Below are 114,573 nucleotides of genomic sequence, written 5' to 3'. Positions count from 1 at the left end.
TCGGTTTCGCGGCGGCGGCGCTGGTGCTCGCGCTGGTCACCGTCAATGTCGACTGGTACCGCTTGCGCGCGCGCGAGGCCGCGCTGACCGCGCAGATGTCGGACCTGCTGCGCACCGCCTTGCCCGGCACCAGCACCGTGCTCGATCCGCCGGCCCAGCTGCATGCCGGCGTCGAGCGCCTGCGTGCCGAGGCCGGCGAGCCGCGCGCCGACGATTTCGCGGTGCTGGCCGCCGCGCTCGCGCGCGCGCTCGGCCCGGTGCCGTCCGATGCGATCGCCACGCTCGACTACCGCGACGGCGCGCTCGACCTGACGTTCAAGCCCGGCACGACGCTCGACGCCGACGGCCTGCGCCGTCGCCTGCAGGCCCAGGGCCAGTCCATCCAGGAGGACAACGCGAAATGGACCCTCGGTTCGGCGCGGCACGCGAAGCCGTAAGCACCTGGTGGGAGGCGCGCACGCCGCGCGAGCGCACGCTGCTGCTGGCGGTCGGCTCGGTGGCCGCCGTCGCCTTCATCTACTCGGCGCTCTGGGAGCCGGCCGACACCGGCCGCGCGCGCGTGGCGGCGCGGCTGCCGGCATTGCAGACGCAGCTGGCCGCGATGCGCGCCGAAGCCGACACGGCGCGCCGCCTGCGCGCGGCCACCGCGGCGCGCGCGCCGACCGGCGGCGCATTGCGCGACGCGCTGTCGGCCTCGCTCACGCAGGCGGGCCTGGCCGGTGCGCAGCTGATGGTGGCCGGCAACGCGATCCAGATCGACATCAAGGGCGTGCCGTTCGGCGCCTGGATGGACTGGCTCGAACGCACGCGCCGCGAGCAGCGCGTGCGGGTGGCCGCCGCCCACGCGAGCGCCGACGGCAAGCCCGGCATCGCGACGGTGTCGGCCACGCTGCAGCCGGCGGCGGCGCCGTAGGCATGCGGTAAATATTGCATGCGGCACGACGATTGCTTCGAAACATTGCATGGGTCACCGGACTGTCACACGGCCCAATCACAATCGGTCGTTCGATCGACGCGAGGCCGATCCGCGGTTTCGCGGCATGGCGGCGGCCGCGCCATTCCTCATCCGGCCGGGGTTTCATGACACGTTTTCGGCCGCCTGCCGGCTTGTTCGCGCTGCTTGCCTGCCTGTGGATGCTGGCATGGCCGGCGTGCCGGGCGGCGGCGCAAGCCGTGTCGGCGGCGCCCGACGCCGGGCCGCCGGCGGCCGGCACCGTGCGCTTCGACCTGCCGGCCCAGCCACTCGCCCGAGCGTTGCAGAGTTTCGCGCGCGTCACCGAACTGGTGGTGCTGGCACCGGCGCCGCTGCTGGAAGGCCGCATGAGCGCGCCGCTGGAAGGCGATTACGCGCCGCGCGACGCGCTGCGGCGCGTGCTGGTCGGAACCGGCCTGCGGGCCGATTTTACGCAGCTGGACGAAGCGATCATCGTCGCCGATCCGGCATCGAGGGGGCCGGCCGCGACGCCGACGGACAACGGATCCGACGGTGCGCTGCCGGTCGACGGCATCGAGGGATCCGGTGAGCGCCACGCGTTCGCCGGAATGCTGCAGGAACGCATGATCGAGGCGCTTTGCGCGCAGCCGGCCGCCGTGCCGGGCAGCTATCGATTCGTGGCGCAGCTACGTATAGATGAAAAGGGGGCAGTCGTGGCGGTGAACAAGGTGACATCGAGCGGTCAGGCCGTGCGAGACGCGGCGATCCTGCGTGCGCTGCGCGCGTTGCAGCTCGACACCGCGCCGCCGGCAGGCCTGCCGCAGCCGGTGACGATCCTGCTGCGCCCGACCGGCAACGGCGTCCATTTCCGCTGCCCGCCGGCGGCGGCCGGGAACTGAGCGGCCATGTCCGATACTTCCCGCGCGGGACTCAGGAAGCTCATCGCGTCGCGCTATTCGCACCTCGTGCGGCGCCTCGAGCGCGCGACCGGCTCGAAGGACAACGCCGCCGACGCGCTGCACGAGACGTGGCTGCGGCTCGAGAACGCCAACGTCTCGACCCAGATCGGCAACGCCGACGCGTATATTCTCGGCATGGCGAGCAACGTCGCGATCGACCAGCATCGCCGCGAGCGGCGCCATCTGCACGAGGACGACATCGAGGCGGTGCTCGAGCTGCCCGACGAGCTGGCCGATCCCGAGCGGATCGTGGCCGCGCGCCGCAAGGTGGACGCGCTCAAGGACGTGCTGCAGGGGCTCACGCCGCGGCGCCGCGCGATCCTGGTGGCCGCGCGCGTGGACGGCCTGCTCAACCGCGAGATCGCGGAGCAGTTCGGCATTTCGCTGCGCCTCGTCGAGAGCGAGCTGAGTGCCGCCATGAAGCATTGCCTGCAGCGCATGCAGGAAGACGACGATACGTATCCGGGTTCGCGTGGCGGACCCCGCAAATTTTGATTTGAGCAACCCGACGATGACGAAAGCCGAGCTCGACCCCGCCGACGACGCGCACGATACCGCCAGCGCGTGGCTGCTGCGGCTGCGCTCCGGCGAAGCGGGGCCGGCCGACGTCGACGCGTTCGAACGCTGGTCCGCCGAGCACCCGGGCCGCGCCGAGCGGCTGCGCGAAACCTGGAGCCTGCTGCGCACCGCGGCCGGCGAGGTAGCGCGCGACGAGCGCGCGTCCGGCGTGGCCTGGATCGGCGTCGCGAAGCGCGAGCGCGCGATGCGCACCGGGCGGCGCGCGTTCATCGGCTTCGCGGTGGCGGCGGGCGCCTCGTGGCTCGCGGTCCGGCCGCCGCTCGGGCTGTGGCCGTCGCTCGGCGACCTGGCCGCCAACTATCGCACCGGCACCGGCGAGCAGCGGCAGATCGTGCTGTCCTCGCGCGTGACGGTCGAGATGAATACCCAGACCCGGCTCGACATGATCGGCTCGCAGGATGCGCAGGGCTTCGAGCTCGTCGCCGGCGAGACCGAGATCGACGCCGCGGCGCCGGTGCCGGGCCGTGCCGATCCGGTACGGCCGGTTACCGTGGTGGCCGGGCGCGGGCGCATCGACGCCGCGGTGGCGCGCTTCAACGTGCGCCGCATGGACGGGCAGGTCTGCGTGACCTGCATGTCGGGCAGCCTCACGCTGGTCCACCCGGGCGGGCGCCGCACGCTCGGCGCGGCCGAGCAGGTGGTCTACGACGACCGGCGCGTCGATCCGGTCACGCGTGTCGACACGGGGCCGGTCACGGCCTGGCGGCGCGGCGTGCTGGTGTTCAACGACGTGCCGCTGTCCGACGTGGTCGAGCAGATCAACCGCTACCGGCCCGGCAAGGTGATCCTGCGCAACGCCTCGCTCGGCGAGAACCGCATGCAGGCGCAGTTCCCGATCGCGCGCGTCGACAGCGTGATCGACCTGCTCGGGCGCCTCTACGGCGCGCACATCACGCGGCTGCCCGGCAATATCGTACTGGTGACCTGAGGTGCCGCGCCGTCGGCGCATGCCGGTGACCTGAAGCCCCGCGCCGCCGTTGCAGCCGCCGTCAGCCCGCTTCATTCCGCATTCCCGGTCCGGATTGCCGTTCCGCCCGGTTCGCGGCATGCCGCGCCGCCAGGCGGCGCGTGCGATTGTCTGAGTCCCCGCCTCGATTCCCCCGCCCGCATCCGGCCAGCCGGCGCGCGATGCTTCGTTCTCCGTCCCGTTCCCGCTTGCCCCGACTATCCGGTTCGTCGTCGATTTTCATCGGTTTTACCGGGTTTTTCGCGCTTTCGCGCTGCGGGTTCGGACCACCTTGAAGCGACTATGTCTATGAGAGGCGCCGTCGTGCGGCCGCGGATTCGCGGCCCGGCGACGTACCGCTGCATCCGGTGCGGGAGGGGAGGCTGCGCGCGCCGGAACGACGGCGGGCGGACGAGACGGCGGACATTGAACTGCGAGGGACAGCAGGATGACGAGCGTGTCGGGGGCTGAGGGGCGGGACGGCGCGGTGCCGATGACCGAGGAGGTCATTCAGGAGGGCGCGATTCGCTGGCTGTTGTGGCTGCGCGTGGACGACGGCGCCGAGCGCGAGTTCGCCGCATGCGAGCGCTGGTGCGCGCAGAGCGTCGCGCACGCGGATGCGATGCATGACGTGCTGTGGCTGTGGGCGGCGTTGCGGATGCTCGGCGTGAACGATTTGCACTGAGCGCCCTGCACTGAGCAAGCTGCAGTGCGACGGCCGGCGCCGGCGTGGATCGGGAGAAAGGGGGAGGGGGCAACTGGCGGGCCGCCGACGCAGCGGCGGCGGCCCGCGCAGGGGGGATTCAGCGCAGATCGTCGGGCGTGAGCGTGACGCGTTCGCCATGTGGCGCGTTGGAGATGCGCTGCTCGATCGCGCGCGTCAGGCGCTGCTTGCCCAGTTCGAACGCGAGCAGCAGCTGTTGCGGGCTGGCATCGGCGGCGCCGAGGCGCTGGCGCAGCGTCTCGGCCGACAGCGCGTAGGCGGTGTAACCCCAGCCGGGCGCATAGGCGGAGAACCGGATCGAGTCGTTATCGGTAACAACCGGTGCGGTCAGGCGGAGAGAATTCGGCGTCATCGCAAGGATCCGTTCGTTGATACGGACGCGATTGTGGCATACGACATCGTACCTGCCTACCCGTCACGGAAAGAATCGTGCAGCGGCGGCCCGTTGCGGCCGGACCGGGCGAGACGAAAAAGAAAGTCTGCGGGTTAGGCGAGCCCGCAGCGACCTAGTAAACGAGGGCCGTGCAGCGGCGAACGGATGCCCGATCGAGGGCGGCAGCCGGATCGCCGCGCGTGGCAGTGGCCGACGACATCGGGGGACAACGTGACATCGATGCGGTCAGTTCGGCACCGGGCCGTCGCCGCGGGCGTGAGCGCGCGCGGCGGCCCAGGTGGCGTCGAGCGGGTCATCGACGCTGCGATACGGTTCGAGCAGAAACGGAAAACGTTCGACGAACGGAGCAGACGCCTGCAGCGCCACGATATGGTCGATCATCCAATGCAGCAAATCTCCGCCGGTGCGGACCTGCTCGGGCAGCCACTCGGGCATGGCCGCGAACAGCGCGGCGAAGGCTTGCCAGCGCGACGGGCGGTCGTTGTCGCCGGGCCGGAAGTAGGTGGCGAGGCCGACGTCGTCGTGATCGGTCAGCGCGCCCACGAACAGCCCGCGCGGGGTCGGCACGGCCAGCTGCCGCCAGTGCTCGGCGCGCGCCAGCCCGCGAATCACGCGGGCCAGCACGAACGCGATGCGCGTCTCGTGCTCGATCTCCGTCAATGCCATCGCGCCGTTGCGCTGCATGCAGCGCGCGACCGCGTGCGGCCGGATCGCGGTGGTCGCGAAACTGCGCAGCACCAGGTCGGGCACCGTCAGGTGCAGCTCGAACTCGCGCAGGCCATGTTCGGCGCTCATCGTCGCGAAATTGACGAACAGGCCCTCCCGGCCGCCGAGCGGGCCGACGTAGGGCTCGAGCCCGAGCCGCGCGAGACGCGGCGCGATCTGGCGGGACAGCAGCCGCATCAGGTTGCGGCGGCTGCGCTCGCCGGTGAAGGTGTCGAGCGCGAGCGTGATCACGTCGCTGATTTCCCAGCGCCGCGCCTCCGCGACGAGCCGCGGCGAACCACTCAGATCGAATCGTGCGCGGCCGTGGGCCACGCGGGGGTCTACGTACATGCGGGGGCCTCGTGCGCCATCGGTGTGCGGTGCCTCTCGGCGTCGCGAACCGTCGCGATGCACCCGATGCTCATGCGCCAATTGCGGCGCGTCAAGTTCGACGGCCCGCGCGCGCCGGAGGTTCCGCGCCGCGCGGCGCCCCAACCCTTCAACCCAGAGGTGACCAGGTGATACGCACGGTGTTGGAACGCTTTGTCGAGCACAGCCCGATGGCGATCATGGCGCGGCTCGTGATGCAGTGCGCAATCGACGACCAATGGCTCGAGGCCGCCGAAATCGATGACGACGCGGACCGCGAGCCGCTGCGCGAGGCGCTGATCGCCTGCGTGGCCGACGCGGTGGTGGCGATCGGCGAGGCCCTGCGCCCCGGCGCCGGCACGGGTGCCGCGACCGGCGCCGTGATGGGCGCCGGCTTCGCGCCGGCCGTGACCGCGCTGCACGACCGCATGAGCCGGCTGCGCGCCGGCTGGGGCCGCGCGCTCGTGAAGGACGGCACGGCGCTGCTGCTGCCGCTCGCCACGCGCCGCGCCAACGATTGGGCCGACGCGGCCGGCGGCCTGCGCGTGCGCGTGCTCGACGGCGGCGCGCTGCCGTCGGGGCTCGCCTGCACGCCGGGGCCGGACGGCTGCGTGGTGTTCGATCCCGACGAGACGGGCGGCATGCCGCCGGGCCTGCTGCCGGTCTACGATCCCGAGCACGGCATGGTGGTGGATCTGGTGCCCTACGAACGCGGTCGCGTCCACGAGCGCGCGTTCGTCGGTTCGCTGCTCGAATCGGTGCAGCCCGGCGAGCTGTGGGTGATCGACGGCCGCTTCAGCACCGCCGCGATCCTGGCCGGCTGGCCGCGCGGCAGCGGCGTGTTCGTGCTGCGCGAGCACGGCTGCGCGCCGGTCTGGCATCCGCACGGCGAGGCGCGCGAGATCGGCGAGTTCGACGGCGGCCGCGTGTTCGAGCAGCCGGTGGCGATGATCGGCGACGCGCAGGGCGAGGCCGCCACGGTGTTCCGCCGCGTCGAATGGCGCCCGGACGAGCCGGGCCGGGACCGCGTGGGCGTGCTGACCAACGCGCCGGCCTCGCTGATCGACGCGCTGCGCGTGATGCGCCTCGCGCGCGCGCAATGGGGCCAGACGCTGCCGCTGCGCGTCGACCCGGTGTTCGACGGCGCCCTGTATGCCGACGTGGCGGCGCGCGCGCTGCCGCTCGCGCGCGGCATCGTGGCGACCGCCTACAACGTGTTCAGCGTGATGACGAGCGCGGTGACGGGCGAACTCGCGCTCGACGCGCGCGACGCCGAGCGCCTGCCGGCGCATATCGCCGGCGGGGTGCGCGGCGCCTACATCGGCATGATGATCGCGCTGCCGCCGGCCTGGTGGCAGCGCTACGACCTGCTGTCGATCGGCACGCTCGGCACGCTGCTGCGGCTGCTCGCGCATCACGTCGATCCGCGCAGCGAGCGGCGCAAGCGCCGCGAGCACCGGCTCTCGGCCAAGTCGCAGACGCTGTTGCGCGCCGCCACGCTCGACCGGCTGCTGCACGACGACAACGACGACCTGACCTCGAACGTGTTCAGCCTGCGCACCATCGCGATGGCCACGCGCGACTTCAGCAGCAATCCGTCGAAGGCGCTGCGCCACGCCAGCGAGGCGCTCGTGATGGTGACCAAGTACAACCGTCCGATCGCGCTGCTGGTGTCGATCGAGGACTGGAACCGCCTGCTCGGCGAGGTGCGCGAGACCAGCGTGAGCCGCCTGTCGCTCGACGGCGGCGGCCCGGTGCAGCGCGTGCCGGCCGTGAGCGCCACGGTCGGCTTCGGCGAGGCGCCGCTCAACTGAGGCGAACCGGCCGCGGCGCCGCGAGGCGCGGCGGCCGGTTTCGGTCGACTTCATTAAGTTCGCTTGAGTTCGCCATCCCCGGCGGACGATTCCCACGCTTCATGCCGTCTTCCCGCGCGCCGGGCCATCATGGCCGCCGGCGCGCGAAGTCGTTTGCGGGGGTGAGGGAACGAGATTCCGTGGATGCGTCCGGCCGCTCAGGTCGTCACGCGATGGACCCAGAGCACCGAGGTCCACGAGTACTGGCCGGTGCCGTAGCGCGCGATCAGCGTGTCGATGCGCAGGTTCAGCCGCGCCGAATGGATCCGGCAGTGGGCGAGGAAAAAGGCGCTGTTGACGCCGGCCTGCGCGCCGTCCGGCAGGCTCAGCGTGCCGGTCTGGACCGGCGCCACGTAGGCCGCCACCTCGCCCGTGTTGACGAAATAGGCGGTGTTGCGGCGCTCGACGAGCCGTTGCGCCTGGCTGCGTGTCAGTCCCGGGATCGCGGCGATCAGCGCCGGCGCGGCGGCCGTGTTGACGTTCACGGTGGTCAGGTCGGGCAGCAGCGTGATGTAGGGCGCCAGCGCCTCGACCGTCTTCGCGCTGTAGCCGGGGATGCGCGTCAGGTCGTCGGCCGTGACGAGCTGCAGCGGCCAGCCGCCCGGGCCCGGCGTCGGACGCAGCGAGTTCAGCACGGCGTCGGCGGTGCGCCGTGCGAGTTCGGGATCGAGCGACAGCTCGCCGAGCAGCCGCCGGTAGGCCAGCACGCCGTCGCCGTTGATCTGCCACGGTTGGCTGGCCCCCGGCCGCGAGACCAGGTTGTAGAGGTTGAAGCGCGATTGCGCGTCCTCGATGTGGCCGGAGATCCAGGCATGCGCGAGATCGGCGTTGACGGCCAGCGCGTCGGGCGGCAGGAAGTCGGCCAGTTGCACGTCGGCCACCGGCGCCGACCAGGGCTGGCCGAGGAACGTGACGCTCGAGGTCTGCATCTGCGCGTGCAGCTGCGCGCGCGCCCATTCCACCGCCGCGCGCTCGGCCCACAACGCCTGCGTGGTGAGCCGCTGGTTCTCGACGTCGCGCGTGGCGACCTGCTCGCGCCAGACGATGCCGGCGGCGAGCGTCGCCGCGAGCGCGACGACCAGCAGCACCGTGACGATCGCGATGCCGCGCTGGCGGCCGGCGGTGGATGCCCGCATGATGGATTTCGCTCCGAGGATGCCCGTGCCGATGCGTGGGGCGGTACGCGCGACGCGGCGCCGGTGAGGCGACGGCGGCCGGGTCGTGCCGTCATCATGGCGCCGCTTCATGTCATTCGTCGAACGCGAGCCACGCATGCAGCATGCTCGCGTGCAGCGACGAGGCGATGCCGAAGCCGCCCACCAGCAGCACGATGCGCGCGGCGAACGCGATGCCGCCGGCGCCGTCCGGCGCCACGCTGAGCAGGCCGATCAGTTCCTCGCTCGAATGCGAGGCCCAGAGCAGCAGCGCGAACAGGCCGCAGGCCACGGCGAGTCCGACCACGAACAGGCTCGCGGCCACCGAGCGGCGCGCCGTGAACGGCGCCTGGTGATGCCGCTGGTTGGTGGCGACGATCGCGATGCCGTTGGCGACCGGCACGATCGCCATCGCGGCGGCCCAGAAGAACGGCTGGTCGCTGTCCGGATTGATCAGCAGCAGCGTGCCGATCGCCCAGAACGGCGGCGCCAGCAGGCTCGTCAGCAGCCACGACAGCAGTTGCCACGGCAGCCACGGCGCGCGCCAGCGCAGCGGCCGGGCGAACGGCGCGCGCGTGCCGCGGCTCGCGCGGCCGTCGCGCGCGGCGACACCCGCCGTCTGTGCGGCGGCCAGCCGGGCGGCGAGCCAGCGCCGGACTATCGTGGCGATCGACATGCTCTCACCGTTGGAGTTCTCCATTCCTCGTGAAGGCGGGGTACGCGCGCGAACGCCATGTCATTCATCAGCCGGCATTCGCCCGGTAACGTTTTCAGTACCGTTAATTGTCAAGACGGATCGGCGTGCGCGGACCCGCAAATTGTTTGCAAACGATTTCATCGCGGTGCGCCGGTTTGGCGGGGCGCATTCGCCGGCGCACGGCGACGCCGTGACGATGAGGGTGCCGGATCGGTATTCGGTTCCCGCGCGTCGCGAATTCACGCGAGGTGTCACAAAAATTGACCGGTTGTGGTCCGACGATAAGCGCGCGGTTCGCATGCGGTTCATTCGGATGCAGGCCGCACGGCGGCCGGGCGCGCGGGAGAGGGCGCGCAGGCGACGGACGGAACGGCGGCATGCGCGGTGTTCGCGCCGCGCCGGTGCGTCGCCGGGTACGCCAGGGTAGCCGGAACAGGAATACAGACGTCGGTGACGACGCGATGCGCGACCGGAGGGCCAGGCCAGGGCGATTCCCCCCGCACCGATCGCTTCATTCCCTCTCTCGACCGGATGCGCCGCCAACGCGGCGCGGCACGCGGCCGTGCGCGCGATCGGGATCCGATCGGGACTCGATCGGGACTCGATCGGCGTCCGGTGGGCGCGTGCCGCCGCGGGCATCACGAAATGACGACGACGCCTGAAAAAAAGCCTGCGGCAAATCACGCGTCGTTCCGTCTAGTAGCTGTGAGCCGCTTCGAGTCCGGCCGCGCCGATGCGGCGCGCCGGCGAAGCGCGGATCGACCGCGAGCCGGCGCATGCCATGCCGGCCGCGCGACAACGGATGGGTGGGGAGCCAGTGGAACAGATCGGTAGCGCAGCATCGTCGGCCGCGACGCAGGACGCCTCGCAGGACGAGGCGGCGCCGTACATCAACCTGCGCGATACCGGGCGTTTCGTCGAGGTGCTCTCGCGGCTCGGCTGTTCGCTCGCGATCAGCCGGCGCCCGTCGGGCGTGGCGATCCTCGGCGTCGACAACGGCGTGCCGACGCTGTCGGCCTGCCCGCTGCCGCGCTCGATGGGCATGGCGGTGTCGAACCAGCGGCTCGCCGTGGCGACGGTCAACGAGCTGATGATCTTCGCCAACGTGTCGACGCTCGCGCCGCACTATCCGCCGCGCACCGATTACTACGACGCGATGTTCGTGCCGCGCCAGACCTACTGCACGGGCGACCTCGACCTGCACGACATGGTGTTCGACAAGCAGGTGGTGCTCGCGGTCAACACGCGTTTCTCGTGCATCTGCGTGATCGACGGCTTCTTCAACTTCACGCCGATCTGGCAGCCGCCGTTCGTCACCGCGCTGCAGGCGGACGACCGCTGCCACCTGAACGGCATGGCGTTCCACGACGGCAAGGTCCGCTTCGCCACGGCGCTCGCGCAGAGCGACGCGCCGTTCGGCTGGCGCGAGCAGATGGCGCACGGCGGCATCCTGATGGAAGTGCCGTCGGGGCGCGTGCTGGCCTCGGGGCTGTCGATGCCGCATTCGCCGCGCGTGATCGGCGACCGCCTGCACGTGCTGGAAGGCGGGCGCGGGCGCGTGCTGCAGATCGATCCGGCCACCGGCGCGCAGCGCGTGCTGGCGACGCTGCCCGGGTTTACCCATGGGCTCTGCGAATACGGCGGCGTGCTGTTCGTCGGGCTGTCGCGGCTGCGCGAGCGGCGCGGGCCGCAGGGCCTGCCGATCGAGGCGCAGGCGGGCGAGCTGATGGCCGGCGTGGCGGCGCTCGACGCGGCCAGCGGCGAGGTGCTGGGCATTCTGCAGTTCTTCAACGGCGTGGACGAGGTGTTCGACGTGCAGGTGATGCCGAACGTGCGCCGCGCCGAAATCCTGAGTCCGCAGCAATGGCTCGATACACCCTCGATCGTGACGATGCACGGCGGTTTCTGGCAGCTGCGGCCGCGCGAGGACGACGAGGACGCGGCGCGCGCGGCGTCGTGAACGAAGATGGATACGAAAGTTTGCGGGTTGGCGGCCTTGGCTTCGTCTTTACCGATAAGCAGGCCAAATCGCGATGAGCCGATGGCGGGCGCGCGCACCGAAGCCGGTGCCGGGACGGCCGCGCGCGGCATCGTGATCTGGCTGACGGGCCTGTCGGGCGCGGGCAAGACCACGCTGGCGCAGGCCCTCGCCACGCGCTTGCGGCAGCTGGAGCGCTTCGCGATGGTGCTCGACGGCGACCGGATGCGCGGCAGCCTGAGCCGCGATCTCGGCTTCGGCGAGCGCGACCGCTTCGAGAACGTGCGGCGCATCGCCGAGGTGGCCGCGCTGGTCGCCGAGGCGGGCGGCGTGGCGGTGGTGGCGGCGATCTCGCCGCTCGCGGCGATGCGCGAGCAGGCACGCGCGGTGATCGGCGACGCGTATCGCGAGGTGTACGTCAACACCGCGCTCGGCGTGTGCGAGGCGCGCGACCCGAAGGGGCTGTATGCGCGGGCGCGGCGCGGCGAGCTGCCGGGATTCACGGGACTGACGGCGCCGTATGAGCCGCCGCCCGCGCCGGATCTGGTACTCGATACCTGCGCGAGCGAGCGCGACGTCTGTATCGATGCGCTGCTGCGGTTCACGCTCGAGGCCTGCGGGGTGCGGCCTCCGGGCGGCGCGCAACACGGGCTGCACGGGCAGCGGGAGCGGATGCGGGACTGAACGGATCGTGCGCCACGGGGTGCGGCACACACCGATCGATTGGGATGACTAAGTATTTGTCATCAAGCTGCAACACGGGATGGATAGCGCGGGTCGCACGAGCCCGCGCGACTGGCAGGATCCGAGACAAAAAGGGGAAGGGCGCATGCCGCCGAGAGTAGACCACCAACCGCACGATCCGAGGCGAGTGCGCCGCCGTTGCCTGGCCGGCGTCGCCCTGGTCGGAGGCCTGAGCCTCGCGTCCGGCGCCCGGGCGCAGGACGCCGCGGCCGCAGCCAAACCGGCGCCGGCGGGTGCCGCGCCGGCCGCGCCGCGCAGGTTCGACGTGAACGAGTTCATCGTGCGCGGCAACACCATGCTGCAGCCGCTCGACATCGAGAAGGCGGTATATCCGTATGAAGGGCCGGGCCGCACGCTCGACGACGTCAACGCGGCGCGCGATGCGCTGCAGAAGGTGTATCAGGACCGCGGCTATCAATCGGTCGTGGTCGAGCTGCCGCAGCAGCAGGTGAAGGACGGCGTGATCCTGCTGCAGGTGACCGAGGCGAAGATCGGCCGGCTGCGCGTGGAAGGCGCGCAATACAACTCGCCGCAGAACATCCGCGACGCGGTGCCCGCGCTCGCCGAGGGCAAGGTGCCAGATTTCACCGAGGCGCAGGCGCAGCTGTCGGACCTGAACCGCTCGGCGGACCGCCAGGTGGTGCCGGTGCTGAAGCCCGGCGTGATGCCGCAGACGGTGGACGTCGACCTGAAGGTGGACGATCACAGCCCGCTGCACGGCTCGCTCGAACTGAACAACGACAACAGCCCCGGCACCTCGCTGCTGCGCACCACGGCCACGCTCAGCTATACGAACCTCTGGCAGCTCGGGCACATCATCTCGGGCACCTACGTGGTGGCGCCGCAGCATCCGACCGATGCGCGCGTCTACGCGTTCTCGTATCTGGCGCCGATCAAGGACACGCACTGGAGCTTCCTCGCGACGATCGTCCACTCGGACAGCAACGTCGCGTCGGTGGGCGGCAGCAACGTGCTCGGCAAGGGCACCACTTACGGCTTCACCGCGATCTACGCGCTGCCGTCGTCGGACACCTATTCGCAGAACCTGAGCGTCGAGATCGACCACAAGCATTACGACGAAGACGTCAACCTGATCGGGCAGACCTCGTCGGCGCCGCTCACGTACCTGCCGGTCACGGTGTCGTACACCAGCCAGCTGAACCTGAAGCAGTCGTCGACCTCGTTCTCGGCGGCGCTCGTCACCAACATCCGCGGCATCGGCAGCAGCGCCAACGACTGGGACAACAAGCGCTACAACGCGACGCCGGATTTCATCTACGGCAAGTTCGACATCAATCACACGCAGCGTTTCAAGAACGATACGCAGGCCAACGCGCACGTCAGCGCGCAGATCGCGAACTCGCCGCTGGTGTCGAGCGAACAGTTCTCGGCGGGTGGCATGAACAGCGTGCGCGGCTACATGCAGGCCGAGGACACGGCCGACAGCGGCGTGATCGGCTCGCTCGAACTGCGCAGCCCGTCGCTCGCGAACCAGCTCGGCAGCCGCGTGGACGAGCTGCGCTTCCACGCGTTCGTCGATGCGGCGCACCTGTGGCTGCTGAGCCCGCTGGTCGAGCAGACCTCGAGCTTCAACCTGCTCAGCGTCGGTTTCGGCATGCGCGCGACCTTGTTCAAGTACGCGAGCGCGGACTTCGAGGCCGGCTGGCCGTTGAAGGCAGGTGTCTACACGCGGCAGTACAGCCCCCGGTTCGATTTCTATGTACGACTGGGTTTCTGAGCAAGCTGGATTCTGAATTTTTGATCGTGCCGGGCCGAGGGCCGGAAGGCGCAAACGGGGAGTGGATCGTGAAGCGAGTGATGGTGTTCATGTTGGCGGCGCTGCTGGGCGCGCTGCCGGGAATCGCGAATGCGTGGTGGCAAAACGATTGGTCGTATCGTAAGGCGATCACGATCGACGCGAGCCCCAAGGGTGCGAATCTGACCGAATCGGCCGGCCGCGTGCCGCTGCTGATCCGCCTGCATTCGGGCAATTTCCAGTTCGACGGCCTGGCTGACAACGGCGCCGACATCCGCTTCGTCTCGTCCGACGACAAGACGCCGCTGAACTACCACATCGACCAGTACGACGCGGTGCTCGGCGTCGCGCTGATCTGGGTGGACGTGCCGAAGATGCCGGCCGGCTCGACCGAGTCGATCTGGATGTACTACGGCAACAAGAACGCGCCCGACGCCGGCAAGCCGGCCGAGACGTTCGATGCCGACACCACGCTCGTCTATCACTTCAACGGTGCCTCGGGCACGCCGCCGAAGGACGCCACCGCCTACGCGAACCACGCGCAGGCCGCGACGGTGCGCACCGTCGAGGACGGCATCATCGGCAAGGGCGCCGGCTTCGACGGCAACGGTTCGCTGACGCTGCCGGCCAGCCCCTCGCTGAACGTGGCCGCCGGCGGCAGCTTCACGTTCAGCGCCTGGGTCAAGCCCGCGGCGCTGGCTCCGAACGTGGTGCTCTACAGCCGCCGCGACGGCGCCAACGCACTGCTGATCGGCCTCGACAACGGCGTGCCGTTCGCCGAGATCGACAACGGTGCGACGATTCGCACGCCGGCTGCCTCGCCGGTGGTCGCCAACCAGTGGACCCACATCGCGGTGACCGAGGACGGCCACAACCTGACCGTCTACGCGAACGGCAAGCAGGTCGCGCAGATCGCTGGCGCGCTGCCGGCGCTGAACACGCCGGCCGTGATCGGCGCCGACGCGCCGGGCGCGCCGGCCGGGTTCGCCGCCTATAGCGGCGCGCTCGACGAACTGCGCCTGTCGCGCGTGGCGCGCTCGCCGCTCGCGATCGGCGTGGATGCGCTCTCGCAGGGCTCGGAATCGAAGCTGGTCGCCTACGGCGCCGACGAGAAGCAGTCGGGCTTCGGCTTCGGCTACTTCGGCGTGATCGTCCACTCGGTGACGATCGACGCGTGGGTCGTGATCGGCATCCTGATGGTGATGGCGCTGATCTCGTGGGTGGTGATGTACACCAAGGCACGCTACGTGAGCACCGTGGACGGCGCGAACGCGTTCTTCGTGCAGCGCTTTCGCGAAGTGGCCGGCCGCCATCTGGTGGGCCTCGCCCACGTCGACGAGAAGAGCGACGAAGGCCGCCGCCTCTACAAGTCGTCGCTGTATCGCCTCTACCGCGCCGGCGTGCATGAAATCCACAGCCGCGTGAACGACCAGGGCCGCACCGTGATCACCACCGAATCGATCGAGGCGATCCGTGCCTCGATGGACGCGACGCTGGTGCGCGAGAACCAGCGCCTGTCGAAGTCGATGGTGCTGCTGACCATCGCGATCTCGGGCGGCCCGTTCCTCGGCCTGCTCGGTACCGTGGTGGGCGTGATGATCACGTTCGCGGCGATCGCCGCGGCCGGCGACGTCAACGTCAACGCGATCGCGCCGGGTATCGCCGCCGCGCTGCTGGCGACCGTCACCGGCCTGTTCGTCGCGATTCCGGCGCTGTTCGGCTACAACTACCTGTTGATCCGCAACAAGAACGTGACCGCCAACATGCAGGTGTTCGTCGACGAATTCGTCACGCGCCTGGCCGAGGCCCATCGCTCGCCGGATCACGCGGTGCTTGCCGACTGACCGGCGCGGGAGAACAGCATGCAGGTTCAGGACGACGACAAGCCCTACGACGACATCAACATCACGCCGATGCTGGATCTGGCGTATGTGCTGCTGATCATTTTCATCATCATGACGACCGCGTCGGTGCAGGGCATCAAGGTCGATCTGCCGAAGGCGAGCTCGTCCGCGAGCCTCGCCAAGCCGAAGACGAAGGCCATCACGGTGGCCGACTCGGGGCAGATCTACCTCGACGCGTACCCCGTCACGATGGATGAGCTCGAGAGCCGGCTGCGCACCGAGAAGGCCAGCAATCCGGAGTTCCCGATCGTGCTGAAGGGCGACGCCGCCGTGCAGTACCAGCGCGTGATGGACGTGCTCGACCTGCTGCGCCGGCTCGATCTCTCGCAGGTCGGCCTGGTGACCGGCCGTGCGAAACAGGGCGGCTAGGGACCGGCGATGGAGATGACCTATAACGGCGGCCCGCCGGACAAGGGGCCGCGCCGCTTCGTGAAGCCGGTGGTGATCGCACTGGTGGTGGCCGGGCTGGTCGCGCTGGTCTGGCATTTCGCCAGCGACACGGCCGGCGTCAAGCGCGCGGCCGCGCCGCAGGTGACCACGGTGATCCCGTTGCCGCCGCCACCACCGCCGCCGCCGCAGAAGCCGCCGCCCGAAAAGGTGAAGGAAGAGGTGAAGACGCCGGTCGACAAGCCGACCGTCGCGCCGAAGCCGGCCGAGGCGCCCAAGCCGTCCGACAACACGCCGAAGCAGATGACGATGAACGCGCCGGCGCAGGCCGGCACCGACAGTTTCGGCATCGGCGCCGGCGACGGTTCGGGGATGGGTGGCGGTATCGGCACCGGCAACGGTTTCGGCAACGCGAGCTACGCGCAGTACATGGCCTACACGCTGCAGCACGCGATCGAATCCGACAAGGGCGTGCAGGACGCGGGCGGCACGCGGTTCGCGGGCAGCCTGCATCTGTGGATGGACCCGTCGGGCCGCATCACGAAGGTGACGATCGCGCAATCGACCGGCGACGCGAAGATCGATTCGGCCGTGATCGCGGCCGTCGAGAAGCTGGGCAAGGTCGACCAGGTACCGCCCGTGACCAGCTATCCGGTCACGGTGAAGTTGCAGGGCCGCAATCCGGCCTAGCCGCGCGCGCAAACAATGCAGGGCAGGCCCGCGCCGCGGGCGCTGCCGGACAGGAACAGTCAGTGTTCGGAGCACTTTGATGATTCAAAATAGGCAGGTACGGGGTGGGGGGCGTTCGCGGGGGGCGATGCCGGTGCGCTTGTCGTGCATCGGCGCGGCCGCGCTGGCGCTCGGGTTCGCGGGAGCGGGCGACGCGCATGCGCAGTCGCTGGAAGCCCAGGCGGCGGCCGGCAATGCCGCGCCGACCGAGAGCGTGGTGATCAACCTGATCAACCTGCTCGTGAAGCGTGGGGTGCTGACGCAGCAGAACGCGAGCGAGCTGATCAGCGAGGCGCGTACCGAGGCGGTGCAGGCCAGGGCCGGGCGCGCCCCGGCGGTGGCCGGCGCGGCGGGCGGCGTGGCTGGTGCCACCGTCGTCAACGGGCCGACGCGCCCGGGCGACGTCGCGGTGCCGTATGTGCCGCAAGTCGTGCGCGACCAGATCCGCGACCAGGTCAAGCAGGAAGTGATCGCGCAGGCCAAGGAGGAGAACTGGGCGCAGCCGAACACGTTCCCGGACTGGGTCTCGCGCATCAAGATCGATGGCGATCTGCGCGTGCGTGACGAGTATCACTTCTACGGCAGCCGCAACGCCAACAACGTCACGAACTTCCAGGCGATCAACTCGTCGGGCACCGGTTTCGACACCAACCAGAACACCAACCCGGCGCAGCTGCCGACCCAGAACACCACGCAGAACCGCAACAACCTGCTGCGCTACCGCGCGCGACTCGGCGTGACGGCGACGCTGTCCGACGAGATCTCGGCCGGCATCCAGCTCGCGAGCGGCAACGACAACGGGCCGGTGTCGACCACCGCCACCGCGGGCGGCGGCTTCGCGAAGAAGAACATCTGGCTGAACAAGGCGTTCTTCGCCTACAAGCCGACCCCGTGGCTCAACGTGGTGGCGGGCCGTTTCGACAACCCGTTCTTCAAGTCGGACCTGCTGTTCGCCGACGACCTCGAGATGGACGGCATCGCGGCGAACTTCCGCCGCGCGCTGCCCGGCAACGACAACGTCACGCTGTTCGGTACCTTCGGCCTGTTCCCGATCCAGTACACCAGCGAGAACTTCCCGTCGAACAGCACCGACAAGGTCGGCAGCGACACCAAGTGGATGGTCGGCGCGCAGTTCGGCGCGGAGTGGAAGATCAACGAGCAGAACCGCCTGAAGGGCGCGGTCGCCTACTACGACTACCAGAACATGCGCGGCACGCTGTCCTCGCCGTGCGCGCTCTACCTCGGCGCGACCAGCTGCAGCACCGACAACGAGGCACCGGCCTTCGTGCAGGGCGGCAACACGCTGGTGGCGCTGCGCAACATCGTGCAGGACCCGGGCCTGGTGCCGGGCGCCACGCCCGATCCGCAGCTGTTCGGCCTTGCCTACAACTACCGCCTGCTGGACCTGAAGGCGCAGTGGGACACGGTGATCGCCAACCGCTACAAGCTGCGGCTCGACGGCGAGTTCGTGCGCAACCTCGCCTACAACTCGAACAAGGCGTTCTCGGCGGCCACGCTGCCTGTCAACAACTACGACTCGACCCAGCTCAACGCCGCGCAGAGCGATTACCGCAGTGGCCCGAACGGCTTCATGGCGAAGGCGACGTTCGGCGAGCCGGAGCCGCATGACAAGGGCCAGTGGAACTTCTCGGTCGGCTACAAGTACCTGCAGCCGGACGCGACGCTCGATGCGTTCACCGATCCCGACTTCCACCTGGGCGGCACCAACGCGCGCGGTTACGTGCTCGGCGCCGCCTACGCGGTCGCGCGCGACACCTGGGTGTCGGCGCGTTACCTGAGCGCGCGCGAAGTGTACGGCCCGCCCGTCACGATCGACGTGCTGCAGCTCGAACTCAACGCGCGCTTCTGACGGAGACCCGGATGAGATCCCCCCGACACGCGCGCGCTCACGCCGCGCTCGCCGCCGGCCTGGCCGCCGCACTGCTGGCGGCGGCCTCGGCCGCCGACGCGCAGAGCATCGAGGACAAGCTGCGCACCCAGCTGCGCTCGACCACCCAGGAACTGCACCAGCTGCAGGACGGCCAGGCGCAGCTGACGGCCGACAAGGCCGCCGCCGAACAGGCGCGCGACAAGGCGCTGGCGGACCTGAAGGAAGCCCAGGCGCAGCTCGCCGCGGCGAAGGGCGAGTCGAGCGGCGAAGCCGCCGCGAAGCGCTCGCTCGCCGAGGAGCGCGCCGCGCACGCGCAGGACACCCAGGCGCTGGCGAAACTGAAGTCCTCGTATGAGGCGCTGCAGGCCAGCGCGCACACGAACGAGACGCAGCGCACCAAATTGCAGGCCGATATCACGTCGCGTGACACGCAACTGCAAACCTGTCAGGCCCAGAATACCGATCTGTATCGCGTCGGCCACGAGATCCTCGATGCCTACGAGCACGTCGGCTTCGGCACGCTGATGTCGTCGCGCCAGCCGTTCGCCGAATCGGCGCGCGTGAAGTACGACGAGATCGGGCAGCGCTACGGCGACGCGCTCTACGCCGGCAAGTACGACCCGGCCCGCCGGCCGGCTGCCGCGTCGGCTCCGGCCGCCGCCTCCGGCGCGAAGTAAGGGAAGACGTAAGGAACGAAGCAGGGAACGAAGCAAGGGGCGGCAAGGGCATTAGGTTGCGCGCGCAACGGTGTCCCGGCCGCCCGTCGATTGGCAACACCCATGCACCAACGGAAGGGAAACATGGCTGAGATTCATCAAGACAACGAGACGGTGCGCGCGGCGCACGACACGGCGATCGAATCGATCGGCGCCGAGCAACTGGCCGAAGTGCTGCGTCGCGCGGGCTACCGCGTGACGGCGGCGGAACACAACGGCACGGTGCAACTGATGAGCGCGAGCCAGGGCGTCGGCTTCGCGGTGCGCTTCGGCAACCCGGTGGCCGGCGCGACGCCGGAGAGCGGCGTGGCCGGAGCGCGTTTCCTCGACTACACGATGAGCTGCGTGCTGCAGGTGCAGGGCGAGCTGCCGACCGAACTGACGGCCGCCTGGAACCGCACCAAGCGCTTCGCGCGGCTCGCGAGCCACGGTGCGTTCCTCGCGCTGGAAATGGACGTGATCGTGGCGGGCGGCGTGTCGGAGCGCCACCTGCGCTCGACGATCGAGCTGTGGGACCGCCTCGTGCAGGAATTCCTGCTGCATCTGCGCAGCCGGCCCGCGCTGGCCGAGCAGGAAGCGGCGGCCCGCACGGCCGCGGAAACCGCGCAGCAGACCAACGGGAAGGCCACCGACGCATGAGCGCCGTCGCGCGGCTGGTCGGCTCGCTCGGCGCGCGCGTCACGCAACTGGCGCGCGGGCGGCGGCCGGATGACCCTGCGCAGCCGGTGGCGTTCGACGCGGCGCCCGAGCGCTGGCGCGACTACGCGCATCGCGTCTCGCGCTGCCTGCGCGAGGTGCTCGACGGCCCGGACGCGGCGGCGACGCGCTCGCGCGCCGCGATCGACGGTCATGCGAACGCACGCGCGCTGGCCGGCGACGCCGTGCCGGTGCTGCGGCTGAAGATCTGGCTCGACGCGGCGGGCGCCATCACGCGCGTGGCCGCCGGGCCGGAGCATGAGGATACGGACGCGGACACCGACGCGCAGAATCAGGCGGACGGAACCGACGCCGGTGCCGCGATCGACGCGGCGCTGGCCGCCGCGCTGGTCGGGCGCGAGATCGGCGCCGTGCCGCCCAAGGGCATGCCGCAACCGGTGGTGGTGCGGCTGAGGTTCGCGGGCGAGGCCTGAAGCGAGGCCGCGCCGCGAACGGACAGTGGTGATTCACGAACACGCAATCACGAACACGCAATCGCAAGCAGGAGTCATGGACATGAAGAAACTGGTTATCTGGTTGGGCGTCGTCGCCGCGGGCATGCCGCTCGCCGCGTTCGCACAGGGCGACGTGATCGTCAGCGCCTCGCAGACCTCGGTCACGCAGGCCGATCTCGCACCGATGCTGAAGGCGGTCGGCCCCGAAGGCCGCACGCGGCTCGCCGCCGATCCGGGCGCGCTCGACCAGCTCGTGCGTTCGGCGCTCGCGCAGAAGGTGGTGCTCGCCGAAGCCAAGGCGAAGGGCTGGGACAAGCAGGCCGACGTGGAAACGGCCATCGAGCAGGCCCGCCGCGAGATCATCGCGCGCAGCTACCTGGGTTCGGTCAGCGCGCCGCCCGCCGGCTATCCGTCCGACGCCGACATCTCGGCCGCCTACGACAAGAATCAGGCCGCCTTCATGGCGCCGCGCGCGCTGCACGTCGCGCAGATCTACATCGCCACGCCGCCGAACGCCGACGCCGCCACCCTCGACGCCGCGCGCAAGAAGGCCACCGACCTCGCGACGCGCGCCCGCAGCGGCGATTTCGCGGCGCTCGCCAAGGCCAACTCGCAGGACAAGCCGAGCGCGGCCAACGGCGGCGACATGGGCTTCGTGCCCGAGACGCTGCTGATGCCGCCGGTGCGCTCGGCCGCCGACGCGCTGAAGCCGGGCCAGGTGTCGGCCCCGATCCAGACCGCCACGGGCTTCCACGTGGTGAAGCTGATCGAAGTGCGTGCCGCCGCGCAGCGTCCGCTCGCCGACGTGAAGGAGCAGATCCGCTCCGCCCTGCGCGCGCAGCAGACGCAGCAGAACGCGCAGGCCTACATCACGAAGATCGCCGGCAGCGCGCCGATCGACGAGGATGCGCTGCGTAAGGCGCTGTCCGCCGCTCAATAAAAACAACGAGAGCCATAAGGATCGACATGACGCTGCAACGTCTCGCGCTGGGTGACGTGCCGGCGGCCGATAGCGCGCCGAAGGCACCCGCCGCGCCGCGCGAGCGCGGCAGCGCAGCGAATCCGTGGCCGGGGCCGGCCGGCACGTTTCCGGCGCGCTGCCCGCTGTGCGGCGGCGCGCTCGAACCGATGCCCGGCATGGAAGGGCGCGCGCGCCACCGCAGCACGCGCAACTCGGCGCGCTGCGTGCTGACCACGCGCCGCTATCAACCCGACGACCTGATCGTGCGCGGCCCCGGCGACCTCGCGATCGCCGAGCGCAACCGGCGCCGCTTCCTCGAACACTGGGACGTCCATTTCACGATCGCGCGGCGCGTCTGGCCCGGCCTCACGCTCGCGCGCTTCATGAACCTGCTCGCGCTCGCCGACGTGCTCGACCTCTGGTCGTATCCGGCGCTGCGCGACGAAGACCTGCCGGCCGTGCTGCTGGTGATGGCCGGCTTCCTGCGCGTGCCGCAGGCCGGCGGCTCGCGTAGCGCCGGCACGGCTGCCGCCGACGGCGAGCCGTGCTGGGGCCGCTTCTGGTTCGAGGCGTCGGTGCGTGACGCGAGCGATCTCTGGCGCACGCCCGAGCCGGCGCCGAACCTGTTTCTCGTGCATTACCGCGAACCGGTGGCGACGCCGTTCCCGACCGGCGCGCAGGTCTGCGGCTGGCACCGCGTGGACGGCATGCGCGAAGCGTGGCGCGAGGCGCTCGAGGCGCCCGCGCCGCGCGTGGCCGATCATGAGCGCGCGGTGTTCCGGCGCTTCATCGCCGCGCGCGCCGGAGGCGTCTGAGATGCCGCGCGCGAACCGGCACGACACGATGGCGGCGCGCTGGCGCGTCGCGCTGCTGGCCGGCTGGCTCGCGGCCGGCGCGGTGCAGGCGCAGACGCCGGCTTCGGCGCCGCTGCCCGCCAGCCAGACCGTGCAGGTCGGGCAGGCAGGACCGGATGCCGGCGCGAAGGACCCGCGCAGCGTCTGCGTCGAGGCCGAGGTGGACGGCGTGCGCGCGCTGTCCTATGACTGCCTGAGCCGGCAGCTGCAGCCGCCGGCCGCGCCGGTGGCGGGGGCCTCGCAGCCGGCGTCGAACCAGCTGGCGACGCAGCCGTCGAACCGGGTCGGCACGTTCAACCTGTCCGCCGAACGCAACCGGTTCGGCAACACCTGGGGGAAGTCCGTCACGCCGCAGCGCCCGGGCGTGCCGATCGTCGTGCCGATCGTGCCGCCGCGCTGACGGCGCCGCGCGCGACGGCCATCACGGCGAATCCAGAGCCCATTCACGAGCGGGAGCATCGAGATGCAGGCGAACCTCACCACCGGGCCGATGTACCGGCCCGGCAGCGACGAAGAAGCCGCGCAGCGCGCGGCGCGGCGCCTGCTCAGGGGCGCGAGCGGCTGGATCGACTGGGACGACGTGCGCGACCGGCCCGACTGGTGCCGCGGCGCCATCACGCTCGACGGGCGCTTCACCATCGACGAGCTGCGTGCCTTGATCCTGTTCGCCGGCCATGGCAGCTGAGCGCGCGGGCGGGCAGCGGCGGCGTGCCGGCATGGCCGTGACGGCGGCGTTGGCGGGCCGGAGCGCCGCCGCAATGCGGCGAGGCATGGGGCAATTCATGGAGCCAATCACGGAGAGCATCATGGGAAGACGCGCACGGCAAGGCGGGCATGTGCTGGCGGTGATGCTGCTGGCCTCGGCGGGCTTCGTCGCGAACGGCCGCGCGGCCGAGACGCCGGCTGCCCCGGGCGGTGCGTATGCCGTGCAGCCGGGCGCGCTGCCGAACTTCGCCGCGATGGCCAGGCGCTACGGGCCGGCCGTCGTCAACATCAGCGTCACGCGCGAGGTCACCCAGGTCGGCATCCAGCTGCCGCCCGGCATCTCGCCCGACAATCCGCTCGCGCCGTTCTTCGCGCGGCGCGTGATCGGCAACCGGGAGGAGGTGAGCCTCGGCTCGGGCTTCATCGTCGACGCCGACGGCATCATCCTGACCAATCGCCACGTGGTTGGGGACGCGGCCACGGTCGACGTCAAGCTGACCGACAAGCGCCAGTTCAAGGGCCGCGTGGTGGGCAGCGATCCGCTCTCGGACGTGGCGGTGATCCGCATCGATGCGCACGACCTGCCGAGCGTGGCCACCGGCGACCCCGCGCGCACCGAGGTGGGCGACTGGGTGATGGCAATCGGCTCGCCATACGGGTTCGCCAACACCGTCACGCAGGGCATCGTCAGCGCCAAGGCGCGCTCGCTGCCGGGCGAGAGCTACATCCCGTTCATCCAGACCGACGTGCCGATCAATCCCGGCAATTCCGGCGGCCCGCTGTTCGACCTGGGCGGGCGCGTGATCGCGATCAATTCGATGATCTACTCGAAGACCGGTGGCTATCAGGGGCTCGCGTTCGCGATTCCGATCGACATCGCGCTCGACGTGAAGAACCAGCTGCTGCGCAACGGCAAGGTCACGCGCGGGCATCTCGGCGTCGCGCTGCAGGAACTCGACGAGGCGCTCGCGCGCTCGTTCGGCCTGACCAGCGCCGACGGCGCGCTCGTCACGGTGGTGGCGCCGGGCGGGCCCGGCGCGCGCGCGGGGCTGCAGGCCGGCGACGTGGTGCTGGCCGTGGACGGGCGTGCCGTCGGCGATTCGGCCGATCTGCTCGGCACCATCGCGCATATCCGGCCCGGCCGGCAGGCCGACCTGCTGATCTGGCGCGGCGGCCATCCGCAGCATCTGCCGGTGGTGATCGGCGCGCTCGACAGCGGCACCGCGCCGGCCGCCGAGGTGCCGGTGCTGGCGCGGCTCGGGCTCGTGCTGCGGCAGCCTGCGACTGTGGCACCCGGTGTTGCGGGAGCGCCGGGAGCGCCGGGTGTGTCTGCCGCGGCCCGGCCGCCGGGGCTGGTGGTCGAGAGCACCAGCGGCGAGGCTGCTCGCGTCGGGCTCAAGGCCGGCGACGTGGTGCTGTCGGTGAACGGCGTACCGGTGACGAGCATGAGCACGCTGGTGGCCGGCATCAACGCCTCGCGCGGCAGCGTCGCGCTGCTGGTCCAGCGTGGCGACACGCGCATGTATGTGCCGCTCGATCTCGGCTGAGGCCGGCGCGGCGAAGCAAAACGGAGAAACAGATGAAGTTTGAATTCGGCCGGCGCCTGGCGCCGGTGCGCCGGTCCCGCGCGCGATTCGGCGTGGTTGTTGCGGCTTGGCTTGCGGTGGTGGGCCTGCTGGGGGCGGTCGCGCCCGTGGTGGCTCACGCGCAGCAGACGGAGGCGCCGGCCGCGTGGGTCAGCTATGCGCAGCAGGTGGGGCAGCAGTTCCAGACCGCGCTCGCGACCGACGGCGATACCGCCGCGCGCATCGAGCAGACGCTTGGTGATCGCGTGGGCGCCGCCTCGGACGCGGCCGCCGCGCTGCCCGCCGTGGCGGTGCGGGCCTGGATCGGTGATGACGGCGCGGTCACTCGGATCGAATTCGAATCGCTCGGCGAAGCGCAGGCCGATGCCTCGCTGCGCCAGCTGCTGACGGGCGTGCGGCTGGCGCCGCCGCCCGCCGACATGCTGCAGCCGCTGCGCGTGCGGCTGCAACTGGTGCCGAATCCGGATGCGGCTGTGGACGGGGCGGCGGCGCTGCAGACTGCGCAATAGGAGTGCATGGCGGGGTGGTGAGGCGCCGGTTGTTGCTGCTGCAAACCGGCTGGCACGGCGGTCTGCCGGTTTCGCGCCTGCGGTCCGATCCGCGTCGGCGGGTTCGTGCGCATGGATGTGTTGAAGCGATCGTCGGCGCTTTGCATGCATCGCGACTCAAGCTTGCTTGGCTGGCTTTGCCGCTCCGATCAGCCGTATTTCCGCGTTGATGTATTCGGACTGGCGCGCCGAGCCGTCTATATTCGATGGGATGAACGCCGCTACGCACTGAGCGCCTCATACGCGTGCGGTACTTCTGAACGGAGGCTGCTATCAATCCCATCCCCGTGGGATGCACTGATGCTCTCAGCACGATAATTCGACTAGGAGCGGATTCACGGCATTTGACCGCTTCCGACCCGTTGCAGTCATTCGAGTCGCCTGCCTTCAACGACTGCTTTCAAGGGAAACGTGCCAGTCGCGGAGTGGGGCGGCCAGCTAGTTGCTGGCCTTCGCCAACGTTTACTGATCTTCGCGGAAACGGTCGTGCAAGGTTCAAGAGATGCCATCCACCCGGCAGTCCCATAGACTCGGCAGGAATTTTTCCATCAATGATGGATTGGTACGATCGCGAGCACCGTCCAAGTCAGACCTCGATGCGAGTTTCGAGCGTTTATAGTACCTTAGCGCATCTTGGAGATGTGCTGGCGCCGGACGTATGTGGAACAATCCAAGAATACTAGTTATCATTTCCCGCTTCGCACCTTGGTTAGGTTACTGCGGTCGATAATACTTGTGCGGGGAAACGAAGCTTAAGCGGAGCGTCCGCTGCGGCTATCGCATTGGGAACCTACCGGATTTATAAAATGCCGATATCCTTCAGGATTGTGTCGCGCAGCGAACGCTCCAGCGTTAAGGGCGAGAACTCAGTCATCCTAGTCGAGGACAATTGGGATGATTACTCGTTTAAGAGCTCATTTGAAGTGATTGTGCTTGGCACCGGGGGATGGCGACTCGACGCTGGTACCATCAAGATCGGCTATGTTGGGCAAAAGGAGGGGTGGACTAAGGACGCGATGCCCCCTATTTTTACCGAACTCCCGCCTGGCTGGTTCTCGTTGGGCCAAGACGTTGACTACTATGAGAAAATCCGTGGAAAACTCGATCCTCAATTCGCCAATGAGGTTCTTCGGGCGCTTCGAGATGTGGTTTTCGATGAGAAACTCTTAAGTTCGGCAAATGAGGAGCAGGTCTTCAAAGTCTCTCTCATGCGGGGCGTGAGTCTCTCGGTAATTCATGGTCAGTTCAAGCGAGTATTAAACGGTGACATAGTGCTGACCGATTTTCGTTTTTCGTATCGGGACCCAGGCAGCCCAAAGCGAGCGCCAGTCAATCTACAGTTTCGTGTTAAACCGGCCTCAACGCCATCGACCAATGTCCACGTGCTTATCGGGAGAAACGGCGTAGGAAAGACAACGTTACTGAATAACATGGTTGGGGCCGTTCTCGCGCCGGCTGGGACGGCCGAATCGTCTGGGCAGTTCTTTGAAGCAAGCGAATGGGGCGCGGAGAAGCCTCTACCAACCGACTATTTTAGTAGCGTAGTTTCGGTCTCATTCAGCGCCTTTGACCCATTCATTCCGCCAGCTGATCAACCGGATAGGACAAAGGGCGTCGCCTACTTCTATGTTGGAATGAAAAAGGCGCGTTCTAGCGACTCGGTTCATGCGGTCCCCGAACCGCATAAGAGCGACGCCGACCTTGCCAACGATTTCCTAGAAAGCTTTCGATCATGTCTAAGTCAACCAGCCAAACGGAAGCGGTGGAAGGCGGCGATCGATCGCCTGGAGTCGGACGAGAATTTCGCGGATATGGAGCTAGGAAGAATCCTGGAGGCTAAAGATGAAGAGACGGCCCTAGCGTTCGCCAGATCCTTGGTTGGACGAATGAGTTCAGGGCACTCAATCGTCTTGCTGACGATTACCAAGCTCGTTGATGCCGTTGAGGAGAAGACCCTAGTTTTAGTGGATGAGCCCGAGAGCCATCTTCATCCACCACTACTTTCTGCGTTCACCCGCGCATTATCGGACCTTCTCCATAATCGCAATGGTGTTGCGATCATTGCGACACATTCCCCAGTCGTCGCACAAGAGGTGCCCCGCGTATGTGTGTGGAAGCTAACCAGGTTGCGCGCGGAAGGGCGTGCTGATCGACCGGAACGTGAGACTTTCGGCGAGAATGTAGGCGTACTCACTCGCGAAATATTCGGTCTTGAAGTGAAGAAGTCAGGCTTCCACGAGATGCTCCAGCGTGCTGTAGCGGCGGGAGGTACATTTGACAGTATATACGCAGAATATAATGGGCAATTGGGATTTGAGGCCCAAGCTATTGTTCGGTCTCTAATTACGACGCGTGATTCTTCAACATCTTCAAAATAATGAGACGAATTCAAAAGCCGACATTAAAAGCCATTGATGTATTCGACTGCTGCGTGACAGGGATCGCGGAACAAGAGCTAGCGAACAAATTCTCTTCGGCGCGCGCTGCCGTCGACGCACAATTTCACGAATACGACGCCAAGGCAGCGGCTCATGCGCTAGGCACGTTCGAGGCTTGTTATTGGGGGAAGAAGCAGCATATTATAATTGGCGGTCTAAGCAAGGGTGAATTGGTCGACCTTTACACCTCCCAGATGGCCGATAGGGCTGGTGCTGGCAGGAAATATTATGATCAAATATTGATGCTCGCTCCACTGGGGATTTGTCCATTCTGCGGGTTTGGACATGCAAGCACACTCGATCATTTTCTTTCTAAGTCCCGTTTCCCTGCCTTTTCCGTTCTGGCCACGAATCTTATACCGGCTTGCAAGGACTGCAACACTGGTAAAGCGGCGTCGATTGCAGGGCCGACTGGGCAAATGGTGCATCCATATTTCGAAAGCGAATCTATCCATAGTGATGCGTGGTTGTTCGCCGAAGTGCTTCAGACGTCACCTGCGACGGTCCGCTATTACGCCGATCCGCCGGCGACTTGGTCAGCAGATCTACGGAATCGAACTCTAAGCTATTTTGGGGAATTGGATCTCGCTCGAAGGTTCTCCATCCAGGCAGCAGCTGAGATTATCGAAATAAGCGAACTCATGGATGCTCTCGAATCTTTTAATGATAGAAAGGAACACCTTGACAGGATTTCACAAATCGAGCGTACAAAAAGGAAGAATTCATGGAAGGCTCCGATGTATGAGGCACTCGCCGCAAGTAATTGGTATTTAGCCACTGGGCATCGAAATGAACAGCCCTACTGAAAGCCAAGCGCGTGAACGACAAAATCCTTGATGCGAAGGGTGATTGTATGAAATTCGCTGAAAGCGTCGTAAATCTGAGGACAGGCCTGACTTGGTTTCGGAACTGCCGCGAAGCCCATGAAGCCCGGAATCCTCGCGCCTGGATGACAACTGCTACGTCCGCGTTAATGGCCGTTTCTAGGACGTAGCGGATGCCTGAGTGTCCAGACTTCGCGGCCTTCGAAAGTCGCTTGATGGCCGCTCGCTGACCGACGCCGCGGTATCGATGCTCGGCGACGCGCGAAAGGCGCTCGCCGACCCTGTTTCTAAAAATTATGAGGACGTCACAAAGCTCCTTTCCGCGTTTGTAGTGCGGATTTTCATAAATCCACATCGTCAAGAAAGTTTTTCGGGCCAAATTACTTAGCCGCTGCTCCGATTCGTTGAGCGCCATTCTGTTCTTCTGATTGACTTTAGAATTCGATTGCAGGAAGTTTATTGTCTCGACCGCACAATGGTCTTGTTTTCGCAGTGGAAACGAATCTGGCACTTCACTTCTTGTGACGAATAAACATCGACCTCACAGATTGGATGAAGGAGTGCCAGGCCATTTTCGCCCGCATTGCGCGCATAGACCATATCAGGCGCTCGAGCTCTATCTCCTGCTCGTCGAACTGCACGTCGAATACTCGCCATTCGTCGCTGTGTTGAATATAAAGCTCAGCGCATCTTGCAAGAAGGAGGGCTTCCGGATCACTGCGCAGACCACGAACGGTCAACGTTCGGTAAACGTGAGACAGAAAGAGATCCCGAGACACATAAATCGCAGGACCTAAAACAATGGTTCCGAATACGAATAGCGCAAGGACATTCGATTTCACTGGTAGCTCCGGCCTATCCGCAGACCAGCAAAGAGCGCCCAATGAGACGGCGCACGCCACAAGGGCATAAAGTGCCACAAATAGGTTGAGCTTGTGGGCGATTCGCTGGCCGCCGGAAGACTTGAACACAAAATCCACGAAATCGGGCTTCTGGTGCTCTTTGATGTCAAAGTCCGGTCGCACTTCTTTCAGTCGCCTTAATGTCATTTCTGACGCAAGTTCTTTCCAGCGCCGGAAATCGGACAGCAGCGCAGGCATGACCGCATTGGCCCCGAGCGCGAACTGAAATAGGCTGCTTGAAGAGCCGAGAGTGATCATTAGGTCGTAGCGGTGTAATGTTTTGATTAATATAACGTATATTCCTCTGCGCCGTGGGCGACACGCCTGTTTGCGAGGACGGGAAGCACTAGAGTGTAGTGGAAGACCGCGACTGAGTGACTGTTTTCGGATTCGAAGGCTCCAATTAAATGTCGCACGGGGCGTCAAGGCGAACGACCTTCCTGGCCGATCGCAGCCAGTCGATCTACTCCAGATCCTAGGGCGCTATCCCTCATCCTGGCGCTTTCCGCTTACCCAAACCGCTTGCTAAATCGCGGCGTTCATATACGTACACAACATCCCCAGCAGCGCTTGCGAAACCGCGCCGGCCAGCCGAAGCGACCAGCACCCCCGCTCGCGAAGCAAGGTTCGCCAAGACGAAGCGAACGCTGACGCACCGGATGCTCAAGCTCCCCGCGTAACAACGCATCGACCATGCCACGCCCCGATGCGGCCCCCGCCACCGGCTCACCGCAATGACAGCCAGCCTACCCGCAACCCGATCCCCGCCGGCGTCGGCGGCTCGCCGAATCCCGGTATCATCGGGCCTTCGATGGTCCGGCCGGCAATCGATGCGCAACAGCAGAGCAGGCGGCAGGCGCCCGGGCAGCGCCTCCGGCGCCGCGCGCGCGTCGTGATTCGTCACGCACGCGATGCCGCCGGACGCATGCTCAACCCAGCAGTCGGAGACACCATCCCCGCATGAATCTGTCTCGCCTGTTCATCCATCGTCCGGTGGCGACCACGCTGCTCGCGCTCGGTATCGCGCTGTCGGGCCTGTTCGCGTTCGTGAAGCTGCCGGTCTCGCCGCTGCCGCAGGTCGATTTCCCGACCATCTCGGTGTTCGCGGCGCTGCCCGGCGCGAGCCCCGAGACCATGGCCACCAGCGTGACGAGCCCGCTCGAACGGCATCTCGGCTCGATCGCGGGCGTCTCGCAGATGACCTCGACCAGTTCGCTCGGCAACGCGCTGATCAGCCTGCAGTTCGTGCTCGACCGCGACCTGAACGGCGCCGCGCGTGACGTGCAGGCCGCCATCAACGGCGCGCGTGCCGACCTGCCCGCCAGTCTCAAGAGCAACCCCACCTACCAGAAGGTCAATCTCGCCGATTCGCCGATCATGGTGCTGTCGGTCACGTCCGACACGGCCGCGCCGTCGCGCGTCTACGATGCGGCCTCGACCGTGCTGCAGCAGTCGCTCTCGCAGATCCAGGGTATCGGCGAGGTGGACGTGTTCGGCTCCGCGAATCCGGCGGTGCGCGTCGAGCTGGAACCGCCCGCGCTGTTCCACTACGGCATCGGCCTCGAGGACGTGCGCGCCGCGCTGGCCTCGGCCAACGCCAACAGCCCGAAGGGCGCCATCGAGTTCGGCCCGCACCGCTTCCAGCTCTACACCAACGACCAGGCCTCGGCCGCCGCGCAGTACCGCGACCTGGTGGTGGCCTACCGCAACGGCGCGGCCGTGAGCCTGGCCGACGTCGGCAACGTGATCGATTCGGTCGAGGACGTGCGCAACCTCGGCCGCGCCAACGGCAAGCGCGCCGTGCTGGTGATCCTCTATCGCGCGCCTGGCGCCAACATCATCGACGTGGTCGATCGCGTGCAGGCCGCGCTGCCGCGCCTGAAGGCCGCGATGCCGGCCGACGTGGACGTGGCGCCCGTGCTCGACCGCTCGCGCACGATCCGCGCCTCGCTGCACGACACCGAGCACACGCTCCTGATCGCCGTGGGGCTGGTGGTGATGGTGGTGTTCCTGTTCCTGCGCAACTGGCGCGCCACGTTGATTCCGAGCGTGGCCGTGCCGATCTCGATCATCGGTACGTTCGGCGCGATGTATCTGCTCGGCTTCTCGATCGACAACCTCTCGCTGATGGCGCTGATCGTGGCCACCGGCTTCGTGGTGGACGACGCGATCGTGGTGCTGGAGAACATCGCGCGCCACATCGAGAACGGCAAGCCGCGCATGCAGGCCGCGCTCGACGGCGCGCGCGAGGTGGGCTTCACGGTGCTGTCGATCAGCCTGTCGCTGATCGCCGTGTTCCTGCCGATCCTGCTGATGACGGGCCTCATCGGGCGGCTGTTCCGCGAGTTCGCGATGACGCTGTCGCTCGCGATCGGCGTGTCGCTGGTGGTATCGCTCACGCTCACGCCGATGATGTGCGCGCGCCTCTTGCCCGAGGCCGGCACGCATCGCGAGGAGGGCCGCTTCGCGCGCTGGCTCGAACGCGGCTTCGCGTGGCTGCAGCGCCGCTACGACCTGACGCTGGTGTGGGCGCTGCGCCATCCGCGCCTGATCCTGCTGTCGCTCGCGGTCACCATCGTGCTGAACATGGTGCTCTACGCCAAGGTGCCGAAGGGCTTCTTCCCGCAGCAGGATACGAGCGTGCTGATCGGCGGCATCCAGGTCGACCAGTCCACCTCGTTCCAGGCGATGCAGGCCAAGTTCGCCGACATGATGCACATCATCCAGTCCGATCCGAACGTGGTCAGCATCGCCGGGTTCCGCAGCGGACGCACCACCAGCGCCGGCCTCATGTTCGTGACGCTGAAGGACAAGCGCGACCGCCGGCAGTCGGCCGACCAGGTGATCGCCACGTTGCGTCCGCAACTGGATCACGTGGCCGGTGCGCAGATCTTCCTGCAGGCCGCGCAGGACCTCGGCGGCGGGGGCGGCGCGCGGCAGAGCAACGCGCAATACCAGTTCTCGCTGTTCGGCGATTCGACGGCCGAACTCTACAAGTGGGGGCCGAAGCTGGTGGAGGCGCTGAAGCGCAAGCACCAGCTCGCCGACGTGAATTCCGACCAGCAGCAGGGCGGCCTGGAGGCGATGGTCACGATCGATCGCGCCAGCGCCGCGCGCCTGGGCATCCAGCCCGCCGAGATCGACAACACGCTCTACGACGCGTTCGGCCAGCGTCAGGTGTCGACCATCTACAACCCGCTGAATCAATACCACGTGGTGATGGAGGTGGCGCCGAAATACTGGCAGGACCCCGAGATGCTGAAGCAGGTGTACATCAGCACCAGCGGCGGGCTCGCGAGCGGCTCGCAGAGCACCAACGCGGCGGCCGGCACGTTCGTGGCCAGCAGCGGACGGCTCGGTACCTCGGGCGCCGGCACGCAGAGCGCGGCCGCGATCGCGAGCGACTCGGCGCGCAACGCGGCGCTCAACGCGATCGCCACCAACGGCCGGGCCGGCGCCTCTTCGGGCAGCGCGGTCTCGACCTCGAAATCGACCATGGTGCCGCTCTCGGCGATCGCCACGTTCGGGCCGGGCACCACGCCGATCGCGATCAGCCACCAGGGGCCGTTCGTGGCCGTCACGATCTCGTTCAACCTGCCGCCCGGCGTGGCGCTGTCCGACGCGCGGCAGGTGATCTACGAGACGATGGCCGAGATCGGCATGCCGGCCTCGATCAGCGGCGCGTTCGCCGGCACCGCCGAGGAGTTCGAGAAGGCGCTGCGCGACCAGCTGCTGCTGATCATCGCCGCGCTGGTCGCGCTCTACATCGTGCTCGGCGTGCTCTACGAGAGCTACGTCCATCCCATCACGATCCTCTCGACGCTGCCGTCGGCCGGAGTGGGCGCGCTGCTCGCGCTGCTGCTGTTCAACACCGAGTTCGACATCATCGGGCTGATCGGCATCTTCCTGTTGATTGGTATCGTCAAGAAGAACGCGATCATGATGGTGGACTACGCGATCGTGGCGGCGCGGCGCGGGCTGTCGTCGTTCGACGCGATCCACGAGGCGTGCCGGCTGCGCTTCCGGCCGATCCTGATGACCACGCTGGCCGCGCTGTTCGGCGTGCTGCCGCTGGTGTTCGGCAACGGCGACGGCGCGGAGCTGCGCGCGCCGCTCGGCATCACGCTGGTGGGCGGGCTGATCGCCTCGCAGATCTTGACGCTTTACACCACGCCGGTCGTGTATCTGTACATGGACCGCGTGCGGCTCGCGGCCGAGCGACGGCGCGCGCGCCGGGCCGGGCGTGCGGCGTTGCCGCCGGCGGGGTCATGACGATGCGGGGACGGTAAGAGGGAAGCGCGGTCAGCCCCGCGTCGGTGCAAGCAGGGGAGCCGCTTGCCTGGATCGGGCGTCACGCCGGGCGATGCGTTTCGAGCCAGTCCTTCAGCGCGGCGTTCAATCTCGTCTGCCAGCCTTTGCCGGTTGACTTGAAGGCCGCGAGCACGTCGTCGTCGAGCCGAATCGTCGTCGCGGTCTTTCGCGTACCTGCCGGACGCCCCGGGCCTTTTCGTATCAGACGATCGCCGATGTATTCGTCGGCCTGCTCGAAAAAAAATCGTCGGTCAGTTCCGGCGCGTCATCCGGATCGACTGAAGTGACGTGCGTAACGCGCTTGTTCGCGGTCATTGGCTTTCCTCATGCTGATGATGCGACGAACCTCGCCGCGCGGCGTCCAGACCATCACGATCATGCGGCCATCCAGCATGCCGACCGTGATGTAACGCGATTCGACGTAATCCTCGCGCGCATCGACGAGCGTGAAATGGTGTTCGGCGAACACCTCGGCCGCTCGATTGAAATCCAGCCCCCGTTGATAACTGTACGTATTTTTATTGCGTGGATAGAGGCGCCGTTGCCGCACGAAAAGCAGCGAAGTCGCTCCAGGTCGAAGCGTTATCGTTTGTGAGGGGGCGGACAGGATCGCGCGGAAACGCGCGGAGGCGGCGGAGGGAAGCGGGAATTCGTGCCGGGCACGATGGGGCGGTCGTATCCGGCAGAGGCATGCCCAAGCATGCGGGATACACGGGATTGCCGGGCCGCCACACGGCGGCGGCCCGGCAATCCATGGTGCCGTCAGCCCTTCTTCTGCAGACGGAAGCGATGCAGCAGCGGCTCGGTGTAACCGCTCGGCTGCGCGCGGCCTTCGTAGATCAGCGCGCTGGCGGCCTGGAACGCGAGCGACTTGTCGAAGTCGGGCGCCATCGGCTGATAGTGCGGATCACCGGCGTTCTGCTGGTCCACCACCTTCGCCATCCGCTTGAGCGTCTCGTCGACGAGTTCGCGCGTGACCACGCCGTGATGCAGCCAGTTCGCGATGTGCTGGCTCGAGATGCGCAGCGTGGCGCGATCCTCCATCAGCCCGACGTCATGGATGTCGGGCACCTTCGAGCAGCCCACGCCCTGATCGACCCAGCGCACCACGTAGCCGAGAATGCCCTGCGCGTTGTTCTCCACCTCGGCGCGGATCTCGTCCTCGCTCCAGTTCGCCTTCTCGACCACCGGCACCGACAGCAGCCCGTCGAGCAGCTCGTCGCGCGCGGCGGCCGGGTCGGTGGCCTCGAGCGCCTGCTGCACGGCCTGCACGTCGATCTGGTGATAGTGCAGCGCGTGCAGCGTCGCGGCGGTGGGCGAGGGCACCCAGGCCGTGTTCGCGCCGGCCTTCGGATGCGCGATCTTCTGTTCGAGCATCGCGTGCATCAGGTCCGGCATCGCCCACATGCCCTTGCCGATCTGGGCGCGGCCGCGCAGCCCGGCGGCCAGGCCCACCAGCACGTTGCTGCGCTCGTAGGCGGCGATCCAGCGGCTCGACTTCATGTCGCCCTTGCGCATCATCGGGCCGGCTTCCATCGCGGTATGCATCTCGTCGCCGGTGCGGTCGAGGAAGCCGGTGTTGATGAACGCCACGCGCGGCGCGGCCTCGGCGATGCAGGCGGCGAGGTTGACGCTGGTACGGCGCTCCTCGTCCATGATGCCCATCTTGATGGTGTTGCGCGGCAACGCGAGCAGATCCTCGACGCGCCCGAACAGTTCACTTGCGAACGCTACCTCGGCCGGGCCATGCATCTTTGGCTTGACGATGTAGATCGAGCCGGTGCGCGAGTTGAGCTGGTTCTGGCGGTCGCGCAGTGCGCAGAGCGTGGTCATCACGCCGTCGAGGATGCCCTCGGGAATCTCGTGGCCGTCGCGATCGACCACCGCCGGATTCGTCATCAGGTGGCCGACGTTGCGGATGAACAGCAGCGATCGGCCATGCAGCTTGACCGGCGCGCCGTCGGCGCCGACGTATTCGCGATCGGCGTTGAGCTGACGCGTGAAGGTCTTGCCGCCCTTCGTGACCGACTCCGAGAGATCGCCGTTCATCAGGCCGAGCCAGTTGCGGTAGAGATCGACCTTGTCGGCGGCGTCCACCGCCGCGACCGAATCCTCGCAATCGATGATGGTGGAGACGGCCGCCTCGAGCACCAGGTCCTTCACGTGCGCGGCGTCGGTCTTGCCGATCGTGTCTTTCGCGTCGATCTGGATTTCCAAGTGCAGGCCGTGATGCTTGAGCAGCACCGCCGACGGCGCGGCCGCGTCGCCCTGATGGCCGATGAACTGCGCCGGGTCCTTCAGCTGCGTGCTGCCGTTCGCGAGCGTGACCACCAGCTTGCCGCCCTCGACCGCATAGCGCGTGGCGTCGGCGTGCGAGCCCTGCGCGAGCGGCGCGGCTTCGTCGAGCACGCGTCGCGCGAACGCCACCACCAGCGCGCCGCGCTTCGGGTTGTACGCCTTGCCGCGCTCGGCGCCGTCGGTGTCGGGGATCGCGTCGGTGCCATACAGCGCGTCGTAGAGGCTGCCCCAGCGCGCGTTGGCCGCGTTCAGCGCGTAGCGCGGGTTCGACAGCGGCACCACCAGCTGCGGGCCGGCCTGCTCGGCGATCTCGCGGTCCACGTTCGCGGTGCTGGCCTTCACGTTCGACGGCGGCGGCACGATGTAGCCGATGCTTTCGAGGAACTGGCGATAGGCGCGCAGGTCGCTGACCGGGCCGGGATGATCGCTGTGCCAGCGATTCAGTTCTTGCTGCAGACGCTCGCGCTCGGCGACGAGCTGGCGGTTCTTCGGCGCGAGGTCGTGGACGATCGCGGAGAAACCGGCCCAGAACGCGTCGCCGTCGATACCGGTGCCGGGCAGAGCCTCGGTATCGACGAAGCGCGCAAGGCTCTCGGCTACGTTGAGTCCTTGACGCTGGATCATGGAATTCATCGACTGCTCCATCTTCTGATGCGGGCCGACCTGGGGAAGTCGGCCCTCGAGTTGCGAAAGTTGCCGGGTGATGCGGATGCTGCGGACCGGGCGAATCAGCTCGCCGGGCTTACTGGCCGACCGCGGCGCGCGGCGGCCGGCGCGGGGGAGCGCGCGGGCGGCCGGTGCCGCGGGCAGCGTCAGCGCGCGGCCTGGTCGAGCGCGGCGATGCCGGCGCGGGCGATCAGCGTGTCCTCGGCCGGCTTCATGCCCGACACGCCGACGGCGCCCACCACGTGGCCGTCGACGATCACCGGCACGCCGCCTTCGAGCGGCGTGACGATCGGCGCGCCGAGGAACGCGGTGCGCCCGCCGTTGATCATGTCCTCGTAGGCCTTCGACTCGCGGCGGCCGAGCGCGGCGGTGCGCGCCTTGCCGATCGAGATTTCCGAGCTGATCGGGCCGGCGCCGTCGAGCCGCAGCATGCCGAGCAGGTGGCCGCCGTCGTCGACCACCGCGACCGAGACGGTCCAGGCCTGCTTTTCGGCTTCGGCGCGCGCGGCGTCGAGGATGCGTGTCGTTTCGGCGATCGTCAGTACGGGTTTCGTCTGCATGGTGAAGTGTCCTCGCTGGATGGGTTCGATGCAATCCGGTGAACCGGGGCCTGCACGCATGCATGACCGGCCGGCGCGATCGGGAGCGACCGAAGGGAAAGGGAAACGGCGTGCCGGGATGGCCGGCGGATTGCGCGGGTCGAACGTGTGGCTCGGGAAGCCGGCGGAATGTGTTCCGCCGACGGTTCGGCTGCCGGGTTGATTTTACGCTGATGGGGTCGGGCGCAGACGGCTGGATACGGAGGGTAAAAGTACAAGGAGTTTTTACTTCGGTATGTCTGGTCGGGGCGGCGGCGGGGTGACGTGCCGCCCGGGCATGGGCCGTTTTCGGTGCCGCGCCGCTGGAAACGTAGCCGGTGCGGTAGCTGTTTGCCCAGTATGCGCTCAGATATTAACTTCAATGTCACATCATATCCGTTATACAAATAAAATATTTTAGTATGGCAAACGTAAAGCAAATTTTCCCGTGATATGGTTTCTTCGACTTAGAAAAACAAGGGGTGGCGTCACGGGGGCGTCGATGAAACGCGGCATGCAGAGGCGGGTGCGGCGATGGCGTGTGACGCCGGAATAGCGTGGGGACCAGAAAATGAAAAAAGCGTGGCTCGTACCGTTCGTCGTCGTATTTACTTCTGGCTGTGCATCGGATACCTGGATTTATCCGGTATTCAATGCCAACGACCAGCGTGCGCTCGTTAAGGACGGCGCTCAATCCGCGGCCGTTCCGCTGACCGTGGATGATTCGCGCAATCTCGTGATCGGTTTGACCCAAAAGCTCGATTCGGCGAGCCGACATCGCGACGACGGCAAACTGGTGCTTCGCGAATTGTTGTTCTACGGGACACTGCTTGCCGCCGGCGGCGTGGCTGCCGGCAGCATCGCGGTGCGCAATATCGGTGGCGTCATTGCTGGCGGCAGCGTCACGCTGGACAGCCATTATCAGCCGAGCGTCCAGTCCAAGGCTTTCGCGAATGCGGCCACGATGATGCGCTGCGCCCAGGATCGGCTCGATCCGATCGATCCGGCGTTGGTCGACGTGCTGGGGCCGTCATTGACCAGCGACGTTAAGCCGGAGGTGCGCTCGGCCTATGCGGGCATTCCCCAGCAGGTGCGCGATTATGTTAATAGAGTCGGTCTGAACCTGCAGGCAGAACTGGCCGCGGTGCAACTGGCGACACCGTCGCGGCAGGAAATCGCATCGGCATTGCAAAATGCCAGCGAAGCCGATGGGACCGCGAAGGATGCTGCTTCGAATCTTGCGACCAAGGTTCAGGAAACGGTTGTGAAGCGAGTGCCGCCGCCGGTGCTGGAAAATTTGGAAAATGCCAAGCGGTCGATTGCCAATGTCGAAAAAAATATTGCCGAGCTTGCCGCGACAAGGCCGCCTCAAGGGGCGACAGTGGTAGAAACGGAAGCGGAATTGAAATCCACGAAATTAATGAACACGCTGGCAACTGATTCGAACAACGCCGCTTCGGCGGTATCGGCAGTTTCCGGCTCGGTAAGCCCGCAGTTGGTAACCAACTGCCAGTTCAACAGTCATACTCTCGACAAGGTGGTCGATGGGGATGTTGGCGCGGCGGACATGCGCCGATATCGAAGCTGCCAGATTCAGCGGAAAACGGCTGCCGAGCAGGGCGAAATGGCCGTCGCATTTGCAGAGGCGACGACGAAGTTGTCCTCGGGGCTCGAACTCTGCGCAAAATCCATTCATTAGTCGCCGCCGGCCGCAAGGCGTGGGCGGCTCGGCGGATGCCGCACGAAGTGCCTGGTGACTTCGCACGGCCGCGCTGCGCTCACCCCCCGAACGGCGCCTCCCCCAACTCCTTGCGCAACTGCATCAGGCTTTGATAAGCCCGATTGCGATAAGCAGCCAATGGCTTCGCCGCTTCCGGCGCGATGCCGAGAAACCCGCCGCCGCTCTTGAGCCCGAGATCGCCGCTGTCGACGCGGGCCTTCAGCCCCGCCGGCACGGCGAAGCGCGGCCCGTACTGCTTCTCGAGCGACGTATACGACGCCGCATAAACATCGAGCCCCGCCATGTCGGCGATCGCGAACGGCCCGAACAGCGCGAGCCGGAAGCCGAACGAATTGCTGACGACCTTGTCGACGTCCTCGGGCGTGGCGAGCCCTTCCTCGACCACCGCCACGGCCTCCTTGAACAGCGCGAACTGCAGCCGGTTCGCGACGAACCCGGCCACGTCGGCGACGCGCGCGGTAACCTTGCCGGCTTCCTGCACGAGCGCCTCGGCCTCGGCCAGCATCGCCTCCGGCGTCGCTTCGCCGGGGATGATCTCGACGGCCGGCACGAACGGCGCCGGGTTCATCCAGTGAACGCCGAACAGCCGCTCGGGCCGGGCGAGCGCCTTCGCCATCTCGCGGATCGGGATCGCCGAGGTGTTGCTCGCGATGATGCAGTTCGGGCCGACGGCGGCCTCGATGCGCTTCAGCACCGACAGCTTCAGCTCGAGGTTCTCCGGCACCACCTCGGCCACGTAATCGACCTGCCGGCCGATCGCCTCGATCGAATCGGCGGCGACCAGGTTGGCCTCCAGCGTCGCCGTGCTGCCGGCGGGAAACAGCGCCGCCTGTTCGAACGCGGCGCTTTCCTCCAGCAGCCGCGCGCGGGCCTGTTGCGCGCGCAACGGATCGGCATCGGTCAGGTAGACCATGCGGCCGGTCAGTGCGAGGCATTGCGCGATGCCGCCGCCCATGTAGCCCGTCCCGACGACGGCAATGGTCTTGATGGAGCTTGTCTTCATCTGTCAGTTCCGGTTATGAGGGGAAAAATTCACATGTCGAGATGCGAGCGGTCCGGCATCAGGCGCAGCGCGATGGCCGCGACGATCGCGCCGAACAGCAGGTAGGTGGCCACCGCGTAGCCGCTGCCGTACCAGGCCAGCAGCGCGGTGGCGACGAGCGGCGCCGGCCCGCCCGCCACCACCGAGGCGAGCTGGTAGCCGATGCCGGCGCCCGCGTAGCGGATGTTGGCGGGGAACTGCTCGGAAATCAGCGAAGCCTGCGCGCCGTACTGCAGCGAATGCGGCAGCATCGAGATCACGATCGCGATGAACACGAGCGCGTGATTGCCGGTGTTCAGCAGCGCGAAGTACGGGTAGGCGATCAGCGCGAGCGCCACGCAGCCGAGGAAATACATGCGGCGGCGGCCGACGCGGTCCGACAGGATCGAGAAGTACGGCAGCAGGAACATGTCGACCACGGCCGCGACCACGGTCGACCACAGCACGAACTGGCGGTCCATGCCGACCTGGCGCGTCGCGTAGTCGAGCGTGAACGCCGTGAACACGTAGAACGGCATCTGCTCCGACATGCGCAGGAACGCCGACAGCACGATCTCCTTCGGATACTTGCGGACCGCCTCGCGCACCGGGTTCGCGACCACGTTGCCGCTGCGCTGCTGCTTCGCGAACGACGGCGTTTCCGCCACCTTCATCCGCACCACGAGCCCGATCACGATCAGCACGAAGCTGGCCAGGAACGGGATGCGCCAGCCCCAGGCCAGGAACGCGTCGCCGGCCACGGCGCTGCCGGCGATCATCGCCACGGTGCACAGGATCAGGCCGACCGAGGTGCCCATCTGCGGCCACGCGCCGGACATGCCGCGTTTCTTCTGGTCGCCCCATTCGAGCGACAGCAGCGCCGAGCCGCCCCATTCGCCGCCCACGCCGATGCCCTGCAGCACGCGCAGGATCACCAGGGCGACCGGCCCGAACGCGCCGGCCTGCGCCGACGACGGCAGGCAGCCGACCAGAAACGTGGACAGCCCGGTGATCAGCAGCGTGATCACGAGCGTGCGCTTGCGGCCGATGCGGTCGCCGAAATGGCCGAAGATCGCGCCGCCGATCGGCCGCACGATGAACGCCACCGCATAGGACGCGAACGAATAGAGCAGCCCGATCTGCGGGCTGACGTTCGGGAAGAACACGTGCGGAAACACCAGCGCCGCCGCGGCGCCGTAGATGTAGTACTCGTACCATTCGATCGAGGTGCCGATCAGGCTTGCCAGCGCGGCGTTGCGGCGATGCCGGGATACGCTGTCCGGTGAGGATTCCTCAATATTCATGACGCTTGTCTCACTCATGTGTCTCTCCAGGATGGAAGGGGCCGGCCCTCTCGGGGCGCCGTGCCGGGAAGTCGTGGCGGCGGCGCCCGGGCTACCGGGCCCGGTGCGCCGCCGCCCGCGTCAGACCGCGCTGGCCGGCAGCGCGGCCAGCGCGGTGATGCGTTCCTGCAGCGCCGCGCCGTCGTCGGGCTGCATGGTCTGCACGAGCCGCTGCGTCGCGCGGATCATGTGCTCGTGCATCGCGAGGCGGGCCGCGCGGCCGTCGCGCGCGACGATCGCCTCGAAGATCGGCACGTGATCGATATAGGCGACCTGCGGAGTAGTGGCACGCGACAGGTTGCGGCCGATCCAGCTCAGCGTCAGCGAGCGGATGCCGCGCAGCACGTCGCGCAGCACGGCGTTGTGGGCCGCTTCGGCGATCGCGAAGTGGAACGCGAGATCGGCCTCGCTGAACGCGTCGGCGCTGGCGGCGTCGCGCATCGCGTCGAGCGCCGCGCGGATCGGCACGAGATCGGCCTCGGTGCGGCGCTGCGCGGCCAGATCCACCAGCAGCATCTCGATGTGCCAGCGCGCCTCGACGAATTCGGTGATGTCCTTGGTGCCGAACAGCAGCGCCCATTCGACGGTCTTGAACAGCGCGCCCGGATCGTTGCCCTTGAAATAGCAGCCGCTGCTCTGGCGCACGTCGAGCACGCCGCGCGACTCGAGCAGCTTCACCGCCTCGCGCACGGACGAGCGCGCGATGCCGAGCTGCTCGGACAGCCGCGTGACCGACGGAATCCGGTCGCCGGGCTCGACCGCGCCCGACAGCAGGAAATCGAGCAGGCGCTGGGCGATGCGTTCGACGGTCGATTCGGTGCGGACGGCGTCGAGTTTCGGCAGTTCGATGGTGGCGTTCTTCATCAAGGGTTCGTGCAGTACGGAGTGCGGAGTTCGAATTCAGTTCAACCGGTCAACCGTTCGAACGGTTGACCGGTTTGCACAGAGTGTCATCGCACGGCGTGCGGCACAAGTAAGGGATTACCAGCGGATGGGCGGGGCAGGCGGCCGCGCCGCTCGCTCAGCCGCCCGGACTATGCCTCGACGCCCTCCGAAGCGCGACTTCGTGTGCCACCGCGGCCAACGTGGCGGCCAGATTCCCGTCGTCGTGCGCTACCCGTACCTGCGTCTCGGGCAGTTCGGGCAGTGCCGCGGACGCCGGAACGGGCAACAGATCCTCGTCCGACATGGAGGCCGGCAGTGCGGCAATGGCCAGGTCGGCGCGCACGGCGGCAGCCTGCCCCGCGGGCGCGTCGCTGCTGTAGGCGATTCGATAGGCGCGACCGTCGGCGTCGAGGGCGTTCAGGGCAACTTCGCGCCACACGCAGCCCGCCACGGCCACGGCCAACGGCAGGGGATCGAGGCAAACCGCCCGTCCTCCCCGTGCCATGCGCCATACCAGCGGCTCGGACCAGACCTTGCGCGATGGAATGGCGGGCGTGCCGATATTGCTGAACAGTACGACGTTGCCGCGTCCCCTCGTGAAGCCGTTCATCACGCCCAGGCGCCAAGCTGCACGTCGATGCGAATGCGCGGATGGCGCTGTTCGTCACGGGACTGATGTGGGCGGCCTTCGCTGCCTTTGTCCGGGCCCGGCGCGTACCCGCGCTGCGCGCCACCGCACTCGTCGCGGTGGGTTCGGCGGTGTTGTACCTACCCGTCTACATGCTGGTATTGCCGGTCGGGATCGGCCACGTCAAGCTGGCCGACGTGTTGCTGCAAGCCGTTTTCCAAGGCGTACTGGTGACCACGGTGGCGGTGTGCGCGTTCGGTCGATCGGCCGAATTGCTGGGGGCTGAAGCCGGAACGAGCCTGCCGGCCCTGATCCCGGCGGTCACGCTCGCGCTGGATACCTTCGTCATCGGCGAGACGCCGCGGGCATGGGATGTGGCGGCGGCATGTGGCGGTGATCGACGTGCGCAGCCCGATCAGGCGAAGCGCCGCCGTCCCGCCGGTCAATCGTCGTTCGCCACGGCCCGGAATGCGAGCGTCGAAACCACGGCGAGCAGCAGGCACGCACCGATCATCACCGCGAGGCTGTGCGTGAGCGGCAGCGCCGCGTTCAGTCGCGACATGCGCGCGATCAGCCACGCGGTGGCCGCTGCCTGGCTGAAGCCGAGCAGCCCCGAGGTGGTGCCGCGCAGCGTCGGGAAGCGCGCCATGATGCGCGCGACGCCGACCGTCAGCAGGATGCCGTTGGCGGCGACGAACGACGCGGCGGCCAGCAGCAGGCCCGGCGCACCGAACGGCCGGCCCGCGAGATCCCAGAGGATCAGCAGGCTCGCGCCGGCGCCGAACATCGCGACGCCGGTGGTGACGATCGCGCGATCGTCCAGGCGCGGCGCGAGCCGGCTGCCCAGGCGGCTGCCGAGCACGAAGCCGAGCGTGACGGGCAGGTAGGCGTAACCGACCTGGCGCGGCGTGCAGCCGAGCGAGAGCAGGATCAGCGGCGCCTGGAACAGGTAGAGGAAGTAGGCCGCGTAAGCGGCGCAGGCCGCGCCGCAGAACGACAGGAAGCGGCGCGAGCGGGCCAGCGCCAGGTACGGCGCCAGCGCCTGTTTGATCGAAGCCGCGGGCGCGCGCCGGTGCGTCTCGGCGAGGAAGCGCCAGGTGATCGCGAACGCCAGCGCGCCGGCCAGCGCGAGCGCCGCGAAGATCGCGCGCCAGCCGGCTGCGGCCGCGATCCATTCGCCGGCGATCGGCGCGAGCGCGGGCGAGATCACCATCACCGGCACCACCACCGAGACCGATTTCGTCGCGCGCTCGGGCGGCAGCGCGTCGAACGCGACGCTGCGCCAGAGGGCCGCCGGAAAGCCGGCGCCGAGCCCTTGCAGGCAGCGGCCGAGCGCCAGCGTGCCGAGATCGGGCGCGGCCGCCATCGCGAGGCAGCTCGCCGTGTAGGCGGCCAGCGCGGCGAGCAGCGGCCGGCGGCGGCCGAAGCGGTCCGAGATCGGGCCGCAGACGAGCAGCGACAGCGCGAGCCCGGCGAAGTAGCTGTCGAACAGCCGCTGGGTGGCCGCCACCGGCACGCCGAGCGTGGCGCCGATCGCCGGCAGCGCGGGCAGGAACAGGTCCGACGCGACCATCGGCAGGAACGCGATCAGCGCGAGGCAGGCGGTCAGGATCGCGGGGCGGTCGGTCAGCGCGGGCATCATGGCGGAGGGGTGGGCGCACGCCCGAAGCGAGGAGCGGGCCAGTGTAGGCGCGCGCCGCGCGCGGCGATGGTAGCGGCTGCGCGAATCCTGGCAGGAAATGCGCATCGTGCGGCTCGGGGCGGGAAGGCCGGAAGCGGGCGGGTAGCGCGGTGCTAGAGCGTGTCATGCACTTCTCCAGTTTGCCCGGGACGAAGCTGGACGGAAAAACGCCGGTCTTGCCCAGGCGATGTAACGGATGAAGAATGGGGTTCGTGGCGCCCCCTATCCGAGCTTGAAAGAGAACGCCCCGCGCAGCGGCAATACGAACTGCGAGAGCTGTCCAACGCGCTGCGCTGGCTGGCCCGCGCAGGCGTCGAGCTACCCGGGGCGAAGAACGGCTTCGTGCTTGCGCCGCGCGCCGGGTGGTCGAACGCAGCGTCGGCTGGCTCAATCGCTTTCGCAGGCTGGCGCGCGATGACGAGCGTCTGCCAGAAACTCTGGCTGGCCCGCACTTCGTCGTCTTTGTCTCGTTGATGCTCGCTCGCGCTGCCCGGTATTTTCGAAAGTGCATGACACGCTCTCAGCTCGATTGAGGCTCCGAAGAGGAGGCCTGTCGAAGCGAAGGAAATTCAGCGCCAGCGCGAAACGCTCGACGGCGCACTCGCGTTCATCGGAACGTATCGCAGATGCAATGAAGGATTGCCCGTCCAGCTCGTTAGCGATACGACATGTGTTCCGAGAGAGCCGAAGCAAGAAATTCCGTTGCCCGGCGCACTCGCGTCGGCACGAACCGACGCTTCGGCCAGACAAGACTGATGTCGCGCGGTTCGTGCATGAATTCGTCGAGCACAGTGACGATATCCGAATCGCGGAATTCCCCGACCAGCGATGCGCGATGAAACAGGCCGATGCCCACCCCCGCCGTCACGCCGGCCAAAATCGCTTCCGCACTGTTGGAGGACAGATTGCCATGCACCGGTACGCTGAAGCGACCGTCTGCCCCCGTGAACGGCCACTCCGCCATCTCGCCGTAAATCAAGCAGTTGTGATCGGCCAGATCGGCCGGCGTCGTCGGGATGCCATGTTGCTCGAAGTAGCGGCGGGAGCCGGCACACACGAGTGCCGTGCCCGCCACGCGGCGCACCACGGAATCCGGATCATTGACCTGGCTGACGCGGATTGCCAGATCGATCCGGTCTTCCACCATGTCGCGCAACGCATCGGACAACACCATATCGATGCGTAAGCCTGGATGTTGCGACAGCAATTCAGGAATCAGAGGCAGCACGTGCAAGCGCCCGAATGTCGAAGGCGCGGCAATGCGAACCAAGCCGGAAACATCCTGCACGCTGCTGGTCAATTCGCCATCGGCCGCCTGGATTTCGTCGAGCAGCGGCTTGGTGCGTTCGTAGTATTTCTGGCCTTGATCGGTCAGCGTCACCTTGCGCGTGCTGCGGTGGAGCAGCGCGACGCCAAGACGTTTTTCCAGCGCATTCACGGCCTTGCTAATCGTCGATTGCGAATCGCCGGTCTTGCGTGCCGCCGCGGAAAATCCGCCGGTTTCGACCACCATGATGAAGGCGTTCAATTCCTGGAATCTATCCATTCTTGTTTGGAATAGGTTTTATGAGATATCGACAGATTATCACCAGGATGGAAGGCAATTAGCATTCTCCTCACGCGAACATACAGGCGGGAGGAATGCCATGTCGTACTCGATCATCGGTTTTGGTGCCGTGGGACAAGCGCTTGCCCGCGCCTTCGCCCGCCAGAACATCGAAGTCACCGTTGCCGGCCGGCGCGCCCTTGAAGCGCTGGCACCGCAAGCCGGAGCAATCAGCGCGAGCGTCATTCCGGCGACGTTGCACGACGCTTTGCGAGCCGATGTCATCTTCCTCGCCGTGCCATTCCAGGAGCACGTCGCCATCGCGAATGCGCTGCCAGACTGGCAGGGCAAGACGATCATCGACGCGACCAACGCATACGGCGTTCCGGTCGAGGAACTCGGTGGCTTGCCGTCTTCCGCCGTCATCGCCAAAGCCTTTGCCGGCGCGAAGTTCGTGAAGGGCTTCAACCATCTGGCCGCCGGTTTGCTGGCCGCCGATCCACACGTCGAAGGGGGACGCCGTGTCGTGTTCCTCGCCAGTGACAACGAAAGCGCTGTGCCACCCGTCGCGGCACTTGCCGAACAACTTGGCTTCGGCCCGGTATGGCTAGGCAAGCTCAACGAAGGCGGCACGCTGGTGCAGGCGCGCGGTCGTGATTGGGCGCCCCTGATCTTCCAGGACCTGGTCAAGCCCGACTGACGCGGTACGCGCGTCCGACGCAATCCATCATCCGAACACACCGGGAAGACTCATGTACGAAACCATCCATTGGCCCGAGGCGATGAAGCCGAGCCGTTCGCCGATTCACTTCACCAACGAGTTGGAAGTTGCCGCTTCGGTCGAAACCATCTGGGATTTGCTCACCGACCCGGCCGCGTGGCCGGGCTTCTATCCCGGCGTCCAGCACGTGCAGTTGCTCGACGGACACACCTGCTTCGGTGCCGACACACGCTTCGAGACCAATCTGGCCGGGCAGGATGTTTACGCCTCGGTGCAGGAGTACGAAGCGATGACGCGCATCGCGTGGGGTGGCTATCCGAAGATCGCCGAGCATTCCAAGGCCTATCACGCATGGATCATCACCCCCACCGCCAACGGCTGCCACCTGTGGACGGAAGAAACGATGCAAGGCCCGCACTGGATCGAATTGGCCAAGCAAGCTCCGGACATCTTCTGGCTCACCCACGAAAAGCTGCTCAAGGATTTGGCCGCCGTAGCGGTCGCCCGCGAAGCATCACGTGCCTGAGATTTTCAACACAACCGGGATTCCGAACATGATCGACAAAGTCATCTGGCCCGAGCGCTACCATCCTAGCGTTTCGTCCATCTACGCGCTCAACGACATCGACGTGAAAGCACCGCCGGAAGTGGTGTGGAAGCTGCTCGTCGACGCAGAACACTGGTCTCGCTATTTCCCCGCCGAAGACCAGGTGAAGATCCTGTCCGGTGGATCGGAACTGGCGCTGGGTACGCGCTACCACCGCGTGACGGTTGGCTATCCGATGTCGCTGACGGTAACCGAATGCGTGCCCGGCCGCAGGCTCGCATGGGCGACGACCGTCGATGGTGACGAAACGGGTTCCAGCGCCTATCACGGCTGGGTCATCACGCCCACCGAAGACGGCTGCCATGTACTTACCGAAGAAACGCAGCAAGGCGAATTCTTCCTCGACGTGATCGGTTGTCGATATCCCGGTGCGTTGTATCGCTACCACCAGGACTGGGTCGAATGCCTTGCCCACGCGGCCGAAGCCGAGGCCGCGCGCGCGGCCGCTTGATCCGCCTTCCATTGGAGAAGCATCCCATGCACATCGAACTCAAGAACCGCACGGCCATCGTGACCGGTTCCACCGCCGGCATCGGTCGCGCGATTGCAGAAGGACTGGCTCGGGCCGGTGCTGCGGTCGTGATCAACGGCCGCACGCAGGAACGCGTGGATACCGCGCTCCGCGAAATGCGCGCACGGCTGCCGTATGCCGAGTTGCGCGGCGTTGCCGCGGACGTCGCCACGACAGAGGGCTGCGCCGCGCTGATCGCGCAAGCACCGTACGCCGACATCCTCGTCAATAACGCCGGCACCGCACGCCCGAATAATTTCTTCGACCATACCGATGCCGAATGGCTCGACCTGTTCCAGCTCAACGTGATGAGCGGCGTGCGCTTGTCGCGCCACTATTTGTCGAAGATGACGGCGGGAGGCTGGGGGCGCGTGGTGTTCATCAGCAGCGAATCGGCGCTGAACATCCCGAAGGAAATGATCGATTACGGTGTGACCAAGGCCGCGCTGCTCGCGGTGTCGCGCGGACTGGCCGAACTTGTCGCCGGCAGCGGCGTCACCGTCAACGCGGTGCTGCCGGGGCCGACCGATTCGGAAATCCTGTCCAACTGGATGAAATCGGTTGCGCAGGAACAAAGCATCACGCCGGCAGAGGCCGAGCAGGATTTCCTGAAGACGATGCGCCCAACCACGTTGATCCGGCGTTTCGCGAGCACCGAGGAGGTCGCCAACATGGTGGTCTATGTCGCTTCGGAGCAAGCGTCGGCGACAACGGGTGCTGCGCTGCGCGTCGATGGCGGCGTATTGCGTTCCATCGCCTGAGAATTGGATTCGCGTGTGGGCCGGTGGTTAGAGCGTCGTGCCGCTCGTGGCGGGATGACGGCATTCACATATCGGCCGGATGCTTCGGATCCGAACGCCGATCCGTTCCGGCTTCGGTTGCGGCAAAAGCCGGTGATGGAATTGTTCCGGCAGACAGTGCGCGTTTCATTTTCCAGCTCGACACCCGGCGATGCCCGACTTTCGACGGTTACAGCCACGGGCGAATGGGCGGTTCGGACATGGATGGTCATCCACTGGCGATCGGGGCGATATTCATGCTGGCACGTTTGCCGGCGGTGCATGCGGTGCCGTTGAATGAGTCCACGGTTGACCGCCAACGCCAGCAGAGTCAATCGCAGACGCCCCTGCCAGGCCGTTGGAGGCTCCGCGCTCTCGACCGCGGGTGGCAGAGCGAGACGCGCGCCCTGGTCGACGGCCAGACCCGGCGTGGGTGCCGGCCTCAGGGCGCGGGTTGGTGGCCCTTTTCCATGTGGACGCCAGGCTGTCCGCTTCACGTTTCTCCTCACGCATTCCCGCCGCCTCCCGTGTTGCTGGCGCCTCCCGCCGTCGCCCGAGCCTTCTTCATCAGCGTCATCACGAATGGAAGACAGAGCGCGGTCACCATCGCGCCGCCGATAGCGTTGTTGGCCATCGAAGCGTGGAAATCGCTGTAGCCAAGCGTTGCCACGCCCGTGCCTGCCGCTGCCGAATTGCCGAGCACCGAGCCGAATAGCGACATCCGGGAGATCGTCTTTTCAATTGCGTCGCCCCATTCCTGGCCGTTAGGCCAGTGGGTCGGAGCGTGCGCGATTTCCATGTTGCTCACGCCGAGATGCCCGATGGCCTGTTCGAATACGCTGCCGGCGATCTTGTCCATGATTTCCCCCGCCGTGTTCGCCGCGACATACGAAAACAGCTGCAGCGGTGCTTTCTCGGCAAGGTGTTTCGAGGCCGCTTCCTTTTCGGTCTGGTTGCTCATCTCCGAGATGTCGTGTAGAGCATCCACGAACCCTGCCCCCGACATGCCAGTGGCACTTTGTATCCAGTTCACGAAGAACTGATTGAAACCGTAGGGCACCGTGTTTGCCAGTTGTGCGTACAACGGATCCATGTCGCGATTGCGCGGATCGTTTTCTTCGGGCGGCTTCGGCGAGATGTCGTAGGGCTTGATCGCGTTGGCGCCGTCGCGCAGCCCGGCATAAACGAAGGTACGCGTGATGGTAGGCAGCAGGTCGCGCAGTTGCCCCGTCTCCTTGGCGCTGAGCGCACTGCTGATCAGGCCCGCGATCTGCAGGCCGTTGCCGATGTCGGCCATGTTCGTGTTGGTGCCGTTTCGCCGACGCAGGCCCATCGAGACCAGATTGCCGATCCCGATCAGCGCGATCAGCGCGCCAGCCGCGGCTTCCTGTGCATGTTCGGTGCCTGGGGAGTGATGTTGCGCCAGGCGCACGATCGCGCTTACCACCTCGCGAATCGCCGTAGTGATCCCGACCGCCACCGCCTCGTGTCCGACCACGTGCGCCACGTTCTGGACCCAGCGCTGAAGATCGGTCACTTGCGGCGTCGCGGCGCCGTCTTCCTCGTGCGGAATCTCCTCTTCAGCGCCGCGACGCACGAGCTCGATTTCACCGTTGCGCGCCCGCGTGGTCGCAAGATTGTCCTGCATTGTGCTGCTCTGACCATTCCCGATGCGGCGCGGCGCAGGCGGCCCGTCGCGGCGAGGCGGGTTTTGGGTCGAGGGGCGCGGGTAGGGGGCCTGTCTCGGTGTCGGGTCGCTCGCGCGCATGCGTGGTTGGGTGGACGTCGACAACGATGGCGGCGGTGTCGTTTCCAGCGGCGCGAGCCGTGAAGTGAGCGTGGCCGCGAATGCGTCGGTGTCGATTGTGCCGGTGCTGTTCGCCGTGATGGGCGTGTTGGCGGGTCCGGTCGGCGAGGGCGTCCCCGACGTGCCGCCGTTCAGCGCCAGCCTCGATGCGAGCGAGGCGGCGAAGGCATCGGTGTCGACCGCAACGTTGCCTTCCGTCGCGTTCGGCGTGTTGGCGGGTCCGGTCGGCGAGGGCGTTCCCGACGTGCCGCCGTTCAGCGCCAGCCTCGATGCGAGCGAGGCGGCGAAGGCATCGGTGTCGACCGCAACGTTGCCTTCCGTCGCGTTCGGCGTGTTGGCGGGTCCGGTCGGCGAGGGCGTTCCCGACGTGCCGCCGTTCAGCGTCAGCCTCGATGCGAGCGAGGCGGCGAAGGCATCGGTGTCGACCGCAACGTTGCCTTCCGTCGCGTTCGGCGTGTTGGCGGGTCCGGTCGGCGAGGGCGTTCCCGACGTGCCGCCGTTCAGCGTCAGCCTCGATGCGAGCGAGGCGGCGAAGGCATCGGTGTCGACCGCAACGTTGCCTTCCGTCGCGTTCGGCGTGTTGGCGGGTCCGGTCGGCGAGGGCGTCCCCGACGTGCCGCCGTTCAGCGTCAGCCGCGACGCGAGCGAGGCGGCGAAGGCATCGGTGTCGACCGCAACGTTGCCTTCCGTCGCGTTCGGCGTGTTGGCGGGTCCGGTCGGCGAAGGCGTTCCCGACGTGCCGCCGTTCAGCGCCAGCCGCGACGCCAGCGAGGCGGCGAAGGCATCGGTGTCGACCGCAACGATGTCGTTCGTCCCGACAGGGGTGGTGGTCGGGCCGGTCGGCGTCGGCGAGGCGGACGGTTCCGCATGCGGTTGCAGGGCGGTCAACAGATCGGCGACGAAACGTATCGCCTCGCCGCCCGGATCCTCGGAAGCGCTCAGCCACTCGTTGCCGGCTTCCGGCGTGGAAGCCGGCTCCCTTGGCGATTCGCTTTCCCCGAGCGCCATCGAACGAACCGAAGCGGACGAATCCGATGACGCCGCACCGCCGATCCGCTCCTCGACCGCGTGTTGGATATGGCGCGCCATCATGTTCTGCAGTGGCGACAGATTCTGCGGCGGCGACTCGATCAACCCATGACGCATCGCGATCGCGCTGTCGAACGCGCTGTCCGACGTGCTGCGCGCGCGCGTGGCAGTGTCCGTTTCCGCCTGCGCCGCCTGCGGCCGGTTGTCGAGCGAGTTCGCGCGCAGCCTGCGCTGCTGCTGTAGCGCCAACGTGGAGTTGTTCTGCTGCGTTGGCTGGGCGGTGGGGCGCCCGACTTGCTGCGTAGGTGCATGCTGCTCCTGCTGCGGCAGGTCGGTGCGCGACCGAATCGGACTCGAACTGCCGCTGATCGAAGGAGACGGAGGCATGGCGAAGCTCATTGTGCGTTGAGAATCTCGCAACTATAGGAAGTCGACGCCCGTGTCACAAAGGTGGAACGAAGCGGCTAACCGCGAAGCGAACTTGCGGATGCGGCGACAGAAACGCGCTTCCGCATCTCGTATGAAGCGGTGAACAATCTCGTCGATCAATGCGAGGGAATGATGCAATCCGGCACTGCGTTCTCCGGTTCTGATCGCGGCGATCGCGTTGATGGCCGAGCAGCGCGACTGCATATCGGAGAGCGAGGCGCGCGGTAGTCGACAGACAGATATGGCGCGGGTAAAGCCGGCCCTGCGTGGTATTCCAGGCATCGTTTTGATGCGGTGCTAGAATCCGCGCGGAAACGGCGGACGGCTTCGGGAACGGCGATGAGAGAGTACGGTGCGGATCTGGTATCGAGGTCGGTGGCGCGGCTCGGCGACATGCGTGTCGAGGTGGTCCGGCGCCGGCTCGCGGCCGGGGCGCCCGCGGCGATCCACGTCGCGCTCGACCGGCACGCGATCTACGCCGAACTGAGCACGGGCCTGCGCTGCGAGCGGCGCGTGGCCGGCGGCGCGCCGGTGCGGTTCGTCACCGAGCCCGGCCTCGTCTCGTTCCGGCCGGCCGGCGCCGAAGTGCGCGGCAGCACGACCGGCGACGGCATCGTCACCTACGGCGTGGTGCTGATCGATCCGCACCACGACTGGCTCGATGCGCTGCGGCCCGCGTTGCGGCCGGTGACGGCGCTTCGCAGCGCGCGCGTGTGGGCCGAGATCGCGCCGCTGCTCGCCGAGTGCGAGGCCGATGGATGCGAGGCCGATACGCCGGCCCGGCCGTTCGCGGCGCTCTACGCGCAGGGCCGCGGCCTCGCGCTGCTGGCCGCGCTGGCCGACGAGAGCGGCGCCGCGCCGCCCGCCGCAGATGGCGATGCACGTGTGGCCGCCGCGCTGGCCTGGATCGACGACAACCTCACGCGCGAATTCTCGCTGACCGATCTGGCCGAGGCGGTCCACCTGAGCGTCTCGCAACTGGTGCGCGTGTTCGGTCGGACGCTCGGCGTCACGCCGATGCGCTATGTGTCGGCGCGGCGCGTGCGCGAGGCGCAGCGCCTGCTCGCGCAAACGAACTGGCCGGTCGCGCGGATCGCCGCGCATCTCGGCTACGTCGACCCGAGCCATTTCACGCAGCGCTTTCGCAGCAACGTCGGCGCGACGCCGGCCGCCTGGCGGCGCCGCGCGCGAGGCGGCTGACGCGAGACGCGGTGCGGCCCGGCGCTATTTGAGGCGGTTGGGGGCGCGCTCGCGGGGATGCGTGAGCACGGCGAGAAGGACAGCAAGTCAAAGCAGGCCGGCGCGATGCCGGCCCGCGTGCGCGGTGAACGCGCCGCTCAGGCGGCCTCGCCGGCCTTGCAGACGATGCGAGTCGGCGCGGGCTGAGCCAGATGCCGGAGCAGCTTCGTGACCATGGCCACCACCACCGCCGCGAGGATCACGAAGAACACCGCGAGCGGCGTCAGGTTGTGGACCGACACGAAGCCGGCCAGCCCCATCATCGCGGCCGAGACGAGCAGCAGCGCGCAGCCGAGGATCGCGCTCGTCAGCCCGGCGATATGCGGGAACAGCGAGTTGCCCTTGGCCATCAGCGTCGGGTACATCGCGCCGGCGCAGAAACCCATCACCATCACCGGCAGCGCGAGCGTCCAGACGCGCAGGCCGATCGTCAGCGCGAACACCAGCATCGCGAGCGACGCCGCGGCCATCACGTAGGCACCCACTCGCAGCCGCGTTTCCGAATTCGGCAGCGCCGCGCTCTGGATCCGGTTCGACAGGCCGCCGAAGAAATACATCGCGCCGATCGCGAGCGCGAGATAGCCGAAGTAGGTGGGCGGCTTGTGCAGCGTGCTCTGCACCATGAACGGCCCGACGATGTTGAACACCAGCAGGATGCTGTAGCAGACGCCCTGCGCGAGGAAGCAGCTCTGGAACACCGGGCTCGCCAGCACCTTGCCCGCGTTGGTCGCGAGCGTGCGCGGCGCGAGCCGCACCGGCTGCTTCAGCGTCTCGCGGAAGCGCCACAGGATCGCCCACATCGTCAGCGAATAGATCAGCAGGAACACGAGGCAGGCCTGCCAGCCGAACCAGGTCTGCAGGTGCGCGCCGATCACCGGCGCGATGATCGGCGCGACGCCCCAGGCGATCGCCATGTAGGTGAACGCATGGACCAGCGCCTGGCCCGAGAACGAATCGGTGATGATCGCCTTGGCCAGCAGGTTGGTGGTGGCGATGCCGAAGCCCTGCAGGCAGCGCGCGAGCAGGAAGGTCTCGAGGTTCGGCGCGGCCAGCGACAGCAGGCAGCCGATCGTATAGATCACGAGCCCGAAGCCGAGCACGCGCTTGCGGCCGTGGGCGTCGGCCACCGGCCCGAAGATCAGCTGGCCCAGCGCGTAGGCCGCCATGTAGCCGGAGACGCTCGACTGGATCGCCTGCGGCGAGGTCGAGAAGTAATGCGCCATCGCGGGCAGCGCGGGCACGTAGATGTCGATCGCGAGCTGTCCGGCGGACGCGAACAGGCAGATCAGGAACAGCAGGAAGCGCGGCGAATTGGCGGCGCCCGCCTGCGTGGAGCGGCTTGGAGTATCGGGGTTCATGACGGCATCGGAGAACGGGGCGGCGGCGCGCGAAGCGGGGCGTGCAAGGCTCGTGCCGGTTCGCATGGCGAACATCGGGCAGGGCGCGCGGCGTCGGTGGCGTATTGTGCCTGTCATTTTGAAACTGGATGCGATTCCCATTGCGCAGGCAGGGAATGGCGCGCCTCGCGGGTGGCGGCGGTTCGCGAAGGATCGTGACGAAATCGGTCAGATAGCGCGACGACCGCGTGGCTTGGATGCCTTGCCGGATCCAGCGAGAACGGCCGGGGCCGCGATGCCCGGCGGCTGACGAAGCACGGCCACGCAGTCGTGGCCGTGCGCGCCGCCTGCGCGCGCGAGCCGTGGCCGGCCCGCGCGCGTCACGCCTCGCGTCAATGCGCGAAGTCGGCGTGGCTCTTGATGAACGTGTTCAGCTGCGAGATATCGATGCTGCCGAAGCCCGTCGAGCCGTCCCAGCCGGCCGCGGCGGCGAAGCCCTTGTAGCTGCCGCTGCCGTTGTTGCCCGAGGTCACGTCGTGGACCAGCGACGGCGTGCTCGGGAAATACTGGTAGATGCTGGCGGCCGGGAAGCCGAGCGCGTTGCCGTTGGCCGACTGCAGGCGCGCCCAGATGCCGACGAAGATCGGCGAGGCGAGGCTGGTGCCGCCCACCTGGTTCGGGTTGCCGCTCGAATCGGTGGTGCTGCCGTTGTAGTAGAGGATCGCGCCGGTGCTCGCGGCCGCGTCGAACGCGATGTCGGGCAGCGCCCGCGCGCTCGACGAGCCGGTGATGCTCGAGGTCTGCCATGACGGCGCGGCTTCGAGCGTGCTGTAGCCGCCGCCCGTGGCCCACAGGCGCTTGGTCGAATCGTAGTCGCCGGCGTTGTCGTAGTAGCCGATCGCCTGCAGCCCTTCGTTCCAGACCGTTTCGTTCGCCCAGCTGCTGCCCGAGGTATAGAGCGTGGTGCCGCCCACCGCGATCACGTAGGGCGAGCTGGCCGGCGCCGACACCGAGTAGTGCGTCGTGTTCGGCACGCCGCCGATGCCCGACACGCGGCTCGTGCTGCATTCGTAGGCGCCTTCGTCGCCGCTCGACACCGAGAACGTCTGCCCCTGCGCCACGGCCTGCTTGAAGATGTTGTTGTCGGCGGCGCGGATGCTGGTGCCGTCCGCATCCGATTCGCACCAGCCGAGCGACACGTTGATCACCTTCGCCTTGTTGTCGGTCACGGCGCGGTTGAACGCGTTCGAGATGTCGTCGAGCAGCGCCTGGTCGGTCCGCGCATCGTCGGGCGCGTTGTAGAAGATCACCTGCTGCACCGCGCCGCCCGCCGCGCCGACGATCGACTGGCTGTCGAGCTGCCATTCGAGGTCGCCGCTGTTGTAGGTGCGGCCCGAGCCGCCCGTGTTGACGACCGACGACGACACCTTCGCCAGCCCGTTGCGGCTCGCGAACGTGTTCAGGTCGCTGACCGTCTGGCTCTGGTTGCCGTAGGTGATGATGCCGACGGTGGTGTTCGCGGCGGTGGGCGTCGAGCCCGCGTCGTAGATCGACGAGAACTGCACCGGGTTGTGGCCGGTGGCGGTGCCGGCCGCGGCCGCGCGCACGGGGCCCGCCGCGCCGGTCGACGAATCGGTCGGCGAACCCGCCGGCAGCAGGTGGTGGAAGGTGTGCGCGACCACCACGTTCTGCAGGCCGAGCACCGTGTCCACCACGTTGCCGAGCGCGCTCGGCACCTGCGCGTCCTGCGCGTTGGCGAACACGCGGCGGCCGGTGCCGGTGGTGAACTGCTCGAGCGTGGTGTTGAAGCCCTGCTTGACGGTGCCGGCCGTGCCGTCTGCCGTCACGAACAGGCGGTTCGGCGCGATCTGCACGTTGGTGAAGCCCGAGGCGCGCAGGTGCTGCGCGACCGCGTCGGCCTGCTGCTGCGTCGGGCCGTATTGCGCGGCGAACTGCTCGGGCGTGAGCGTGCCGGCGCCGCCGTGCTGCAGCTTCGCGAGGAACGCGTCGAGCTGCGCTTCGTTGCGCAGCTTCAGGCCCACCGTCACATGGACGATCGCGCCGTTGGCGAGCGCGATCGGCTGCGCGGTTTGCGCGGCGCCGGCTGCCTGCGCGAGCGAGGCGGCGCTCGCGCTCGCGGGTTGCACGAGCGGCAGGAACGCCTTGGTGCGGGTGGTGGTCCAGCCCTGCTGCGTGGCCGCCTGCGCGGCCGATGCGCCGAACGCGGCCAGCGCCGCGGAGGCGATCAGGAGCGTGGTGAAGTGCTGACGGGTCTTGCCGGAAACACGGTTCATTGCGGATTCCCCCTCGGAATGTTCGAACGACTTCGGTCACTGCCCGGCCGTCCCGCGGGATGCGGGTGCGCCGCCGGGCGCGCGCGTATCCGCCGGCGCGGTTGCGTCGGGCGAGATGCGCACGATGTGTGTCAATGGAACAATTGATGCGGATTGCTAAGCAATTCGTGTGAAGCCGTCACGCGGAAACGGGCTGGAACAGCCGGGTGAAGCCTGCCGCCGGGTATCCGGGGCGTCCCGCCAGCCGGTACGACACCGGTTTGCCGTCGCAACGCCGACGGACCGGTTTTGTTGGAATCGGGCGCGGTGTCCGGGCAGGCGTCAACACCCTTCACCGGCCGATTTCGTGGTGGATGGTAGCACCGTCAAATCAGCGTCACAAACTTTTTTCAAGAATATCTAAAAAAGTTAGATAGAGATGAGTGAATGGTATTTGTAATGAATAGAATGCCTTTGGTAAATCAACATCGATCCGTCAATCAAGGCAGGGTTAATTGCCAAAAGACCGGCCAAAACACGCTGCCATGGCGGATTGCGCGTGAGGAAACGAGGAATCGCGGAGCGCTGGAATCATCGAATCGATCGGCTGCGCGGTATATCGGCGGTGTTTGCCGTTTCGATAAGGCGAATCACGCACGGTTATCGATAAACGTGCTGATCGATATGGCGAGAGAGGTGAAATCGCGAAGCATGCCGCGATATTCGACGACGGTACCGGCGAGACGAGGGAGGGCGGGAAGGTGTGCCCGGCAGCGAAGCTGCCGGGCCTGCGATGCGCCGGCGAGGCCGCGCATCGCGGGTACCGGCCAGCACGCGCGCGATGCGTGCCGGCCGGCGCGTGGCCGTGCGAGGATCAGCGGCCGGTTTCCTTCAGGTATTGCGTGCGGGCCGCCACCGCCGTGTTCGCGAAGTCGGAGAACACGCCGTCGATGCCGGCGCGATAGGCGTCGAGATATTCGCCCACCGGATCGCCCTTGTACTTGCCAGGCAGGTAGCGCGCCTCGTTACGGAACGTGTACGAATGGACGAACAGGCCGGCCTTGTGCGCGTCGGCGATCAGGCTGGTCGGCGCGACCGAGTTCACGTCGGCGAGCGAGCCCGTGTAGGCGGTGCCGTCGGCGTTCTTGTCCTTCCACGGCGTGACCTTCCAGGCGAACACCTGCGGCTTCCACGGGCCGATGCCGTCGGCGTAGGTCTTCACTTCGGCGAGGCCGGCCGGCGTGAGCAGGTCGCCGAACCAGCGCGGGTCGCCGTTGAGGGTCCAGCTGTACGGGCGGCCGTCGACGAACGCGTAGTCGTCGTTGGTCTGGTAGATCATCTCGCCCGTCTGGTAGTTGACCGCGTTGCCGTCGATCAGCTGCACCATCCGCGTCTGCACGCCGAGCGCGCGCAGGTACTTCAGGCTGTCCGGATCGAAGCTCTGCACGAACACCGGCGCGCTGCGGCTGTTCAGGTTGTTGTCGTTGAGGAACTTCGCGATCGCCACCTCGAACGGACGCGTGCCGGCCGCGCCGCAGCCGTTCGCGATCGCCTGCTGGTTGTTCCAGTACGGGTTCTTCGCTTCGGGATAGATCGTGAGCGGCTTGCCCGTGACGGCCGACTTCGCGCGCGCGATGTCGTAGACCTCCTGCATCGTCAGGATCGGATACTGGCCGTTCAGCGCGGTCGGACGCACGTCTTTCGCGTCGAACGTGGTGCCCCGGATCCATTGCTTCAGTTCGGCCACGGTGAAGTCGGTGATCGACCAGTCGTTGGTGTGATCCTCACCGTCCACGATCAGCGATTTCAGCACCGATTTCTGGTTGCTCGGGTCGGTCAGGTCGCTCAGGTAGGTCGACGGGCCGGTGGTCGCGGTGGTGGCCCACTTCACCGCCACGCGCACGCCCGGCACGGTGCGCTTGCGCGATGCGACGTCGGCGTTGGTCTTCGCCACGTCGGCGATGTTCGTGTTGTCGCTGAGCCACGGGTTGTGGCGCGCCACGAGCACGCAGTCCTTGCTCAGGTGCAGGTCTTCCTCGAGCGAATCGGCGCCGGCGTTGGCCGCGCCTTCATACGACACTTCCGTCTCCTCGGGGTAGAGGCCCGGCAGGCCGCGGTGGCCGATCACGAGCGGCGGGTTGCCGTCGAGCGTCTTCAGCGCGGTGGGCGTGGCCTGGACCGGCTGCGTGACGGGATCGTCGCCGCCGCCGCAGGCGGCCAGGGTCACGCTGCCGACCAGCGCGATCAGCAGGCACGAGATGCCGGTTCGGGACAAGGTCATGGTGGGCTTCTTTGTCATGTGGTGGGTGATGGGTTATCGAACATGAACACGCGGGCTGACTGCCGACGGCCGGCGGGCCGCCGATGGACGAGCGGGCACCGCCGTCGTTGTGAAACGACGGCTGATACGCGGTAAACATTGAAAGTCGAACGCGCCGGACGGCGCTCCTTGCTGACGTTCTTGTTTTTCGAGTATTGAATCAGTAATTAACGAATCTTAGTTTTGTAATGTGACAAAAAATGGGTTGGGTGGGCGGGGGCCCGCCAGGTCGGGATGCATGGGAATGGGCTGGCGGCCGGGAGCCGCCAGCCTTTCAGCGAGGTTTCGTGCCGGGTGGAACGCGGCGAGGTAGTGCCTTTCGATGGCGCGAGCGGACGCTTTCTTTTTGATTGCTTCGGGTTGGCATCCATCGCTTCGCGCAAGCGCGCCGGCACCGTGGTTCGGGCCGGCGCGCGCTGTTTTTTCCGTCGCTCAGGACGGCTCGACGAGCTTCACGATCGGTGCTTGCCGCCGTGCGCGGGCGGCATGGCAGAGGGGGTCGCGACGGGGGCGACCGCCTGCATGCCGCCGGCATCATGCATGCCGGGGCCGGCGAGCGAGATCGGTTGCAGCGCCGACGGCATCGGGCAGACGCCCGCGAACCCGCTCGCGGCCAGGCCGCTCAGGGGCAGCACCGCGCAGAGCAGCAAGACGAGGAGGGGCGGGAGCCATCGCATGGCGCGGATTCTAGCCGGCCATATTGTTGGTGTCGGCGCGCCCGCGAGGGTGCGAGGCATGGTGATGGACCGTATGTGAGGCCCGTGCAAGCTCGCGTGGAGTTCCGGGTACATGTCACGTTACGTGGTGACATATCGCGCAGCCGAGGCGGCCGCCAGGCCGTCCGCGGGGCTCGCACGAATCCCGACAAACCCAATGCCGGCGCGCCTTTTCGCGCGATCGGCCGGTGCCTGCCGCGCGCTGGTACGAATTCTGCTGATTACGTCATACGAGCGCCACGAAACTGGCGTAACGGCGTAACCCCGCGGGCCACCCGATCGCATCCGCCCGCTCAACCGCAGAACGGAACGAACATGGATACCTGCCCGAACCAGTCCGACGTGCAATTCCAGGCCTTTCTTGCGCGACTGCTCGCCCAACCCGAGCCGGCCGCATGGGGCGAGAAGCAGCAGATCGAACTCGACATGGCGCGCGCGCTGTCCACCAACATGCTGCGCGTCGCGGAGCATCTGCAGACCGACACCAGCGATACCGACGGCTGGCTCACGCTCTATCGCTACGGTCGCGCGCTCGACTTCATCCTGTCCTCGCTCGCCGCGTGCCGCGAGATCCAGCCGCGCACGCTGCGCACGATCCTGAAGCTCGCGCGTTTCGAGGTGGACGTCAACTACCCGGAGTGAACCGGGCCGCAAGAAGCCGCGACGAACCTCGTGGCTTCGCGGTTTCGCGGCCCATGCCCGGCCCGTGCCGGGCTCATGTTCAGTTGTAGCCGAGGATCGCGCTGGTCTCGACCTCGGGCCGCTCGGAGGCGCTCGTCGCCAGCGCGCAGGTCGGATTGCGCAGGACCGCCTCGTAGGGCGTGACGGGCTTCACGGTGCCGTCGGGCGGATGATCCGCGCCGATGGCGATGTGACGGGAGTCGGGCGACGAAAGGGCGGGCATGGCGGGTCTCCTGCGCTGAAGATCGAATGGACTGCGACGGTCGTTCTCGGGGCCGGCAGCCGAACGCCGCACGACCGACATCACGACGTTTCCGGCGGCATCGTCAGCGCGGCATCGCAACCTCGCGGGCGAGGTCACCGGACCGTGTTACAGCGTCGTGACATCCACTATCCCAGATCCGGCAAGCCGCACCAAGCAAGTAATCCTTATTCGTGCCTTCAGGTTTTCTGATGGCAACGGTGGAAGCATCCAGCCAAACGCATGGCTTCGCATCGGGTCGTGCGAGCCTGTCAGCCACGATCGCGACAGTCCCCGATGGTGTTCTCACGCGGAATCGGCCTGCCTCTCAAGTTCCGCAAAATGCGTCCGTCAATCATTGACATAGGTCAAATTCGCAAGCGGATCGCAATTGCTTTCTCGATACCCGATGGCTTTACTGACGTGTCGGGGCGTATCGAATCGGTGAGCTGAAAGGGCTGGTTCGATGCCGGGCAACACTGCCGGCTCTCGTGCGGAGAGAGCGAAGACGCGACCCGATCGGCGAGGTGCCGTTGCCAATATCACGATCAGACAATTGAGGTCAGGGGATGAGAGGTCTTACGGGGTACAAACTGAAGCTGAAGATTCAGGACCGTTTCCAGCAGCTCGGCGACAACCTTCCGCCTTCGCTCGAGGATGCCGAGGCGCGCGACCGGGCGGTCGCGAAAGTGCGCGAGCTGGGTCAGGCGTTCTTCGACATGTCCGAGGCCGAATATCACCAGTGGGCGGACCACTTGCCCGAGGATGAGTTCGTCGAATTGATCGCGCTGATGATCGGGCTCGCAAGGGAAACCGATTCGCTCGCGGGGTCGCCCGCGCCGCGCTGAACGCAAAACCATCCGTTTTCATCGGGCCGGCCGTCAGGAGCCGGCTTTTTTTCGTCTGCGATCGCAATTCGGGGGGGGGCGCGCGAGACAGGCCGTCATGCGAAGCGGCAGGGTTGCCTTCCGTATGACCACGCTTCGAAAAAACGGTGGACGAAACCGCGTGCCAATGAAAAACGGGACGGCGCGCGCGCACCATCCCGTCCGAAACCGCGTACCGCGCCGCAACGTGGCCCTACGCCCCGGCGCACCGCGCATCCTGCCTGGCCGCTTACTGCACGTTGAATGCCGGCGACGTGGTGACGATGCCGCTCACCGTGCAGTTCGGCGTCAGCGTCGCGCCGTTGAACGTCAGCGACGACGGCGGCGTCGTGCCCGACTGAGCGTTGTTGAAGGTCGTGGTGACCGAGCTCGGGCCGCAGGTGCCGAGCAGCGATGCGCTGACCTGCACGTTGCTGATCGTCAGCTGCGTGGCCGACACCGCCTGACCGGTCCACGGCGTCGTGCTGCTGGCACTGCCCGTGATCAGCCCGCAGAGGCCGCCGCCGCCGAACGACGTCGACGTGATGGTGACGGCACCGGTCGACGTGATCAGGCCGTTGAAGGTCGCGGTGCAGCTGGTGCTGATCGTGCCCTTCGTCAGCGTGGTGGCGCCGGTGGCCGAGAACGGCTCACCGCTGGCGCTCAGCGGGTTGCCGTTGGCGAGTGTCACCGTGACGGCGAATGCCGGCGCGGCGAGCGCCGACGAGACAGCGAGAGCAACGACAAGGGAAGCCACTTTTCGAATAGTCATGATGCGTGCCTCAATTGACGATTGGCGGCGAACCGCCATGGGTAAGCGGACATCGGGCGGCGTACCGCCCGCGTTCCGCGAAAAACCGGATGCATCCGCGCGGATGCGCCCGGTCGAAACTGTCCTGTCGTACCGGCCGACGGCCCCCTCGGCTCGCGTTGCCGGCCGCTAATCCGACGCTCCCGGCGCGCCGCGCATCATCCGATGCATCACGCCATGCCGCGTTCCAATCCCTGCGAGATCAATAGGTGTCCTACCGATCATTTTGTTTGCTAAATCGGCGACAGACACGCTGCCGCCGATTCGTTTCGATGCCGTCTTTTCGTTACTGCACGAACGCGCCGACCGTGAAGAACGGGTTGTACTGGCTGTTGTTCATCACCATCGCGTACACCTCGCCCACCTTGATCGCCCAGCCGGTGTCACCGCTGTGGAAGATCGCGACGGGGCCGCTGCTGTTGCTCGCGTCGAAGTCCTGCAGCGCGGTGACCTTGACGAGACCCGGCGTGGCCTGCGTGTAGTCGAGCGAGAACGTGCTGGTGCTGTTGGACGTCAGTGGGTTGATGAACGCCGCCGTCGCACCGTTGAACAGCGTCGACGTGTAGTTCGCCCCGAACGTCGAGACCGCGGTGCCGTCCAGGCAGTTGCCGGCGGTGGGCTCGAAGAACGTGCCGCTATAGACGCCCGGCAGGTTCGGATGCGGCAGCGAGGCGTTGAAGCTCGCATCGCCCACGGCCGGTGCGCCGGAGTTGCCGTCGTTGGCCACGATCCCGCAGGCTGACGCGCTGGTCGCGCCGATGAAGCCGCCCGTGAGCGAGTTCGACGCGATCGTCGTGGCCGGCGCCAGTGCCGAGATGCCGATTTCCGCGTCCGCCACCGTGTTCAGCAGATCCGAGATGTCGGCCGGCACGAACGCCTGCCCGACCCGGATCACGATCGGGATCAGCGCGCCGCGCAGCTTGCCGACGATCATGATGCCCTGCGCCTGGCTCGGCGCCAGCAGCACGATCGGCTGGCCCTGGCCCGCGCTCGGATACGGCGAACTGGCCGAGGTCGGCTTGCTGACGAACACGTTGTCGGGCGAGCCGTCGGCGTTGGTGCGCAGCGCCCACGGCGTGCCGGTGGTGCGGCACGAGTAGTCGCTGCCCGGCGTGATCGTGCAGGAGCCGTCCGCGTTCAGCGTCTCGTTCCAGTTGATCACGTCGGGCTGCCAGCCTTGCGGCTTCGCCGTCTGGTACGAGGTGCCGGTCGGCGACAGGTGGACGCCCAGTTCGTTGTAGTTGCCCGCCACCTTGGTGAAGTCGGTCTCGGTGTCGGTGAAGCCGATGAACGGGAAGAAGTCGAACGTGCGCGACGGCACGGCGCCGAGGTTGCCGAGCAGCGCGACGCCGTCGAACTCGATCGTCGCGCCCGGAATCCCGCCGCCCACCACGCCGTTGCCGACGAACAGCGTCGGCGGGTCGGCGGGGTTGATCGTCACCGAGTAGCTGCCGTCCGCCGAGGTGCCGTTGTCGAGCACGAACGCGCAGCGGTTCTGCTCGGCGGTGGGCAGCGTGGTGGCGCGGTGGAACGTGCCGGTGACGGTCTGGCCGGCGCGCGTGACGTTCACCTGGCCGGAGCTGGTCGGCACCGACGACAGGATGAACTGCATCTGGTACGTGAGCTTGGTGGTGTCGAACTGCACCTTCATGTATTCGCCGCTGCCCGAGCCGCCGGTGTAGGTGGTCGAATAGTCGAGCGCATCAGGACAGAGTTTGTTGGTGACGGTCGTGGTCGTCGTCGAGCCGCTGGCCGGGCAGCTGCTGCCCGAGCATTGCGGGACCTGAATCGCGGCCGGCGCATCGCCGCTGTCGCCGCCGCCACATCCGGCGAAGAACGGAATTGCGAGCACGAAACAGGACAGCAGCGCGGTGCGCGGCTTGGTGTTGCGGAACATACCCCCTCCTTGTTGGTGATATCAGGTGTTTTTCGTCGGTCGTGTGCGAACCCGACAGCGGCTCGCGAATGCGGCGGTTCGACCGGCGATCTCCGTGTACGTGGCCGGCGGCACCCGGTTGCGGGGCGTGCCGGCTTGCGCGTCCGGAATTACGAATGCATGTTCAGGCGCCGCGCCCGTCGCGAATCGCGACGCCGCGGCCGACAATAATCGGATGTGGATGCCATGAAGGCGAAAGGAAGGACGTGAAGCGCCTCGTGCGCGCTGTCCGTTCCGGCGGGAATGACGGGCGATCGGTGCCCGCTTGGCCCCAGATATGTGTGCGTAGCATCGATGTCTCCGTCGGTACGCGCCAAGTGTTATTGGTGAATCTTGTTTCGCAAAACTATGATACGGACCGCCCACCAAGTAAATGGATGTCGAATTCCAAACGGACGGATGGCCGGAAATCCCCACCGGCAAAGGGTTTACCGGAAAAATTAAAACGAAGCAAAGTCGGCTCCGATTTCACTTGTCTGACAGGTCGCACGGTATGGCGGGCGTGCCGTCGTTGCGCCGCACTGCACAAAACGCCGTATTGATCCGCTTTTTCATCCGGCATGATGCAGCAAAGCAAAACGGTGTGGCGGGGGCCCGGATCCCGGGCGTCCCGGCTCGTCGGGACAGATGCCGGGCGATGTCGATGGCGCTGGAATCGGGCGATGGTTTGATGTCAGAATCGCGGCATCGTCAGCGCGGCGCGGCCGTCGCCGCCGACGATCGACAACCATCAAGCCTGCCGGCGTGAAAGGGCACTCACACTAGGTGGATAGCGCATGCAAGCACACATCGAAACCGTGGTCGGCCGCGCCAGCGAATCGCGCGCACCGCGTCTCGCGCAAGACTGGCGCCCTGACTTCGCGCGTATCCGTGGTCACGTCGCGCGCGCGATCGCGGACCAAATCGAGGAGGCGATCCGCGCCGGCGTGTTCCAGCCCGGCGACCGGCTGCCGAGCCAGCAGGCCATCGCCGATTCGCTCGGTTTCCATCCGAACACCGTCCATGCCGCGTTTCGCGAGGTGGCGCGGCGCGGCCTGATCAAGGGCTTCGCCGGGCGCGGCACGCTCGTGCTCGATCACTCGCTGAGCTGATCCGGGCCGCGTGATGCGCTGCCGCAACGGCCGGGCGCCGCTGCCGCGATCCGGCGGCCTCTAGCGGTCGAGCCGGGCACGCAGCATCGCCTTCGTTTCCGGCCATTCGCTGTCGATCAGGCTGAAGCGCGCCGAATTGCGCTTGCGCCCGTCCGGCATGATGCGCTCGTGGCGGATGATGCCTTCGAACTTCGCGCCGATGCGCAGGATCGCGGCCCGCGATTGCTCGTTCAGCTCGTCGGTCGTCAGCTGCACGCGCACGCAGTCGAGTGTCTCGAACGCGTGGGCGAGCAGCAGGTATTTCGCCTCCGTGTTGATGCCCGAGCGCTGCGCCGAGGCCGCGAGCCAGGTGTGGCCGATCTCCAGTTTCCGGTTCGCGCGATCGATCTTCCAGAAGCGCGTGCTGCCGACCACGGCGCCGGTGTCGCGCCGCACGATCACGAACGGCATGACAGTGCCGGCCTGCTCGCCTTGCAGGGCCCGGTCGAGGTAGGCGTCGATGGTGCTCGCGTCGGGCACGGCCGTGACCTTCAGATCCCATAGCTTGCCGTCGGCCGCCGCGCCCAGCAGCGCGCGAGCGTACTCGCGGCGCAGCGGGCGCAGTTCGACGAGACGGCCGACGAGCAGCGGGGTGGGCAGGGGGACGGGCAGTTCGGTCATGGCGAAGGCGGTGCAGGGGAGGGCGGGACCGGGCGATGATAGCGCGCCGGCGCGGCGCCCGGCTTGATCGGGCCGCCGCCGCCGGGCATCTCGAAGCAAGCGGTTTCGATTTCGTGAAGATATCCAGGATGCCTGATCAATTCAGCCGGCATTCGGAACGTGCCCCGAACCAGGTGGCTTCCGGCTTGCCGGGTGCCGGCCTTCGCCTGCTCCGAACGGGCGCCTGGGCGCCGCTGCCGGCCCGCGGCGCGAACCCGCCGCCGCGCGTGCGAAACGACGGCCCGCAACCAGTGCGAAACGTTTGCGCGCCGGAGCGGCGCCTCTTGTATCATGAGCGCCGCTTTCCGGCGGCCCGCCGCCCCGCGGCGCGTGCCTGGCCGCGCCGCGCGCCGCCGGATCCCTCGCTTTTCCACTTCCAGCTTCCGATCCTATGGACATCACTACACATCGAACCGGCAACGAGATCGCGATCACCGTGCGCCGCCCCGACACCCCCGGCCCGGTCCCCGTCATCGTGCTGTGCCACGGCTTCTGCGGGATTCAGGAGGTGCTGCTGCCGCGTTTCGCCGAGGCGTTCGTCGCGGCCGGCTACGCGGCCGTCACGTTCGACTATCGCGGCTTCGGCGCGAGCGGCGGCGAGGCGGGGCGCCTCGTGCCGGCGCTGCAGATCGACGACATCGCGACCGTGCTCGCCTTCGTGAAGGCGCAAGCGGGCCTCGACGCGGCGCGCCTCGCGCTGTGGGGCACGTCGCTGGGCGGCGGCCACGTGCTGGCCGCGGCGGCGGCCGACCCGGCGGTGAAGGCGGTGGTCAGCCAGTTGAGCTTCGCCGACGGCGAACAGGTGGTCACGCGCCACATGTCCGGCGAGCAGCGGCAGGAGTTCGTCGCGATGCTCGAACGCATGCAGGAGAAGAAGGCCGGCACCGGCCGCGAGATGTTCGTCGCGATCACCAAGGTGCTGACCGACGAGCAGTCGAAGGCGTTCGTCGAGACGATGCGCCGGCAATATCCGGCGATGGACATCAAGATCCCGTTCCTGACCGTGCGCGAGATGCTGAACTACAAGCCGGCCGAGGCGGCGGCGCGCGTCGCCTGCCCGGTGCTGGTGGTGGTGGCCGGTGAGGACGGCGTCAATCCGCCCGAGCAGGGCGTCGCGCTGCACGACGCCGTTGCGTCCGCAACCAAGGCGCTGCACGTCGAGGCCGGCGCCGGCCATTACGACATGTACGACGGCACGCATTTCGACAACAGCATCGCCCGGCAGCTCGCGTGGTTCGCCGAGCACGTCTGACGGCACGGCTGGCGGCACGTCGGGCGCGAGCCGGCTGAACGGCGGGCGGCGCGCGACGCACCGCCCGCCATCCCCGCGCCGCGCATCCTCGCGCGCCGCCGGCGCCGGTTTCCCGGCGCGGTGCCTGCCGCCCGGCGGCCCTGTCACGCTCAGTAGACGAAGTGCCCCTGCACGTAGACCATGCGCGGCGCGCCCACCATCCGGCCCGCGTTGCCGTCCACGTTGCGCGTGTAGTAGCGCGCGTCGCCGACGTTGTTGATGCCGGCCGTCAGCGTGCTGCCCTTCCAGTGCGGGATCTTCCAGTCGGCCTGCAGGTTCCAGACGCGGAAGCCCGGCACGCGGCCGACGCTGCCGTCGGCCGATTCGGCCACCGTGTTGGCCGTGTCCGAATACTGCGCGCTCTGGTGCGTGCTCGACACGTTGAAGGTCCAGTCGCCGCGCCGGTAGCGCATGCCGAGCGTGTCGGTGAAGCGCGAGTAGAACGGCACGTCGCGGCCCGAGAACTGGCCCGATTCCTGGATCGCCTTGGTGTAGGTGAAGTTCACGTAGGCATCGAGCCCGCGCAGCAGGCCGTCGTCGGCGAACGCGTAGTCGAACGCCGATTCGACGCCCTGGTGATGCGTCGCGCCGATGTTCTGGAAGGTGGCCGGCACCACCCCCACCACCTGCAGGATCTGGTTGTCGAAGCGCATGTTGAACGCGCTGACCTCGGCGTGGATCTGCCGGCTGGTCCAGCGCGCGCCCACCTCGAAGGTCTTCGCGGTTTCCGGCGCGAGCGGGTTGGTGGCCGACTGCGAATTGAGCTGCAGGTTCTGCACCGGCCCGAACGAGGTGCTGTAGTCGGTAAACAGCGTCAGCGCCGGCGTCAGCAGGTACGACAGGCTCACCGAGGGCAGCGGCTTGTTGTTCTTCGCGCCGAAGTCCTGGTTGAGGATGTCGTCGCGGCGCGTCGACTCGATGTGTTCGTAGCGGATGCCCGGCGTGAGGCGCCAGCGGCCGAACGCGATCTTGTCGTCGATGTAGGCGGCGTGCGCGTCGGTCGAATTGTCGAAGCGCGTGGTGCCGCTGATCGCGCCGCTCGCGATCGACTGGTTGAAGCTGTTGTCGGTGCCGCGCTCGCGGATGTAGCGGTAGCCCACCGTCACGTCATGCGTAGTCGGGCCGAGCGTGAAGCGCTGCGTGTAGCGCGGCTCGATGCCGAACACCGAGTAGGTGCGCGGCTGGTCCTGCAGCTGCGTGCGCGCCGAGTTGATCAGCGAACTGGTGCGGTAGCTCTCGTTGTAGTACGTGCGGATCTCGAACTCCTGGTTCGCCGAGATCGTGTTCAGGTAGCCGACGTCGAACGCCTTGCGGTCGCCGTACCAGAAGTCGGTCGGGCGCGTGTTCTGGAACGGATCGGCGTTGAACTGCGCCACCGTCAGGCCGCCCGGCGTGTGCGATTTGACGTCGTAGTACGAGAACTTGCCGTACAGCTCGGAGGACGGCGTGAGTTCGTAGCGCCACTTCAGCGCGAGGTCGTTCACGCTCTCGTCGCTGCCCACGCGCCAGTCGCGGCCGGCCATGCCCGAGTAGAGCAGCGCCACGCCGAGGCCGTTGTCCATCTGCGTGCCGAGGTAGGTGCTGTAGAGCGTGCTCGCGCCGCCGTGCGTGTAGATGTTCTCGCGCATCGTCGCGTCGGCCGTCAGGCCCGGCTTGTTCGGGACGTCGCGGGTGCGGAAGTTGATCACGCCGCCCACGTTCTGCGGGCCGTAGCGCACCGAGCCGCCGCTGCGCACCACGTCGATCGATTCGAGGTTGCCGAGGCTCACCGGCGCGAACGACATCTGCGGCTGGCCATACGGCGCGAACGCGAGCGGAATGCCGTCGAGCAGGATCGTCGAGCGCGGCGCGTAGCGGCCGGTCAGGCCGCGCACGCCGATGTTCAGCGAGATCGCGCTGCCCGCCGAGCCCGAGTTGTCGGTGGCCTGCACGCCCGGCACGCGGCGCAGCACGTCGCCGATGCTCGACGCGCCGCTCTGCTCGATCTGCTGGTGATCGACCACGGTGCGTGCGCCCGCGAAGGTCTTCACGCTGTTCTGCAGGCCGCTGCCGAGCCAGTCGCCCGACACGTTGATGGTGTCGAGCACGGCGGTCTTCTGCGAGTCCTTCGGGGCCGTCTCGGCGTCCTGCGCGAACGCCGGATCGGCGACCGACAGGCAGGCGAGCGCGGCGAGCGCCGCGCAGCGGGTCAGGCGGGGCGGGGCGGTGAAATGGCGGTCAATCCTTGCCATGATGCGGTGTTCCTTGGTGTTATCGAAATGGGTTGCGGTCGGGTGCGCGGCTGGCGAACGGGTACGGACGCGTCTCGCGGATGCCTCGTTTCTGCCGGTTTATCGGCGAACGATTGGCGTAATTGGAATGAGAATCATCTCTATCTGTAAGCGGATTGCGGCGGTTTCGTGGGTGCGCTGCCTCGGGTTTCGTCAGGGAATCGATCGGCCGGCGGCGGGCGAACGCGCGCCATTCGGCATGAGGAATACGGCTCAGTGAAACGCGGCGAACGGTGACGGTCGTGGCGTCGTTCGCGGTTCGGGCTGAAGGTCGACGCGCCGTGGCGTGCGGAGCCGGCGCCGGGGCGGGCGCGGTGCCGGCGTGGCCCGGGAGCGGCACCTGGCTGGCGTGATCGGGACGCGCTGGCTCGGTGCTGGCGGCGGTTCGGGAACCGCCGGATATCGAAGCTCGCGACTATGCCATCGATTTCATTTTGTTATATGAGATATTTTGATGGCAGCGATCTACCGGATCGATGAATCACGCGGCGGGTGTGGAAAGCCGTTCGACAGCGCGGTGCCGGGCTTTCGTCAGACCACGATCGGGGCGCTGTAAGCCGGCTTTCGTGCCGGCATCGGCGCCGCGATCGGACGCGGATCAGGCCGGCGGGAAGCCGGTGCGTTGCGGCTACAGATTCGCAAATGCGTGGATCGTGCGCGTGCCGTCCACGCCGGCCACCGTGAACGGCGCCGCGTCGAGCCATTCGAGCGCGGCCTCGCGCGAGGGGAAGTCGAGCACCAGCGGGCGGCCGGCCACGGTCGCGCCGTCGGCCTCGAGCAGCGGGCCGGCGAACGCGATGCGCTCGGCCACGGCGCCGAGGTAGGCCTTGTGGGCCGGACGCAGTTCGGTGTGCAGCGCGATGGTGCCGGGGTTGTCGAGCCGCTGGATCGAACCCAGCATCGGGAGGGGCCTGGTGGGTCGGGCGGGATGCCGCCGGCGGGCTCCGCTTACGACGCCGGGCGAGGCGGGGAGGAGGCAGGGAGGAGGTGGGAAAAGCGTGCCGCGGCGGCGCGGGCAGTTGACCAGCCGAAGCCCGCGGCGCGATCGTGAGCAGAAACCCGCTACGCGAGCTCGATCGTCACTTCCTCGCGCTCGCGAAACGGCGCGAGCGTGGCTTCATCGGCCTGCGTCGAGGTGATCAGGCGCCAGCGGCACGGCAGCGGCGTCCAGTGCTGCTGCCGCGCGCGACCGAGCTTGGCCGAGTCGGCCAGCACGACCACCTCGGCGGCACGCGCCACGATGCATTCCTTCAGATAGGCCTGCTGCACCGATGCCTCGCAGAGGCCGAAGCCGGCCACCACGCCGTCCGCGCCGAGGAACGCGATATCGACGGTCAGCCGGCCCAGCACGAGTTCGGCGAGCGGGCCGAGCGTGCTCATGCTCGAATTGCGCAGCTCGCCGCCGATCAGCGTGAGCCGCACGCCCGGCGCGTTGGCCAGCGCCATCACCGCGAGCAGGTTGTTGGTCACCACGTGCAGGTCCTCGCGCGCGGCCAGGTGCCGGGCCAGCGCGGCGCAGGTGGTGCCGCCGTCAAGCAGCACGGTGTCGCCGGGGCGAACCCGCGCGGCGGCCGCCTGCGCGATGGCCTCCTTCTGCTCGCGCTGCGCGGCCTCGCGTTCCTTCAGCGAGGCCTCGGGCTCGTGGACGCCGACCTGCGCCGCGGTCGCGCCGCCATAGGTGCGCACCAGCCGGCGCTGCCGCGCGAGCGTGGTCAGGTCGCGCCGGATGGTCGCTTCCGACACGCCCAGCGCCGCGCACAGTTCCTCGACGTTGGCGTCGCGGGTCCGGACCAGTTCGAGAATCGCCTGATGGCGGTCGGTGGTTTTCTTCACGGAGCAAGGAGCATGAAAAAGGCCTGCAATCTTACCGCAGCGGGCCGGCCGGCCGCGTCAGTGGCGGCGCGTGGCCAGTTCCGCGCCCTGGCGCAGCGCTTCCAGCATGCTGCCTTCGTCCACCACGCCCTTGCCGGCGATGTCGAACGCGGTGCCGTGATCGACCGAGGTGCGGATCACTTCCAGGCCCACCGTCACGTTCACGCCGGCCTCGAGGCCGAGCACCTTCACCGGGCCATGGCCCTGGTCGTGGTACATCGCCACCACCAGGTCGAAGTCGCCGCGCCCGGCGCGGAAGAACAGCGTGTCGGCCGGCAGCGGGCCGGTCACGTCGAGGCCGCGCGCCTGCAGCGCCTGCACTGCCGGGATGATCTTTTCCTCTTCCTCGCCATAGCCGAACAGGCCGTTTTCGCCGGCATGCGGGTTGATCCCGCACACGCCGATGCGCGGTTTCTCGATGCCGGCCTTCACGAGCGTCGCGTGGCCGCGTTCGATCGTGCGCTGCACGAGGCCCGGCTCGATCTTGCGCACCGCGTCGAGGATGCCGATGTGGGTCGTCACGTGGATCACGCGCAGCTGCGGCGCGACCAGCATCATCGACACCTCGTCCACGCCGGTCAGCTGCGCGAGCATTTCCGTGTGGCCCGGATACTTGTGGCCGCCCGCGTGCAGCGCTTCCTTGTTGAGCGGCGCGGTGCAGATCGCGTCGATCGTGCCGGCCTGCGCGAGTTCGGCCGCGCGCTTGATGTACTGGTAGGCGGCGTCGCCGGCCACCGGCGAGAGCTGCCCGAACGGCAGGTCTTCGGGGATCAGGCCGAGGTCGATGCAGTCGATGGTGCCCTGCTCGTAGCGCGCCTGCGAGGCGTCCTCGATGCGGCGCACCTGCATCGTGCCGCCCACGATCCGGTTCGCGAGTTCGAGCCGCTTCGCGTCGCCGATCACGAGCGGGCGACATTGCGCGTAGACCGACGCGTGCGTGAGGCTCTTGACGACGACTTCCGCGCCGACGCCGGCCGCATCGCCCATCGTGATGCCGATTACAGGAAGATAGTTGCTCATGATGTGATCTCGTTAGCCGTCAGGGGGATGCTGCTCGGTTCGTTGTGAGGTGCGGACGTCAGCGCGCGCCGACGTCCGGTCCGGTTTCGTTGCGCAGGGTTCGCCACGCCGCGTACAGCGCGCGGTCGGTGCCGAATGCGCCCGCCTTGGTCACCACGCCGGGCCGATGCGGATGCGCCGCGTCGAGCGGCCGTGCCACGGCCACCCCGGCTTCCACTTCGGCCAGCAGGCGCAGGTTGCCGATGCGCGCGGCCGTGAGCATCGCGCGCGCGGTTTCGCCGCCGGTCGCGATCAGGCCGCCGGCCTTCGCGAAGTGCGGCTCGACGAGCGCGGCGAGCGCCGTCGACAGTTGCATGCTTTCGGCCGGATCGAACGCGTCGTCGCGGCCGATGCGCAGCAGCAGATCGCGACCGGCGTCGAGCGCCGCGCCGATCCGCGCCTGCCAGTCCGGCCAGTCGGCGTGCCCGGCCGCGCGGCGCAGCACGGCGGGCGGCACGGTCCACTCCTCGACGCCGCCCTGCTCGCGCAGCACCACGCACTGGCGCTCGCTGACGGCCGACAGGCTGCCGACCAGGATCAGGATCGGGCCGCCCGGGAACGCATCGTTCGCGTCATCGGCGGCGCCTGCGCCGTCGCGCGCGTCGAGCGCCGCGATCTCGCGCGCGAGCCCGCCCGAGCCGACCCAGAAGAAGTCCGCGTCGCTGCGCAGCGTCACGTCGGCCAGCGTGCTCAGCGCCTGCGCGCTCTGCGCGTCGACGATCAGCGCCTGCGCGCCGTCGGCGGCCAGCGCGGCGATCCGGGCCGCCAGCCGTTGCGGGTCGTCGCGCAGCGCCTCGGCGTCCAGCAGCGCGGTGCGCAGGCCGGCCTCAACGAGCTGCTCGGCGATGCCCGCGGGCCGCTCCGCGTGCTCGAGCTGCCAGGTCGCGGTCTGTTCGAGCGGCTCGCCGTGAACGTAGACGCGGCCGCCTTGCACCGTGCGGCCGGTGGCCGGGAACGCCGGGGCGACGATCGCCATGCCCACCAGCGCGTGCAGCCCGGCCACTTCCGCGGCCCAGTTGCCGCGCAGCGTCGAGTCGATTTTTTTGTACAGCCGCTGGCCGCGCACGCAGATCTCGGCGTAGGCGGCCGTGGTGCGCGCCGCGGCCGCTTCGGGCGTGAGGCGCCGCGTGTCGGTGTCGACGGCGATCGTGTCGGCGTCTTCATGCGTGGCCAGGCGCGTCGCGTCCAGCGTGACGACGGTGCGATGCCCCGCGCCCGCGAAGCCGATCGCGCAGTCGGCGGCGCCCGACAGGTCGTCCGCGATGATCAGCAAACGCGTCATGCCGTCTCCCGCCCCTGGTTCGACGCCGCGGCCCGGGCCTCCTGCCGGCGCTGGTAGCGCTTGGCCACCGACGCGGTCAGGATCGGCGAGAGGATCGCCGTCACCACCACGCAGGCCGCCACCAGCAGCGTCGCGCTCTGCGCCGCCGCGTCGTACACCGGGTTGGCCGCCGCCACCAGCGCCGGGACCGCCGCCGCGTTGCCGGCGGTGTTCGCCGCCGCCACGCCGGCCACGCCGGTGCCGCCCGTCAGGCGGTCGGCGAAGTAGAGCGGAATGCCCGTCACGACCACCACCGCCACGCCCAGGCCGATGCCGAGCAGGCCGGCCTGCCAGACCTTGTGCAGGTCGAGGCCGGCGCCGAGCGCCAGTGCGAAGAACGGGATCATTACCGGCACGGCCTTGGCCAGAAACGCGCGCATCTCGCGGTCCAGGTTGCCGAGCAGCATGCCGAGCGCGAGCGGCAGGATGCTGCCCACCAGCGTCTGCCACGGGAACGCCGAGAGGCCCGCGACGCCCATCGTCACCATGGTCAGGAACGGTCCCGATTCGAGCGACATCAGCGTATAGGCGCCGACGTCCTCCGAGCGGCCGTACTGGCCCATCAGCGCCATGTAGAGGCCGCCGTTGGTGTCGTTCATCGCGGCCACCACGGCCAGCGTCGAGATGCCGGCGAACAGGCCGGACGAGACCGGCTGCTCGCCGAGGAAATGGCCGAGCACGATGCCCACCACCACGGCCGCGCCCACCTTTGTGACGAGCAGCGCGCCGCCCTTCTTCATCAGGTACGGGGTGGCCTTGATGTCGATGCCCGCGCCCATGCAGACGTAGAACACGGCGAGGATCGGCAGCGCGCCGGTGAACAGCGCGTTGGTGAACGAGCCGAAGAACTTCGGCATGCCGGGCAGGAACGTCGCCACGATCGAGCCGATCAGCAGGGGGACGATCATCATGCCGCCGGGCACGCGTTCGATCGAGCGTTTGATGGGGATCTGCATCTCACATGTCTCCAGATGTTGTTCGTCGTAGAGACCGTTCTCCGCCGGGAACAATCTCAAAATGATCATTTCGATCAGGGCGGAGTGTAGTTCAGATCAAATTTTTGCGCAAACCAATCATGAAAGTGACATTTCAATCAATAAGGGTGCGATTGAGCTAGCTATCCTGGGTCAATTTTGATTGTTCTGATCAATTTGGCGGCACGCCATTCGGGGCCGCGCACGAGGCCGCTTGATACACTGCGCGGCGGCGCGCGCCCGTCGCGCATCCGACGCTCACGACGCTCATCACGTTTCCTCGCCGCCATCGGGGCATGAATTGAATTCGGACGATCTCAAGGTATTTCTGCATGTCGCGAAGACGGGCAGCATCTCGCGCACCGCGATGGAGCTGGGCGCGAACCAGTCCACCATCAGCCGTCGCGTCGGGCTGCTGGAAACCGAACTCGGCGTGCGGCTGTTCCGGCGCAGCGGGCGCGGCGTCGGCCTGACCGAGCGCGGGCGGCAGCTGCTCGGCTATGCGCAGACGCTCGAGCGCACGCTCGACGAGGCGCGCGACGCGATGCGCAGCCGCGCCCGCGGCGGCCCCGAGAGCCTGACGATCGCGGCCCAGCCCACCGTCGCGCGGATCATGTTCGGGCGCCTCGGCAACCGCCTGAAGGCGCGCTACCCGGACACGCGGGTGCGTTTCGTGGAGGGGCTCGCGAGCCAGATCCTGGCGAGCCTCAGCGACGGCGAGATCGACCTGGCCGTGATGTACGTGCCCGAGCATCGCGGCGCGATGCAGTTCGACCCGCTGCTGACCGAGGCGGTGTGCCTCGTCACCTATGCCGGCTACGGCCTGCCCGACGGCCCGGTCGACGTGCGCGCGCTCGGCCGCGTGCCGCTGATCCTGCCGAGCACGCACCACGGCCTGCGCCTGCTGGTCGAGCGGCTCGCGGAGCGGCACGGCTTCACGCCGAACATCGTGTTCGAATGCGACGGCTCGATCTCGCTGACCAAGCGGCTCGTGATGGAACGTTGCGGCTGCACCGTTCTGCCGTCGGCGGCGGTGCTGGAGGAAGTGGCGGCGGGGCGGCTGCGCTGTTTCCCGCTGGGCGGCCCGGCGGTCGCGCGCGAGGTGGCGATCGCGTGGCCGCAGAATCGCGCGATGCCGGATGGCGTCGGCGACGTCGCGCGGATGATCCGCGATCTCGCCGTCACGCTGGTGGTGGACGGCGGCTGGCCCGGCACGACGCTGCACGCGCGGCCCGGGCCGGCGCCGCTGGAGGACTGACGGCGCGCGTGCGGTTCTGCCTGGATTGACCGAAACGAGCAAACCGGCGGGCGCCTGGGGCGGCCCGCCGTTGCCACTAATCCACCGGGCCGCTTGCCGCTACGCCCCGTTGCGCGCCGGTTGCGGGCTCGTCACGCCGCCGTCAGCCGGTTGGCCGGCGTGATCTGGCGCGGATCGGTGCGCAGCTCGATCAATGCCGCAACACCCGCGCGCCGGGCACGCTCGAAGGCGGCCGGGAAATCCTCGCTGCGTTCGACGCGCTCGGCATGCGCGCCGAACGCGCGCGCCATCGCGATGAAGTCGGGATTGACGAGCCGCGTGGCCGACACGCGGCCCGGGTACTCGCGCTCCTGATGCATGCGGATCGTGCCGAGCATCGCGTTGTTGACGACGATGACGACGAGCGGCGCGCCGAACTGCACGGCCGTGGCCAGCTCCTGCGGATACATCATGAAGCAGCCGTCGCCGGCGAAGCACACCACCTCGCGCTCCGGATGCTTGAGCTTGGCCGCGATCGCGGCCGGGAAGCCGTAGCCCATCGCGCCGTTGGTCGGCGCGAGTTCCGTGGCCGGGCGGCGGTAGCGATAGAAGCGGTGGACCCAGACCGTGTAGTTGCCGGCGCCGTTCGAGATCATCGCGTCGTCGGGCAGCACCGCGTTCAGGTGGCCGACCACCTGCGCGAGATCGACGCCCTCGATGTCGGGCGTCGGCGCGGCCGGCGTCGAATGCGCGACGTAGTCGGCGCGCGCCGCCTCGGTCCAGGCGCGCCAGCGCTGCCGCACGGCCGGCTCGATCGGTGCGAGCGCGTCGAGCGCGAGCGCGAAGCCGCGCAGCGCCGCGTTGATCGGCAGGCGCGCCTGGTAGACGCGGCCGAGTTCGGCCGGGTCCGGATGAACGTGGATCATCGGCTGCTTCGGCCGCGGGCTTGCGAACAGCGTGTAGCCCGACGAGGTGGTTTCCGCGAGCCGCGAGCCGATCACGATCAGCAGGTCGGCGTCGCGCGCCCGCGCGGCGAGCGCCGGCGAGACGCCGAGGCCGAGCTGGCCCACGTAGTGCGGATCGCGGTTGTCGAACAGGTCCTGGCGGCGGAACGAGGCCGCCACCGGCAGGTCGTTGGCCCCGGCGAAGCGCTGCAGCGCCGCGCAGGCGTCCTGGTCCCAGCCGGTGCCGCCGACGATCACGAGCGGGCGCTCGGCCTCGGCCAGCAGCGTGCGCAGTTCGTCCATCGCCGCGGGATCGGGCGCGGCGGCGGCGATCCGCACCGGCGGCGCGTCGGCAACCTCGGCGCTGGCGAACAGCACGTCCTCGGGCAGCGCGATCACCACCGGCCCCGGCCGGCCCGACATCGCGATGCTGAACGCGGCCGCCACCACCTCGGGGATGCGCGCGATGTCGTCGATCTCGGTGACGTGCTTGGCGAGGCCGCCGAACATCGCGCGGTAGTCCACCTCCTGAAACGCGCCGCGCCCGATCAGGCCGCGCTCCACCTGGCCGATGAACAGGATCATCGGCGTGGAATCCTCGCGCGCGGTGTGGACGCCGTTGCTCGCGTGCGTGGCGCCCGGGCCGCGCGTCACGAAGCAGATGCCGGGGCGGCCGGTGAGCTTGCCGTAGGCGTCCGCCATGTTCGAGGCGGCGCCTTCGTGGCGCGTGGTGATGGTGCGGATGCCGTCGGTGTCGTGCAGCGCGTCGAGCACCGGCAGGTAGCTTTCGCCGGGTACGCAGTAGACGGTGTCCACGCCGTTGCGCGCCAGCGCGTCGACCAGGATGCGGCCGCCGTTGCGCGGCCCGAGGGTGTCAGACATGGGATTCAAGCTCCTTGTTACGGGTTTCCGGCAGGAACACCGCGGCGATCAGCACCAGCACGTAGGACGCCGCGGCCCACACGCCGATCGACTTCGCGAGGCCGGCCGACGCGCTCGTGATGCCGACGGCCGCCGGCACCAGCGAGCCGATGCCGCGGCCGAAGTTGTAGGAAAAGCCGCCCGCCGAGGCGCGGATCTGCACCGGGAACAGCTCGGTGAAGCAGGCGCCCATGCCCGACACGATGCCGGACTGGAACAGCCCGAGCGGGAAGCCGAGCAGCAGCAGCGTGACGGGCGGCAGGCGCAGCATGGTGTAGACCAGCACGGTCAGGATCGCGCCGGCCGCGGACAGCGCGAAGGTGCGGCGGCGGCCGATGCCGTCGCTGAGGTAGGCCATGCCGATGTAGCCGCAGAACGAGCCGAGCAGGTTCACCGCGAGGTAGGCCGTGGTCAGGTTGACGGCCAGATGCTGGGTCTGGCGCAGGTAGGTGACGAGCCAGGTCAGGATCGTGTAGTTGCCGCCGAGCGCACCGGCCGCCATCAGCGAGGCGAGCGCGGTGCGCGGCAGCACGGCCGGCGCGAAGATGCGCGCGAAGGTGTCGAGCGTGCCGCTTTGGGCGCGGTAGCTGGCGGCCGCCTCGAACGCTTCCGATTCGGCCACGTTGCGGCGCATCCACAGCACCAGCAGGCCGGGCACGATGCCGATCAGGAACAGCGCGCGCCAGGCCAGGTGCTCGGGCAGCGTGTTGAACAGCGCCCAGTAGGCCAGCGCCGCCAGCGCATAGCCCACCGGCCAGCCGCTCTGCACGGCGCCCACCGCGCGGCCGCGGATGCGCCGGTCCACCACCTCGCCGATCAGGATCGCGCCGGCGGCCCATTCGCCGCCGAAGCCGAGCCCCTGCAGGCTGCGCGTGAACAGCAGCTGCTCGAAGCCGTTGGTGAACGCCGACAGGCCGGTGAACAGCGAGAACCAGAGGATCGCGAGCTTCAGCACGCGCACGCGGCCGATGCGGTCGGCCAGCACGCCCGCGGCCACGCCGCCGAGCGCGGAGGCCACCAGCGCCGAGGTGCCGATGATGCCGGCCTGCGCGCGGCTCATGCCCCAGGTGGCGAGCAGCGTGGGGATCACGAACGCGAAGAACTGTACGTCCATTGCGTCGAGCACCCAGCCGAGGAAGCAGGCCCAGAACGTGCGGCGCTGCGCGGGCGCCATCGTGCGATACCACGGTTGCATGTCTATCTCCCGCAGGCGGCGAAGCCTGTCGTTATTGGTGTCGGCCTGCCGTGCGGCGGTGCGGCTCGCACGACAGGACGAGACCGATTATGGCGATGAGGGGCGGGGCTCCGTTGCGTGGGCCGCATAGCAGCTATGCGCGGGCGGGTGCGGGCGGCGGGAAGCGGGGCGTGGGAGCCGGCCGATGCGGGCCGATACGGGCCGATGCGGGCAGCGGGGCGGCCGGGCGGGTGTCGACTGTCGGGCGCGGCAGGTGCCGTGGCGGGCCGGCGGTGGTCCACGGCAGGTGGCCCAGTTGAGGCGAGCGATGCAGAAGCGATGAGGCGGCGGTGAAGCTAGCCGTAGGGCGCGGCGTGGAAGGGCGGCGTTGCGGCGTCGTAGGTCGCCGGAATGTGCCGCCGGAACGGGCAGGATCGGCGCCCGGTTGTGCCCGGTTGTGCCCGGTTGTGCCCGGGCGCATCGCGCATCGACGCATGACGGGCAAGCCAGGCCGCCCCCGCCAGGCGCCCGCCGCGTCAGGCGGCGATCGCGTGCCGCAGTTCCTGATAGCTGCGCAGCCCGGCCACGCCGAGTTCGCGGCCGATCCCGCTGAGGCCGAGCCCGCCCCAGCAGACCTGCGGGAAGACCAGTTGCGGCGTGTTGATCCAGACCAGGCCGGCGCGCAGCGCCGCCGTGTAGCGCCGCGCGGCCGCGTCGTCGCGCGTGACGACGGTCGCGACGAGCCCGTAGCGCGTGTCGTTGGCGAGCGCGACGGCCTCGTCGTCGTCGCGGAACGACTTCACGCAGGCCACCGGGCCGAACACCTCGTCGGTCCACAGCGGGTTGTCGTGCGCCGGCTCGGCGACTACCACCGGCGCGCGGAAGAAGCCGCTGCCGCAGGCCGGATCGAGCCGGCCCGCGAACGCGATCGCGGCGCCGGCGGCGAGGCCCGCGTCGAGCGCGGCGTCCACGCGGGCGCGATGCGCGGCCGAGATCAGCGGCCCCATCGCCGCTCCGGCGACGTGCGGCGGCGCCACCACCAGCGCGCGCACGGCGTGCTCGAAGCCGGCCATGAACGCGCCGTGGACGCGCTCGTGAACCAGGATCCGCGAGGTGGCCGAGCACATCTGCCCGGCGTTCGTGAACGCGCCGCCCATGGCAAGCGAGACGGCCAGCTCGAGGTCGGCGTCGTCGCGCACGATCAGCGCGGACTTGCCGCCGAGTTCGAGCGTCACGCGCGTCATCCGTTCGGCGGCCGCGCGCATCACATGGCGGCCGGCGGCGGTGCTGCCGGTAAACGAGATCTTGTCGATCTGCTCGTGCGCCGTCAGCCGTGCGCCCACTTCCGCGCCGCCGTTGACCACGTTGACCACCCCGGCCGGCACGCCCGCCGCGTGCAGCAGCGCGATCAGCCGGTGCTCGACCGGCGAGGTCAGCTCGGACGGCTTCAGCACCGCCGTGCAGCCGGCGGCCAGCGCCGGCGCCAGCTTCCAGGCGGTGGTCACCATCGGGAAATTCCACGGCACGATCAGCGCGGCCACGCCGACCGGCTGCCAGGCGCGCTCGGCCGCGATCCCGGCTTCCGGGATGGCGACCGGCTCGGGGCCGAAGTTCGCCGCGTCGTCGCAGAGGTCCGCGTAATAGCGGAACGTGGCGGCCGCGTCGCCCACGTCGATCCCGGCTTCCGCCGGCGGCTTGCCGCTGATGCGGCTCTGCAGCGCCGCGAGTTCGGCGCGGTCCGCCTCGATGCGCGCCGCGATTTCGCGCAGCAGCCGGCCGCGTTCGGCCGGCGCGGTGGCGCGCCAGCCGGGCAGCGCGTCGCGCGCCGCGGCCACGGCCGCGTCGACCAGCGCCGCGCTCGCGCTCTCCTGCCAGCCGGCGGGCTCGCCGGTGGCCGCGTGATGGAGCGCGTGGCGCGCCTCGCCGGCGGCGTCGCCGTGGTAGTGGTGCGCGCCGGCGATCGTCGCGGCGGGATGGACGGGCAGGCCGTCGTCGGCGTGACGGCTCGGGAGGAAGCTCATCGGGATGTCTCCGGTATGTCGATGCGTCGCGGGAACCGCGCCGCGACGATGGTAGGGGAGTTCGCGCGGCGGACGAATCGCGAAATGGCGATGTCCACATCGATTGCGACCGATGCTTGCGCAGGCCGCCCAACCCGGCGGGCGGGTTCAGGCGCCGGCCTGCCCCCAGAGGATCAGTTCGCGCTTGGTGCGCACGCCGAGCTTGGCGAACGCGCGCTTGACGTAGGACTCGGCCGTGGCCACGCGCACGCCGAGGATGTCGGCGGCCTCGGGCACGGTCTTGCCGCCGATCAGGTGGGCGCAGATCTCGTACTCGCGCCGCGACAGCCGCGGCGGGTCGCGCGCGATCCGCGCATCGAACAGCGCGAGCGGGTGCAGGTGCGGCGTGACCTGGGCGATGCCGATCCGCTTCGCGGCGGTGGTGGAGGCGTGCAGTTCGAGCAGCGGGAACAGGCAGTCGCTGACGGTGCGAAAGCGCTGCATTTCGGCCAGCGAGAACGCCGGCTGGCGCGTGTCGCGTTCGAGCGCGATCGAATGCTGGGCGTGGCGCGTGCCGCGCGCGAGCACGCATTCGTGTGCGATCTGCACCTCGTCGTAGAGGCGCTGGCGGAATTCGCCGGGCGGGATCGCGCCGATGTCGCGCACCACCAGCAGCGTGCCGACCTCGCCGCGAATGCCCGCGAACAGCGGGTCGCGATCGTAGAAGCGGTCGTAGTAGAGCGTCATCACGTCGGCGATCGTGCGGTTGTCCATCCCCACGCCGCCGCTGCCCACCCACTCGCAGCGAAAGCCGGTCGGCATCGCCGTGTCGGCGCGCGAGCGTTCGATATGCACCACGTTGACGGGCACGATCTCGTTGAGCAGCACGGTCAGGCGCGGCACGAATTCAGGGCTGCCAACGGATTCGATGACCCGGCCGAGCGTCTGGAACGACAGCGGGATCGAGACGGGATCGGAGGGCGAGGAGCGGGCGTGGGCGGCCATGTGGCGTGCCGGAATGAAGGCGGGGCAATTATAGGACAGGCCCGGCGGTCGCCGTAAAGCCGGTGTTGTACGGATCCCGTTTCGGGGCCCGCGGGCGGCCACGAAACGCGCGCTGCCCCCCCTGAGGGGGGGCATACCGTCGCACGGTCCGTGGGTACAGTCCATTCCATTCTTTTCAATCCTGGAATGACGCACATGAGCAAACTGATCCACGACATCGTCGCGCTGGGCGCGGGCCTCGGCGAATTCACGCGGCTCGACTACGGCATGGACGAATGCGACTGGCGCGCGAGCGCCGGCAACAGCCGCGGCTACGTGGCGGGCTGGTGGGAAGGCAAGGTCGGCTCGGTCGAGTTTCCGGCCACCGAGTCGGACGAGGCGGTCTGGCTCGTCGAGGGGCGCGTCGCGCTGACCGACGTCGAGGGCAACCGCCGCGAGTTCTCGGCCGGGCAGGGCTACCTGCTGCCGGCCGGCTTCGCGGGCCGCTGGGAGACGATCGAGGATGCGAAGAAGTTCTATGTGCTGCTCGAACAGGCCTGAAGCCGGCCACGCCGTGAGGTCCGCGATGAATCCGTCCGTCGTTTCGCCCCGGTCGCGTGCCGCGCGCGGCCGCGTACCGTTCGCTGCGTCGCCGCTCGCCGGCCGCGCCTTCCGGCAGGAGGCCCGCGATGCTTGATGCCACGAACCACCGCGAGGCCGGCGCGCCAGTCTCGCAGCCTGCCTCTCAGCCTGCCTCTCAGCCTGTCTCGCAGCCTGTCTCGCAGCCAGCCTCCTCGCAGCCGGCCGCCTCCGGCGCCGCGCAAGCCGACGCGGTACGCGCGCTGGCCGGCGCGAAGCTGATGCCGTACTGGCTCGACAACCCGGTCGAGCCGCCCGCCGAAGCCGCGCTGACGGCCGAGACGCACGCGGACCTGCTCGTCGTCGGCGGCGGCTTCACCGGGCTGTGGGCCGCGATCCAGGCCAAGGAGCAGATGCCCGAACTCGACGTGGTGCTGATCGAGGCGGGCCGCGTCGCGCACGGCGCGTCGGGCCGCGCGGGCGGCATCATCTCGACCTCGGTGATGCACGGCCTGCCGAACGCGGTGCGCGTGTTCCCGAACGACATCGCGCAGCTCGAGGCATTCGGGCACCGCAATCTCGACGGCTTCGAGGCCACGCTCGAACGCTACGGCATCGACGCCGACATCGAATGGAACGGCGAGATGACGGTGGCGGTCGATCCCGACCACCTCGCGCAGCTGCGCGACGACCACGAACTGCACGCGCGCTACGGCCACGACGTCGTGCTGCTCGACCGCCAGGCCGCGCGCGGCCAGCTTGATTCGCCGCTTTTCGCCGGCGCGCTCTGGTCGCGCAACCGCAGCGGCACCGTGCATCCGGCCAAGCTCGCCTGGGGCCTCAAGCGCGCCGCGCTGTCGCTCGGCGTGCGCATCCACGAGCACACGCCGCTGCAGGCGATCCGCGACGACGGCGACACCGTGCTCGCGACCACGCCGCGCGGCAGCGTGCGCGCGCCGCGCGTGCTGTTCGGCAGCGGCACCGCGAAGGTCGGGATCGCCGACATCAACCGCCGCGTGCTGCAGGTGCGCGACCACGTGCTGGCCACCGAGCCGCTCAGCGACGCGCAGCTCGCGCGGATCGGCTGGCGCAACCGCCAGGGCATCTACGACACGCGCACCCAGCTGAACTACTTCCGGCTCACGAAGGACAACCGGATCATCTTCGGCGGGCTCGTCAGCTATCACTTCGACGGCGATCCGAACCCGGCGCAGGACGCGCGGCACGACACCTACACGCGGCTCGCGCAGGCGTTCTTCCGCACCTTCCCGCAGCTCGCCGACGTGAGCTTCTCGCATGCCTGGGGCGGCCCGATCGACTACTGCTCGCGCGGCTCGGTGTTCGCCAAGCGCTATCTCGGCGACAAGGCCGTGTTCGTGGCCGGCTACACCGGCTTCGGGGTGGCCGCGAGCCGCTTCGGCGCGTTCATGGGCCTGAACATCCTGTTCGATCGCGACAGCCCCGAGCGCCGGCTCGACATCGCGAACCAGAGCCCGACCTACATTCCGCCCGAGCCGGTGCGCTGGCTCGCCGCGAAGCTCACGTTCCATGCGTTCGACGGCGCCGATGCCGAGGGCGGCTGGAAACGCGCCTGGATTCGCGGCATCAAGGCGCTGGGTTTCCCGATGTAGACGCAGTGCGGCCGGCCGCGTGCCGGGCCGCGCGGTGGCAGGAAACGCGGCAAGATCCGTGGCAATACATGAGGAATCCGAAAGGATTGCGCGGCGCCGGCCCGGCGAGGCAGGGCGCCGGCCGGCACAACACACCGGACGGCCGCGCGAGCGGCACGGACCGGCGCCCGAATGGAGCGAGACAATGAGCGATACCCCTGCTGACGACACCAGCATGACCCGCGTCGAGGCCTTCAGTTTCGAACGCATCCCCGACGCCGCGCGCTACGCGCGGCCGATCGACCTGTTCCGGCTGCTGTTCGGCGGCTGCAATACCTTCTCCACCTCGGTGCTCGGCAGTTTCCCGGTGCTGGTCGGCCTGTCGTTTCAGGCGAGCGCGCTGTCGATCCTGCTCGGCGTGATCGGCGGCACCTGCATCCTCGCGCCGATGAGCCTGTTCGGCACCTGCAACGGCACCAACGATCCGGTCTCGTCGGGCGCCCACTTCGGCATCCACGGCCGGATCGTCGGCTCGTTCCTCGCGCTGCTCACCTCGATCGCGTTCTTCTCGCTCGCGGTGTGGAGTTCCGGCGACGCGCTCGTCGGCGGCGCGCACAGCCTGGTCGGGCTGCCCATGAACGGCGTGACGGTGGGCGCGTCGTACCTGGTGTTCGCGGTGCTGGTGCTGGTCGTCTGCATCTACGGCTTCCGCTTCATGCTGTGGGTGAACAAGATCGCGGTCTGGGCCGCGAGCCTGATGTTCGTGGCGGGTGCCGTGGCGTTCGCGGGCACCTTCGATGCCCACTACGCCGGCACGCTCACCACCGGCAGCCCGGGCTTCTGGGCCGCGTTCTGCGGCTCGGCGCTGGTCGCCATGAGCAACCCGGTGTCGTTCGCCTCGACGCTCGGCGACTGGGCGCGCTACATTCCCGACACCACGCCGCGCCACCGCGTGATGGGCGCCGTGTTCGTCGCGCAGATCGCGACCTTCGTGCCGTTCTTCTTCGGCCTCGCCACCGCCACCATCATCGCCACCCACGCGCCGTCGTTCATCGCCTCGAACGACTACGTCGGCGGCCTGCTCGCCGTCTCGCCGCGCTGGTTCCTGCTGCCCACCTGCGTGATCGCGATCATCGGCGGGATGTCGACGGGCACCACCGCGCTCTACGGCACCGGCCTCGACATGTCGAGCATGATGCCGAAGTGGCTGACCCGCGTGAGCGCGACCGTCCTGATCGGCACGCTCGCGATCGGCTTCATCTTCGTCGGCCGCTTCGCGTTCAACCTGGTGGAGAGCGTCTCGACGTTCTCGACGCTGATCGGCACGTTCAGCTGCCCGTGGATGGCCATCATGGTGATCGGCTACCTGACGCGGCGCGGCCACTATCTCGCCGACGACCTGCAGGTGTTCAATCGCGGCGGGCGCGGCGGCCATTACTGGTTCACGCACGGCTGGAACCTGCGGGCGATGGGGGCGTGGCTGCCGGCGGCGCTGATCGGCCTGGCCTGCGTGAACCTGCCGGGGCAGTTCGTGGGCGTGCTCGGCAACCTGGCGGGCGGGCTCGACCTGAGCGTGCCGGTATCGATGGTGCTCGGCGGCGGGTTGTACCTGCTGTTCCTGCAACTGTTCCCGGAGCCCGACGCGGTGTACGGCCCGGCCGGCCGGCGCTTCGTGCGCGGCCGCGCGTCCGGCGTGCCGACGGGGGCGGCCGGCGCGCAGGCGGTGCGCGACGAGCACGATTCGGCGAACCTGCTGTCGGTGCGGGCGGTCGGCGATCTGGCGGGGCGGCGCGGATATACGGATTGAGTCCGGCGCTTGCGATCGAACGGAGCGCTTGAAAAGGAAAGGGGAGCGGGCTGGCCGGCGCAGGCGGAGCGCTGACGGCGGCACAAAAGAAAAAGCCCGCAACACTGTTGCGGGCTGAATCCATGTTGGAGACATGGAGGAGACAGACGCAATACTAAGGGTTTGTACTAGGCGTGGCAAGCGAAATCTGCAAGTGATTTTCACGCGTTGTGTCGACACAACGGCGGTGGCGCCGCGCCTTGTCCTGCCGCGAGATTCCGCGCCGCCCGCGCGATCCGGCCGGACCGGGTGGCGCGCCCACGCGGCACGGGCGCGTTCGGTATCATGGCCGCACGCAGGCATCGGCCGCGCTCCCGCGCGGCGCCTGCCGGACTCCCCACCCAGCCATGAACGACCAAGATCCGATGTCCGCCGCGATCGTGACCGATCACACGGCGGACCCCGCGGCGCTCGACGCGCTGCAGGCGTTCGTCGAACGCCATCCGCGCCTGTTCGTCCTGACCGGCGCCGGCATCAGCACCGATTCCGGCATTCCCGGCTATCGCGACCGCAACGGCCAGTGGATGCGCTCGCAGCCGATCCAGTACCAGGAATTCGTCGGTTCCGACCACGCGCGGCGCCGTTATTGGGCACGCAGCATGCTCGGCTGGCCGGTGGTGGGCCGTGCCCGGCCGAACGCCGCGCATCGCGCGCTGGCCCGGATCGGCGCGGCCGGGCGCGTCGGCCGGCTCGTCACGCAGAACGTCGACGGGCTGCATCAGCGCGCCGGCAGCGCGGACGTGATCGAGCTGCACGGCGGCATCGACGGCGTGACCTGCCTGGCCTGCGGTGCCCATCATTCGCGCGCCGCGATCCAGCTCACGCTCGAAGCCGACAATCCCGCGCTGCTGGCCGTCGAGGCGGCGCCGCTGGCGGACGGCGACGCGCATCTGGAATGGGCCGCGCTCGACGCGTTCCGCGTGCCGGACTGCCCGATCTGCGGCGGGATGTTGAAGCCGGCCGTGGTGTTCTTCGGCGAGAACGTGCCGCGTGAGCGCGTGGCCGCCGCGACGCTCGCGCTCGACGAGGCCGACGCGATGCTGGTGGTCGGCTCGTCGCTGATGGTGTATTCGGGCTACCGCTTCTGCGTCTGGGCGGGGCAGCGCGGCAAGCCGGTGGCCGCGCTCAATCTCGGCCGCACGCGCGCCGATCCGCTGCTCGCGCTGAAGGTCGAGGCGCCGTGCGGGCCGGCGCTCGAGGCGCTGGCGGGGCGGCTCGGGCTTGGCGGCGATCCGGCCGGCGAGTTGCCGGTTGAAATCATCGGCTGAATTCGGCGACGGAATTCGGCGACCCGGACGGTCCACGACGGTCGGGCGTTTCGCGTATCCGCCCGCGCGGCGCCGCCGAGAGACAGGCTCACGGAATGGGACGATGAGAGGGATGCGCGGGGCCGGCCGGGCCGGCACGAAGCCGTTCGCCCGAGGCCACGCCGCCCTCCGGCCACCTGCTACCGGCCCCACCCACACGCCCCAATCCCAAACCCCATCGCCCACGTCGCGCATTGGCCGCCGATGCGGCACACTGCGCCCATCGCCGCTACCGGCCCACATCCATTCCCCATTCATGACGACCCCGAACCCTTCCGCCGCCACGCCCAATCCCGCCTCGCCCACCGGCGCCGAGCGTAGTTCCTTGCGCCTGCACGCGCCCGCCGCCGAGCGCAATCGCGAGCCGATCCTCGCGGTGCTGCGCGAAGTCCTGCCCGAGGCCGGCACCGTGCTCGAGATCGCGAGCGGCACCGGCCAGCACGCCGAGTACTTCGCCGCCGCGCTGCCGCAGCTGGTCTGGCAGCCCACCGACCCGGACCCGCAGGCGCTCGCGTCGATCGCCGTGCGCGTCGCGGACGCCGCGCTGCCGAACCTGCGCGCGCCGCTGCCGCTCGACGTGCGCGCCGAACGCTGGCCGCTCGACGGCACCAGCGGCCTTGACGCCGTGGTCTGCATCAACATGATCCACATCTCGCCGTGGGAGGCGGGCCGCGCGCTGATCGACGGCGTCGCGCAGCGGCTCAACCCCGGCGGCGTGCTGGTGCTGTATGGCCCGTACCGCCGCAACGGTGCGCACACCGCGCCGTCGAACGAGGCGTTCGACGCGCAATTGCGCCAGCGCGACGCGGCATGGGGCGTGCGCGACCTGGAGGCCGTGGACGCGCTCGCGCAGGCCGCCGGCTTCGACGCCGCGCAGGTGGTCGAGATGCCGGCCAACAACCTTTGCGTGGTGTTCCGGCGTCGCGCGCGCTGAGCGCGGCGCAGCGTCGCCATGAGGTTTTCCCGTATCCTTGCGGCTTGTGCGCGCGGCTCGGTCGGGCCGCGCCGTGATTTCATCGGAGAGTGAACAATGGGCAAACAAGCAATCGGCGTGGTCGGAATGGCCGTCATGGGCCGCAATCTGGCATTGAACATCGAAAGCCGCGGCCACGCCGTGTCCGTGTACAACCGCAGCCGAGACAAGACCGACGAGCTGATCGCCGAATTCCCCGACCGCAAGCTGGTGCCGACGTACACGCTCGAGGAATTCGTCGGGTCGCTCGAGACGCCGCGCCGGATCCTGCTGATGGTCAAGGCGGGCGAGGCGACCGACGCCACCATCGCGGCGATCAAGCCGCTGCTCGGCAAGGGCGACGTGCTGATCGACGGCGGCAACACGCATTTCACCGATACCATCCGCCGCAACCAGGAGCTCGCGCAGTCGGGCCTGCACTTCATCGGCACCGGTGTGTCGGGCGGCGAGGAGGGCGCGCTGCACGGCCCGTCGATCATGCCCGGCGGCCAGCGCGACGCCTACGATCTGGTCGAGCCGATCCTCAAGCAGATCGCCGCGAAGGCACCCGACGGCGAGCCGTGCGTGGCCTACATGGGGCCGGACGGCGCCGGCCATTTCGTGAAGATGGTCCACAACGGCATCGAGTACGGCGACATGCAGCTGATCGCCGAAAGCTACGCCGTGCTCAAGCAGGTGGCGGGCCTCTCGAACGAGGAGTTAGGCCGCGTCTACACCGAGTGGAACCAGGGCGAGCTCGACAGCTACCTGATCGAGATCACCTCGAAGATCTTCGCCAAGAAGGACGACGAGACCGGCGAATACCTGGTGGACGTGATCCTCGATCGCGCCGCGCAGAAGGGCACCGGCAAGTGGACCAGCCAGAACGCGCTGGACCTCGGCGTGCCGCTGCCGCTGATCACCGAATCGGTGTTCGCGCGCGTGCTGTCGTCGCTGAAGACGCAGCGCGTGGCCGCGAGCAAGGTGCTGAGCGGCCCGTGCGCCGGCAAGCTCGACGGCGATCGCGCCGCGTTCATCGAGGCGGTGCGCCGCGCGCTGTACCTGAGCAAGGTGATCTCGTACGCGCAGGGTTTCGCGCAGCTCGACACGGCGTCGAAGGAATACGACTGGAAGCTCGACCTCGGCGAGATCGCACGCATCTTCCGCGCGGGCTGCATCATCCGCGCGCGCTTCCTGCAGAAGATCACCGACGCCTACAAGGCCGCCCCGGAGCTCGCGAACCTGCTGCTCGATCCGTACTTCAAGGAGATCTCGGCGAACTACCAGGAAGCGCTGCGCGACGTGGTGGTGGCCGCGGTCAAGGCCGGCGTGCCGGTGCCGGCGTTCTCGTCGGCGATCGCCTACTTCGACAGCTACCGCTCCGAGCGGCTGCCGGCGAACCTCGTGCAGGCGCAGCGCGACTTCTTCGGCGCCCACACGTTCGAACGTACCGACAAGCCGGGCAGCTTCCATGCAAATTGGGCCTGACGCGGCCCGAGGGCGGTAATTGTTGCAGATAACCCTGTTATCTATCGGGGTGATCGCGGTCAGGACGGTGGATTAGTGTCTCTTGCGAAACAGTGTTTTCGTGGTTTCATGGTTTTCCCTAAGTTGCAATGCGACTAGACTTCACATCACTCGCTGCTCACATGGTGTGGGCGGCGGAGCAAAAAAAGTCTCGGAGGTGAAAATCATGAAATCGCTGATCGCTACTGTTGCTGCTGCTGCCGTCCTCGCCGTCCCCGCCGTTTCGTTCGCTCAACAATCGAACGGCCCGCTGACGCGCGCTCAAGTGAAGGCCGAACTGGTCCAGCTCGAAAAGGCCGGTTACAGCCCGAACGCGGACCGTATCGACTACCCGAACGAAATCCAGGCAGCTGAAGCGCGTGTCCACCCGCAGCAGGACTATGCCGCGGCCGATATCAGCGGCTACGGCGCGCAACCTGCCGCCGCCGTTGAATCGGGCACGCCGTCGAAGGTCCATCGCATCGCCGACGGCGCCCCGGTCTACAAGGGTCGCTGATCGAAAGCAAGCGGCGCGCCACACCCCCCGGGCACGCCGCTTGCTGCTGGAAGACTGACGAAGCAGACGTTGTCGTAAGCGCCGGCCCGTGATTTCCGCGAGGAATCACGGGCCGGCGCTTTTTCGCATGACGGGAACGTGCGCCACGGATGCCGCGGGCCGCCGTGAATCGGGGCACGAAGGTTCCGCAATTCGCGCCGAGCGGGTACTATCCGACGGGCACGCAGCGGCCGGGCGGGCCGCGCGGCGAGACAGCGGCGCCGTTCGCGCCGTGCCGGAACCCGACATGAAGCTGATTCGCAGCAAGACCTTTACCGCGTCGCGCGCCTGGGGCGCGCTTGATATCGCGAACATGCGCGGTATCACGACCCGGCTCCACTGGACCGACCAGCCTTACATCTGGCATGTGAACGACGGCGAGGAAGTGTTCGTCGTGCTCGACGGACAAGTCGACATGCATTATCGCGATGCCGCCGGCGAGCACGTTGCCGTGCTCGAGGCCGGCGACATCTTTCACGCCACGGTGGGCACCGAGCATGTCGCCCATCCGCGAGGGGAAGCCCGTATTCTCGTCGTGGAAACCGAAGGCAGCGTCTGACGGTCCCATTCCACGGGACCGGCCCGAATCGGGCCAGGTGGCCGGCGGCGTTGGCGATGCGCGGCCGGCCGCCGCGAAGCGAAACTAGGGAGGCAGCTTGAGAAGAACGATCTTCACCGAAACCACCACGTACCGTCGCGCCGTCGCGCGCGCGATCGGGCTTGCGGCCGGCGCGGCGCTCGTCGGCGGCTGCACGATGACGCCATGGACGGACAACTGGCAGCCGTCCCGGCAACCACCGCAGCCGAGCCGCCAGTCGCAGGCGGGCGTGCTGGCCGGCTATTACCGCGTGAACCCCGGCGACACGCTGCCGGGCGTCGCGGCCGGCTTCGGCCAGCGCGTGCAGGACCTGGCCAGCTGGAACCACATCGCGCCCACCGACATGCTGACGCCGGGCCAGGTGCTGCGCGTCGCGCCGCCGCTCGGCGCGACCGCGGTGACCTCGCCGGTGCCGGCCGGCACGGCGCCGTCGGCATCCGCGCTGCCGGGCACGCCGCCCGCCGAGGCGCAGCCGGCGCTGGCGTGGCCCGCGCAGGGCACCGTCACCTCGCGCTTCATCCCGGGCCGCACGCGCGGCATCACGATCACCTCCACCGGCGACAAGACCGTGCGCGCGGCGGCGGCGGGGCGCGTGGTCTATGCCGGCAACGGCGTGGCGAAGTACGGCCCGCTCGTGATCCTGAAGCACGAGAGCGGCCTGATCACCGCCTACGGCCACAACGGCAAGCTGCTCGTGAACGACGGCGATGCCGTCAGCGCCGGCCAGCCGGTGGCTGAGATGGATACCAATCCGGACGGCCGCGCCTCGTTCGACTTCGAGGTGCGCCAGGACGGCAAGCCCGTCGATCCGATGACGTTCCTGCCGCGCAACGGCGGCTGAGGCCGCCGGCCCGCACGGCGCGGCGGCGCTCCCGGCCCGGGACGCGCCGCACCAATCCCGAACGCCGCGCTCGATGCGCGGCGTTTTCTTTTGGGGCGGCCGATGCCTGAGGGCGGCCGGCCGCGTAACGATTTGACTCCAGTCATTGCTCCGCGACGGCGCGGATGCGTCGTGGGCGCGGCGCGCCCGGTACAATCGCACCGCGGCAGCCGGCGGACCACCGGCGCCGCCACACGCCTCCCATTCATCCCACCAATACCCGCTCGCCGAAGCCCCGATGAAGAACATCCTCGCGACCCAGCCGCGCTACAACCGCCCCGCGATCGCTTTCCACTGGCTGATCGTCCTGCTTGTCGCGCTCGCGTACCTGGCGATCGAGATTCGCGGCCCGAAGGGCACCGACAGCCGCACGTTCTGGACCAGCATCCATTTCGCCGCCGGCACGCTGGTGCTGACGCTGTCGATCCTGCGCGTGCTGTGGCGGTTCTCGTCGCGCGGGCCGGACCCGCTGCCGCAGCCGTTCGTGCTCGCGCTGCTCGCGAAGCTCGCGCACCTGATGCTGTATCTGTTCACGCTCGGCCAGCCGCTGCTCGGCATCGCGTTCGTCAACATGGGCGGACACCCGGTGGAGATCGCGCCGCTGCATCTGTCGTTCACGCTGTTCGGCCCGGATCCGGCCCTGCGCGGGCCGCTGAAGGACATTCACGAATTCCTCGGCAACGCGTTCTACTACGTGATCGGGCTGCATGCGCTGGCCGCGCTCTGGCATCACTTCGTGAAGCGCGACGCCGCGCTGCGCCGGATCCTGCCCTGAGCCTCGGGCGCGTCCCGAACTCACCCTGAACCCATCCTGAACGCGGGCGCTTCGCTCGCGGCGCGGCCTTCGCGCTGCGCCGCAATACGCGTCGCGCCGCGCCATGACGATTCGCGATGCAATCGTCGGCAATCGGCGTGATTGTTGCGCCCGCAACCTGATCGCCGCCCGTACACGCGTGATGCACGCGCGGCAGGCCATCCGCCAGATCGATCATGCCCGCTTGCGCGCCGCAGCATCCGCGCCATCCCGCGCTTGTCCGCCACCCACCCGCCGCTTGCGCGCGGCGCTGTCCATCGAATAGAGACGCCTATCCAAACATACGTCTGATTGCGGACAGGAGCCGCGCCGCCATGTTTCACTCCGCACTTGCCGCGCGAGCGTGCCCACGACCTGACAACGGCGCGGCACGGCGCGGCGTGGCATTCCGATCGACGTAACCGATAACGATGGAGATAAACATGGTCAGATCGATGCGTTCCAGGGTGGCGGCGAGGGCGGTGGCGTGGGCGTTGGGGGTGATGCCGCTGGCCGGCGCGGCCGGGTTGACGATGGCCGCGTCGCCCGCGGCCGTCGCGGCGGACACCTACGCGGCGACGCGTTATCCGGTGATCCTCGTCCACGGCCTCGCGGGCACCGACAAGTTCGCGAACGTGGTGGACTATTGGTACGGAATCCAGAGCGATCTGCAATCGCATGGCGCGAAGGTATACGTCGCGAATCTTTCGGGATTCCAGAGCGACGACGGCCCGAACGGCCGCGGCGAGCAACTGCTCGCCTACGTGAAGCAGGTGCTCGCGGCCACCGGCGCGACCAAGGTGAACCTGATCGGCCACAGCCAGGGCGGCCTGACCTCGCGCTACGTGGCGGCCGTGGCGCCGCAACTGGTGGCGTCGGTGACGACCATCGGCACGCCGCATCGCGGCTCCGAGTTCGCCGACTTCGTGCAGAGCGTGCTGAAGACCGATCCGACCGGGCTCTCGTCGACGGTGATCGCCGCCTTCGTCAACGTGTTCGGCACGCTCATCAGCAGCTCGCACAACACCGACCAGGACGCGCTCGCGGCGCTGCAGACGCTCACCACCGCGCAGACCGCCACCTACAACCAGAATTTCCCGAGCGCGGGCCTGGGCGCGCCCGGTTCGTGCCAGACCGGGGCCGCGACCGAAACCGTCGGCGGCAGCCAGCACCTGCTCTATTCGTGGGGCGGCACGGCGATCCAGCCGACCTCGACCGTGCTCGGCGTGACCGGCGCGACCGACACCAGCACCGGCACGCTCGACGTCGCGAACGTGACCGACCCGTCCACGCTCGCGATGCTCGCCACCGGCACCGTGATGATCAATCGCGCCTCGGGGCAGAACGACGGGCTCGTCTCGCGGTGCAGCGCGCTGTTCGGGCAGGTGATCAGCACCAGCTACCACTGGAACCATCTCGACGAGATCAACCAGCTGCTCGGCGTGCGCGGCGCCAACGCGGAAGATCCGGTCGCCGTGATCCGCACGCACGTGAACCGGCTCAAGCTGCAGGGCGTGTGATGGCGCAGGCCGATCGTCCGGCGCGCGGCGGGCAGGCCGCGCGCCCGATGCGCGGCGCGTCGTTCGCGCTGGCCGGGCTCGTCGCGTGTGCCGCCTGCGCCGCGATCGTGCTGTGGCTTCGGCCGGCCGGCTCGTCGCCTGCGCCGGCCGGTGCCGTCGCCGCCGGGCCGGCGGCCGGTGTACCCGGCGCGGCGGGCGGGGCGCCGGATGCCGCCGTGCCGTTGCCGGCGGCGCTGCCGGGTGCGCTGGCCGGCTCGCATGCGCCGCGCCTGCCGCTGGCCGCCGGCGGCCGGCTCGCGAGGACGCGCGCGGTGCGCGACTTCTTCGACTATTGCCTGACCGCGCAGGGCGAACTGACGCCCGCCGCGCTCGACGCGCTGGTGCGGCGCGAGATCGCCGCGCAACTCGACGGCAGCCCCGCGCAGGCGGAGGCGCTCGACGTCTGGCGCCGCTATCGAGCCTATTTCGATGCGCTCGCGCAATTGCCCGCCGACGGCGCGGTGCTCGGCAACAAGCTCGATCCGGCGGCCATGCAGCTCGCGCTCGATCAGCGCGCGGCGCTGGCCGATCGCACGCTCGGCGAGTGGGCCGAGCCGTTCTTCGGCGACGAGCAGCGCCGGCAGCGCCATGACCTCGAACGGATCCGGATCGCCAACGACACCACGCTGAGCCCTGAACAGAAGGCCGCGCGGCTTGCCGCGCTCGACGCGCAGCTGACGCCCGACGAGCGCGCGCAGCAGGCGGCGCTGCATGCGCAGCAGGACGCGGTGACGAAGATCGCCGACTTGCAGAAGGCCGGCGCGACGCCCGACCAGATGCGCGCGCAGATCGCGCAGACGCTCGGGCCGGAAGCGGCCGCGCGCGCCGCGCAGATGCAGCAGGACGACGATGCGTGGCAGACGCGCTATCGCGCCTATGCGGTGGAGCGCGACCGGATCGCGGCGCAGGGGCTCGCGCCTCAGGATCGCGATGCGAGGATCGCGCAGCTCAGGCAGCAGACCTTCACCTCGCCGGGGGAGGCGATTCGCGCGGCGTCGCTCGATCGCGGGGCGGGCGGGTAGGGGAGCGTTTCCGGACAGGTCGAACGGATAATGCGGCGTGGCGGGTTTCGCACTGCGTTTCGGATCGATATGGCGGTGGTGACAGCGAGCGGACAGCCCACCGACAGGCTCGTGATGTTTTTGCGCTTCCCTACGCGTTTACACGCGTCATCGGCGAGCAAAAATCGCGGCGCTCTGCAACAATGCGGGGCGATGGTGCGTTTGACGATCGGAATCGATGCAAGCGCGCCGCCGCGTCGTTCCATCCGCGGTGCGCGTCCCGCACTGCCCGTCCCGCCGAGTCCTGCCTTGTCCGAAACCCTTCACGCCAGCCGCTCCGCGGAGCCGGCGTTCAATTGGCGCGCGATGATTGCGATCCTGCTCTCGGTCGCGCTCGCCACGCTCGATACCGCCATCGCGAATACCGCGCTGCCTGCGATCGCAGCCGATCTGCACACGGCGCCCGCCGCCTCCGTTTGGATCATCAACGCGTACCAGCTCGCGATGGTCGCCACGCTGCTGCCGCTCGCCGCGCTCGGCGACATCCTCGGGCACCGGCGCGTGTATATCGGCGGCCTGATCGTGTTCACCGCCGCCTCGCTCGCCTGTTCGCTCGTCAGCACGCTGCCGATGCTGACCGCCGCGCGGATCGTGCAGGGCCTCGGCGCCGCCGCGATCATGAGCGTCAACGCCGCGCTGATTCGCTGCCTCTATCCCGCGCACCGCCTCGGCGCCGGGCTCGGCCTCAATGCGCTGATCGTCGGCGTGTCGTTCGCGGTGGGGCCGACCGTGGCCTCGGTGATCCTGTCGGTGGCCGCGTGGCCCTGGCTGTTCGCCGTGAACGTGCCGCTCGGGATCGCCGCGCTCGCGGTGGCGATCCCGTCGCTGCCGCAGACGCCGCGCGGCAGCCACGCGTTCGATCCGCTCGCTGCTTGCTTCAACGTAATCACGTTCGCGGCGCTGATCTTCGCGCTCGGCGAGGCCGCGCAGCGCGGGCCGCTGGCGCTGAGTCTCGGCGCGGCCGGCGTCACGCTCGTGTTCGGCTGGCTGCTGATGCGGCGCGAGGCGGGGCATGCGGCGCCGATGCTGCCGGTGGATCTGTTCCGGCGGCCCGTGTTCACGCTGTCGGCGGTCACGGCTGTGTGCTCGTTCGCGGCGCAGGGGCTCGCGTTCGTTTCGCTGCCGTTCTACTTCGAGGATGTGCTGCATCGCAGCGCGGTGGAGACGGGGTTCCTGATGACGCCGTGGTCGGTGGTGGTCGCGCTCGCGGCGCCGGTGGCCGGGCGGCTGTCGGATCGTTATCCGCCTGGCTTGCTCGGGGCGGTGGGGCTGGCCGTGCTGGCGGTGGGGATGGGGCTGCTGGCGGCGCTGCCGGCGTATCCGCAGGTGGCCGATATTGTCTGGCGGATGGCGTTGTGCGGGGCGGGGTTCGGGTTCTTTCAATCGCCGAACCTGAAGGCGCTGATGGCGAGCGCGCCGCCCGAGCGCAGCGGTGGGGCGAGCGGGATCATCGCCACGGCGCGGCTGATCGGGCAGGCGACCGGGGCGGCGTTGGTGGCGCTGTGCTTCGGGATCGTCGGGCGGCACGGGCCGACGCTGGCGTTGGCGCTGGGGGCCGGGTTTTCGGCGGCGGCGAGTGTGGCTAGCGGGTTGCGGCTGTTTGCGCCTTCGCATCGGTCGGGGAAGGCGGTGGGGGTGACGCGGGTGGGGAAGTGAGGGGAGGCGTGGTCAAGCGTTGTGCGAGCATAGGGCGTTCGACAATGCTCAACGGAGAGGATACGGATGGCAAACCATTCACCCTATTCAGTGGTTTTGACCTATGCAAAAGATCAGCGGATGTTTACGGTCCATGCCGTTGATCCGGCTGAAGTCGCCCCATTGGTGACAGGCAAGCTCGAAATGCCGATTCTCTTGGATGATTTCGATTATCAGATCGATGACGAGTTTGCGCGCAGGCTCGGTGTTGCCATGCTCAACGTGCTTGCCCTTGGCCAGCCTGAGATAAAGAACTACATGAAGGTAACGACAGGGCCGGCTTCGACTGATTGACCGTCCTGGAGTGAAATTGGCAAGTTGGTACGCGATCTCCGGGAAGGCGAAGTTTCAGGGCGTGTTCAGTGGCTTTGGGTAGCGGGCGTTTTGGCTGATCGCACGCGCAGCCTACGCGGCTGTCGCGTGCTTTGTCTTTCTTCGTTGTCGATTCGTTTTGAAGGCGATTCGGCTGTTAAGCGGTGAAGGCGTTCGGTTTGTTTTTATCCTTGGCCGGGCACCTCATGCGGCGCCTCAGGCCGGTCTGCCGATCGAGGATCGGAAAGCCGTCCCGCCCAAGGTGATCGCAATCCTCCTCCGGAATCGGCATGATGACGAGGCGCCCCAGTGTTACCTCGATTCGTACCCGCTGCGGTGGGGCGAAGCCGGCTTCCTCAAGCCACTTTCCCCTGAGTCGCATCGACGGGTAGGTGCTTTGATCCAAGTCCGCGTTGATGTAGCGGTAAGACTCCCGAATGGTCACAGAGCGGTCGGGGAACAAAACGGGTGCGTTATGATTCGTGTCAGCCATGGCTAACTCCTTGGTCGAGTTGGTGATGGTCAGCGGTCCGCATGGTGTTCCCGCACCTGCGGGCCGCGCTCGTTTACGCGCGGTTTTCTAGTCGGGGAGGCGGATTTTGGTTGCCTTCCGGGCGCGTGGTAATCGCGCGTGAACGTATGCCCACTTTAGCCTTGGATGGCTGGTGATGGATGATGGTTATGTGCGTTTGGTGGAGCGTTGGCCGTTTGGTATAGGGGGCAGGTGACGCACTGGATGGTTGGTGAGGGGTTGGCTGTGGTTGGCCGATAAGCATCGATTGTCCTTCTTTTCAATTTGGCACTAGATGCCGTTGCTATCGGGTAAGCTGATGTCTGGATGTCGTCACTTAAGTTTCTGTACAGTCAGCCGACAATCAATTTACAGTGCCTGCATGCTCGAGCCTGAAAGGGATGTTTGGCAATTTAACTCACCATGGATGAACTGGCAGGGAACCCATGTACTGATGCCCTGTTCCGCTTAATGGCAGCTGATTTTGTGTATTTCCACCTCAATTAACTTAACGAGCCAGAAGAATGCTTCATTATTTAGCATCGCTTGCAGCAGGCGTTGTGCCGCTTCTCCTTTGTCTTGTTCTCAGAGTTTTGCTCGATCTAAGAATCGCGCCGCAGCTCATCAAGTGTCTCGATCGGATACCTGGAAGGACTTGGTTCCGGGATAACCCTCCTAGTCTCAAAGGAAACTGGGAGCAGTATTGGACTGGAGGTACTACAAGCTACCCTGAAGATCGCGACAGGCACAGCAATGTGAGAATTTACCAGTTCAGTCGATATTGCTTCGCAGAGTTTACTGCCAAGGGGCGACGATATAGTCTTCTCGGTCGAATTCACAACAACTATCTATTCGGAGAATGGTCTGCGATGGGAGACAAGCTTGGTTATTTTGGGACATTCAAGCTAAGGCTTGTTGACTCATCGAAAATGGAAGGTAGATGGTTGGGGCATTCGAGCAAGGAACTCAAGATCAACGACGGTGGTTGGATCTGGACAAGGACAGAGTAAACCACAAGACGTGAAGGTGGTTTGCTGTAAAAGTAAGAAGATACGCATGTCGAATTTTCCGAGCGTACATCTAGTGGCAGTTACATCCATCAAATAGTCATTTCATTGATCGCAGGGCGTTATCGATGTTCCGATGCGACGTCGTAGTGAAAAATCTGCGGCTGTAGTACTAAGAACCGCTAACACAAGTCATCCACGAATCTGGAGTAGATGACGGCGGCAGCCAGGACAAGCAGAGCGGCATGAATATCGAGACGCCGTTCGAAGCGAATTCGAAGCTTGCCGAATCCGGCGAACCAGGCATGTGTGCGCTCGACGACCCAACGATGCCGTCCCAGCCGTTCGCTACTTTCGATACCACGCCGGGCGATACGGGCCTTGATGCCGCGCTGTTTCAGATAACGTCGACAACGCGCAAAGTCATACCCTTTGTCAGTGTGCAGTTTGGTCGGCCGCTTGCGCGGCTGACCATTCAGCCCAGGTACGGCAGGAATGGCATCCAGCGTGGACTCGAATGCCATCGAATCGTGCCGGTTGGCTCCCGTGATCGTGACAGCCAGCGGGATGCCGCGTGCATCTACGACGATGTGTCGTTTCGATCCGAGCTTGCCGCGGTCCGTCGGGTTGGGGCCGGTTTCCTGGCCCCCGGGGGCTGGAGACGCTGGCTCCATCGAGGCTGGCGCGCTCCCAATCGATCTGGTCATGCTCACGCAGCCGACGCAGCATCGCCAGATGCAGCCGATGCCACACCCCGGCCGCTTGCCAGTCTCGCAGACGTCGCCAGCACGTCATGCCGCTGCCAAAACCCAGCTCTTTCGGAAGGTCTTCCCACGGGATGCCAGTTTGCAGCACATATAGGATGCCGTTGAGCGCAGCTCGGTCATCGACCGTGCGCCGCCGTCCGCCCTTGGGCGAGGGAGTGAATTCCGGAATCAGAGGTTCCAGCGCCACCCACAACTCGTTGCTGATTTTGCGTCTTGCCATATCGCAGACGATACGACTTCTGCTGCCTCATGTCTAGGTTGTGTTAGCGGTTCTAAGGCCCCCCATCTGGAAAATTGTTTCGAGTAATGGCAAGGCGAATGTCAAGGCAACAAATCCGAAAGCTGTAGCAAGACATTGATCGCGCGGTGGCTCTAACTGAAAAGCCACCGCTGAATTCTCCGTGCGTCGATAGCTTCAGAGCGGGATGGCACCAATGTTCTTTTTCAACAAGGTTTGCGTGCGCGGGCGCCCAGCCGCGGAGGTCTCGAAGTTCAGCCCGTATCGGTAAATTTCCGGTAGAAATAACCGTTCTTCACCCAAGTTGCCATCAACGTCTTCATAGATCACACCAATCTCCTGTAGCGAACCAAGAAGACTCGGAGTGAGCAGTGCCTGCTCCAGGCTGAACGGTACTTTGAGGTTGCGAATGCCTCGCTGCTCCATCAGTTCAGTCCACCTCTTTAGCGGGGCGATCTCCGACATGGCTTCGCTTACCTTCTCGAGGCTACAAGGGGCAATGGCCTTGCGCATGGATTCCGGCGCAAGAACACGATCCGGCCATGTTTGTCCGGTTCGCGTTGACTCCAATTCTGCAGCGAACTTCAGGAAGCGGACTAGGTCGCGCGCCTGCACATTGCCCTTCAAGTCGCACAACGCGGCATATACCCATCGCGCAGAGTGTGCCTCTTTAGATTTTTCGCCGCCAAGCTTTTTCCCCCAAAGACGCTCCAACTCGATCTTCAATTCCTCGATACGCAGGGACTCCGCCGACTTTGTTTCGTTCGACTGGATACCGGCTTGGCAACTCAACATAAAGGCTAAACGCAAGAAGCTCTCGGCGTTCCATTGGAGACGAAACGGTTGGAAGCGCTGCAGCCACTGACCTAGGTTTTGCCGAATAGTCGCTTGTACGTAATCCGCTCGTGCAAATACTATAGTACCGATGCATCGGTTATCCAGCTCGCCGATGCGATTGGGCAAGCGCAACAAGGCGTGAATAGCCTCAGCGGCATGGTCATCATTGGCATCCTTGAACGCATCCTCGATACCATCGAACAAAAATATGACTCGTGTAGAATGCGTAGCCAGAGATTGATTCACTGCTCGCAGACCACCCTCTGAGATGCTGAACTGTTGGGCGATAAGGCTGTCCCAAAAATCCTCCCAGTGAGCAGGCGGCGACTTAAGTGCTTCCTCGATTAGCCGCCGTACCGCGCTAGCGCCAAGCAGGCGGCTTTTGTCGCTTTGTATCAAGTCAAGTGTGCGCCCTTGCGCCAACTTGATTTCTCCATTTGGGTTGTCCTCGATGTTGTCGGACCATAGCACCGGGAAGATTGCCGCGTCTGTCGTGCTTGTCGAATCAAACCCCAATTTACTCAAGAAACTCTGCCATGCACCCGTCCCTACTAATTGGCGGAAGGTAAATGTCTTGCCTGAGCCCTTAGCACCAATCATCAATAAGTTTGGCAACTCGTTGGAGTAGTGCTTGCCGAGATTGAGCAGTGGTTCGGTAGCCAGGATGGCGCTTTTTGCACTGCTATCTGCAAACTCTGCAGCTTTGCAAACGTCATACAACCTTTTTGCTTGCTCCTGTCTTAACGAAGTTGTAGCACTGGCGTCTCCAGTCGGCATAACCGGCCGTGCTTGAGCAGGCGTGGCATAGAGAGCCCTAGCCCAATCGCTAGCACTGGCAAACAAGCGGCTGGACTGGGGCAAGGCATCTAGCGCGTCACGCACCGATCCGATGGACATCAACGTGCTCAGAAACTCGGCCTCAAGCCACTGCACCCCGGGGTTCAGCGCATCATCCGTGGGATAGGCCTCGCCCAATGCCTTCAGGGCTTGTTCGTAGTGAGCGGCATCTCGCAGCTCCTTGGTCAACAGGCTTAACACCACCGTGGGGCGTGCATCCTCTCGCTGTACTGCCGACAGTTGACGGTTGAAGGCATATAGGCGACGCAGCACTTCGGCCATACCTTGCACCGATTGGGGTGCCACTGTACTGATGAAGAAGTGATCGACCCGGGGATCGAACAGGATGGGACTCGCTAGTTCGCTCAAACCTGCACGTAAGTCAATGAACACGGCATCCGCACTCAGGCGCTGACCTAGGGCATGCAGGTGATCCGACAATAACCAGGGATTAATCGGATTGCGGGCCAAATGTTCGGGTGCTACCGGCATGTCCTGAATTTCGGCGAAGTTCAGGGCCGCTGGCAACACAAACAGCTCACGCTGCATCCCCCCTACGCTGAGCGAAGTCTTGCGTAACTCTTGCGCGAAGAAATCCAGAGTCGCGTCAACTCCAGCAGGTGGATAATGCAACGCTTCCAGCAATTGCACGAAGGACACCGTGGGTCGGTTGACCTCATCTAGCCAAAAGCTGACGCCGGGGGCTTCCAAGTCCGCGTCTACCACGAGGATCTTCTTCGGCCCCGGACCGGGATTCTGCATGCATGCCGCAACATAGGTCATGAGGGCGGTGGTGCGCCCGACGCCGCCTTTGAAGGAATGGAAGGAGACCAAGTCGGGGCCTGTTTTCCATGCTGCCGGGGCGTTTGCCAAGTGCCTAATGAGAGGTTGCGCGCCGGAATCCGCTTCAGCCGCCTGATCAGTGGGCAAATATGTGACATCGCGCCACAGTGGATAATTTTGCCCCACAGCAGGCGCCGCGATGGCTTTAGCTTCCAGCATCAGTTCCACTGGATAGTCTGTCTCGTCGATGCGCAAGCAGATTGATCGACGCTCTCGCTGGTATGCGTGGCCGAAAACGTGACTCAGCCAGTTGTCCACTTTGTCCGCATCGGCAAAGTGGCGCACCTCCATGCCACTCGGAAAGCAATCCACGCTCAGCACGCCTGTGGGCAACTGATTCCATAGCGCAGTGCGCTGCTTGAGCAAGCGCTCAACATCCAGCCAGGTGGTCAGTGGACGCTCGGCTGCATCCGTTAGCAAGCTCATTTGAGTTCCCCTTGAATCCATGTCAATACCTCTTGCAACTGCTGCTCGCAATCGTTGTCGGACGGGGCGGTGCAATTCCCGCCGTAGCGCCACGCTTGGTGCAGGATGCTGATGTCGCCGTTACGGGGCTCTTGTACACCGTTGCGTGTCACCGGCTTAAGTTGCAAATTTTCGGGTAGTGACAACTCAGTTCCTACCTTCAATTCCTTAAGCAGTTGTCGCAGGTTGTGACCGGTCTTGTCGATCTCTTCGCGGTCGAACAGGCTGCGGCTATTGCGTTTGAGCCACACAGCCTTCAAGCCACACTCCACGGCGTAGAACAGCAGTAGGCGGTGTGGGTTCTTACGCGTACTTGCAGCCGCGGGCATAGCGACAGCGGAGAGTTCGCGCCAAGCGTTCTTTAACTCGCGATCGGTGAATGGGAGTGCGCTCATTGCGGAGTTCCCGTGATGAGCTGATCCCAAGCGATCTGGCTCGAGCTTCTCGTCGTGTTCTTCCTGAAAAGACCATAGATGAGTGCCAAATCGCTACCGGCCCAAACCCGTAACGTATGCTTTGGGGGCGACCAATTGCGAGAAGAAATCGACCTGTTTTGCGCTTCGACTAATGGAATTTTCATTTGCTTCATCTACAAACGGGGAGTATGTCTTGCAGCCGAAGCATACTTTAAGAGGCAACAGCATGGACAGAGAATCCGAAAGAAGCTGACAGAGAATGGACGTTGGTTGTCACTAAAGAGCACTGAGGGCACAGTCGCGACTGTGCCGCTGTCAGCTACTGCCTTGCCATTTGCCGTGGTAGAGCGAATGCCTGGAACGGGGCGCAATTCGACATCGCCCCCTCCCAAACCAAAAATCCACCCCAAATCACGAGCTTCCTCCACCCAAACTTCCCCAACAACCCCAAAAAAAGCCCGGCCAAAGCCGGGCTCGAATGTCCGCGTACCGGAAGCAACCACCCTCCCAACACGCGGCACCTGCAAAAACCAACCAACCGCTTAAGCCGCCAACAACGAGCGCAGCACGAACGGCAGAATCCCGCCGTGCTTGTAGTAATCCACCTCGATCGGCGTATCCACGCGCAGCAGCACCTGCACGCGCTTCGTCTCGCCGTTCTTGTAGTGGATCACCAGCGTCACGTCCTGCTGCGGCTTGAAATCGTCGCCGAGGTCTTCCACGTCATACGTTTCCTCGCCCGTGATACCGAGCGACTGCACGCTGTCCGAGCCCTTGAACTGCAGCGGCAGCACGCCCATGCCGACCAGGTTCGAGCGGTGGATCCGCTCGAAGCTGCGGGCGATCACGGCCTTCACGCCGAGCAGTTGCGTGCCCTTGGCGGCCCAGTCGCGCGACGAACCCGTGCCGTACTCCTCGCCCGCGAAGATCACGGTCGGCGTGCCGGCGTCGATGTACTTCATCGCCGCGTCGTAGATCGCCATCTGTTCGCCGTCCGGCTGGTGGATCGTCAGGCCGCCTTCCACGCGCGAGCCGTCGGCCTTGGCCGGGATCATCAGGTTCTTGATCCGGACGTTGGCGAACGTGCCGCGCATCATCACGTCGTGGTTGCCGCGGCGCGAGCCGTAGCTGTTGAAGTCGGCCTTCTGCACGCCGTTCTCCTTCAGCCACTTGCCGGCCGGCGAGTCTTCCTTGATCGAGCCGGCCGGGCTGATGTGGTCGGTGGTCACCGAGTCACCGAACACGCCGAGCGCGCGCGCGCCCTTGACCGGGGCGATCGAGTCCGACGGCTGCATCGGGAAATCCTTGCCGAAGAACGGCGGCTCGGCGATGTAGGTCGACTTCGGCCAGTCGTACACCTGGCCCGTCTCGCCTTCGATCTTGCTCCAGAGGTCGCCCTTCTTGGTCAGCTTCGCGTAGTTGTCGACGAACGCTTCCGGGTTCAGCGCGTACTTCAGCAGCGCGTGGATTTCCTCGCTCGACGGCCAGATGTCGCCGAGGTACACGTCACGGCCGCCCTTGCCCTTGCCGACCGGCTCGGTCATCAGGTCGCGCGTGATGGTGCCGGCGATCGCGTAGGCGACGACGAGCGGCGGCGAGGCCAGGAAGTTGGCGCGGATGTTCGGGTGAATCCGGGCCTCGAAGTTGCGGTTGCCGGACAGCACGGCGGCCGCGACGATGTCGTTCTTCACGATCGCTTCGTTCAGCTCGGGCGTCAGGTCGCCGGCGTTGCCGATGCAGGTCGTGCAGCCGTAGGCGGCCAGCTCGAAGCCGAGCTTCGACAGGTAGGGCAGCAGGCCCGTCTTGGTCAGGTACTCGGTGACGATGCGCGATCCCGGCGCCAGCGACGTCTTGATGTGCGGCGCCACGGTCAGGCCCGCTTCCACGGCCTTCTTGGCCAGCAGGCCGGCGGCCAGCAGCACGCTCGGGTTCGAGGTGTTGGTGCAGGAGGTGATCGCGGCGATCAGGATGTCGCCGTTCTTCACGTCCACGCCGTTGCTGGTGGTGTACTGGGCGGCCAGATCCTCGGCCTTCTTGTTGAAGCCGTTTTCCGCGACCGGCTTCGAGAACAGGTCGGCGAACGTCGACTTCACATGGGTGATCTCGATGCGGTCCTGCGGGCGCTTCGGGCCGGCCAGCGACGGCGCGACGCTGCCCAGGTCGAGCGTGAGCGACTTGCTGTAGTCGATCTCGCCGGCCTTCGGCACGCCGAACAGCTTCTGCGCCTTGAAGTAGTTTTCGAACGCGGCGATCTCGGCCTTGGTGCGGCCGGTGCCCTCGAAGTACTCGATGGTCTTCTCGTCGACCGGGAAGAAGCCCATGGTCGCGCCGTATTCGGGCGCCATGTTGCCGATGGTCGCGCGGTCCGGCAGCGACAGCGAGGCGGTGCCTTCGCCGAAGAACTCCACGAACTTGCCGACCACCTTCTCCTTGCGCAGCATTTCGGTGATGGTCAGCACCAGGTCGGTGGCGGTCACGCCTTCGCGCAGCTTGCCCTTCAGCTCCACGCCGACCACGTCCGGCGTCAGGAAATACACGGGCTGGCCGAGCATGCCGGCTTCCGCCTCGATGCCGCCCACGCCCCAGCCCACCACGCCGATGCCGTTGATCATGGTGGTGTGGCTGTCGGTGCCCACCAGCGTGTCGGGGTAGTACACGGTGTCCGCGCCTTCGGACTTCTTGTGGACGCCGCGCGCCAGGTACTCGAGGTTCACCTGGTGAACGATGCCGATGCCCGGGGGCACCACGCCGAACGTGTCGAACGCCTGCATGCCCCACTTCATGAACTGGTAGCGCTCGTTGTTGCGCTGGAATTCCAGCTTCATGTTCAGGTCGAGCGCGTCCTTCTGGCGGAAGTAATCGATCTGCACCGAGTGATCGACCACCAGATCGACCGGGACCAGCGGCTCGATCTTCTTCGGGTCCTGGCCGGCACGCTGGGCGACACCGCGCATGGCCGCGATGTCGGCGAGCAGCGGCACGCCGGTGAAATCCTGCAGCACGACGCGCGCGACCACGAACGGGATTTCATCGACGCGCTTGGCGTTGGGCTTCCAGTTCGCCAGTTGCTCGATATGCTCTTCGGTGATCTTCTTGCCGTCGTAGTTGCGCAGCACGGACTCGAGCACGAGGCGAATCGACACCGGCAGGCGTTCGATCTTCGTCTTCAGTCCTTTGCCGAGCTGGGGCAGCGAATAGAACTTGCCTTTGCCGGAGCCGCTGTCGAATTCTTGCAGTGTCTTGTGGAGATTGTGGGCCATGGTGTTTTTCCTGGGTTAAGGCGAGGAAAGAAGTCCTGTATCTGACGGCTAGATCACATACAAGTCGACGTATTCATTGACCGGCATGGCCTCGAGCCTTGCCTGGTCCAGCGACACGTCGAGAATCGCTTGTTGCTGTTTCGCCGGGAAGCGGCGCGCGAGATTGGTGCGGAACTTGTCGAGCAGCAGCGGGATGCCCGCCGCGCGCCGGCGCCGGTGGCCGAGCGGGTAATCGACCACCACCTCCTCGAACACGGTGCCGTCGTCAAGCTCGACGGTCAATCCGTTGGCGATCGCGCGCTTGTCCGGGTCGTGATAATCCTTCGTGAACTGCGGGTCTTCCACGCAGGCGATCTTCGCGCGCAGCGCGTCGATGCGCGGGTCGGCCGCGACCTCGTCCTCGTAGTCGGCGGCGGTGAGGCGTCCGAACAGCAGCGGCACGGCGACCATGTACTGGATGCAGTGGTCGCGGTCGGCGGGGTTCGCGAGCGGCCCGGTCTTGTCGATGATCCGGATCGCGGCCTCGTGCGTGCGGATCGTGACGCGCCGGATCGACCCGGCGCCGCGGCCCGCCTCGGCGAGCCGGTGATGCAGCACGAGCGCCGCCTCGGCGGCGGTCTGGGCGTGGAATTCGGCGGGGAACGCGATCTTGAACAGCACGTTCTCCATCACGTAGCTGCCGTAAGGGCGTTGAAAGCGGAACGGCTTGCCCTCGAACAGCACGTCGTAGAAGCCCCACACGGGCGCGCTGAGCGCGGTGGGGTAGCCCATCTCGCCGGTGCGCGCGATCAGCGCGAGGCGCACGGCGCGCGAGGTGGCGTCGCCGGCCGCCCACGACTTGCGCGAGCCGGTGTTGGGCGCGTGGCGGTAGGTGCGCAGCGCCTGGCCGTCGACGAACGCGAGCGACAGCGCGTTGACGAGTTCGTCGCGCGTGAGGCCGAGCAGTTGCCCGACCACGGCGGTGGAGGCGACCTTGACGAGCAGCACGTGGTCGAGCCCGACGCGGTTGAACGCGTTCTCGAGCGCGAGACAGCCCTGGATCTCGTGCGCCTTGACCATCGCCACCAGCACGTCGCGCATCGTGAGCGGCGGCTTGCCGGCCGCCAGCGCGGTGCGCGAGAGCCAGTCGGCGGTGGCCAGGATGCCGCCGAGGTTGTCGGACGGATGGCCCCATTCGGCCGCGAGCCAGGTGTCGTTGAAGTCGAGCCAGCGGATCGTGGTGCCGATGTCGAACGCGGCCTTGACCGGGTCGAGCTGGAACGAGGTGCCGGGCACCCGGGCGCCGTGCGGCACGCTGGTGCCCGGCACCAGCGGCCCGAGCAGCTTGGTGCAGGCCGGATACGACAGGGCCTCGAGCCCGCAGCCGAGCGTGTCGAGCAGGCAGTGGCGCGCGGTTTCGAGCGCGAGCGCACTGCCGATCTCGACATCCAGCACGTAGTCGACGATCTCGACCAGTACCGGGTCCGGCGCGGGTCGGACGTTCGTTTGCGGAGCGGACATCGGGGTTCCTGTCGTGGCGGCCGATTGCTTCCTGTCTTGCGGTGACGCCGGGGCGCTTACTTGCCGGTGTTCGGCGAGAGTTCGTTCGACTGCGTCGGTGCCAGCGTGCCGTTCGAGGCCATCTCGGCGGTCACGCATTCGTCGGCCAGGCGCGTGTCTTCCTTGTCGCTGAACAGCATGCCCTTGGTCGGGATCACGACCAGCTTCAGGCCGCTGGCCGGATCGTAGAACACGTCGGCGCCGGTGGTGGTGGCCTGACGCGGCAGCTTGTAGTTCTTGTTCGCCCAGTGGACCGTGACGATCTGGTCACGCTTCATGTCGCCGGCGAGCAGGTAGGACAGGCCTTCCTTGCACGACCACTTGACCGCGCCTTCGGGCGCCGGGTCGACCTTGGCCGCCGCGGCCGCCTGGGCGCGCTTGCTGCGCGGGATCAGGTGGCGCTTCGGCGCCGGGCGCTTGGCGACGGCCTTTTTCGTCGTCGTCGTCTTGGCCGTGGTGGTCTGGGCCGAGGCGGCCGGAGCCACGGTCAGCAGCGTCGCGGACAGGGCGCCGATGGCGGTGGCGATCAACAGTTTGTTCATGTGCTCAAAACCTTTTATCAGTGTCGGGGTGGACAGGAAACGCGGCTGGCCCGCTCGACCGCGGCGGCACGCGTCTCCAGGGTGCGCAGCGGCCGCTATTTTCTCCTAATTCGCCCGATGGTTTTAAAGGAATTCGAAGCTTCTGTCGTGATTTCGCGATAGTCGCGGGGGAGGTCGGGGCCAGCGGCCTGGCCGGTTTGCCGAGGTCGGCCGACGCACGGCGCAAGCGCGGCGGAGCCGGGCGCGCGGGAACGACTCATGCGCGGGCCTCGTCGCCGGCCGCGCGGGCGGCGTCGGCGGGCAGCCAGCGCGCGACCTCGGCCGGCAGCGCGGCGCCGGCGGCATGCGCGCGGCGCAGCACCGACCAGTAATAGCGGTAGCTGGCGCGGTCGTGCAGCGTGTCGCGGTGGCGCGTGGGCCCCCAGTCGGCGGCCTGCGCGGCGAGCAGGATCTCGGCGGCCAGCGCCACTTCGGTCTCGCGCGGCGCGAACGCGGCCACGATCTCGCGGATCTGCGCGGGATGGATGCTCCACATCCGCGTGTAGCCGAATTCGTCGCGCGCGCGGGCGGCGTCGCTGGCCACCACGGCCATCTCGCGGATCTCGGTGGTCACGTTGTGCGACGGCGTCTTGCCGTGCGCGTGGCAGGCGGCGGCGATCTCGAGCTTGGCGCGGCGCACCAGCGGATGGTCGAACTGGCCCGGCGCGCGCATCGCGGCGTCGGGAATCGCGCCGTGGTGCGCGGAGACGAAATCCATCAGCCCGAAGCTCAGCGTCGAGACGGCCGGCAACGCGGCGATCCGCGCGACCTGGGCCAGCGCGCCGTGCGTCTCGACCAGCACGTCGGCCGGGATCGACCGCGCGATGCCGAGCTCGCGGCGGGTGCCTTCGATGAACGCGCAGACCTCGGCCACGTCGGCCGCGTCGGTCACTTTTGGAAGCGTAATGTAAGCCGGCGGCCGGGCGGCGCGCAGCACGATGCGCAGGTCGTCGCGCCAGTGCGGATGGGTGAAATCGTGGATCCGCACGCCGGCGCGGCCGAAGCGGTTGGCCTCGTCGCCGAGCATCGCGGCGACCAGTTCGGCGTGCGCGGCCTCGCGGCCGACGGCGGCGCCGTCCTCGCAGTCGAGCGTCACGTCGAACACCGGGCCCAGTTCGGCCTGCAGCGCCAGCGACTTGCGCATCAGTTTCTCGCTGCCGGCGTAGTGATCGCAGCAGGGCAGGAGCGCGGGGGGCGAAGCGCCGTCGTACAGCACTTCTGCGGGGGAGAGCGCAGGCATCGTCGTTACGCGTCGGAGCGGCGTGATCGAAAAGGCATCGGATTCGGACGGGCGCTGCGGCGGCGGGCGCGGGCAACGCGCGTGCGGATCGAATGCGGGGGCCTGGCCGGCCGCCGGCGGGAGCCGGGCGGCCGGGCCGGCGCGGGCGGGCTCTGGAGACGAGCCGCCCGCCGCGCCGGCAGGCTGGTACAGAACGGAACTGCGGGACTTACTTCAGCAGGTGGGCCACGCCGTCACGCTCTTCGAGCAGCTCGGCCAGCGTGCCGTCCATTTTCTCGCGCGAGAACGCGTCGATTTCCAGGCCTTCCACGCGCTTGTACTCGCCGTTTTCGCAAACTACCGGCACGCCGTAGATGATGTCTTCGGGGATGCCATACGAGCCGTCCGACGGGATGCCCATCGTGACCCACTTACCGTTCGTGCCGAGCACCCAGTCACGCACGTGATCGATCGCCGCGTTGGCTGCCGAAGCCGCCGACGACAGGCCGCGCGCCTCGATGATCGCCGCGCCGCGCTTGCCGACGGTCGGGATGAACGTGTCGCGGTTCCAGACGTCGTCGTTGATCAGCTTGAGCAGCGATTCGCCTTCGACGGTCGCGAAGCGGAAGTCCGGGTACATCGTCGGCGAGTGGTTGCCCCACACGGCGAGCTTCTCGATCGAGGCGACCGGCTTGCCGGCCTTGGCGGCCAGTTGCGACAGCGCGCGGTTGTGGTCCAGGCGCAGCATCGCCGTGAAGTTCTTCTTCGGCAGGTCCGGGGCCGACTTCATCGCGATGTAGGCGTTCGTGTTGGCCGGGTTGCCGACCACCAGCACCTTCACGTCGCGGCTGGCGACTTCGTTCAGCGCGGCACCCTGCACCGTGAAGATCTCGGCGTTGGCCGACAGCAGGTCCTTGCGCTCCATGCCCTTCGAACGCGGGCGAGCACCGACCAGCAGCGCGACGTCGGCATCCTTGAACGCGACCTTCGGATCGTCCGTGACGACCACGCCGGCCAGCAGCGGGAACGCGCAGTCGTCGAGTTCCATCACGACGCCCTTGACGGCGGCTTGTGCTTGCGGGAGGTCGAGCAGTTGCAGGATGACCGGCTGGTCCTTGCCGAGCAGGTCGCCGTTCGCGATGCGGAACAGCAGCGAGTATGCGATTTGACCTGCGGCGCCGGTAACGGCAACGCGCTTTGCGGGCTTAGCCATGATGAGAAATCTCCAGGACGATGAGCGTAGGACGCTAAGGAAAACGCCATTCTATGCGCGTTACGCGTAGCGATGCGTTGAAGCGGGGCGGAGGGCTTCCGGGGCATGCGCGCCGTGGCCATGAAACCGGCCCCGGCACCGGGCCGGGCGCGGCCGGAGGCCGCGAGCCCTCGCTCGCCCCGGAGTGTAGGAGTGCGACCGGGCAAAGTCAAACGGTATCATATGTCTTATATAAGACAGATGTATTGCGGGAAAAATCTGGACGTAAAAGTCTGCTTTGTGTTGAAATGCGCGCCATGACATCCAACCAGGCGAACGCGGCGAACCCGAACGCTCCCGGCCAAGGCCCGGCCGGCGGCGAAGTGACGCCTGCGGCATCGCCGTCGCCTACCTTTAGCCCCTTATACCAGCAGATCAAGGCATTGATCACGCAGGGGCTGGAATCGGGCGAGTGGAAGCCGGGTGAAATCATACCAAGCGAGGTCGAGCTCGCGGCGCGCTACAAGGTGAGCCAGGGCACGGTCCGCAAGGCGATCGACGAGCTGGCCGCCGACAACCTGCTGGTGCGCCGGCAGGGCAAGGGTACCTTCGTGGCCACCCACAGCGAGGAGCGCGCGCAGTTCCGCTTCCTGCGCTTGCTGGCCGAGGACGGCGTGGAGCACCCGCACGTGAGCCGGCTGCTCGAATGCCGCCGCACCCGGGCGCCCGCCGAGATCGCGCGGCAGCTGGACCTGAAGCCGGCCGATCCGGTGGTCCAGGTGCGCCGGCTGCTGGAATTCGACGGCGTCGCCACGGTGCTCGACGAGATCTGGCTGCCCGGCGCGATGTTCCGCGGGCTGACCTTCGAGCGCCTCAGCGAATACAAGGGGCCGCTCTACGCGATGTTCGAGTCGGAGTTCGGCACGCGCATGATCCGCGCCACCGAGAAGGTCCGCGCGATCGCGGCGGAGCCCGCCGTGGCGGTGCTGCTCGGCGTGGCCGACGGATTTCCATTGCTGTCGGTCGAGCGCGTGTCCTATACCTATGGGGATCGCCCCGTCGAAGTGCGGCGCGGCTGGTATGTCACAACCGGGTATTACTATCAGAACGATTTGAGCTGATGGACGGCCGCCGGGGTAATCCGGCGGCACGGAAAGAGAAGTGGGGAACGGGCTCGCGCCCACACGCGAAGCACGTTTTGGGCCGCCTTTGTTCGCTGCCGCGTAACTGTCCTGAGCAGGTTTTCGCTGCAGCGCGACATGAAAAGGCGCTAAAATCGCGGATTAGTGTGACTACATAGTAGGGGTCTAGCATGACTGAAGCAGTAAGAAAACCGAGACCGGAGTATCGGAACATCGGCATCGGAGACATAACGCTCAAATATCGTCTGCCGCTTGCCGGGCAGCTGTCGATTTTTCACCGTCTCAGCGGTGCGCTGTTATTTCTGGCTCTTCCGTTTTTGCTTTACCTCTTCGATCAGAGCCTGACGTCCGAATTGAGTTTCGATGTCTTTAAGGCCTTCCTCTCCAACATCATCGTCAAGCTGATCGTCCTCGTATTGTCGTGGGCGTTCCTCCATCATTTCTGCGCCGGCGTTCGCCACTTGCTGATGGACGTCAACCATGACGCCGTCACCAAGGAAGGCGGCAAGCGCACCGCGGCCATCGTGTTCGTGGTGTCGCTGGTGCTGACGCTGGTCGTCGCGCTCAAACTGTTCGGAGCATTCTAAGAAAATGGCAGGCAATAACCGAATCGGCTCGAAGCGCCTCGTCGTCGGCGCCCACTACGGCCTGCGCGACTGGCTCGCGCAACGGATCACCGCGGTGATCATGGCGGTCTACACCGTGATCCTGCTGGCCTGGTTCTTCACGGCCCGCGATTTCTCCTACGACGGCTGGGCGTCGATCTTCTCGACCCAGTGGATGAAGCTGGCGACGTTCGTCACGCTGCTCGCGCTGTTCTATCACGCCTGGGTCGGCATTCGCGACATCTGGATGGATTACGTGAAGCCTGTCGGCGTGCGGCTGCTGCTGCAATCGCTGACCATCGTCTGGCTGCTCGCGTGCGCGGGCTACGCCGCGCAGATTCTCTGGAGAGTTTAAAAGCATGGCTGCAATCAACACTTCCCTGCCGCGTCGCAAGTTCGACGTGGTCATCGTCGGCGCGGGCGGCTCGGGGATGCGCGCATCGCTGCAACTCGCGCGCGCGGGCCTGTCGGTCTGCGTGCTCTCGAAGGTGTTCCCGACGCGTTCGCACACGGTCGCCGCACAGGGCGGGATCGGTGCCTCGCTCGGCAACATGAGCGAAGACAACTGGCATTTCCACTTCTACGACACGATCAAGGGTTCCGACTGGCTCGGCGACCAGGACGCGATCGAATTCATGTGCCGTGAAGCGCCGAACGCCGTCTACGAGCTCGAGCACTTCGGCATGCCGTTCGACCGCAACGCGGACGGCACGATCTACCAGCGCCCGTTCGGCGGCCATACCGCGAACTACGGCGAGAAGCCGGTGCAGCGCGCCTGCGCGGCGGCCGACCGTACCGGTCACGCGCTGCTGCACACGCTGTACCAGCAGAACGTCGCGGCCAAGACGCAGTTCTTCGTCGAATGGATGGCGCTCGACCTGATCCGCGACGCGGACGGCGACGTGCTCGGCGTGACCGCCCTCGAAATGGAAACGGGCGACGTCTACATCCTCGAAGGCAAGACCACGCTGTTCGCCACGGGCGGCGCGGGCCGGATCTTCGCGGCGTCGACCAACGCGTTCATCAACACCGGCGACGGCCTCGGGATGGCCGCGCGTTCGGGCATCGCGCTGCAGGACATGGAGTTCTGGCAGTTCCACCCGACCGGCGTGGCCGGCGCGGGCGTGCTGATCACCGAAGGTGTGCGCGGCGAAGGCGGCATCCTGCGCAACTCGGACGGCGAGCGCTTCATGGAGCGCTACGCGCCGACGCTGAAGGATCTGGCGCCGCGCGACTTCGTCTCGCGCTCGATGGACCAGGAAATCAAGGAAGGCCGCGGCGTGGGTCCGAACAAGGACCACGTGCTGCTCGACCTGTCGCACATCGGCGCCGAGACGATCCTGAAGCGTCTGCCGTCGATCCGCGAAATCGCGCTGAAATTCGCGAACGTCGACTGCATCAAGGAGCCGATCCCGGTCGTGCCGACCATCCATTACCAGATGGGCGGCATCCCGACCAACATCCACGGCCAGGTCGTCGGCACGCCGCGCGGCCATGAAGAGCCGATCAACGGCTTCTACGCCGTGGGTGAGTGCTCGTGCGTGTCGGTCCACGGCGCGAACCGCCTGGGCACGAACTCGCTGCTCGACCTGGTGGTGTTCGGCCGTGCGGCCGGCAACCACATCGTCGAACAC

At 67.3% G+C, this 114,573-nt stretch carries 100 protein-coding genes and 2 pseudogenes (2 of these 102 cut by a window edge); 58 read left to right on the top strand and 44 right to left on the bottom strand.

Annotated elements, in window-relative coordinates:
- From gspL to BpN12_RS09255, 6 genes are all read left to right on the top strand, one after another.
- Positions 1-437: the 3' end of a type II secretion system protein GspL gene (gene gspL, locus BpN12_RS09280; RefSeq protein ID WP_246792171.1), read on the top strand. 1,108 nt of this gene lie to the left of the window's left edge; the window shows 437 of its 1,545 coding nt (coding positions 1,109-1,545); its start codon lies off the left edge, out of view; the stop codon is at positions 435-437.
- Complete coding sequence (gspM, locus tag BpN12_RS09275) at positions 401-913, top strand: type II secretion system protein GspM (RefSeq protein WP_246792170.1); 513 nt, start codon at positions 401-403, stop codon at positions 911-913. Before gspL ends, gspM begins: the two co-directional genes overlap by 37 nt.
- Positions 914-1,080: 167 nt before the next feature.
- Positions 1,081-1,833, top strand: coding sequence for a TonB C-terminal domain-containing protein (locus tag BpN12_RS09270; protein ID WP_246794673.1), 753 nt, complete (start codon positions 1,081-1,083; stop codon positions 1,831-1,833).
- A 6-nt stretch (positions 1,834-1,839) separates the two neighbouring features.
- The gene (locus BpN12_RS09265; protein WP_246792169.1) at positions 1,840-2,388 is read left to right on the top strand and encodes an RNA polymerase sigma factor; all 549 of its coding nucleotides are present in this window, start codon (positions 1,840-1,842) and stop codon (positions 2,386-2,388) included.
- Positions 2,389-2,404: 16 nt separating this feature from the next.
- On the top strand, positions 2,405-3,400 hold the full coding sequence (locus tag BpN12_RS09260; protein WP_246792168.1) for a FecR family protein: 996 nt from the start codon (positions 2,405-2,407) through the stop codon (positions 3,398-3,400).
- Positions 3,401-3,866: 466 nt separating this feature from the next.
- Positions 3,867-4,103 carry a FecR/PupR family sigma factor regulator gene (locus tag BpN12_RS09255; RefSeq protein ID WP_246792167.1) on the top strand — a complete coding sequence of 79 codons (237 nt, stop codon included), beginning with the start codon at positions 3,867-3,869 and terminating at the stop codon, positions 4,101-4,103.
- Positions 4,104-4,221: 118 nt separating this feature from the next.
- Here BpN12_RS09255 and BpN12_RS09250 read toward each other — a convergent pair whose 3' ends face one another.
- Both BpN12_RS09250 and BpN12_RS09245 read right to left on the bottom strand, forming a co-directional pair.
- On the bottom strand, positions 4,222-4,494 hold the full coding sequence (locus BpN12_RS09250; protein WP_246792166.1) for a DUF1488 family protein: 273 nt from the start codon (positions 4,492-4,494) through the stop codon (positions 4,222-4,224).
- A gap of 267 nt (positions 4,495-4,761) precedes the next feature.
- The gene (locus BpN12_RS09245; protein ID WP_246792165.1) at positions 4,762-5,592 is read right to left on the bottom strand and encodes a hypothetical protein; all 831 of its coding nucleotides are present in this window, start codon (positions 5,590-5,592) and stop codon (positions 4,762-4,764) included.
- Positions 5,593-5,771: 179 nt separating this feature from the next.
- Between BpN12_RS09245 and BpN12_RS09240 the strand changes: the two genes are divergently transcribed.
- Positions 5,772-7,424, top strand: coding sequence for a type II toxin-antitoxin system Phd/YefM family antitoxin (locus BpN12_RS09240; RefSeq protein ID WP_246792164.1), 1,653 nt, complete (start codon positions 5,772-5,774; stop codon positions 7,422-7,424).
- A 197-nt stretch (positions 7,425-7,621) separates the two neighbouring features.
- On the opposite strand, the gene gspK is transcribed toward BpN12_RS09240, so the two are convergent.
- Together gspK and BpN12_RS09230 are read right to left on the bottom strand one after the other, a co-directional pair.
- Positions 7,622-8,599, bottom strand: a complete 978-nt coding sequence (gspK, locus tag BpN12_RS09235; protein WP_246792162.1) for a type II secretion system minor pseudopilin GspK — start codon at positions 8,597-8,599, stop codon at positions 7,622-7,624.
- Between the two features lie 112 nt (positions 8,600-8,711).
- The gene (locus BpN12_RS09230; RefSeq protein ID WP_246792160.1) at positions 8,712-9,317 is read right to left on the bottom strand and encodes a hypothetical protein; all 606 of its coding nucleotides are present in this window, start codon (positions 9,315-9,317) and stop codon (positions 8,712-8,714) included.
- A gap of 814 nt (positions 9,318-10,131) precedes the next feature.
- Here BpN12_RS09230 and BpN12_RS09225 point away from each other — a divergent pair.
- The 18 genes from BpN12_RS09225 to BpN12_RS09140 all read left to right on the top strand — a co-directional run bounded on the left by BpN12_RS09225 (position 10,132) and on the right by BpN12_RS09140 (position 28,468).
- Positions 10,132-11,274: a TIGR03032 family protein gene (locus BpN12_RS09225; protein WP_246792159.1), complete on the top strand. Its 1,143-nt coding sequence runs from the start codon at positions 10,132-10,134 to the stop codon at positions 11,272-11,274.
- Between the two features lie 81 nt (positions 11,275-11,355).
- A complete protein-coding gene (cysC, locus tag BpN12_RS09220) occupies positions 11,356-11,976 on the top strand; it encodes an adenylyl-sulfate kinase (protein ID WP_246792157.1) in 621 nt (206 codons plus the stop codon).
- A gap of 145 nt (positions 11,977-12,121) precedes the next feature.
- A complete protein-coding gene (locus BpN12_RS09215; protein ID WP_246792156.1) occupies positions 12,122-13,774 on the top strand; it encodes a ShlB/FhaC/HecB family hemolysin secretion/activation protein in 1,653 nt (550 codons plus the stop codon).
- An 80-nt stretch (positions 13,775-13,854) separates the two neighbouring features.
- On the top strand, positions 13,855-15,636 hold the full coding sequence (locus BpN12_RS09210; RefSeq protein ID WP_246794672.1) for a DUF2341 domain-containing protein: 1,782 nt from the start codon (positions 13,855-13,857) through the stop codon (positions 15,634-15,636).
- 18 nt (positions 15,637-15,654) lie between these two features.
- Positions 15,655-16,065: an ExbD/TolR family protein gene (locus BpN12_RS09205; protein ID WP_198252910.1), complete on the top strand. Its 411-nt coding sequence runs from the start codon at positions 15,655-15,657 to the stop codon at positions 16,063-16,065.
- A gap of 15 nt (positions 16,066-16,080) precedes the next feature.
- Positions 16,081-16,773: an energy transducer TonB family protein gene (locus BpN12_RS09200; protein ID WP_246792155.1), complete on the top strand. Its 693-nt coding sequence runs from the start codon at positions 16,081-16,083 to the stop codon at positions 16,771-16,773.
- Between the two features lie 127 nt (positions 16,774-16,900).
- Positions 16,901-18,682, top strand: coding sequence for a putative porin (locus tag BpN12_RS09195; protein WP_280529108.1), 1,782 nt, complete (start codon positions 16,901-16,903; stop codon positions 18,680-18,682).
- An 11-nt stretch (positions 18,683-18,693) separates the two neighbouring features.
- The gene (locus BpN12_RS09190; protein WP_246792153.1) at positions 18,694-19,380 is read left to right on the top strand and encodes a hypothetical protein; all 687 of its coding nucleotides are present in this window, start codon (positions 18,694-18,696) and stop codon (positions 19,378-19,380) included.
- A 123-nt stretch (positions 19,381-19,503) separates the two neighbouring features.
- A complete protein-coding gene (locus BpN12_RS09185; protein ID WP_246792152.1) occupies positions 19,504-20,058 on the top strand; it encodes a YbjN domain-containing protein in 555 nt (184 codons plus the stop codon).
- Positions 20,055-20,549: a hypothetical protein gene (locus tag BpN12_RS09180; protein ID WP_246792151.1), complete on the top strand. Its 495-nt coding sequence runs from the start codon at positions 20,055-20,057 to the stop codon at positions 20,547-20,549. Before BpN12_RS09185 ends, BpN12_RS09180 begins: the two co-directional genes overlap by 4 nt.
- 82 nt (positions 20,550-20,631) lie before the next feature.
- Positions 20,632-21,510, top strand: a complete 879-nt coding sequence (locus BpN12_RS09175) for a peptidylprolyl isomerase (RefSeq protein WP_246792150.1) — start codon at positions 20,632-20,634, stop codon at positions 21,508-21,510.
- A gap of 26 nt (positions 21,511-21,536) precedes the next feature.
- Complete coding sequence (locus BpN12_RS09170; protein ID WP_246792148.1) at positions 21,537-22,346, top strand: hypothetical protein; 810 nt, start codon at positions 21,537-21,539, stop codon at positions 22,344-22,346.
- Between the two features lies 1 nt (position 22,347).
- Positions 22,348-22,785, top strand: a complete 438-nt coding sequence (locus BpN12_RS09165) for a hypothetical protein (RefSeq protein ID WP_246792146.1) — start codon at positions 22,348-22,350, stop codon at positions 22,783-22,785.
- Positions 22,786-22,848: 63 nt separating this feature from the next.
- The gene (locus tag BpN12_RS09160; protein WP_246792144.1) at positions 22,849-23,070 is read left to right on the top strand and encodes a hypothetical protein; all 222 of its coding nucleotides are present in this window, start codon (positions 22,849-22,851) and stop codon (positions 23,068-23,070) included.
- Positions 23,071-23,191: 121 nt separating this feature from the next.
- A complete protein-coding gene (locus BpN12_RS09155) occupies positions 23,192-24,637 on the top strand; it encodes a Do family serine endopeptidase (RefSeq protein WP_246792143.1) in 1,446 nt (481 codons plus the stop codon).
- Between the two features lie 32 nt (positions 24,638-24,669).
- Positions 24,670-25,185 (top strand): YbaB/EbfC family DNA-binding protein, encoded by a 516-nt coding sequence (locus BpN12_RS09150; RefSeq protein ID WP_246792142.1) that lies wholly within the window; start codon positions 24,670-24,672, stop codon positions 25,183-25,185.
- 845 nt (positions 25,186-26,030) lie between these two features.
- On the top strand, positions 26,031-27,602 hold the full coding sequence (locus BpN12_RS09145; RefSeq protein WP_246792141.1) for an AAA family ATPase: 1,572 nt from the start codon (positions 26,031-26,033) through the stop codon (positions 27,600-27,602).
- Positions 27,602-28,468: an HNH endonuclease gene (locus BpN12_RS09140; RefSeq protein WP_246792140.1), complete on the top strand. Its 867-nt coding sequence runs from the start codon at positions 27,602-27,604 to the stop codon at positions 28,466-28,468. Before BpN12_RS09145 ends, BpN12_RS09140 begins: the two co-directional genes overlap by 1 nt.
- A gap of 530 nt (positions 28,469-28,998) precedes the next feature.
- Here BpN12_RS09140 and BpN12_RS09135 read toward each other — a convergent pair.
- Complete coding sequence (locus tag BpN12_RS09135) at positions 28,999-29,646, bottom strand: hypothetical protein (protein WP_246792139.1); 648 nt, start codon at positions 29,644-29,646, stop codon at positions 28,999-29,001.
- 702 nt (positions 29,647-30,348) lie between these two features.
- On the opposite strand from BpN12_RS09135, the gene BpN12_RS09130 reads away from it, so the two are divergent.
- Positions 30,349-33,660, top strand: a complete 3,312-nt coding sequence (locus BpN12_RS09130; protein WP_246792138.1) for an efflux RND transporter permease subunit — start codon at positions 30,349-30,351, stop codon at positions 33,658-33,660.
- Between the two features lie 79 nt (positions 33,661-33,739).
- Here BpN12_RS09130 and BpN12_RS09125 read toward each other — a convergent pair.
- From BpN12_RS09125 to BpN12_RS09110, 4 genes and pseudogenes are all read right to left on the bottom strand, one after another.
- A pseudogene (locus tag BpN12_RS09125) lies at positions 33,740-34,014 on the bottom strand (BrnA antitoxin family protein).
- Positions 33,965-34,249, bottom strand: a complete 285-nt coding sequence (locus BpN12_RS09120) for a BrnT family toxin (RefSeq protein ID WP_246792137.1) — start codon at positions 34,247-34,249, stop codon at positions 33,965-33,967. Before BpN12_RS09120 ends, BpN12_RS09125 begins: the two are co-directional and overlap by 50 nt.
- A gap of 212 nt (positions 34,250-34,461) precedes the next feature.
- On the bottom strand, positions 34,462-36,630 hold the full coding sequence (locus BpN12_RS09115) for a malate synthase G (protein WP_246792136.1): 2,169 nt from the start codon (positions 36,628-36,630) through the stop codon (positions 34,462-34,464).
- 179 nt (positions 36,631-36,809) lie between these two features.
- The gene (locus tag BpN12_RS09110) at positions 36,810-37,223 is read right to left on the bottom strand and encodes a GlcG/HbpS family heme-binding protein (RefSeq protein WP_246792134.1); all 414 of its coding nucleotides are present in this window, start codon (positions 37,221-37,223) and stop codon (positions 36,810-36,812) included.
- Between the two features lie 589 nt (positions 37,224-37,812).
- On the opposite strand from BpN12_RS09110, the gene BpN12_RS09105 reads away from it, so the two are divergent.
- A complete protein-coding gene (locus BpN12_RS09105; RefSeq protein WP_246792133.1) occupies positions 37,813-38,940 on the top strand; it encodes a hypothetical protein in 1,128 nt (375 codons plus the stop codon).
- 79 nt (positions 38,941-39,019) lie between these two features.
- Here the strand turns inward: BpN12_RS09105 and BpN12_RS09100 are convergent, their stop codons facing one another.
- The 6 genes from BpN12_RS09100 to BpN12_RS09075 all read right to left on the bottom strand — a co-directional run bounded on the left by BpN12_RS09100 (position 39,020) and on the right by BpN12_RS09075 (position 44,501).
- Positions 39,020-39,985, bottom strand: a complete 966-nt coding sequence (locus tag BpN12_RS09100) for a 3-hydroxyacyl-CoA dehydrogenase family protein (RefSeq protein ID WP_246792132.1) — start codon at positions 39,983-39,985, stop codon at positions 39,020-39,022.
- A 29-nt stretch (positions 39,986-40,014) separates the two neighbouring features.
- A complete protein-coding gene (locus BpN12_RS09095) occupies positions 40,015-41,325 on the bottom strand; it encodes an MFS transporter (RefSeq protein WP_246792131.1) in 1,311 nt (436 codons plus the stop codon).
- A gap of 102 nt (positions 41,326-41,427) precedes the next feature.
- Positions 41,428-42,210, bottom strand: a complete 783-nt coding sequence (locus tag BpN12_RS09090) for a FadR/GntR family transcriptional regulator (RefSeq protein ID WP_246792130.1) — start codon at positions 42,208-42,210, stop codon at positions 41,428-41,430.
- 157 nt (positions 42,211-42,367) lie between these two features.
- Positions 42,368-42,841, bottom strand: a complete 474-nt coding sequence (locus tag BpN12_RS09085; protein WP_246792129.1) for a type 2 periplasmic-binding domain-containing protein — start codon at positions 42,839-42,841, stop codon at positions 42,368-42,370.
- 158 nt (positions 42,842-42,999) lie between these two features.
- A complete protein-coding gene (locus tag BpN12_RS09080) occupies positions 43,000-43,305 on the bottom strand; it encodes a hypothetical protein (RefSeq protein ID WP_246792128.1) in 306 nt (101 codons plus the stop codon).
- On the bottom strand, positions 43,302-44,501 hold the full coding sequence (locus BpN12_RS09075; RefSeq protein ID WP_246792127.1) for a Bcr/CflA family efflux MFS transporter: 1,200 nt from the start codon (positions 44,499-44,501) through the stop codon (positions 43,302-43,304). Before BpN12_RS09075 ends, BpN12_RS09080 begins: the two co-directional genes overlap by 4 nt.
- Positions 44,502-44,852: 351 nt before the next feature.
- On the opposite strand from BpN12_RS09075, the pseudogene BpN12_RS09070 reads away from it, so the two are divergent.
- A pseudogene (locus BpN12_RS09070) lies at positions 44,853-45,073 on the top strand (IS5/IS1182 family transposase); the annotation flags it as partial.
- A gap of 122 nt (positions 45,074-45,195) precedes the next feature.
- Here the strand turns inward: BpN12_RS09070 and BpN12_RS09065 are convergent.
- Positions 45,196-46,086: a LysR family transcriptional regulator gene (locus BpN12_RS09065; RefSeq protein ID WP_246792126.1), complete on the bottom strand. Its 891-nt coding sequence runs from the start codon at positions 46,084-46,086 to the stop codon at positions 45,196-45,198.
- A gap of 100 nt (positions 46,087-46,186) precedes the next feature.
- Between BpN12_RS09065 and BpN12_RS09060 the strand changes: the two genes are divergently transcribed.
- The 4 genes from BpN12_RS09060 to BpN12_RS09045 are packed head-to-tail and all read left to right on the top strand — an operon-like array spanning position 46,187 to position 48,686.
- Positions 46,187-46,786 (top strand): NADPH-dependent F420 reductase, encoded by a 600-nt coding sequence (locus BpN12_RS09060; RefSeq protein WP_246792125.1) that lies wholly within the window; start codon positions 46,187-46,189, stop codon positions 46,784-46,786.
- A 52-nt stretch (positions 46,787-46,838) separates the two neighbouring features.
- Complete coding sequence (locus BpN12_RS09055; protein WP_246792124.1) at positions 46,839-47,333, top strand: SRPBCC domain-containing protein; 495 nt, start codon at positions 46,839-46,841, stop codon at positions 47,331-47,333.
- A 28-nt stretch (positions 47,334-47,361) separates the two neighbouring features.
- A complete protein-coding gene (locus BpN12_RS09050; protein WP_246792123.1) occupies positions 47,362-47,865 on the top strand; it encodes an SRPBCC domain-containing protein in 504 nt (167 codons plus the stop codon).
- A 26-nt stretch (positions 47,866-47,891) separates the two neighbouring features.
- Positions 47,892-48,686 carry an SDR family NAD(P)-dependent oxidoreductase gene (locus tag BpN12_RS09045; RefSeq protein WP_246792122.1) on the top strand — a complete coding sequence of 265 codons (795 nt, stop codon included), beginning with the start codon at positions 47,892-47,894 and terminating at the stop codon, positions 48,684-48,686.
- A gap of 523 nt (positions 48,687-49,209) precedes the next feature.
- Here the strand turns inward: BpN12_RS09045 and BpN12_RS09040 are convergent.
- Positions 49,210-51,939, bottom strand: coding sequence for a hypothetical protein (locus BpN12_RS09040; RefSeq protein WP_246792121.1), 2,730 nt, complete (start codon positions 51,937-51,939; stop codon positions 49,210-49,212).
- A 369-nt stretch (positions 51,940-52,308) separates the two neighbouring features.
- Here BpN12_RS09040 and BpN12_RS09035 point away from each other — a divergent pair, with 369 nt between their 5' ends.
- Entirely contained in the window at positions 52,309-53,169 is an 861-nt protein-coding gene (locus BpN12_RS09035) for an AraC family transcriptional regulator (protein WP_246792120.1), read from the top strand.
- Between the two features lie 137 nt (positions 53,170-53,306).
- Here the strand turns inward: BpN12_RS09035 and BpN12_RS09030 are convergent, their stop codons facing one another.
- The 4 genes from BpN12_RS09030 to BpN12_RS09015 form a co-directional block, all read right to left on the bottom strand.
- A complete protein-coding gene (locus BpN12_RS09030; RefSeq protein ID WP_246792119.1) occupies positions 53,307-54,566 on the bottom strand; it encodes a multidrug effflux MFS transporter in 1,260 nt (419 codons plus the stop codon).
- A 371-nt stretch (positions 54,567-54,937) separates the two neighbouring features.
- Positions 54,938-56,839: a S53 family peptidase gene (locus BpN12_RS09025; protein ID WP_246792118.1), complete on the bottom strand. Its 1,902-nt coding sequence runs from the start codon at positions 56,837-56,839 to the stop codon at positions 54,938-54,940.
- 853 nt (positions 56,840-57,692) lie between these two features.
- Positions 57,693-59,099 carry a glycerophosphodiester phosphodiesterase family protein gene (locus BpN12_RS09020; protein WP_246792116.1) on the bottom strand — a complete coding sequence of 469 codons (1,407 nt, stop codon included), beginning with the start codon at positions 59,097-59,099 and terminating at the stop codon, positions 57,693-57,695.
- A 491-nt stretch (positions 59,100-59,590) separates the two neighbouring features.
- A complete protein-coding gene (locus tag BpN12_RS09015; RefSeq protein WP_246794745.1) occupies positions 59,591-59,815 on the bottom strand; it encodes a hypothetical protein in 225 nt (74 codons plus the stop codon).
- 354 nt (positions 59,816-60,169) lie between these two features.
- Here BpN12_RS09015 and BpN12_RS09010 point away from each other — a divergent pair, with 354 nt between their 5' ends.
- Complete coding sequence (locus tag BpN12_RS09010) at positions 60,170-60,496, top strand: DNA-binding protein (RefSeq protein ID WP_246792115.1); 327 nt, start codon at positions 60,170-60,172, stop codon at positions 60,494-60,496.
- Positions 60,497-60,575: 79 nt separating this feature from the next.
- Here BpN12_RS09010 and BpN12_RS09005 read toward each other — a convergent pair whose 3' ends face one another.
- Complete coding sequence (locus tag BpN12_RS09005) at positions 60,576-60,758, bottom strand: hypothetical protein (RefSeq protein WP_246792114.1); 183 nt, start codon at positions 60,756-60,758, stop codon at positions 60,576-60,578.
- 587 nt (positions 60,759-61,345) lie between these two features.
- Here BpN12_RS09005 and BpN12_RS09000 point away from each other — a divergent pair.
- Positions 61,346-61,624, top strand: coding sequence for a hypothetical protein (locus BpN12_RS09000; RefSeq protein ID WP_246792113.1), 279 nt, complete (start codon positions 61,346-61,348; stop codon positions 61,622-61,624).
- A gap of 268 nt (positions 61,625-61,892) precedes the next feature.
- Here BpN12_RS09000 and BpN12_RS08995 read toward each other — a convergent pair whose 3' ends face one another.
- Together BpN12_RS08995 and BpN12_RS08990 are read right to left on the bottom strand one after the other, a co-directional pair.
- The gene (locus BpN12_RS08995; protein ID WP_246792112.1) at positions 61,893-62,414 is read right to left on the bottom strand and encodes a hypothetical protein; all 522 of its coding nucleotides are present in this window, start codon (positions 62,412-62,414) and stop codon (positions 61,893-61,895) included.
- Positions 62,415-62,739: 325 nt separating this feature from the next.
- The gene (locus BpN12_RS08990) at positions 62,740-64,350 is read right to left on the bottom strand and encodes a DUF2957 domain-containing protein (protein ID WP_246792111.1); all 1,611 of its coding nucleotides are present in this window, start codon (positions 64,348-64,350) and stop codon (positions 62,740-62,742) included.
- A gap of 412 nt (positions 64,351-64,762) precedes the next feature.
- On the opposite strand from BpN12_RS08990, the gene BpN12_RS08985 reads away from it, so the two are divergent.
- The gene (locus BpN12_RS08985; protein WP_246792110.1) at positions 64,763-65,137 is read left to right on the top strand and encodes a hypothetical protein; all 375 of its coding nucleotides are present in this window, start codon (positions 64,763-64,765) and stop codon (positions 65,135-65,137) included.
- Positions 65,138-65,165: 28 nt separating this feature from the next.
- Positions 65,166-65,480, top strand: a complete 315-nt coding sequence (locus tag BpN12_RS08980) for a winged helix-turn-helix domain-containing protein (protein WP_246792109.1) — start codon at positions 65,166-65,168, stop codon at positions 65,478-65,480.
- Positions 65,481-65,540: 60 nt separating this feature from the next.
- Here BpN12_RS08980 and BpN12_RS08975 read toward each other — a convergent pair whose 3' ends face one another.
- Positions 65,541-66,140: a GNAT family N-acetyltransferase gene (locus tag BpN12_RS08975; protein WP_246792108.1), complete on the bottom strand. Its 600-nt coding sequence runs from the start codon at positions 66,138-66,140 to the stop codon at positions 65,541-65,543.
- Positions 66,141-66,570: 430 nt separating this feature from the next.
- Between BpN12_RS08975 and uilS the strand changes: the two genes are divergently transcribed.
- On the top strand, positions 66,571-67,431 hold the full coding sequence (gene uilS, locus BpN12_RS08970; RefSeq protein WP_246792107.1) for a UilS family quorum-quenching N-acyl-homoserine lactonase: 861 nt from the start codon (positions 66,571-66,573) through the stop codon (positions 67,429-67,431).
- A 149-nt stretch (positions 67,432-67,580) separates the two neighbouring features.
- Here the strand turns inward: uilS and BpN12_RS08965 are convergent, their stop codons facing one another.
- The 6 genes from BpN12_RS08965 to BpN12_RS08940 all read right to left on the bottom strand — a co-directional run bounded on the left by BpN12_RS08965 (position 67,581) and on the right by BpN12_RS08940 (position 74,948).
- On the bottom strand, positions 67,581-69,701 hold the full coding sequence (locus BpN12_RS08965) for a TonB-dependent receptor family protein (RefSeq protein ID WP_246792105.1): 2,121 nt from the start codon (positions 69,699-69,701) through the stop codon (positions 67,581-67,583).
- Between the two features lie 667 nt (positions 69,702-70,368).
- Complete coding sequence (locus BpN12_RS08960) at positions 70,369-70,641, bottom strand: YciI family protein (protein WP_246792103.1); 273 nt, start codon at positions 70,639-70,641, stop codon at positions 70,369-70,371.
- Between the two features lie 161 nt (positions 70,642-70,802).
- On the bottom strand, positions 70,803-71,573 hold the full coding sequence (locus tag BpN12_RS08955; RefSeq protein ID WP_246792102.1) for a DeoR/GlpR family DNA-binding transcription regulator: 771 nt from the start codon (positions 71,571-71,573) through the stop codon (positions 70,803-70,805).
- Between the two features lie 57 nt (positions 71,574-71,630).
- A complete protein-coding gene (pdxA, locus tag BpN12_RS08950; protein WP_246792101.1) occupies positions 71,631-72,632 on the bottom strand; it encodes a 4-hydroxythreonine-4-phosphate dehydrogenase PdxA in 1,002 nt (333 codons plus the stop codon).
- Positions 72,633-72,690: 58 nt separating this feature from the next.
- A complete protein-coding gene (locus BpN12_RS08945) occupies positions 72,691-73,953 on the bottom strand; it encodes a four-carbon acid sugar kinase family protein (RefSeq protein WP_246792100.1) in 1,263 nt (420 codons plus the stop codon).
- Entirely contained in the window at positions 73,950-74,948 is a 999-nt protein-coding gene (locus tag BpN12_RS08940; protein ID WP_246792099.1) for a 2-keto-3-deoxygluconate permease, read from the bottom strand. Before BpN12_RS08940 ends, BpN12_RS08945 begins: the two co-directional genes overlap by 4 nt.
- Before the next feature lie 319 nt (positions 74,949-75,267).
- Here BpN12_RS08940 and BpN12_RS08935 point away from each other — a divergent pair, with 319 nt between their 5' ends.
- Positions 75,268-76,224, top strand: coding sequence for a LysR family transcriptional regulator (locus BpN12_RS08935; RefSeq protein ID WP_246792098.1), 957 nt, complete (start codon positions 75,268-75,270; stop codon positions 76,222-76,224).
- 131 nt (positions 76,225-76,355) lie between these two features.
- On the opposite strand, the gene BpN12_RS08930 is transcribed toward BpN12_RS08935, so the two are convergent.
- The 4 genes from BpN12_RS08930 to BpN12_RS08915 all read right to left on the bottom strand — a co-directional run bounded on the left by BpN12_RS08930 (position 76,356) and on the right by BpN12_RS08915 (position 82,247).
- Positions 76,356-78,029 carry a thiamine pyrophosphate-binding protein gene (locus tag BpN12_RS08930; RefSeq protein ID WP_246792097.1) on the bottom strand — a complete coding sequence of 558 codons (1,674 nt, stop codon included), beginning with the start codon at positions 78,027-78,029 and terminating at the stop codon, positions 76,356-76,358.
- A complete protein-coding gene (locus BpN12_RS08925; RefSeq protein WP_246792096.1) occupies positions 78,022-79,263 on the bottom strand; it encodes an MFS transporter in 1,242 nt (413 codons plus the stop codon). The genes BpN12_RS08930 and BpN12_RS08925 overlap by 8 nt, the downstream gene beginning before the upstream one ends.
- A gap of 515 nt (positions 79,264-79,778) precedes the next feature.
- Entirely contained in the window at positions 79,779-81,263 is a 1,485-nt protein-coding gene (locus BpN12_RS08920) for an aldehyde dehydrogenase family protein (RefSeq protein WP_246792095.1), read from the bottom strand.
- A gap of 147 nt (positions 81,264-81,410) precedes the next feature.
- Entirely contained in the window at positions 81,411-82,247 is an 837-nt protein-coding gene (locus BpN12_RS08915) for a helix-turn-helix transcriptional regulator (RefSeq protein ID WP_246792094.1), read from the bottom strand.
- A 195-nt stretch (positions 82,248-82,442) separates the two neighbouring features.
- On the opposite strand from BpN12_RS08915, the gene BpN12_RS08910 reads away from it, so the two are divergent.
- The 15 genes from BpN12_RS08910 to BpN12_RS08840 all read left to right on the top strand — a co-directional run bounded on the left by BpN12_RS08910 (position 82,443) and on the right by BpN12_RS08840 (position 97,462).
- Entirely contained in the window at positions 82,443-82,787 is a 345-nt protein-coding gene (locus BpN12_RS08910; RefSeq protein ID WP_246792092.1) for a cupin domain-containing protein, read from the top strand.
- 299 nt (positions 82,788-83,086) lie between these two features.
- Entirely contained in the window at positions 83,087-84,436 is a 1,350-nt protein-coding gene (locus BpN12_RS08905) for an NAD(P)/FAD-dependent oxidoreductase (protein WP_246794671.1), read from the top strand.
- Between the two features lie 184 nt (positions 84,437-84,620).
- Entirely contained in the window at positions 84,621-86,222 is a 1,602-nt protein-coding gene (locus BpN12_RS08900) for a purine-cytosine permease family protein (RefSeq protein ID WP_246792090.1), read from the top strand.
- Between the two features lie 386 nt (positions 86,223-86,608).
- The gene (locus tag BpN12_RS08895; RefSeq protein WP_246792088.1) at positions 86,609-87,529 is read left to right on the top strand and encodes an NAD-dependent protein deacetylase; all 921 of its coding nucleotides are present in this window, start codon (positions 86,609-86,611) and stop codon (positions 87,527-87,529) included.
- 295 nt (positions 87,530-87,824) lie between these two features.
- Complete coding sequence (locus BpN12_RS08890; RefSeq protein WP_246792087.1) at positions 87,825-88,502, top strand: DUF938 domain-containing protein; 678 nt, start codon at positions 87,825-87,827, stop codon at positions 88,500-88,502.
- Between the two features lie 96 nt (positions 88,503-88,598).
- Positions 88,599-90,008, top strand: a complete 1,410-nt coding sequence (gene gndA, locus BpN12_RS08885; RefSeq protein ID WP_246792084.1) for an NADP-dependent phosphogluconate dehydrogenase — start codon at positions 88,599-88,601, stop codon at positions 90,006-90,008.
- Positions 90,009-90,213: 205 nt separating this feature from the next.
- Entirely contained in the window at positions 90,214-90,543 is a 330-nt protein-coding gene (locus BpN12_RS08880; RefSeq protein WP_246792082.1) for a DUF4148 domain-containing protein, read from the top strand.
- A gap of 286 nt (positions 90,544-90,829) precedes the next feature.
- Positions 90,830-91,141 (top strand): cupin domain-containing protein, encoded by a 312-nt coding sequence (locus tag BpN12_RS08875; RefSeq protein WP_042629500.1) that lies wholly within the window; start codon positions 90,830-90,832, stop codon positions 91,139-91,141.
- Between the two features lie 97 nt (positions 91,142-91,238).
- Complete coding sequence (locus BpN12_RS08870; RefSeq protein ID WP_246792081.1) at positions 91,239-92,021, top strand: peptidoglycan DD-metalloendopeptidase family protein; 783 nt, start codon at positions 91,239-91,241, stop codon at positions 92,019-92,021.
- A gap of 277 nt (positions 92,022-92,298) precedes the next feature.
- Positions 92,299-92,835, top strand: a complete 537-nt coding sequence (locus BpN12_RS08865) for a cytochrome b (RefSeq protein WP_246792079.1) — start codon at positions 92,299-92,301, stop codon at positions 92,833-92,835.
- A gap of 103 nt (positions 92,836-92,938) precedes the next feature.
- Positions 92,939-93,139, top strand: a complete 201-nt coding sequence (locus BpN12_RS08860; protein WP_246792077.1) for a hypothetical protein — start codon at positions 92,939-92,941, stop codon at positions 93,137-93,139.
- A 157-nt stretch (positions 93,140-93,296) separates the two neighbouring features.
- On the top strand, positions 93,297-94,373 hold the full coding sequence (locus BpN12_RS08855; protein ID WP_246792076.1) for an alpha/beta hydrolase: 1,077 nt from the start codon (positions 93,297-93,299) through the stop codon (positions 94,371-94,373).
- Positions 94,373-95,434, top strand: coding sequence for a lipase secretion chaperone (locus BpN12_RS08850; RefSeq protein WP_280529107.1), 1,062 nt, complete (start codon positions 94,373-94,375; stop codon positions 95,432-95,434). The genes BpN12_RS08855 and BpN12_RS08850 overlap by 1 nt, the downstream gene beginning before the upstream one ends.
- 345 nt (positions 95,435-95,779) lie before the next feature.
- Complete coding sequence (locus tag BpN12_RS08845; protein ID WP_246794669.1) at positions 95,780-97,129, top strand: MFS transporter; 1,350 nt, start codon at positions 95,780-95,782, stop codon at positions 97,127-97,129.
- A gap of 66 nt (positions 97,130-97,195) precedes the next feature.
- A complete protein-coding gene (locus BpN12_RS08840) occupies positions 97,196-97,462 on the top strand; it encodes a hypothetical protein (protein WP_246792074.1) in 267 nt (88 codons plus the stop codon).
- A gap of 175 nt (positions 97,463-97,637) precedes the next feature.
- On the opposite strand, the gene BpN12_RS08835 is transcribed toward BpN12_RS08840, so the two are convergent.
- From BpN12_RS08835 to BpN12_RS08795, 9 genes are all read right to left on the bottom strand, one after another.
- Positions 97,638-97,973 carry a SymE family type I addiction module toxin gene (locus tag BpN12_RS08835; protein WP_246792072.1) on the bottom strand — a complete coding sequence of 112 codons (336 nt, stop codon included), beginning with the start codon at positions 97,971-97,973 and terminating at the stop codon, positions 97,638-97,640.
- Between the two features lie 1,207 nt (positions 97,974-99,180).
- A protein-coding gene (locus BpN12_RS08830) for an IS5 family transposase (protein ID WP_246792071.1) occupies positions 99,181-99,985 on the bottom strand; the annotation gives its coding sequence in 2 pieces (ribosomal slippage) (positions 99,181-99,652 and positions 99,651-99,985; 807 coding nt in all).
- Positions 99,986-100,180: 195 nt separating this feature from the next.
- Positions 100,181-102,967: a KGGVGR-motif variant AAA ATPase gene (locus tag BpN12_RS08825; protein ID WP_246792070.1), complete on the bottom strand. Its 2,787-nt coding sequence runs from the start codon at positions 102,965-102,967 to the stop codon at positions 100,181-100,183.
- Positions 102,943-103,380: a hypothetical protein gene (locus BpN12_RS08820; RefSeq protein ID WP_246792068.1), complete on the bottom strand. Its 438-nt coding sequence runs from the start codon at positions 103,378-103,380 to the stop codon at positions 102,943-102,945. Before BpN12_RS08820 ends, BpN12_RS08825 begins: the two co-directional genes overlap by 25 nt.
- Positions 103,381-103,943: 563 nt before the next feature.
- Positions 103,944-106,661: an aconitate hydratase AcnA gene (acnA, locus tag BpN12_RS08815; protein WP_246792066.1), complete on the bottom strand. Its 2,718-nt coding sequence runs from the start codon at positions 106,659-106,661 to the stop codon at positions 103,944-103,946.
- Between the two features lie 48 nt (positions 106,662-106,709).
- Positions 106,710-108,161 carry a bifunctional 2-methylcitrate dehydratase/aconitate hydratase gene (locus BpN12_RS08810; RefSeq protein ID WP_246792064.1) on the bottom strand — a complete coding sequence of 484 codons (1,452 nt, stop codon included), beginning with the start codon at positions 108,159-108,161 and terminating at the stop codon, positions 106,710-106,712.
- 56 nt (positions 108,162-108,217) lie between these two features.
- The gene (locus BpN12_RS08805; protein WP_246792063.1) at positions 108,218-108,742 is read right to left on the bottom strand and encodes a hypothetical protein; all 525 of its coding nucleotides are present in this window, start codon (positions 108,740-108,742) and stop codon (positions 108,218-108,220) included.
- Positions 108,743-108,998: 256 nt separating this feature from the next.
- On the bottom strand, positions 108,999-110,021 hold the full coding sequence (locus tag BpN12_RS08800) for an HpcH/HpaI aldolase/citrate lyase family protein (RefSeq protein ID WP_246792061.1): 1,023 nt from the start codon (positions 110,019-110,021) through the stop codon (positions 108,999-109,001).
- Positions 110,022-110,229: 208 nt separating this feature from the next.
- Entirely contained in the window at positions 110,230-111,213 is a 984-nt protein-coding gene (locus BpN12_RS08795) for a malate dehydrogenase (RefSeq protein ID WP_246792059.1), read from the bottom strand.
- A 296-nt stretch (positions 111,214-111,509) separates the two neighbouring features.
- Here BpN12_RS08795 and BpN12_RS08790 point away from each other — a divergent pair, with 296 nt between their 5' ends.
- The 4 genes from BpN12_RS08790 to sdhA all read left to right on the top strand — a co-directional run.
- Positions 111,510-112,313 (top strand): GntR family transcriptional regulator, encoded by an 804-nt coding sequence (locus tag BpN12_RS08790; RefSeq protein ID WP_246792057.1) that lies wholly within the window; start codon positions 111,510-111,512, stop codon positions 112,311-112,313.
- Positions 112,314-112,504: 191 nt separating this feature from the next.
- A complete protein-coding gene (gene sdhC / locus BpN12_RS08785; RefSeq protein ID WP_246792056.1) occupies positions 112,505-112,921 on the top strand; it encodes a succinate dehydrogenase, cytochrome b556 subunit in 417 nt (138 codons plus the stop codon).
- A 4-nt stretch (positions 112,922-112,925) separates the two neighbouring features.
- Positions 112,926-113,294 carry a succinate dehydrogenase, hydrophobic membrane anchor protein gene (sdhD, locus tag BpN12_RS08780; RefSeq protein WP_042628255.1) on the top strand — a complete coding sequence of 123 codons (369 nt, stop codon included), beginning with the start codon at positions 112,926-112,928 and terminating at the stop codon, positions 113,292-113,294.
- Positions 113,295-113,298: 4 nt separating this feature from the next.
- Positions 113,299-114,573 carry the 5' portion of a succinate dehydrogenase flavoprotein subunit gene (gene sdhA, locus BpN12_RS08775; RefSeq protein ID WP_246792055.1) on the top strand. It continues 501 nt past the right edge of the window, so only the first 1,275 of its 1,776 coding nucleotides appear in the window; the start codon lies at positions 113,299-113,301; its stop codon lies beyond the right edge, outside the window.

This window comes from Burkholderia perseverans (genome assembly GCF_022870505.1).
Lineage (GTDB): Bacteria > Pseudomonadota > Gammaproteobacteria > Burkholderiales > Burkholderiaceae > Burkholderia > Burkholderia plantarii.
This window is presented reverse-complemented; position numbering and strand designations above follow the sequence as displayed.

Coding starts and splice junctions, on each gene's coding strand:
- gspM (WP_246792170.1), top strand. CDS start 401: ATGGACCCTCGGTTCGGCGCGGCACGCGAAGCCGTAAGCACCTGGTGG.
- BpN12_RS09270 (WP_246794673.1), top strand. CDS start 1,081: ATGACACGTTTTCGGCCGCCTGCCGGCTTGTTCGCGCTGCTTGCCTGC.
- BpN12_RS09265 (WP_246792169.1), top strand. CDS start 1,840: ATGTCCGATACTTCCCGCGCGGGACTCAGGAAGCTCATCGCGTCGCGC.
- BpN12_RS09260 (WP_246792168.1), top strand. CDS start 2,405: ATGACGAAAGCCGAGCTCGACCCCGCCGACGACGCGCACGATACCGCC.
- BpN12_RS09255 (WP_246792167.1), top strand. CDS start 3,867: ATGACGAGCGTGTCGGGGGCTGAGGGGCGGGACGGCGCGGTGCCGATG.
- BpN12_RS09250 (WP_246792166.1), bottom strand. CDS start 4,494: ATGACGCCGAATTCTCTCCGCCTGACCGCACCGGTTGTTACCGATAAC.
- BpN12_RS09245 (WP_246792165.1), bottom strand. CDS start 5,592: ATGTACGTAGACCCCCGCGTGGCCCACGGCCGCGCACGATTCGATCTG.
- gspK (WP_246792162.1), bottom strand. CDS start 8,599: ATGCGGGCATCCACCGCCGGCCGCCAGCGCGGCATCGCGATCGTCACG.
- BpN12_RS09230 (WP_246792160.1), bottom strand. CDS start 9,317: ATGGAGAACTCCAACGGTGAGAGCATGTCGATCGCCACGATAGTCCGG.
- cysC (WP_246792157.1), top strand. CDS start 11,356: ATGGCGGGCGCGCGCACCGAAGCCGGTGCCGGGACGGCCGCGCGCGGC.
- BpN12_RS09215 (WP_246792156.1), top strand. CDS start 12,122: ATGCCGCCGAGAGTAGACCACCAACCGCACGATCCGAGGCGAGTGCGC.
- BpN12_RS09210 (WP_246794672.1), top strand. CDS start 13,855: ATGGTGTTCATGTTGGCGGCGCTGCTGGGCGCGCTGCCGGGAATCGCG.
- BpN12_RS09205 (WP_198252910.1), top strand. CDS start 15,655: ATGCAGGTTCAGGACGACGACAAGCCCTACGACGACATCAACATCACG.
- BpN12_RS09200 (WP_246792155.1), top strand. CDS start 16,081: ATGACCTATAACGGCGGCCCGCCGGACAAGGGGCCGCGCCGCTTCGTG.
- BpN12_RS09195 (WP_280529108.1), top strand. CDS start 16,901: ATGCCGGTGCGCTTGTCGTGCATCGGCGCGGCCGCGCTGGCGCTCGGG.
- BpN12_RS09190 (WP_246792153.1), top strand. CDS start 18,694: ATGAGATCCCCCCGACACGCGCGCGCTCACGCCGCGCTCGCCGCCGGC.
- BpN12_RS09185 (WP_246792152.1), top strand. CDS start 19,504: ATGGCTGAGATTCATCAAGACAACGAGACGGTGCGCGCGGCGCACGAC.
- BpN12_RS09180 (WP_246792151.1), top strand. CDS start 20,055: ATGAGCGCCGTCGCGCGGCTGGTCGGCTCGCTCGGCGCGCGCGTCACG.
- BpN12_RS09175 (WP_246792150.1), top strand. CDS start 20,632: ATGAAGAAACTGGTTATCTGGTTGGGCGTCGTCGCCGCGGGCATGCCG.
- BpN12_RS09170 (WP_246792148.1), top strand. CDS start 21,537: ATGACGCTGCAACGTCTCGCGCTGGGTGACGTGCCGGCGGCCGATAGC.
- BpN12_RS09165 (WP_246792146.1), top strand. CDS start 22,348: ATGCCGCGCGCGAACCGGCACGACACGATGGCGGCGCGCTGGCGCGTC.
- BpN12_RS09160 (WP_246792144.1), top strand. CDS start 22,849: ATGCAGGCGAACCTCACCACCGGGCCGATGTACCGGCCCGGCAGCGAC.
- BpN12_RS09155 (WP_246792143.1), top strand. CDS start 23,192: ATGGGAAGACGCGCACGGCAAGGCGGGCATGTGCTGGCGGTGATGCTG.
- BpN12_RS09150 (WP_246792142.1), top strand. CDS start 24,670: ATGAAGTTTGAATTCGGCCGGCGCCTGGCGCCGGTGCGCCGGTCCCGC.
- BpN12_RS09145 (WP_246792141.1), top strand. CDS start 26,031: ATGCCGATATCCTTCAGGATTGTGTCGCGCAGCGAACGCTCCAGCGTT.
- BpN12_RS09140 (WP_246792140.1), top strand. CDS start 27,602: ATGAGACGAATTCAAAAGCCGACATTAAAAGCCATTGATGTATTCGAC.
- BpN12_RS09135 (WP_246792139.1), bottom strand. CDS start 29,646: ATGATCACTCTCGGCTCTTCAAGCAGCCTATTTCAGTTCGCGCTCGGG.
- BpN12_RS09130 (WP_246792138.1), top strand. CDS start 30,349: ATGAATCTGTCTCGCCTGTTCATCCATCGTCCGGTGGCGACCACGCTG.
- BpN12_RS09115 (WP_246792136.1), bottom strand. CDS start 36,630: ATGAATTCCATGATCCAGCGTCAAGGACTCAACGTAGCCGAGAGCCTT.
- BpN12_RS09110 (WP_246792134.1), bottom strand. CDS start 37,223: ATGCAGACGAAACCCGTACTGACGATCGCCGAAACGACACGCATCCTC.
- BpN12_RS09105 (WP_246792133.1), top strand. CDS start 37,813: ATGAAAAAAGCGTGGCTCGTACCGTTCGTCGTCGTATTTACTTCTGGC.
- BpN12_RS09100 (WP_246792132.1), bottom strand. CDS start 39,985: ATGAAGACAAGCTCCATCAAGACCATTGCCGTCGTCGGGACGGGCTAC.
- BpN12_RS09095 (WP_246792131.1), bottom strand. CDS start 41,325: ATGAGTGAGACAAGCGTCATGAATATTGAGGAATCCTCACCGGACAGC.
- BpN12_RS09090 (WP_246792130.1), bottom strand. CDS start 42,210: ATGAAGAACGCCACCATCGAACTGCCGAAACTCGACGCCGTCCGCACC.
- BpN12_RS09085 (WP_246792129.1), bottom strand. CDS start 42,841: ATGAACGGCTTCACGAGGGGACGCGGCAACGTCGTACTGTTCAGCAAT.
- BpN12_RS09075 (WP_246792127.1), bottom strand. CDS start 44,501: ATGATGCCCGCGCTGACCGACCGCCCCGCGATCCTGACCGCCTGCCTC.
- BpN12_RS09065 (WP_246792126.1), bottom strand. CDS start 46,086: ATGGATAGATTCCAGGAATTGAACGCCTTCATCATGGTGGTCGAAACC.
- BpN12_RS09060 (WP_246792125.1), top strand. CDS start 46,187: ATGTCGTACTCGATCATCGGTTTTGGTGCCGTGGGACAAGCGCTTGCC.
- BpN12_RS09055 (WP_246792124.1), top strand. CDS start 46,839: ATGTACGAAACCATCCATTGGCCCGAGGCGATGAAGCCGAGCCGTTCG.
- BpN12_RS09050 (WP_246792123.1), top strand. CDS start 47,362: ATGATCGACAAAGTCATCTGGCCCGAGCGCTACCATCCTAGCGTTTCG.
- BpN12_RS09045 (WP_246792122.1), top strand. CDS start 47,892: ATGCACATCGAACTCAAGAACCGCACGGCCATCGTGACCGGTTCCACC.
- BpN12_RS09040 (WP_246792121.1), bottom strand. CDS start 51,939: ATGAGCTTCGCCATGCCTCCGTCTCCTTCGATCAGCGGCAGTTCGAGT.
- BpN12_RS09035 (WP_246792120.1), top strand. CDS start 52,309: ATGAGAGAGTACGGTGCGGATCTGGTATCGAGGTCGGTGGCGCGGCTC.
- BpN12_RS09030 (WP_246792119.1), bottom strand. CDS start 54,566: ATGAACCCCGATACTCCAAGCCGCTCCACGCAGGCGGGCGCCGCCAAT.
- BpN12_RS09025 (WP_246792118.1), bottom strand. CDS start 56,839: ATGAACCGTGTTTCCGGCAAGACCCGTCAGCACTTCACCACGCTCCTG.
- BpN12_RS09020 (WP_246792116.1), bottom strand. CDS start 59,099: ATGACCTTGTCCCGAACCGGCATCTCGTGCCTGCTGATCGCGCTGGTC.
- BpN12_RS09015 (WP_246794745.1), bottom strand. CDS start 59,815: ATGCGATGGCTCCCGCCCCTCCTCGTCTTGCTGCTCTGCGCGGTGCTG.
- BpN12_RS09010 (WP_246792115.1), top strand. CDS start 60,170: ATGGATACCTGCCCGAACCAGTCCGACGTGCAATTCCAGGCCTTTCTT.
- BpN12_RS09005 (WP_246792114.1), bottom strand. CDS start 60,758: ATGCCCGCCCTTTCGTCGCCCGACTCCCGTCACATCGCCATCGGCGCG.
- BpN12_RS09000 (WP_246792113.1), top strand. CDS start 61,346: ATGAGAGGTCTTACGGGGTACAAACTGAAGCTGAAGATTCAGGACCGT.
- BpN12_RS08995 (WP_246792112.1), bottom strand. CDS start 62,414: ATGACTATTCGAAAAGTGGCTTCCCTTGTCGTTGCTCTCGCTGTCTCG.
- BpN12_RS08990 (WP_246792111.1), bottom strand. CDS start 64,350: ATGTTCCGCAACACCAAGCCGCGCACCGCGCTGCTGTCCTGTTTCGTG.
- BpN12_RS08985 (WP_246792110.1), top strand. CDS start 64,763: ATGGATGTCGAATTCCAAACGGACGGATGGCCGGAAATCCCCACCGGC.
- BpN12_RS08980 (WP_246792109.1), top strand. CDS start 65,166: ATGCAAGCACACATCGAAACCGTGGTCGGCCGCGCCAGCGAATCGCGC.
- BpN12_RS08975 (WP_246792108.1), bottom strand. CDS start 66,140: ATGACCGAACTGCCCGTCCCCCTGCCCACCCCGCTGCTCGTCGGCCGT.
- uilS (WP_246792107.1), top strand. CDS start 66,571: ATGGACATCACTACACATCGAACCGGCAACGAGATCGCGATCACCGTG.
- BpN12_RS08965 (WP_246792105.1), bottom strand. CDS start 69,701: ATGGCAAGGATTGACCGCCATTTCACCGCCCCGCCCCGCCTGACCCGC.
- BpN12_RS08960 (WP_246792103.1), bottom strand. CDS start 70,641: ATGCTGGGTTCGATCCAGCGGCTCGACAACCCCGGCACCATCGCGCTG.
- pdxA (WP_246792101.1), bottom strand. CDS start 72,632: ATGAGCAACTATCTTCCTGTAATCGGCATCACGATGGGCGATGCGGCC.
- BpN12_RS08945 (WP_246792100.1), bottom strand. CDS start 73,953: ATGACGCGTTTGCTGATCATCGCGGACGACCTGTCGGGCGCCGCCGAC.
- BpN12_RS08940 (WP_246792099.1), bottom strand. CDS start 74,948: ATGCAGATCCCCATCAAACGCTCGATCGAACGCGTGCCCGGCGGCATG.
- BpN12_RS08930 (WP_246792097.1), bottom strand. CDS start 78,029: ATGTCTGACACCCTCGGGCCGCGCAACGGCGGCCGCATCCTGGTCGAC.
- BpN12_RS08925 (WP_246792096.1), bottom strand. CDS start 79,263: ATGCAACCGTGGTATCGCACGATGGCGCCCGCGCAGCGCCGCACGTTC.
- BpN12_RS08920 (WP_246792095.1), bottom strand. CDS start 81,263: ATGAGCTTCCTCCCGAGCCGTCACGCCGACGACGGCCTGCCCGTCCAT.
- BpN12_RS08915 (WP_246792094.1), bottom strand. CDS start 82,247: ATGGCCGCCCACGCCCGCTCCTCGCCCTCCGATCCCGTCTCGATCCCG.
- BpN12_RS08910 (WP_246792092.1), top strand. CDS start 82,443: ATGAGCAAACTGATCCACGACATCGTCGCGCTGGGCGCGGGCCTCGGC.
- BpN12_RS08905 (WP_246794671.1), top strand. CDS start 83,087: ATGCCGTACTGGCTCGACAACCCGGTCGAGCCGCCCGCCGAAGCCGCG.
- BpN12_RS08900 (WP_246792090.1), top strand. CDS start 84,621: ATGAGCGATACCCCTGCTGACGACACCAGCATGACCCGCGTCGAGGCC.
- BpN12_RS08895 (WP_246792088.1), top strand. CDS start 86,609: ATGAACGACCAAGATCCGATGTCCGCCGCGATCGTGACCGATCACACG.
- BpN12_RS08890 (WP_246792087.1), top strand. CDS start 87,825: ATGACGACCCCGAACCCTTCCGCCGCCACGCCCAATCCCGCCTCGCCC.
- gndA (WP_246792084.1), top strand. CDS start 88,599: ATGGGCAAACAAGCAATCGGCGTGGTCGGAATGGCCGTCATGGGCCGC.
- BpN12_RS08880 (WP_246792082.1), top strand. CDS start 90,214: ATGAAATCGCTGATCGCTACTGTTGCTGCTGCTGCCGTCCTCGCCGTC.
- BpN12_RS08875 (WP_042629500.1), top strand. CDS start 90,830: ATGAAGCTGATTCGCAGCAAGACCTTTACCGCGTCGCGCGCCTGGGGC.
- BpN12_RS08865 (WP_246792079.1), top strand. CDS start 92,299: ATGAAGAACATCCTCGCGACCCAGCCGCGCTACAACCGCCCCGCGATC.
- BpN12_RS08860 (WP_246792077.1), top strand. CDS start 92,939: ATGACGATTCGCGATGCAATCGTCGGCAATCGGCGTGATTGTTGCGCC.
- BpN12_RS08855 (WP_246792076.1), top strand. CDS start 93,297: ATGGTCAGATCGATGCGTTCCAGGGTGGCGGCGAGGGCGGTGGCGTGG.
- BpN12_RS08850 (WP_280529107.1), top strand. CDS start 94,373: ATGGCGCAGGCCGATCGTCCGGCGCGCGGCGGGCAGGCCGCGCGCCCG.
- BpN12_RS08845 (WP_246794669.1), top strand. CDS start 95,780: ATGATTGCGATCCTGCTCTCGGTCGCGCTCGCCACGCTCGATACCGCC.
- BpN12_RS08840 (WP_246792074.1), top strand. CDS start 97,196: ATGGCAAACCATTCACCCTATTCAGTGGTTTTGACCTATGCAAAAGAT.
- BpN12_RS08835 (WP_246792072.1), bottom strand. CDS start 97,973: ATGGCTGACACGAATCATAACGCACCCGTTTTGTTCCCCGACCGCTCT.
- BpN12_RS08825 (WP_246792070.1), bottom strand. CDS start 102,967: ATGGATTCAAGGGGAACTCAAATGAGCTTGCTAACGGATGCAGCCGAG.
- BpN12_RS08820 (WP_246792068.1), bottom strand. CDS start 103,380: ATGAGCGCACTCCCATTCACCGATCGCGAGTTAAAGAACGCTTGGCGC.
- acnA (WP_246792066.1), bottom strand. CDS start 106,661: ATGGCCCACAATCTCCACAAGACACTGCAAGAATTCGACAGCGGCTCC.
- BpN12_RS08810 (WP_246792064.1), bottom strand. CDS start 108,161: ATGTCCGCTCCGCAAACGAACGTCCGACCCGCGCCGGACCCGGTACTG.
- BpN12_RS08805 (WP_246792063.1), bottom strand. CDS start 108,742: ATGAACAAACTGTTGATCGCCACCGCCATCGGCGCCCTGTCCGCGACG.
- BpN12_RS08800 (WP_246792061.1), bottom strand. CDS start 110,021: ATGCCTGCGCTCTCCCCCGCAGAAGTGCTGTACGACGGCGCTTCGCCC.
- BpN12_RS08795 (WP_246792059.1), bottom strand. CDS start 111,213: ATGGCTAAGCCCGCAAAGCGCGTTGCCGTTACCGGCGCCGCAGGTCAA.
- BpN12_RS08790 (WP_246792057.1), top strand. CDS start 111,510: ATGACATCCAACCAGGCGAACGCGGCGAACCCGAACGCTCCCGGCCAA.
- sdhC (WP_246792056.1), top strand. CDS start 112,505: ATGACTGAAGCAGTAAGAAAACCGAGACCGGAGTATCGGAACATCGGC.
- sdhD (WP_042628255.1), top strand. CDS start 112,926: ATGGCAGGCAATAACCGAATCGGCTCGAAGCGCCTCGTCGTCGGCGCC.